This is a genomic window from Bacteroidota bacterium (genome assembly GCA_018266835.1).
GTDB lineage: Bacteria > Bacteroidota > Ignavibacteria > Tepidaquicellales > Tepidaquicellaceae > JAFDZO01.
Window position 1 is genome coordinate 182,954 of the sequence record JAFDZP010000001.1, and the last position, 115,343, is coordinate 298,296.

The 115,343-nt window shown below is 35.5% G+C and carries 85 protein-coding genes (2 of these 85 running past the window's edge); 52 read left to right on the plus strand and 33 right to left on the minus strand.

Annotation, left to right across the window (positions count from 1 at the left end; translation table 11 throughout):
* From JST55_00815 to JST55_00825, 3 genes are all read left to right on the plus strand, one after another.
* A protein-coding gene (locus JST55_00815; GenBank protein ID MBS1492016.1) for a T9SS type A sorting domain-containing protein crosses the window boundary here: on the plus strand, window positions 1-2,745 show its end. It extends 4,494 nt beyond the left edge of the window; the window shows 2,745 of its 7,239 coding nt (coding positions 4,495-7,239); its start codon lies off the left edge, out of view; it ends in the stop codon at window positions 2,743-2,745.
* Window positions 2,746-3,079: 334 nt separating this feature from the next.
* Window positions 3,080-5,578 carry a T9SS type A sorting domain-containing protein gene (locus JST55_00820; GenBank protein MBS1492017.1) on the plus strand — a complete coding sequence of 833 codons (2,499 nt, stop codon included), beginning with the start codon at window positions 3,080-3,082 and terminating at the stop codon, window positions 5,576-5,578.
* A gap of 594 nt (window positions 5,579-6,172) precedes the next feature.
* The gene (locus tag JST55_00825; protein MBS1492018.1) at window positions 6,173-8,734 is read left to right on the plus strand and encodes a T9SS type A sorting domain-containing protein; all 2,562 of its coding nucleotides are present in this window, start codon (window positions 6,173-6,175) and stop codon (window positions 8,732-8,734) included.
* A gap of 335 nt (window positions 8,735-9,069) precedes the next feature.
* Here JST55_00825 and JST55_00830 read toward each other — a convergent pair whose 3' ends face one another.
* Window positions 9,070-9,426: a hypothetical protein gene (locus tag JST55_00830; GenBank protein ID MBS1492019.1), complete on the minus strand. Its 357-nt coding sequence runs from the start codon at window positions 9,424-9,426 to the stop codon at window positions 9,070-9,072.
* A gap of 605 nt (window positions 9,427-10,031) precedes the next feature.
* On the opposite strand from JST55_00830, the gene JST55_00835 reads away from it, so the two are divergent.
* The 6 genes from JST55_00835 (at window position 10,032) to JST55_00860 (ending at window position 26,888) form a co-directional block, all read left to right on the plus strand.
* A complete protein-coding gene (locus JST55_00835) occupies window positions 10,032-14,009 on the plus strand; it encodes a T9SS type A sorting domain-containing protein (GenBank protein ID MBS1492020.1) in 3,978 nt (1,325 codons plus the stop codon).
* Window positions 14,010-14,597: 588 nt separating this feature from the next.
* Window positions 14,598-17,141, plus strand: coding sequence for a Cys-Gln thioester bond-forming surface protein (locus JST55_00840; protein MBS1492021.1), 2,544 nt, complete (start codon window positions 14,598-14,600; stop codon window positions 17,139-17,141).
* Between the two features lie 252 nt (window positions 17,142-17,393).
* The gene (locus JST55_00845) at window positions 17,394-18,971 is read left to right on the plus strand and encodes a T9SS type A sorting domain-containing protein (GenBank protein MBS1492022.1); all 1,578 of its coding nucleotides are present in this window, start codon (window positions 17,394-17,396) and stop codon (window positions 18,969-18,971) included.
* A 365-nt stretch (window positions 18,972-19,336) separates the two neighbouring features.
* Complete coding sequence (locus JST55_00850; protein MBS1492023.1) at window positions 19,337-22,609, plus strand: T9SS type A sorting domain-containing protein; 3,273 nt, start codon at window positions 19,337-19,339, stop codon at window positions 22,607-22,609.
* A 670-nt stretch (window positions 22,610-23,279) separates the two neighbouring features.
* On the plus strand, window positions 23,280-23,738 hold the full coding sequence (locus JST55_00855) for a DoxX family protein (GenBank protein ID MBS1492024.1): 459 nt from the start codon (window positions 23,280-23,282) through the stop codon (window positions 23,736-23,738).
* Between the two features lie 360 nt (window positions 23,739-24,098).
* The gene (locus tag JST55_00860) at window positions 24,099-26,888 is read left to right on the plus strand and encodes a T9SS type A sorting domain-containing protein (GenBank protein MBS1492025.1); all 2,790 of its coding nucleotides are present in this window, start codon (window positions 24,099-24,101) and stop codon (window positions 26,886-26,888) included.
* Window positions 26,889-27,101: 213 nt separating this feature from the next.
* Here the strand turns inward: JST55_00860 and JST55_00865 are convergent, their stop codons facing one another.
* Window positions 27,102-28,235 (minus strand): N-acetyltransferase, encoded by a 1,134-nt coding sequence (locus JST55_00865; GenBank protein ID MBS1492026.1) that lies wholly within the window; start codon window positions 28,233-28,235, stop codon window positions 27,102-27,104.
* A 177-nt stretch (window positions 28,236-28,412) separates the two neighbouring features.
* On the opposite strand from JST55_00865, the gene JST55_00870 reads away from it, so the two are divergent.
* The 3 genes from JST55_00870 (at window position 28,413) to JST55_00880 (ending at window position 34,275) form a co-directional block, all read left to right on the plus strand.
* On the plus strand, window positions 28,413-29,690 hold the full coding sequence (locus JST55_00870) for a T9SS type A sorting domain-containing protein (GenBank protein MBS1492027.1): 1,278 nt from the start codon (window positions 28,413-28,415) through the stop codon (window positions 29,688-29,690).
* 158 nt (window positions 29,691-29,848) lie between these two features.
* A complete protein-coding gene (locus JST55_00875) occupies window positions 29,849-31,159 on the plus strand; it encodes a T9SS type A sorting domain-containing protein (protein ID MBS1492028.1) in 1,311 nt (436 codons plus the stop codon).
* 155 nt (window positions 31,160-31,314) lie between these two features.
* Window positions 31,315-34,275, plus strand: coding sequence for a glycosyl hydrolase (locus JST55_00880; GenBank protein MBS1492029.1), 2,961 nt, complete (start codon window positions 31,315-31,317; stop codon window positions 34,273-34,275).
* Between the two features lie 10 nt (window positions 34,276-34,285).
* On the opposite strand, the gene JST55_00885 is transcribed toward JST55_00880, so the two are convergent.
* From JST55_00885 to JST55_00895, 3 genes are all read right to left on the minus strand, one after another.
* Window positions 34,286-34,756, minus strand: a complete 471-nt coding sequence (locus JST55_00885; protein MBS1492030.1) for a hypothetical protein — start codon at window positions 34,754-34,756, stop codon at window positions 34,286-34,288.
* 54 nt (window positions 34,757-34,810) lie between these two features.
* Window positions 34,811-35,236, minus strand: a complete 426-nt coding sequence (locus JST55_00890) for a hypothetical protein (GenBank protein MBS1492031.1) — start codon at window positions 35,234-35,236, stop codon at window positions 34,811-34,813.
* A gap of 794 nt (window positions 35,237-36,030) precedes the next feature.
* Window positions 36,031-37,335 carry a sigma-54-dependent Fis family transcriptional regulator gene (locus tag JST55_00895; GenBank protein MBS1492032.1) on the minus strand — a complete coding sequence of 435 codons (1,305 nt, stop codon included), beginning with the start codon at window positions 37,333-37,335 and terminating at the stop codon, window positions 36,031-36,033.
* Between the two features lie 155 nt (window positions 37,336-37,490).
* On the opposite strand from JST55_00895, the gene JST55_00900 reads away from it, so the two are divergent.
* Entirely contained in the window at window positions 37,491-38,366 is an 876-nt protein-coding gene (locus tag JST55_00900; GenBank protein ID MBS1492033.1) for a hypothetical protein, read from the plus strand.
* 11 nt (window positions 38,367-38,377) lie between these two features.
* Here the strand turns inward: JST55_00900 and JST55_00905 are convergent, their stop codons facing one another.
* The 3 genes from JST55_00905 to JST55_00915 all read right to left on the minus strand — a co-directional run bounded on the left by JST55_00905 (window position 38,378) and on the right by JST55_00915 (window position 42,417).
* Complete coding sequence (locus JST55_00905; protein ID MBS1492034.1) at window positions 38,378-40,843, minus strand: TonB-dependent receptor; 2,466 nt, start codon at window positions 40,841-40,843, stop codon at window positions 38,378-38,380.
* Window positions 40,844-40,976: 133 nt separating this feature from the next.
* Window positions 40,977-41,282, minus strand: coding sequence for a hypothetical protein (locus JST55_00910; GenBank protein MBS1492035.1), 306 nt, complete (start codon window positions 41,280-41,282; stop codon window positions 40,977-40,979).
* 70 nt (window positions 41,283-41,352) lie between these two features.
* Window positions 41,353-42,417, minus strand: coding sequence for an aromatic ring-hydroxylating dioxygenase subunit alpha (locus JST55_00915; GenBank protein MBS1492036.1), 1,065 nt, complete (start codon window positions 42,415-42,417; stop codon window positions 41,353-41,355).
* A gap of 128 nt (window positions 42,418-42,545) precedes the next feature.
* On the opposite strand from JST55_00915, the gene JST55_00920 reads away from it, so the two are divergent.
* Complete coding sequence (locus JST55_00920; protein ID MBS1492037.1) at window positions 42,546-44,672, plus strand: T9SS type A sorting domain-containing protein; 2,127 nt, start codon at window positions 42,546-42,548, stop codon at window positions 44,670-44,672.
* 60 nt (window positions 44,673-44,732) lie between these two features.
* Here JST55_00920 and mutL read toward each other — a convergent pair whose 3' ends face one another.
* The 6 genes from mutL to JST55_00950 form a co-directional block, all read right to left on the minus strand.
* Complete coding sequence (gene mutL, locus JST55_00925) at window positions 44,733-46,592, minus strand: DNA mismatch repair endonuclease MutL (GenBank protein ID MBS1492038.1); 1,860 nt, start codon at window positions 46,590-46,592, stop codon at window positions 44,733-44,735.
* Between the two features lie 26 nt (window positions 46,593-46,618).
* A complete protein-coding gene (gene ftsY, locus JST55_00930) occupies window positions 46,619-47,563 on the minus strand; it encodes a signal recognition particle-docking protein FtsY (protein MBS1492039.1) in 945 nt (314 codons plus the stop codon).
* A gap of 92 nt (window positions 47,564-47,655) precedes the next feature.
* A complete protein-coding gene (locus JST55_00935; protein ID MBS1492040.1) occupies window positions 47,656-48,804 on the minus strand; it encodes an acyl-CoA dehydrogenase family protein in 1,149 nt (382 codons plus the stop codon).
* An 83-nt stretch (window positions 48,805-48,887) separates the two neighbouring features.
* Entirely contained in the window at window positions 48,888-49,925 is a 1,038-nt protein-coding gene (locus JST55_00940; protein ID MBS1492041.1) for a mechanosensitive ion channel family protein, read from the minus strand.
* Window positions 49,926-49,949: 24 nt separating this feature from the next.
* Entirely contained in the window at window positions 49,950-50,525 is a 576-nt protein-coding gene (locus JST55_00945) for an orotate phosphoribosyltransferase (GenBank protein MBS1492042.1), read from the minus strand.
* Window positions 50,526-50,700: 175 nt separating this feature from the next.
* Window positions 50,701-51,528, minus strand: coding sequence for a glutamate racemase (locus JST55_00950; protein MBS1492043.1), 828 nt, complete (start codon window positions 51,526-51,528; stop codon window positions 50,701-50,703).
* A 156-nt stretch (window positions 51,529-51,684) separates the two neighbouring features.
* On the opposite strand from JST55_00950, the gene JST55_00955 reads away from it, so the two are divergent.
* The 4 genes from JST55_00955 (at window position 51,685) to JST55_00970 (ending at window position 59,141) form a co-directional block, all read left to right on the plus strand.
* Window positions 51,685-51,912: a hypothetical protein gene (locus JST55_00955; GenBank protein MBS1492044.1), complete on the plus strand. Its 228-nt coding sequence runs from the start codon at window positions 51,685-51,687 to the stop codon at window positions 51,910-51,912.
* Window positions 51,903-52,301, plus strand: a complete 399-nt coding sequence (locus JST55_00960; GenBank protein ID MBS1492045.1) for a type II toxin-antitoxin system VapC family toxin — start codon at window positions 51,903-51,905, stop codon at window positions 52,299-52,301. Before JST55_00955 ends, JST55_00960 begins: the two co-directional genes overlap by 10 nt.
* Window positions 52,302-52,571: 270 nt before the next feature.
* Window positions 52,572-54,455: a DEAD/DEAH box helicase gene (locus JST55_00965; protein MBS1492046.1), complete on the plus strand. Its 1,884-nt coding sequence runs from the start codon at window positions 52,572-52,574 to the stop codon at window positions 54,453-54,455.
* Between the two features lie 855 nt (window positions 54,456-55,310).
* Window positions 55,311-59,141: a T9SS type A sorting domain-containing protein gene (locus JST55_00970; GenBank protein ID MBS1492047.1), complete on the plus strand. Its 3,831-nt coding sequence runs from the start codon at window positions 55,311-55,313 to the stop codon at window positions 59,139-59,141.
* 1,324 nt (window positions 59,142-60,465) lie between these two features.
* Here JST55_00970 and JST55_00975 read toward each other — a convergent pair.
* A complete protein-coding gene (locus JST55_00975) occupies window positions 60,466-63,567 on the minus strand; it encodes a hypothetical protein (protein ID MBS1492048.1) in 3,102 nt (1,033 codons plus the stop codon).
* A gap of 244 nt (window positions 63,568-63,811) precedes the next feature.
* On the opposite strand from JST55_00975, the gene JST55_00980 reads away from it, so the two are divergent.
* Complete coding sequence (locus JST55_00980) at window positions 63,812-64,612, plus strand: ABC transporter ATP-binding protein (protein ID MBS1492049.1); 801 nt, start codon at window positions 63,812-63,814, stop codon at window positions 64,610-64,612.
* Window positions 64,613-64,809: 197 nt separating this feature from the next.
* Here the strand turns inward: JST55_00980 and JST55_00985 are convergent, their stop codons facing one another.
* Window positions 64,810-65,424, minus strand: coding sequence for a hypothetical protein (locus tag JST55_00985; GenBank protein MBS1492050.1), 615 nt, complete (start codon window positions 65,422-65,424; stop codon window positions 64,810-64,812).
* A gap of 85 nt (window positions 65,425-65,509) precedes the next feature.
* Here JST55_00985 and JST55_00990 point away from each other — a divergent pair, with 85 nt between their 5' ends.
* Complete coding sequence (locus tag JST55_00990) at window positions 65,510-65,914, plus strand: hypothetical protein (GenBank protein ID MBS1492051.1); 405 nt, start codon at window positions 65,510-65,512, stop codon at window positions 65,912-65,914.
* Here JST55_00990 and JST55_00995 read toward each other — a convergent pair whose 3' ends face one another.
* The 3 genes from JST55_00995 to mnmA all read right to left on the minus strand — a co-directional run bounded on the left by JST55_00995 (window position 65,915) and on the right by mnmA (window position 68,640).
* Complete coding sequence (locus tag JST55_00995) at window positions 65,915-66,268, minus strand: sulfurtransferase (GenBank protein ID MBS1492052.1); 354 nt, start codon at window positions 66,266-66,268, stop codon at window positions 65,915-65,917. It lies immediately after the preceding gene.
* Window positions 66,269-66,393: 125 nt separating this feature from the next.
* The gene (pta, locus tag JST55_01000; protein ID MBS1492053.1) at window positions 66,394-67,359 is read right to left on the minus strand and encodes a phosphate acetyltransferase; all 966 of its coding nucleotides are present in this window, start codon (window positions 67,357-67,359) and stop codon (window positions 66,394-66,396) included.
* Window positions 67,360-67,533: 174 nt separating this feature from the next.
* On the minus strand, window positions 67,534-68,640 hold the full coding sequence (gene mnmA / locus JST55_01005) for a tRNA 2-thiouridine(34) synthase MnmA (GenBank protein MBS1492054.1): 1,107 nt from the start codon (window positions 68,638-68,640) through the stop codon (window positions 67,534-67,536).
* 113 nt (window positions 68,641-68,753) lie between these two features.
* Here mnmA and JST55_01010 point away from each other — a divergent pair, with 113 nt between their 5' ends.
* The 7 genes from JST55_01010 (at window position 68,754) to JST55_01040 (ending at window position 76,585) form a co-directional block, all read left to right on the plus strand.
* Complete coding sequence (locus JST55_01010) at window positions 68,754-69,284, plus strand: hypothetical protein (protein ID MBS1492055.1); 531 nt, start codon at window positions 68,754-68,756, stop codon at window positions 69,282-69,284.
* 251 nt (window positions 69,285-69,535) lie between these two features.
* Window positions 69,536-71,929: a phenylalanine--tRNA ligase subunit beta gene (locus tag JST55_01015; protein ID MBS1492056.1), complete on the plus strand. Its 2,394-nt coding sequence runs from the start codon at window positions 69,536-69,538 to the stop codon at window positions 71,927-71,929.
* Window positions 71,930-71,963: 34 nt separating this feature from the next.
* On the plus strand, window positions 71,964-72,341 hold the full coding sequence (locus JST55_01020) for a hypothetical protein (protein ID MBS1492057.1): 378 nt from the start codon (window positions 71,964-71,966) through the stop codon (window positions 72,339-72,341).
* A gap of 42 nt (window positions 72,342-72,383) precedes the next feature.
* Window positions 72,384-72,683 carry a cell division protein ZapA gene (locus JST55_01025; GenBank protein ID MBS1492058.1) on the plus strand — a complete coding sequence of 100 codons (300 nt, stop codon included), beginning with the start codon at window positions 72,384-72,386 and terminating at the stop codon, window positions 72,681-72,683.
* Window positions 72,684-73,027: 344 nt separating this feature from the next.
* Window positions 73,028-74,722: a ribonuclease Y gene (rny, locus tag JST55_01030; protein ID MBS1492059.1), complete on the plus strand. Its 1,695-nt coding sequence runs from the start codon at window positions 73,028-73,030 to the stop codon at window positions 74,720-74,722.
* 36 nt (window positions 74,723-74,758) lie between these two features.
* A complete protein-coding gene (locus tag JST55_01035) occupies window positions 74,759-75,403 on the plus strand; it encodes a dephospho-CoA kinase (protein MBS1492060.1) in 645 nt (214 codons plus the stop codon).
* Between the two features lie 15 nt (window positions 75,404-75,418).
* Window positions 75,419-76,585 carry an acetylornithine transaminase gene (locus tag JST55_01040; GenBank protein MBS1492061.1) on the plus strand — a complete coding sequence of 389 codons (1,167 nt, stop codon included), beginning with the start codon at window positions 75,419-75,421 and terminating at the stop codon, window positions 76,583-76,585.
* A gap of 22 nt (window positions 76,586-76,607) precedes the next feature.
* On the opposite strand, the gene pyrB is transcribed toward JST55_01040, so the two are convergent.
* Window positions 76,608-77,681 (minus strand): aspartate carbamoyltransferase, encoded by a 1,074-nt coding sequence (gene pyrB / locus JST55_01045; protein MBS1492062.1) that lies wholly within the window; start codon window positions 77,679-77,681, stop codon window positions 76,608-76,610.
* Between the two features lie 12 nt (window positions 77,682-77,693).
* The gene (locus tag JST55_01050; GenBank protein ID MBS1492063.1) at window positions 77,694-78,524 is read right to left on the minus strand and encodes an amidinotransferase; all 831 of its coding nucleotides are present in this window, start codon (window positions 78,522-78,524) and stop codon (window positions 77,694-77,696) included.
* A gap of 94 nt (window positions 78,525-78,618) precedes the next feature.
* Between JST55_01050 and JST55_01055 the strand changes: the two genes are divergently transcribed.
* The 6 genes from JST55_01055 to JST55_01080 all read left to right on the plus strand — a co-directional run bounded on the left by JST55_01055 (window position 78,619) and on the right by JST55_01080 (window position 84,910).
* The gene (locus tag JST55_01055) at window positions 78,619-79,074 is read left to right on the plus strand and encodes an SRPBCC family protein (GenBank protein ID MBS1492064.1); all 456 of its coding nucleotides are present in this window, start codon (window positions 78,619-78,621) and stop codon (window positions 79,072-79,074) included.
* 18 nt (window positions 79,075-79,092) lie between these two features.
* Entirely contained in the window at window positions 79,093-81,651 is a 2,559-nt protein-coding gene (locus JST55_01060; protein MBS1492065.1) for a zinc-dependent metalloprotease, read from the plus strand.
* Between the two features lie 311 nt (window positions 81,652-81,962).
* Window positions 81,963-82,400, plus strand: coding sequence for an NUDIX domain-containing protein (locus JST55_01065; protein MBS1492066.1), 438 nt, complete (start codon window positions 81,963-81,965; stop codon window positions 82,398-82,400).
* Window positions 82,401-82,644: 244 nt separating this feature from the next.
* Window positions 82,645-83,427, plus strand: coding sequence for an enoyl-CoA hydratase/isomerase family protein (locus JST55_01070; GenBank protein MBS1492067.1), 783 nt, complete (start codon window positions 82,645-82,647; stop codon window positions 83,425-83,427).
* 66 nt (window positions 83,428-83,493) lie between these two features.
* A complete protein-coding gene (locus JST55_01075) occupies window positions 83,494-84,351 on the plus strand; it encodes a M48 family metalloprotease (GenBank protein ID MBS1492068.1) in 858 nt (285 codons plus the stop codon).
* A gap of 40 nt (window positions 84,352-84,391) precedes the next feature.
* Window positions 84,392-84,910 carry a hypothetical protein gene (locus JST55_01080; GenBank protein ID MBS1492069.1) on the plus strand — a complete coding sequence of 173 codons (519 nt, stop codon included), beginning with the start codon at window positions 84,392-84,394 and terminating at the stop codon, window positions 84,908-84,910.
* A 31-nt stretch (window positions 84,911-84,941) separates the two neighbouring features.
* On the opposite strand, the gene JST55_01085 is transcribed toward JST55_01080, so the two are convergent.
* A complete protein-coding gene (locus tag JST55_01085) occupies window positions 84,942-85,580 on the minus strand; it encodes an MBL fold metallo-hydrolase (GenBank protein ID MBS1492070.1) in 639 nt (212 codons plus the stop codon).
* Window positions 85,581-85,690: 110 nt separating this feature from the next.
* Between JST55_01085 and smpB the strand changes: the two genes are divergently transcribed.
* From smpB to JST55_01120, 7 genes are all read left to right on the plus strand, one after another.
* A complete protein-coding gene (gene smpB / locus JST55_01090) occupies window positions 85,691-86,146 on the plus strand; it encodes an SsrA-binding protein SmpB (GenBank protein MBS1492071.1) in 456 nt (151 codons plus the stop codon).
* Window positions 86,147-87,343 (plus strand): tyrosine--tRNA ligase, encoded by a 1,197-nt coding sequence (locus JST55_01095; GenBank protein ID MBS1492072.1) that lies wholly within the window; start codon window positions 86,147-86,149, stop codon window positions 87,341-87,343. It begins immediately after the preceding gene.
* 89 nt (window positions 87,344-87,432) lie between these two features.
* The gene (locus tag JST55_01100; protein MBS1492073.1) at window positions 87,433-87,978 is read left to right on the plus strand and encodes an arginine decarboxylase, pyruvoyl-dependent; all 546 of its coding nucleotides are present in this window, start codon (window positions 87,433-87,435) and stop codon (window positions 87,976-87,978) included.
* A 61-nt stretch (window positions 87,979-88,039) separates the two neighbouring features.
* A complete protein-coding gene (locus JST55_01105; GenBank protein ID MBS1492074.1) occupies window positions 88,040-88,384 on the plus strand; it encodes an MmcQ/YjbR family DNA-binding protein in 345 nt (114 codons plus the stop codon).
* Between the two features lie 2 nt (window positions 88,385-88,386).
* On the plus strand, window positions 88,387-88,683 hold the full coding sequence (locus tag JST55_01110) for a hypothetical protein (GenBank protein MBS1492075.1): 297 nt from the start codon (window positions 88,387-88,389) through the stop codon (window positions 88,681-88,683).
* A 2-nt stretch (window positions 88,684-88,685) separates the two neighbouring features.
* On the plus strand, window positions 88,686-89,081 hold the full coding sequence (locus tag JST55_01115) for a group III truncated hemoglobin (protein ID MBS1492076.1): 396 nt from the start codon (window positions 88,686-88,688) through the stop codon (window positions 89,079-89,081).
* Complete coding sequence (locus JST55_01120; GenBank protein MBS1492077.1) at window positions 89,071-89,370, plus strand: hypothetical protein; 300 nt, start codon at window positions 89,071-89,073, stop codon at window positions 89,368-89,370. The genes JST55_01115 and JST55_01120 overlap by 11 nt, the downstream gene beginning before the upstream one ends.
* Here the strand turns inward: JST55_01120 and JST55_01125 are convergent.
* From JST55_01125 to JST55_01135, 3 genes are read right to left on the minus strand one after another with little or no spacing between them, the layout of a single operon-like run.
* Complete coding sequence (locus JST55_01125) at window positions 89,367-90,362, minus strand: lipoate--protein ligase (protein ID MBS1492078.1); 996 nt, start codon at window positions 90,360-90,362, stop codon at window positions 89,367-89,369. The two genes, JST55_01120 and JST55_01125, sit on opposite strands and share 4 nt — an antisense overlap.
* A 23-nt stretch (window positions 90,363-90,385) precedes the next feature.
* Window positions 90,386-91,606, minus strand: a complete 1,221-nt coding sequence (locus JST55_01130; protein MBS1492079.1) for an MFS transporter — start codon at window positions 91,604-91,606, stop codon at window positions 90,386-90,388.
* Window positions 91,607-91,630: 24 nt separating this feature from the next.
* Window positions 91,631-93,145: a T9SS type A sorting domain-containing protein gene (locus JST55_01135; GenBank protein MBS1492080.1), complete on the minus strand. Its 1,515-nt coding sequence runs from the start codon at window positions 93,143-93,145 to the stop codon at window positions 91,631-91,633.
* 181 nt (window positions 93,146-93,326) lie between these two features.
* Here JST55_01135 and bshC point away from each other — a divergent pair, with 181 nt between their 5' ends.
* From bshC to JST55_01190, 11 genes are all read left to right on the plus strand, one after another.
* Window positions 93,327-95,033 carry a bacillithiol biosynthesis cysteine-adding enzyme BshC gene (bshC, locus tag JST55_01140; protein ID MBS1492081.1) on the plus strand — a complete coding sequence of 569 codons (1,707 nt, stop codon included), beginning with the start codon at window positions 93,327-93,329 and terminating at the stop codon, window positions 95,031-95,033.
* 27 nt (window positions 95,034-95,060) lie between these two features.
* Window positions 95,061-95,999, plus strand: a complete 939-nt coding sequence (locus JST55_01145; protein ID MBS1492082.1) for a glycosyltransferase family 9 protein — start codon at window positions 95,061-95,063, stop codon at window positions 95,997-95,999.
* 24 nt (window positions 96,000-96,023) lie between these two features.
* Entirely contained in the window at window positions 96,024-97,205 is a 1,182-nt protein-coding gene (locus JST55_01150) for a class I SAM-dependent rRNA methyltransferase (GenBank protein MBS1492083.1), read from the plus strand.
* Between the two features lie 75 nt (window positions 97,206-97,280).
* Window positions 97,281-97,739, plus strand: a complete 459-nt coding sequence (locus JST55_01155; GenBank protein ID MBS1492084.1) for a hypothetical protein — start codon at window positions 97,281-97,283, stop codon at window positions 97,737-97,739.
* A gap of 11 nt (window positions 97,740-97,750) precedes the next feature.
* Window positions 97,751-97,999 carry a hypothetical protein gene (locus tag JST55_01160; GenBank protein ID MBS1492085.1) on the plus strand — a complete coding sequence of 83 codons (249 nt, stop codon included), beginning with the start codon at window positions 97,751-97,753 and terminating at the stop codon, window positions 97,997-97,999.
* Between the two features lie 48 nt (window positions 98,000-98,047).
* A complete protein-coding gene (locus JST55_01165; GenBank protein MBS1492086.1) occupies window positions 98,048-99,121 on the plus strand; it encodes a type III polyketide synthase in 1,074 nt (357 codons plus the stop codon).
* 64 nt (window positions 99,122-99,185) lie between these two features.
* On the plus strand, window positions 99,186-100,565 hold the full coding sequence (locus JST55_01170) for a dipeptidase (GenBank protein MBS1492087.1): 1,380 nt from the start codon (window positions 99,186-99,188) through the stop codon (window positions 100,563-100,565).
* Between the two features lie 82 nt (window positions 100,566-100,647).
* Entirely contained in the window at window positions 100,648-100,953 is a 306-nt protein-coding gene (locus tag JST55_01175) for a hypothetical protein (GenBank protein MBS1492088.1), read from the plus strand.
* A gap of 121 nt (window positions 100,954-101,074) precedes the next feature.
* A complete protein-coding gene (gene queF / locus JST55_01180; protein MBS1492089.1) occupies window positions 101,075-101,455 on the plus strand; it encodes an NADPH-dependent 7-cyano-7-deazaguanine reductase QueF in 381 nt (126 codons plus the stop codon).
* Window position 101,456: 1 nt separating this feature from the next.
* Window positions 101,457-102,191 (plus strand): UDP-galactose-lipid carrier transferase, encoded by a 735-nt coding sequence (locus JST55_01185; protein ID MBS1492090.1) that lies wholly within the window; start codon window positions 101,457-101,459, stop codon window positions 102,189-102,191.
* Window positions 102,178-103,212, plus strand: a complete 1,035-nt coding sequence (locus JST55_01190) for a PD40 domain-containing protein (GenBank protein ID MBS1492091.1) — start codon at window positions 102,178-102,180, stop codon at window positions 103,210-103,212. The genes JST55_01185 and JST55_01190 overlap by 14 nt, the downstream gene beginning before the upstream one ends.
* 3 nt (window positions 103,213-103,215) lie before the next feature.
* On the opposite strand, the gene JST55_01195 is transcribed toward JST55_01190, so the two are convergent.
* The 6 genes from JST55_01195 to JST55_01220 form a co-directional block, all read right to left on the minus strand.
* Window positions 103,216-104,214 carry a phosphotransferase gene (locus JST55_01195; protein ID MBS1492092.1) on the minus strand — a complete coding sequence of 333 codons (999 nt, stop codon included), beginning with the start codon at window positions 104,212-104,214 and terminating at the stop codon, window positions 103,216-103,218.
* A gap of 3 nt (window positions 104,215-104,217) precedes the next feature.
* Window positions 104,218-105,141, minus strand: coding sequence for a TIGR01777 family oxidoreductase (locus JST55_01200; GenBank protein ID MBS1492093.1), 924 nt, complete (start codon window positions 105,139-105,141; stop codon window positions 104,218-104,220).
* 15 nt (window positions 105,142-105,156) lie between these two features.
* On the minus strand, window positions 105,157-105,903 hold the full coding sequence (gene truA / locus JST55_01205; protein MBS1492094.1) for a tRNA pseudouridine(38-40) synthase TruA: 747 nt from the start codon (window positions 105,901-105,903) through the stop codon (window positions 105,157-105,159).
* Complete coding sequence (locus JST55_01210; protein ID MBS1492095.1) at window positions 105,900-106,640, minus strand: hypothetical protein; 741 nt, start codon at window positions 106,638-106,640, stop codon at window positions 105,900-105,902. Before JST55_01210 ends, truA begins: the two co-directional genes overlap by 4 nt.
* Complete coding sequence (gene nhaA, locus JST55_01215; protein MBS1492096.1) at window positions 106,641-107,969, minus strand: Na+/H+ antiporter NhaA; 1,329 nt, start codon at window positions 107,967-107,969, stop codon at window positions 106,641-106,643.
* Between the two features lie 402 nt (window positions 107,970-108,371).
* Window positions 108,372-109,073: a DUF2461 domain-containing protein gene (locus JST55_01220; GenBank protein ID MBS1492097.1), complete on the minus strand. Its 702-nt coding sequence runs from the start codon at window positions 109,071-109,073 to the stop codon at window positions 108,372-108,374.
* Between the two features lie 162 nt (window positions 109,074-109,235).
* On the opposite strand from JST55_01220, the gene JST55_01225 reads away from it, so the two are divergent.
* Window positions 109,236-114,305: a hypothetical protein gene (locus JST55_01225; protein MBS1492098.1), complete on the plus strand. Its 5,070-nt coding sequence runs from the start codon at window positions 109,236-109,238 to the stop codon at window positions 114,303-114,305.
* Window positions 114,306-114,364: 59 nt separating this feature from the next.
* Here JST55_01225 and JST55_01230 read toward each other — a convergent pair whose 3' ends face one another.
* A complete protein-coding gene (locus JST55_01230) occupies window positions 114,365-115,231 on the minus strand; it encodes a DUF3667 domain-containing protein (GenBank protein MBS1492099.1) in 867 nt (288 codons plus the stop codon).
* A gap of 110 nt (window positions 115,232-115,341) precedes the next feature.
* On the minus strand, window positions 115,342-115,343 hold a 2-nt sliver of the coding sequence (locus JST55_01235) for a TIGR01777 family oxidoreductase (GenBank protein MBS1492100.1). The gene runs 907 nt beyond the window's last position; only 2 of the gene's 909 nt are visible here; its start codon lies beyond the right edge, outside the window; only part of the stop codon is in view: it crosses the right edge, with 2 bases visible at window positions 115,342-115,343.

A 115,343-nucleotide genomic window follows, 5' to 3' on the forward strand; every position in this document is an offset into this window, starting at 1 on the left:
GGTAATCTGGATGTAGCAACAACAACATTTGAATTCAATCTTACAATTGCCACAGCAGCTTCAATAACATTGAATGATAATATTTCAATGAATACCGGCAGAACATTGACAGTAAACGGAAGACTAAACTGCGGAACACAAACAGTGGGCGGAGCAGGAAATATTACTGTTGTAGGTGCTACTCAATCAACAGCTGCGGGAGTTGTCGGAACATCTAATACATCTTCAGCAGGTTTCAATAACTTTACTGCTTCAGGTACAATTAACTGGACGACGGGTGGTACTACAGTAGGTATGGTAGATTACATGGCTAACGCAGACCAGACTATAAATATTACAAATCACCCTGCGAATACATTTATCATGTGTTCTACCGGCGGAATAAAAACACAGTCTGCTGATTATACTTTCTCGGCAAATTCAGATTGCGGAGTATTAAGCGGTTCAACACCTGCAACCAATAAAGGAACACTTTTTGTAAATTCAGGAGCGACGTATGCCGATGGAGGATTTGCAATTACAACTCCAAACAGTAATACTCCTTATAATCACTTTATAGTTTCCGGAGGATTTACTTCTACAGGTTCGGGTAAAATAAGAATGCTTGGCTCAACTGTTTCTTATTTTATGGCTACCAATGGAGTTACATTCGGTGAGCTGCAGTTTTCATATTCATCTACAGGAAGCTGGAACTTTGCATCAGATGCGTCGGGTAATACATCAACAATTTCAATGAGAAAGCTGACATTAGACGGAACGACAACTCAGACACTAAATACGAGCGTTGTCGGAACAACTAATATCACAATAACCGGTGATATGGCTTGCACTCCGGGAACGGCATCAAATGACCCGGGTGGATTCCAGGGCACGACTGCTAAAACAACAGTATTAAGAATACAGGGTAACTTTAATTCAACAAGTACAAATACGTCGCAGAAGATAATGGGTTCAACCGGTACTAATACTGTTGAATTCAACGGCTCATCTGCGCAAACAATCGGATACCCGGCTTCTGTAACCTCGTTGACTATTTTTGCAGGCGTTCAATTTAAGATAAATAACTCAGCAGGTGTAACATTAACTAATAACAGCGCAAGCGCATGTACATTCACCATGGGAGCAAGCAGCTCTTTTGTTGGAGCATTAGGCGCATTATCGTTAGGAGCGGCAGATATATTTGCATATCCTGCAAATGCGACAGCAACATTTTCCGGCGGTGTTATTTCAGATATAACCTGGCCGGCATCAAACGGTCCGGTAAATATTGTAATTGATGGCGCAGCAGTATTATCAGGCAATAGAACAATTTCCGGAGTACTGACATTAACAAGCGGTACTTTAGATTTAAGCACTTTTTCACTAACCTTGACAGGAAGTTCTCCTGTAAGAACATCAGGCAGTATTGATGCAAGTAACGGAAGCGCGAATATGATATTTAATAATTCGTCACCTATTACTTTGCCTGCCTCAATATTTACAGGAAATGTTAACAGACTCACGATGAATAATTCAGGTAACGTAACTTCAAGCGATGGAATTACTGTATCGGATTCCCTGGAAATGTCAAATGGTCTTTTGATTATGGGCTCTAATACTATAACTATTGGAACTTCAACATCGAATGTAGGCACATTAACAAGAACAGGCGGCTCAATAAGAGGTAACATTAGAAGATGGTTTGGAACAACTACAACAACAAATACAATATTTCCTTTAAACAATGGAGCTACAGATTATGTTGCTCCCGTTATTAGTTTTACAAATGCACCTACACAAGGCGGTACATTGACAGCTTCTTATCATACTTCAGGTTCAGGTACTTTATCTGATAATGGCGGTTTAGGATACATTCCTGCTCCACAGCTGGGTGTAAATTTCATTAACTTAGCTCCACAGTATTGGACTATAACTGCTGCCGATGGATTAGAAAGTGCTTCGTTTTTATATGATATTAAGTTCAAAGCAAACAACATGAATCTTAGTACAACAAACTATCAATACACAGGTCTCGCAAAAAGGCATGACAACACACAGCCCTGGGCATGGGATTATACAAACCATACTACAACTGCTGATTCAAACGGGCTTTCACTTTTAACTGTAGCAGGTCACGGATTTAATTCGTTCTCTGATTTCGGTGTAGTTGGTAACGTAGATAACCTGCTTCCTGTTGAACTTTCTACATTTACAGCTAACGTTGAAAGAAGAAATGTAAATCTTAAATGGACAACTGCGGTCGAAGAAAATAATGTAGGTTTTGATGTTGAAAGAAAACCAGAAGGAGCAGCAACATGGTCTAAGTTAAATTTTGTTAGAGGAAACGGAACATCAAATTCCCCCCACAACTATACTTACGAAGATAGAAATATTTCTACCGGTAAGTATAATTACAGATTGAAACAAACGGATAACAACGGTAATTATAAATATTACACATTGACTACACTGGTTGAAATTGGTGTACCGACTAAGTATGATATGAGCCAGAACTATCCGAATCCGTTTAATCCAACAACAAAAATAAATTATGACCTGCCATTTGATAGTAAAGTATCTATCAGATTATATGATATGACAGGTAGAGAAGTAGCAACGATTCTCAATCAGAACGTTTCTGCAGGATACCAGACAGTTCAGTTCAATGCTTCAAACTTATCAAGCGGAACTTACTTCTATAATATTATTGCAGAAGGCAACAACTCTAAATTTATCACAACTAAGAAAATGGTTCTGGTAAAATAACTTTAAAAAGTAGCACCCAAATAAATAGTAAATTTGTACAAACCCGTATTGTGTATAACAGTACGGGTTTTTTATTTAGTTAAAGAAATTAAAAAATTAAGAATATTTCTTTTTTTTAATGAGTTGTAGAAATAATGAAGTATAATCATTAAATTGTGCTTAGCTGTGAGTAAATTGGCGTAACACTTCTAAGAAAACTCATTTACATTAAAATTTTTTCCCAAAGCAAAAACTAAAAATGAAACTATTCACCATTGTTTTCTTTTTTCTATTCTTATGTATTTCTCAAACCTTTGCAACTTATTATACTCCTGGAACGGGGGTGCGTTGGACCATGGACGACCTCGTAACAAATTCCGGCGGAGTAGTAACTTTTGGTTCAGGGTATTACACAGTTAATGATACAATTAAAGTGAAAGCCGGCGACACACTTTATATTAATACAGATATAACTGTAAAGTTTGCCGCAGGCAGATCACTTGCATGTGCAGGAACTTTGTACTTTAATCCTCCTACAGGAATTTTATTTACTCCGGTTGATACTACAACTAAATTTTCGGGAGTACGCATTGACTCAAGTAATTCCTCAGTCATCCGAAAGCTTACACTTGAGTATTCAGTTGCTCTAAGAGTTAATGACGGAAGCGCAATAGTTGACAGCTGTATATTCAGCAATAACGGTTTGATCGCTTCAAACTTTACTAATGCCGCAATTGTTGTTTTACGAACGAATAACAGGATGACCGTATCCAACTGTCAGTTTTTAAATAATTACCGTGCAGCTATTCAATCGGGTTCTAATATTTCTACTCCTATGACCATTACTGATAATTATTTTATAGGGAATGACAGGCTGCTTGTAAATACGCCGCAGATAAATCTCGCAAACAGCGGAGTAGGGGATACTATAAAGATTACAAATAATACTTTGTTAAAACCTTCCACAAATTGCGGTGGAATATCTTTTTTAAGTTCATCAGGACAGCTTAACGCAATTGTTACAGGTAACGTTATAAAAAATAACAGATACGGAATTAACGTTCAGGGAGGTAACTCAATTACTTATGTAAGGATTGCATACAACCAGATTGACAGCAATAATATACAAAATAGCCCGTCACTTGGCGGCAGCGGAATTGCATGCTCCGGCGGTACTGCTGTAAGTCAGCCAAATACAATTATAACAGGAAATCTAATCCGATGGAATCTATGGGGAGTTACTATACAAAACAGGCATAAGCCCAATCTTGGAAATATTACAAATGCCGATACAAGCGATGACGGTAAAAATGTTTTTGTAAATAACACGAATGGAACTACACCATTTATTGATTTATATGATAACTCAATAGATTCAATTTATGCTCAGAATAATTTCTGGAATACAAGCAATATTGATTCAGTTGCGTTAAAAATATTTGACAATACAGATAACACTGCTTTGGGAGTTGTTTATTCTACTCCGATAAAATCGGCTACGCCCAAAGATCCGACAAATGTTTATTATGGTAATAATGGAGCTTCAGGCACTGCATTATATTATTTTGCAAACTCCTTGCCCGGAGGAACGCCGTCACCATCGCAGCCTGAATTTTCATGGCGTGACACAACGGGCAGTACGAGTCTTATCGTTAGCGGTGTAGCAGTAACAACCATTAGCGCAGGAACTGTTAATGACGGAAGATTCGATGTAACAGGCCAGTTTGGAGGTGACTTTGTAAGATTTTTCGGAACAAGTTATCTGCAAATGTATGTTGGTACAAACGGAATTATAAACTTTAATCCGTTTACCCCTACAGGTTCTGCAGTTGCACCTCCTTCAACCGGATTACCAACAGGTTTAGTTACTACAGCTGTATTTCCATTATGGATGGATTTTGATTTTTCAACCGGACCTGTACCAAACAGACTAAGCTATAAAATTACTGCAAATGAAATTATTGTTACGTATGATAATGCTTTTGTTTCCGGAGGCAGTTCATCGGAATATGTTACTTTTCAGGTTGTAATGGAAAAACGAAGCAGCTCTTCACAAAACTCAAGAATAGTATACCAGTATGATTTTGATCATACAGGCGCAGATTTTATTAATCTATATAATAATAATACGCTGCCGACACATCTGGTAGGGTTAAATTTTCTCAGTTCAGGAAGCAATTATGCGATGTATAGATTTAAAACATCAAACACACTTGTTGCCGCAGGACCATTGTTTGGTTCACCATTAGCAGTTGCATTCGGACCTGATAATACTCAGCTGCCTGTTGAACTTGCTTCGTTTACTGCAAACACTGTTCACAACAATGTTAACTTAAACTGGAGCACGGTCTCTGAATTAAACAATAACGGATTTGATATTGAAAGAAAAACTGCTTCATCTTCATGGGTAAAAGTCGGTTATGTTAACGGAAACGGTACATCAAATAATTCTCATTCATATTCTTTTGTTGATAATAATCTTTCTTCAGGAAAATATAATTACAGATTAAAGCAAACAGATTATAACGGTAACTTTGAATACTTTAATTTATCAGGTGAAGTTATAATCGGAGTTCCTGAAAAATTCGAACTGAGTCAGAATTATCCTAATCCATTTAACCCGTCAACAAAAATAGCTTACTCACTTCCTTTTGACAGCAAAGTTGAGATAAGGTTATATGATGTAATGGGTAGGGAAGTTATGACTCTGGAAAACTCAGTTCAGACTGCAGGATATCATTCAGTTGTATTAAATGCATCAACGCTTTCAAGCGGCATATACTTCTATAAGTTAATAGCAAATTCAAATGAACAGCAATTTTCAAAAACATTAAAAATGCTTCTTGTAAAATAATAGTTTAGCGGCTCTGAAATTTCAGAGCCGCTTAGTATTTTTTGCATTTGAATTGAAAATAATTTTTTTTATATTAATTACTCTTAAGTTGTTCACTTTTTAGACTTACAAGCTATAAACTATAGAATATAGTTTATAATTCTGAAGAGTCCCCCTATAAACAAAACCCGATATTCCCTCTGGACCGCAAGGACTAAGGAGTTCGGGTTTTTTATTTTCCTTCCTTTCTTTTATCATTTTCAGCAGTATTCTTACTTCTTTTTACTTCACTCTGCATATCTATAAATTGATAATCTGATACTATATTTTTCAAAAATCCACCCTGCATTTCCATCAAAATTTTGCATTATTTAAAAATCAAACATAGTCATTCAACTATAAAAGAGGGTAAAATAGTAGTGGTACTACTTCGATTTTTTTTTCAATAGTTTATATACTATGCCATTTCTTTAAAAGATTTTTTATCAAGCATTCTCTATCAACTATATATTAAAGATAGTTATAATACTATTGGTGATAAAAAACTGCAAAATAGTATTTCCCTTGTTTTATGGCATTGTCATTGATATAAATAAATCGAATTAACCCAAATTTATGAGAAAAATTATCCCCATTTTAATTCTCCTTGCAATTTTAGGTTTTACAATCTCTGCGTTTGCCTCTCCAAAAGGCATCTCAGTGGCTAAAGTTACAGGCACGGATATTGGTAGTAATGTTGTCTTTACAAATCCTTATCCCCCACATGGAAACATGAATGTTTTCGCAGGGACTTTTGCAGGCACAATCGATTCCAACACTGCATCTTTCTACTGCACGGATCTGGCACACTATCTTGCAATTTTCCCTCCGCATACTTATGTGGATTCAGGTTATGCAGGTTCTTACATTTCTTACATTTTAAAGAATTATTACCCAACAAAAACTTATCCTTATGCAGGTGCGATGAACACTGTGCAGAAAGAGGCTGCAGCAATTCAATTGGCTATCTGGATATTCAGCGACGGACTTGATTATTCCACAATCAATAATGCGCCAATAAGAGACAGAGCTAAAGAAATTGAAGACGATGCTCTTCTTCATGCAGGCGTTACAACTCCTGTTCAGACTTTAGTTCTTACACCAATTAGCTTACTTAATTACTGTGATGTAAAAGATACAGTAAAAGTGAGAGTGCTGGATGAAAACGGAAATCCTGTTTCAGGCACAACCGTTACTTTCTCAATTACTTCAGGCACATTATCTGCCGCATCCGGAGTGACCGGAGCAGACGGATATACACCAAGAGTTATTATTACAAAAGGAACAGATTCAACTGCTACTTTTACCGCAAGGGCAAAAGTAAAAATGACACCGGGTACATTATATATTCACGGAACAGACCCAGCTAACTATCAGAAACTTGTATGCGCAAAGCCATGCTTCGGGTACCAGAGAGTAATGGCAACAATTACATGTAATGCTTCAAGTCCCGGAGGAGCAGGCGGTGTAGAATCCTCCTACAATATGGCTGAAGCTTTATTACAAAGACATATTAAAATAGAAAACGGCGAGACATCAATGATGGTCTCTAACCAGAATGATTTCTTTTCGATAACATATCCTCTGAACACCGTTATCCCAATAAGCGGACCGTTCAGTACAACTGCGACTGTAGTTACTCCGTTTGATATTCTCGGAATTTCAAATGCAACTTCAGCTTACGCAGTTGATTACAAGTACGGAAACGGACAGAGAGTCGGTTCGATATTCTCAACAACAACAAACGCTCCGAATATCTACAGTCACTCAAAAGTTATCTGTGACAGATTATCAGGTTCAGAGCTGAGAAATATTTCTATCGAAAATTTAGGTGATAAAGAATTCTACATGGCAGAGCTTGCCAATTACAAAAATCACACAGTAGATTATTCAATATCATTCAGCATTTATGAAACAGGTTCAGGGCTTGTAGTCGATAACAAATGGACTATCCCTGAATACACTGCACCTGCCGGCACAACAAATATTTACAACTTCCAGTGCTGGGGCGCAAACAGAGAGATGGCTATCGAGCTTGTGAAAAAGGTTCTTGCAAAGTATGAATCATTACAGTCAGTAAGATACTCAACAACTCCGTTAAAAAATCCTGATGTATATCTCAAACAAGCAAAATACACAAACGACGGCAAGATAAAATTCACATTCAATAATACAACTGCAAATACAGTGAGCGTTCCGTTCACATTTGTAATAACTTCACAGCAAGGCTTACCTGCTAATACAGTTAACCAGACAATCAGCGTACCATCAGGGGAGTACACATATACTTTCAATTCTCTTGGCTACTTATCAAGCGCATCTGTTACTTTGACAAACTCAACTGAGTTCAAAGATGCAGCATTTGTAGGCGGCGGTGTTTACGGCGGATTTGCAGGCTCAGCCAGCACAGTATCTACGTTCACAAACTTAATCGTATCAGGTACGCCTACAGTTCCTGCCAACTCATTAGTATTCACAGGCGGGGCAAGATTGACCGGTACATTAAACGATAAGCTTTATATCTCACGTTCACTCGATGCATCATACGGCGGAGTTGATTTAAGAAACTGTTCAAAAATAAGATTCGAAGTACAGGGCGCTGGAACAATGGCTGTATATCTTGAAGCCAAAGTTAACGGTAACTATGTTTACCCTTATGTCAACATTCCTGTAACAAGCTCATTCACAACTAAAGAAATTAATCTCAGTTCATTCATAGTAAACGGTCAGCCCGTTGATTTAAGCAGCGTATCCATGATTACATACCAGATGGATAAAGGCAGCAATCCTTCTTTAAACAATGTAGATTTCTCAGTCCGCAATGCAGTTGTTATCGCTAACAGCGTAGGCATCGGTGAGAATAACGGAACCGTGAAGGACTTCTCGCTTTCACAGAATTATCCTAATCCGTTCAACCCGGTCACAAAAATTTCTTACAGCATTCCGTCAAAGGAATTTGTATCGCTGAAAGTATTCGATGTGCTCGGCAAGGAAGTGGCTGTACTTGTAAACGAAACTAAATCAACAGGTATATACGAAGCTATCTTTGATGCTTCAAAGCTTTCAAGCGGAGTTTATTTCTATAAGCTTGAAACTTCGAGCTTTTCAGATGTAAAACGTATGATTGTAACGAAATAAAAAGCTCAATTAATAATGAATCCCGCTGAAGCGGGACCGGCAAGCCGGTAATTAATAATGAATAATTTGATAACAAAGCAGATGCAAAACTCCAACACGCAGTATGCAATTATTAATTACAAATTATAAATTATTAATTAGCTTCGCAAAGCGAAGCGCAAGTGTGGGTTAATACAACTGGATTCCTGCCGAAGGGTTGGAACGAGTAAGCAGGAATCCTTTTTAATCCAGTTTCAAATTACGAGTTACGAGTTTCAAGAAGAGCTGTTTAGAATTAACAGCTGTATCAAATTTGAAACTTGACATTTGAAACTTGACTCTGAATCAGTTTCCCCCTATAAAAAAGCTCTGCTCCACATAAGGACAGGGCTTTTATTTTTTAAAAAGTTTCTCTCACCATGTTTTACCCCCTCCTTTATAAGGAGGGGGGAGGGGGAGGTAAACTGCAAGAGCAAACCAAATTTATCTTTACCCTTTAACCCCTCCCTAACCCTCCCCTTATTAAGGGGAGGGAACTTGTTTAACATGACAGGGCTTTTGTGTTTTAAAAAGTTTCTCTCACCATGTTTTACCCCCTCCTTTATAAGGAGGGGGGAGGGGGAGGTAAACTGCAAGAGCAAACCAAATTTATCTTTACCCTTTAACCCCTCCCTAACCCTCCCCTTATTAAGGGGAGGGAACTTGTTTAACATGACAGGGCTTTTATTTTTTATGCATAGTTTAATGTGCACAATTCTCCTGCTTCCTCTGAAGGCAGGGGATTAGCAAAAAGCCGCTATTCACTCAGTAAAAGTCTTCTTTCCGGCGGGAGGAGTGACTCTCGCACCCTTTAACAGGTATTTTGAAGTCCTCACAAAGTATTTTTCCGTTTGTTTTCGCCTTAGGGATTTTCAAATCCTCAATGCCTGAAACGCGGAGTTTTCATAGGAGAAAATGACATATTAAACCCGCTAAAGCCGTTGCTGCGCGCATTTTCTTATGGAAAAAAAACCGTATCACAAACCTCAAAAGAAATATCCATACTACGATATACTACAAGTATAGAAAGTCGATTTTTGTTAGGTTTTTGTTAGGATTTGTTTTACTTTTATTTTATATGTAAAATAATAATAGCTCACATACTCTCTTTTGTATTTATTTTGCAGGGATTTTTACTTACCTTACGGTTGGCTTACAGGCAAAATAATAAAATTTTACACTGCCTTAATACGGCATTTATAGACTATTTAACTACATAAACCATATTAATACAAATTATTACTATTCAATTTTATTAATTCAAAAAAAACTTTCTCCTATGAAAAAACTATTTACAACAGTAAAGGAAAATACGATGTTAAAATCGCTTTTCTTTTGTGTAATGATATTCATGGCATTCAGTGCAAATTCGGGGTTTGCTCAGGTAATTTATCTTAATGATTTTGGGGCTACGTCAATTACTACTAAACCTTTTACAGGTACACCAGGGACATTTGATGCTAATTTAAGTTCCTCTTCATGGACAACAAGTGCTTCAGCTTTTGGAGGATTTGCTGGAAGTTCTGGTGCTTCTTTATCTTTAGCAAATTCATCCGGAACACCAACTTTCACTTTAACTTTTAACGTTGCTGCAGGCTACTCTTTAGCTGTAACAAACTTCAGTTTCTGGAGAGTAAGAAGTACTACAGGTGCTCAGAACTGGTCTATGACAATTAACGGAACATCCGTTGGTAGTGGAACAATTCCAACTTCAGGTGCTAATACAGGTTCAACTGCAGTATCAAATACAATATCAGGTTTAACAGGAACCATCACAATTGTATATACAATGAGCGGTGCATCAGGCACGGGTACAGCCAGATTAGATGATTTTTCTTTAACAGGTTCAGTAACACCGACTGCACCATCTACACAGGCATCTGCCATTACATTTGGAAATATCACAACTTCGCAAATGGATGTAAACTGGACAAATGGTAATGGTTCAAAAAGAGTTGTAATTATTAATACTGCAAATTCATTCACAGCTCCTACAGACGGAACTGACCCTTCAGCAAATACAGTTTACGGCGGTTCAGGTGAGCAAGTAGTTTATAATAATAACAGTAATACAGTAACAGTTACAGGACTTACAGCAAGCACAACATATTGGTACAGAATTTATGAATACAATGGTTCAGGTGCTACAACAAAATTTAATACGAACACGGCTACAAATAATCCGAACAGTCAGGCAACAACAAGCGGTGGTGGAGCAACCCATTTGGCAATAACATCGGTTAATGGCGGAGGTTCGCCATCTGTCGGTACAACATTCTCCGTAACTGTTCAATCGCAGGACGCAGGAAATATTGCATCAAATGTTAATTCTACAACAGGAATAACATTAACATTAAATTCAGGTACAGGTTCATTAGGCGGTACATTAACAGGCTCAATAACTAATGGTTCAAATACTGTAGTAATTTCGGGAGTAACATATAATACAGCGGAATCAGGTGTATCAATATTAGCTTCAACTAACTCAGGTATGAGTTTAACTGCAGGTGCAAGTTCAAACTTCACAGTTTTATCTGCAGCTGACCACTTAACATTTGTAAGTGTCCCGGCATCAGCAAATGTAAGTACAAATCTTACAGCATTTACTGTAGAGGCTAGAAGAAGTGATAACTCAGTGGATTTAAACTATACAGGAAGTATAACACTTAGCAAAGCATCAGGTCCTGGCGCGATTTCAGGTACAACAACAAAATCAGCTGTATCAGGTGTGGCGACTTATAACGATATTCAATTTAATACGGCAGGTTCAATCACAATGTCGGCATCAGATGGTACTATAACAGGTACCAGCGGCAGTGTAACTATAAATAATGTTACTTCTGCTACAGACTATTTCCGTTCTAATGTAGCAACAGGAAACTGGAATGTAGCAGGGAATTGGGAATCTTCACCTGATAATTCAAATTGGATTACATCAACACTTGTACCTTCTTCAACTGCAGCTACAATTTATATAAGGAACGGACACAATATCAGTACTGCGGCTTCATTAACAATAGATGAAGTTGTAATTCAGAACGGTGGAACATTAACATATAATGCAACAACATTAACTGTCAATAATGGAACAGGTGACGATATAACTATTGAAAACGGCGGTATTATGGTGTGGTCAGTTGGTACAGCTCCTACATGGGGTTCAAGTTCAACATTAAGAGTAAACAGCGGTGGTATTTTAAGAGTATCTGCAACCGGTTTAACAGCCAACGGCGCAGGTGTAAATATTTCAAATGTTGTTTATGATAATGGTTCTATTTTAGATTATACTTTATCATCCAACTTCTCTGCATCAGGTGTAACATTCTTTCCAAATGTTGATGCTTCTACAGTTCCAATTTTTAGGTTATCAAATACTTTAGCCAGTGTTGGAGGCGGATCTGCAACGGTCTTTAACGGCACATTCCAAATAGCAGGAAGCAATACAATTTCATGGCAGGGTAACTCTACAAAGACATTCAGAAATGGTGTAACTACAACCGGAACAGGAACAATGACATTAGCTTCAGGAACAGGTGTATGGGCAATATCAGGCGCAACTGCTGACTTAGGCGGTACAGGCGGTACTACACTGACACTTACAAACTCAAACGGTATTACAGTTGCTACAGGAACAACATTAACAGTAGCCGGAACGACAGTTTTAGGCACCACAACATTCACAGGGACAGGTACAGCAGCATTTTCAGGAACAAGCGGTTCAATTTCATTGAATGCTCTTTCACAGGTATCAGGATTTGCAAATTCATTTGGAGGAACTTATATCTTCACAGGAAGCTCATTACCTACAACTTCCTGCTCAAACCTGACACTTTCTAATGCTACTACAATGACAGGTGATGTAACCGTAACAGGAACATTAACATTAAACAATACACTTGCTATCGGCGGAAACACACTTTCAATCTCAAGTCCTTTAGCAGGTACATTGACCAACTTATCAAGTACTTCAAGTTCAAACTTAGTTGTAACAGGTAATAATCCTTTAATTCATATTCCTTCAACAGTAACAGCTTTAAATAATCTTACAATCAGCAACAATCAGGTTGTAACGGCAGATGGTAACATTACAATAAGCGGAACATATGACCAGTCAAACGGAATACTTGTAATCGGAACACTTGAAATCGGTACAGGTACAGGAAACGTCGGAGCATTAACAAGAAGCGCCGGTTCTGTAAGAGGTACAATAAAGAGATGGTTCAATACATCAACAACATCAGGCTCATTATTCCCGTTAGATAACGGTTCAGCAGCTTACGTAGGCGCATCTATCAGCTTCACAGGCGCACCTGCAACAGGCGGCTCGTTAACAGCGGTATATCATACATCAGGTTCAGGTACATTACCTGACCAGGGAAATGGAAATTACATTCCGGCTACTGAATTAGGTGTTAACTTTATAAACCTTGCTCCTCAATACTGGACAATTTCAGCAGGAGACGGTTTAGCAGGATTTACATACGATATTCAGCTTATCGGTAACAGTATGAACGTAAGTACAACAAACTATCAATATACAGGTGTTGTAAAGAGACCTGACAGCGGTAATCCGTGGGGATGGAGCTTTGCAAATCACGTAACAACAACAAGCCCTTCAGCAGTACCGACATTAGGCGGAACAGGATTTACATCGTTCTCAGATTTCGGTATCGGCGGTAACCAGGATAACTTACTTCCTGTTGAGTTTACAGCATTCACATCAGCAGTAAGCGGAAGAAATGTAAACCTTAACTGGGCGACTATAACAGAAACAAACAATTCAGGCTTTGATGTTGAAAGAAAATCAACAACAACAGGCTGGACAAAGATAGGCAGTGTAACAGGTCATGGAACAACAAACCAGCAGACAGCATATTCATACTCAGATGCAAACGTACCTGCAGGTAAATTCAATTACAGACTGAAACAAATAGATTATAACGGTAACTTCCATTATTACGAGCTTTCAAATGAAGTAATAATAGGAGCACCGACAAAATATGCATTATCACAGAATTTCCCGAATCCTTTTAATCCATCTACATCTATCAGCTATGAAATTCCGAGCTCAAACTTCGTATCATTAAAAATCTATGATATGATGGGCAGGGAAGTAGCAAATCTGGTAAATGAAAATCAGGAAGCAGGATTCTATACAGTGAAGTTCGATGCATCGAAGCTTTCAAGCGGAATATACTTCTATAAATTAGTATCAGATAAATTCTCAGCAACAAAGAAACTGATGCTGCTTAAATAATTAATAATGAATAGAGAATAATTAATAATTCTCGTATCTCGTTCCGATGCTCCGGCTTCGGAACGTAAGTTTAAAAGCCCTGATTCCTTAATTGGAGTCAGGGCTTTTTTGTTGAGTTACACTCTTTCTTTCCTTAAAAATCGGCGGAAAGCATCTGCATCAGAAAACCAAATCCTTTGATATCACGCCATAACTGTCATTTTCATGCCAATAGTACATAAAAATATAGTATCACTGCTACATTTGTAAATTAACAGTAGTCATACTACTATTATTTTGAGTCAAATATTAAAAATCTCAGCATATTTTAAAAACAGCAAAGAATTATCAGTTTATGCATTAAAAAATTTTATAAAAACGTAGTATATAACCTTCAATTTCACTCCCCAAGAAAAAAATAATAGTATAAATACTTTTATTTTCCTCTTAAAACCCTCTAACCTACATAAAAATATACAAGTTACTAAAGTTTTTTCAAGTAACTTGAGAAAATTACCATAATATGTATATTTATATAGCAGTTACGAAATATATTTAAACGGCACGGGAACTGTATTAGCAATAGTATTATAAAACCATCATCCCGATATGAAAAAAATCATTTACGGCCTTATGTTTGTGATGCTGACCTTCGCGGTAGCTAACAAAGGTTATTCAGATAACGGCTGCTCAGTAATGGCTTTGACAAGTCTTTCTGATGGCAACAACGTTACAATTACAAATCCGGTGACACATAACCCGGAAAACGTTTTCGCAGGTGTTATCAACGCAACAGTTGACGGTCATACAACAAAAGTATATTGTATAGACTTAAATCACACAGTAAACGTTCCATCCGGCAATTTCAATGATTCAGGATTTGCACAGCCTGAAGTAGCATGGATATTACACAATTATTATCCTTACAAAACGCTTCCTTACTCAGGTTCATTAACTGCAGCTAAAGAAGCTTCTGCAGTTCAGCTTGCAATATGGTATTTTACAGACGGAGTTGATTACAACACATTATCAGGAAACGCTGATATAAGAGACAGAGCAAAAGATATAATAGATGCAGCAATGCTTCACGGTACATTCCAGCCATGGAAGCCGATGACAATCGTTCCTGTAAGCTTATTGAACGATTGCAGCATTAAAGATACAATTAAGGTAAAAGTAGTAAACGAGTTAGGTGTCGGAGTTTCAGGAAAGACACTTACCGTATCAGTTTCTGCAGGTGGAACAGTATCACCTACAACAGTAACAACAGGAGCGGACGGATTCACCCAAAAGATAGTAGTTACCAAAGGCGGCGCTAATACAACTGTTACAGTAACAGGCGCATTAATACTTCCTCCGGGAATTAGATATTTAGCAATAAACAATCCATTGACCACCCAGCATATGGGCGGCGCTCAATTAGTTGAGGGATGCGTAACACAGCAGTTAGTATTACATTGCGATACGACAAGCAGCGGCGGTTCAGGCGGTGTAGAAACAAACTATAACTATGCAACAGCTTTATTAAAGAGACATACATTAATAATGAACGGCGAAACAACTCCTTTGATTGCAAATCAGGATTTCGTGTTCCCGCCGACATATTCATTATCACAATTAGCACCGAACCCGGGACCTTTCAATACATCAAGAGTTGAAACAACACCTTTTGATATATTAGGAATCTCAAATGCTACATCTGCATATGCAGCTGATTATAAGGCAGGCAATACAAGAGTCGGGGCAATATTCTCAACAACAACAAATGCACCCGAAGTATACAGCCACTCAAAGCCTGCATGCGACAGATTAGCAAAATTAAATTTAAATCAGCTAGAAGTAAAATATATCGATGGTCATCAGTTCTATTTAGGCGCATTATATAATCCTACAAAGAACTACACAGATAACACAATTATATTCAGCGTATATGAATCAGCAGCAGGATTTACAGTAGATAACAAATGGACAATTCAGGAATACAGTGTTCCTGCAGGTACAATCAATGTTTACAACTATCAGATCTGGGCAGCAAGTCCTGAAGCAGCAGTTGAAATAACAAGAAGCGTACTTACTAAGTTTGCAGGTTTCAAGCCTGTGGCTTATCCTACAGTTGGTCTTAAATCACCTGACATATTCATTAAATCTTCATCATATACAAATGACGGAAAGATAAGAATGAATATAAAAAATAATTTCGGCTCAAATCAGCTTATTAACGTAGCATTTCATGTCACAAGACAGCAGGGAATGCCAGAGCAGGTTGTTAATCAAGCATTCACATTAACACCGGGAGAAAATTCATTCTCATACAATATCGGCTACATGTCAAGTGCATCGGTATTTATGTCAGAAAACAACGGATTCAAAGATGCTGTATTTGTAGGCGGCGGTATTTATGGAAACTATGCAGGTCCATTAAGCACAGTAAGTGAATTCAGTTTCTTCCAGGCAAGCACACCAACCTTACCTTCTAATTCGTTCTTATTCCCGGGCGGAGTAAAAATGAGAGGAAATCTTGGTGATAAAGTTTATATCTCAAGAAGCTTAGATGGTGCTTATGAGGGAGTTAACTTAACAAACTTCACAAAATTAAGATTTGAAGCAATCGGTTCAGGTACATTAAGCGTTATCCTTGAAGCAAAGGTAAACGGACAATATGTATATCCGTTTGTTAACGTTCCTTTAACATCTTCGTATGCAACTAAGGAAATAGATTTATCACTGTTCAAAATCAACGGTGTATCTGTTGACTTAAGCAGCATTACTTTAGTGAACTTCCAGCTTAGCAAACAATACAATTCAGGTATGAGCAGCTACGACTTCTCAATAAAAAATGCAGGAATACTTGCTAACCCGATTGGAATTTCAAATAATGAAGGAACTGTTAAAGATTATTCATTATCACAAAACTATCCTAATCCTTTCAATCCGGTAACTACAATTTCCTTCTCTGTACCAAAACAGGATTTCGTAAGCTTAAAAGTTTACAACGTTCTTGGTAAAGAAGTAGCTTTATTAGTTAACGATGTAAAGGCAGCAGGAATATATGATATATCATTCGATGCATCTAAATTAGCCAGCGGAGTTTATTTCTATAAACTTGAAACAAGCAGCTTCTCAGATGTAAAGAGAATGATTGTAACAAAGTAAAATAGATTTGGTTTATATGGGTTGTACCCTAAGCCCTGTGAGTTTTTCTTCTCACGGGGCTTTTTTTATTTATAATTTTTTTGAATCAGAAACGAATTTAAAAAATTTATGTTATAAAGTATAAGTAGTTACATAATGTCATAAAGCCCTGTGAGTTTGGTTTCTCGCAGGGCTTTTTTATTTTATATTTGTAAGGTTTTTGTTAGGATTTTTTTTATATTATTATATGTTCAATTAAACACTTTTATAGCTATGAAAAAGTTACTTTACATATTTTTGTTTTTATTTGGTTTCACATCATTAACACACGCTGCTTTATTTACACCGGGGAATATCGTTGTTGTTAGAATCGGTGACGGAGTTGCTTCACTTACATCTGCAGCTTCTAAAATTTCCCTTCTTGAGTTTACACCGTTAGGTTCATTGGTACAAACTGTAGATCTGCCTGTAACATGGTCAGGTGCTAACAAGCCTATAACTACAACTGGCACTTCTACTTCAGAAGGATTTATTTATTTAACATCAGATGGTCAGTTTCTTATAATTGGTGGATATGTAGCTATTCCCGGAACAGCCACAGTAACTAATACCACACAACGAGTTGTTGCATTTATAGATCAGGCCGGAACAATCGAAACAAAAACTATATTTACGGGCGCGGCTGCAACAAATTTAAGATCAGCTGTTGCAGACGGAAGTAATGTATGGGTAGCATCATCAACAACCGTTTTTTATAATCCTAAAAATTCTGATTCAACAACAACTCCAACCTCTATTGTTACACAGAACAGTAGAGTTCTGAATATTTTCAATAATCAATTATATCTGAGTTCTGCTTCAGGCTCATTCAACGGAGTTAATACTTTAGGCACAGGTTTGCCCACTACCGCAGCAACACTTTCACTGCAAACAACCGGTGGATACACAACTAAATCTAATTACGGATATGTATTTTCTACGGATGGAAAAACCGTCTATGCTGCAGATGACGGCTCATTTGCAAATGGTGGGGGAATAAGAAAATATTCTTCACCAACTGCGTGGACTTCTCCATATACTTATAATTATACACTGAACAATTTTTCAGGAGGTGAAAGAGGTGTTATCGGAGATTTCTCCGGTGCAAATCCAATCCTTTATACTGTCAGACAAGATACATTGTTTACAGTTACAGATGCAGGTGACAGCACAGCTTCATTAACAATGCTTGCCACTGCGGGAACAAATTATGTTTTCAGAGGAATTGCATGGGCTCCTAATTTCATTGTACCCGTTGAACTTTCTTCATTTACTTCATCAGTAAACGGCAACAATGTATCACTTAGCTGGTCTACAGTTTATGAACAAAACAATTCAGGATTTGATGTTGAAAGAAAATCCACAAGTTCACTTTGGACAAAAATTGCTAACATTTCCGGTAACGGAACTTCAAACAGACCTCAAAGTTATTCATTCCAGGATAACAATTTATCGTCAGGAAAATACAGTTACAGACTGAAACAGATTGATTACAACGGAAACTTCAAATATTATGACTTATCAAATGAAGTTTCATTAGGTGTTCCATCGAAATTTGAATTATCACAAAATTTTCCAAATCCTTTCAACCCTGCAACAACAATAAATTATCAGCTGGCAAATGCAGATTTTGTTAGTCTGAAAGTTTACGATATAATGGGAAGGGAAATCGCAAACCTTGTGAACCAATCACAGCCGGCAGGATTTTACTCGGTAAAATTTGATGCTTCTTCTTTAACCAGCGGAATATATTTTTATGAAATCAGAACAAGTAATTTTTCTGAAGTGAAAAAGATGATGCTGAACAAATAAAATTTTATTAAAAAATTATTTTATAATTCAAAGCCCTGCAGGAATTTTCCTACAGGGCTTTTCTGATTCCATATTAATTTCCATATTAATATGTCTATTAAACTCAAATTAACTTATCATTTCAATCATCAACAATCCGGGTAATTATTAATTTAATTTGTTCAGAAAAATCAATTATAATCTTAGTAATCAATAATTTGTTTTGCATTAATACCTTTATTTTGCAGACATAAATGCGTAAATTTAACAATTAAATATTACTTCATTTGTTATCTCGCCTATTCCGTAATACCCTGATAACATCCGTTTTTTATATTACTGATTAATATTTACATTAACACCATTCATTAATTCAAATACATACTATGAGAAAATTTACTTCCAAAAGTCATTTGTTTCTACTAACAATCGGACTTACAATGCTTGTTTTATTAAGCGCAAATGTTAGTTTCGGACAATTATTTACAGAGCCATTTAATTATACAGCGAGTCCTACTAACGGATTATCCGCACAAAGTTCAGGTGCATGGATAAGATTAAATACAGGAGATTCGATATTGGTTGAAAGTGGAAATTTAACTTATACAGGTTTTCCCGCTTCGACAGGAAACAGAATAACATACGGAGGCGCCGGGTCAGAAAATTACAGAGTATTCACTAATCAGGCAACTGGAACGGTCTATGCATCATTTCTGCTTAAAGTAAATTCTGTATCTTCGCTTAATACAACGGGCGGCTATACTGTTGGTTTCGTTGAAAACGGTTCAACTACAAACTATGCAGCAACAGTTTGGCTTAGGAATAATGCAGCAGCCGGTACTACTCAATACAATATAGGTATCAATCCCAGAACAACGGCTGCCAATACAGCCTGGGTCGCAACACCATTAGATACAGGTACAACATACTTAATAGTTATGTCTTATCAGATTGTAGCAGGCACTACAAATGACATTGTAAAAATCTGGATAAATCCCGCTCTAGGCGGAAGTGAGCCGGCTGCAAATCAAACTGCAACCAATACACTTACGGATTTGAACGGAATTCAAAAAATATTGTTAAGACAAGATGCAGCAGCAACAACTCCGGTATTAGTAATGGATGAGATGAGAGTTGGTGTAGCATGGTCAGAAGTAACTCCTTCAGAAATAGTCGGAAGTGCAACAGTTACAACAGATTTAACTGGTTTTACAGGCGCATTCGGAGGAGTAGTTGTTGGAGGTTCATCTTCATCTTCAAGCTATACAGTTTCAGGAGCAAATTTAACGAGCGATATTTTAATTCATCCGCCAACAGGTTTTGAAATAAGGACTGGCGCAAATCCTTTTTCTACATCCGATATAACACTTACACAATCAGGCGGAATAGTAAATTCAACTACCATCGATGTAAGATTTACACCAACAGGCACAGGTTCAGTTTCAGGTAATGTTGTTAACTCTAGTACAGGTGCTCCAGATGCAAACGTTCCTGTAAGTGGTAATGGATTGTCTGCTCAGCCGACAGTACAGTCATCGAATGTAACTTTTGCATCAGTAGGTTCTAATTCATTTACTATTAATTTTAATGCAGGTAACGGAACGAACAGAATCGTCCTTGTGAAATCAGGCAGCGCAGTAGATGCAAATCCTGTAAACGGAGTATCATATACAGCTAATTCTGCGTTCGGTTCAGGCACACAGATAGGAACAGGAAATTATGTGGTTTATAACGGAACAGAAACAAGTGTTTCAGTTACGGGTCTTAGCGGTTCTACAACTTATTATGTTGCAGTACTGGAATTCAATGGTTCAGCAGGTTCGGAAAACTATTTTCTTACATCTCCTGCTACAAACAACCAACTTACACTTGAGCAAATTACTTCTGTGGTAATAAATAAATATCAGAATTCTACACCTGACGGAGTCGAATTATTAGTAATTCAGAATAATCTTGATATGAGAGGAATGATTATAAAAGATTTTTCAGGAAGTATGGCAACTGACGGGGGTGGAAAATTCCAGTTTACTACTAACACTTTATGGAGCAGCGTTCCGGCAGGGACTCTTATAGTTTTAAGAAACAATGCAACGGCAGCAGACTCAGTTGCGGATGATTATTTAGTGGATGTAGGTTTAACTAATACAAGCTTCTTTACAAATCTTGGAGGTACATTTGATATTGCGACAACAGAAGTAGTTATGATAAAAACTGCAGGTTCAGATCCTGCAGGTGTTAACGGATGTATTCACGCTCTTGCAGGAGGTACGGCAGGTACTTTCTTTACGTCTGCGCCAACACCGAAATTAATTGCGACAGGTACATCAGGAACAAATTTCTTTGTTTATGCTAATAACACAAACTCAGTATTAGCTGACTATAACGGAACAGATGCAACAGGCGGAGCAACGGGATTAACATTCGGTACAGGAAATAATGCTTCAAATACAGCATACATAAATTCATTACGAAACATTACGTATACTGCTGATGGGGTTATTCCTGCAGGTTCATACAGCAGCATTACCATTAACGGTTCAGGTATAGTCGTAACCTTAGGTGGAAACGTTACAATCGGAACTTTGACTCTGATTGATGGTTTTCTTGAGCTCGGTACAAATGATCTCACAGTTAATTCTACAGTAGGAGGAAACTCTTCAACTTATGTCAGAACTAACGGTACAGGAAAACTTAAAATTAATAATGTCGGAAATACATTCATAGCATTTCCAATAGGAAACACTTCTTATAATCAGGTTCTTATTAATAATGCTGGAACGGTTGACAATTTTTCAATTAATGTTCAAAATTCAATTGATAATCCAACAATTGATAACAATCAGGCAGTTCAACTTCAGTGGAATATTTCTGAAGACGTACCAGGCGGCTCAGATGCTACTTTAAATTTCAGATGGCCCGGGTCTGCTGAAGGTATTAATGTAAATCACTCTCTTTTAAAAATAGGTCACTTTACAGGTGGAAATTATGTAGAAGTCCCAAGTGATCCGATAGTTGATTTAGGCGGAATATATACGATTTCTTCAACCGGAGGTGTTACATCATTCTCTCCATTCATCATTGCAAATCAAGGTATTGCACCTGTTGAACTTTCATCTTTCACTTCAATCGTAACAAGAAATACAGTAAAGCTTAACTGGTCAACAATTTCTGAGATTAATAACTCAGGATTTGATATCGAAAGAAAATCAGTTACAAGCGATTGGACTAAAGTCAGCAATGTAAACGGAAACGGAACTTCAAATAATGTTCACACCTACACATACGATGACAGAAATCTTACAACAGGAAAATATAACTACAGATTGAAACAAATTGATTTCAATGGTAACTATAAATACTATCAATTAACAAATGAAGTTGAAGTAGGAATACCAAACAAATATGACTTATCGCAGAATTATCCGAATCCGTTCAATCCTTCTACAACAATAAATTATGAGCTTCCGAAATCAAATTTTGTAAGCTTAAAAATTTATGATATGATGGGAAGGGAAGTTGCAAACTTAGTTAACCAAACTCAGGATGCAGGATTCTATTCAATTAAATTCGATGCTTCAAAACTTTCAAGTGGAATTTATTTTTATAAAATACAGGCAGCAGATTTTTCAGCAGTGAAGAAACTTATGCTTGTAAAATAATAATTAAATCATAGATCGCACTGATATATAATAATTGAGAAAATCCTTTCATAAATTATAAATATCATTTTTAAGCAGTGAAATTTGTGATTAAAATTTAAGCCCTCTCCGGAATTTCGGAGGGGGCTTTTTTTTTAGAACAATAATATATTAATAGGAATTAAGCATTAATTTTTTTAATTTTATACACCTCTAAGTTATAAAATTTACATCAATACAATTATTACCATATATAGATTATTTCCGGAGCTATATTTCAATTGTTATCGTGTAACCTTTTAATAAATCTCAAAGTTTCTCAATCCTTTTGCAGCATTGCTGGCGTCGTGCATGCAAATTTATTTATTTTTATTAATACAAAATCCTAACTATATATCTATAGTTAAAAATAAAATTACACTGATTAGTACATCTGAGAATTTTGTTCGACAAAGAAGATGGTACTTATAAAGTAAGATATTCAATCACCGATTGCGGGATTTTAATGTGCCTGTATGAATATGGGGTATTCATTCTTAAATAATCATATTTCAATCACGCTTCGGTGATTAATTTTTAAAGCCCTTAGGAAATTCCATAAGGGCTTTTTTTATTTAATAAAATCTCACAAAATTGGAACGAGTCTGAGGTTTTTTTGTTTGAGTTCTTAACTTTAAAATAAAATTTTATTATGCTCAGATTTTTAAAGACAAGTTTTAATTCTTCACAATTAAATATTGTGCTGCTGATAATACGCATTGCAGTTGGTTCTTTTATGCTTTCACATGGAATACCGAAGCTGATGAAGTTTTTTTCAACCGGAGATATAACGTTCAGCGATCCCTTAGGCGTAGGTACTATTCCGTCTTTGATAATGGCAATATCAGCTGAAGTTTTTTGTTCTATTTTTGTTATTCTGGGACTTGGGACGAGAATTGCAGTTATTCCCCTTATAATAACTATGCTTGTTGCGGTAAAATTTGTTCATGCAAACGACCCGTTCGGGAAGAAAGAGTTGGCTTTGATGTATCTTACAGTGTATTTATTGTTGATAGTTGCCGGAAGCGGAAAGTACTCATTCGATCAATGGCTTTTGAACAGGCAGAAAAAAGATGATGCGCTCAATAATGCGAACACACAGAAAATTTAAGTATTCTGAAAAAGCCCCGGAGGAAATATCTTCGGGGCTTTTTTATTTAAATGAACTTCTTACAGAAATGTCAGTTACACTTTTAATACACAAAGTTCACTGATTTTCATTATAAAAATCTTAATCTCTATTATTATAATACGGCATGATTAATGCTTAATATAATGTTGTTAAGCTTATTCATTGTTAATAAGAAAGAGAGTGTCCTTTCATAAACTACAATCCATAATCTACAATTCACAATATACAAGTTCACATTCTCATCGATGTTTATTTAAAATACACTGTTACAGTGTTTTTCCCCTGATGCTGTTCATCTGATAACTCAATTCTACAACTGTTTTACTAAAAAATTTCTTTATGAAAAAAATTTCGTTCGCTTTTATTTTTATATTTGTAATAACTCAATATACATTCAGTACTACATATTATGCTCAGGGCAATTCAAACCCGAATGTTTTAGCTAACTGGAACACTATTCCCGCAGGAGGAGGAACATCTCCGGCTGACTTTACCACTGGTACAAATGATATTTTTGAAATACAGGCAGGTCATACGATGACTCTCACCGGCTCTTCGTGGACAATTTCAGGAACGGGTCTATGCCAAGTTGACAGCGGAGCCACACTTATCTGTTCTTCATCATTTTTCACAACGGGATTGACTGTTGCAAACGGCGGATTTCTTACGGCAACATCAACAGTCGGAGTTAATAACGGACAGACAGGTTTTGATTTTATCATAAACGGCATTTATAAAAACTCGGCAAGCACTGCTTACGGCAGCGGCGCTACAGGAACATGCACATCTACCGGTAAATTTCAGCTTGCTTCAACTACAGCGGCAGGAACAGTTCCGGTATTAACATGGGACCCTGCTTCGACAATAGAAATTATGGGTTATACTTCTTTTACAGGGAATATGGCATGGGGAAATCAAACGTTCGGAAATGTTATCTGGAACTGTCCTAGTCAGACAGGTACTCCTAATGCAAATTCAACACTCAGAACTATCAGAGGAGATTTAACGATTACAAATACTGGTACAGGTTCATTCAGACTTTTTGCGAACACTGCTGCTACATTAAATATATCAGGAAATCTGAAAATAGATGCCGGTACTTTTGCATTTGTAAGCGGAAGTTCAGTTTCAACTGTTAATGTTACCGGAAATGTTACAGTTAACGGAGGCACTCTGAAAATCGGAACAGCAACAACTCAGACTAATGTTGCGAAACTTTCAGTAGCAGGGAACTTGTTGATAAATGGAGGCACCATTGATTTTAAAGACGCTAACGCTGTTACAGGTGCTAACATATTTGAGGTCGGCGGGAATCTCAGCTTAACAACGGGAACACTTACACAAACAGGAAGCACGTCAGGCACGGAAGGTTCGTTAAGGTTTATTGATACTACAACATGGAGCTCAGGAGGGACATTCACTAATAATTACATCAATACAACTGTTAATGCAAATTCATTACTGACACTAAACAATGATTATCCGGAGGCAGCTTCAAGAACATTAACAGTTAACGGAGTTCTTAATGGCGGAGCAAGTTCAGTTACAGGAGCAGGAAATTTTCTTCTTGCAGCTACAGGAACATTAAAAAGCGGAAATGACTTAGGCATAGATGGCAGCATTGCAGTTTCAGGCACTAAAACTTTTACAAGCGGAGCGGGATATGAATTTAGCGGAACTTCTGTACAGTCAACAGGAACTACATTACCGGCGGCAATTACAGGGGCATTAACATTTTCAAATACGGGTGGAGTTGTAACTCTTTCACAGTCAACTTCAAATACAGGTACTACTACAGTTAGTCCCGCCGCAATAGTTGATATTGCAAATTTTGATATGACGGGTTCAGGGGGCGCATCTGTTTTAACAGGTTCAGGAAAAATAAGATTATCAGGAGATCTTTCTACACAGATTACAGGTTACAATACAAATACATTTTCAGGAACTTATGAGTTTTCAGGATCACAAACCGTGCCTGCAGGAACTTATACAGGAATAACAGTAAACGGGCCGGGAATTACAATCGGCGGCGATGTTGTGATTTCAGGATTACTTACTCTTACAAACGGAAATATTACTCTCGGCACAAATAATATTACAGCTAACGGTACTTCAGGCGGATCTGCATTAAGTTATGTTGTTACTGACGGAACAGGCTCGCTTTTTGTAAATAATGTAGGGAATACTGACGTGTTATTTCCTGTAGGACGAACAACATACAGCCCCGTAACTATAAATAATTTAGGAACAGCAGATAATTATTCTGTAAATGTTCAGAATACAATTACAAATCCTACTTTTAATGATGAAAATGCAGTGCAAAAACAATGGAATATAACTGAGCTTATTCCCGGAGGCAGCGATGTAATTTTAACGATGCAATGGACAACTGCCGATGAAGGCACTCTATTTGACAGGAATTCTTCAGCTCTTCATTTAGGACATTGGAACGGGACAGCATATGAACCATATAGCGCAACCTTAGGCGGTTCGGCAGGAACGTGGACTGCAACAGCAACAAATAAAAATTCATTTTCTCCGTTTATCGTTGGAGATGATGCTGCGCTGCCGGTTGAACTTTCATCATTTACATCAAATGTAAATTTGAACAATGTGAAGTTGAGCTGGTCGACTATATCTGAATTAAATAATTCAGGATTTGAAATTGAAAGAAAATCGGAGAGCAGCGCATGGACTAAAATAAATAATATTGCCGGAAACGGGACTTCAAATATTGTTCATAATTATTCATACGAAGATAAAAATCTTACTGAAGGAAAATACAACTACAGACTAAAACAGATTGACTTCAACGGTAATTTTAAGTACTACAGTTTGTTTAATGAAGTAATTATCGGAGCTCCGAAAAATTTTGCTTTGTCACAGAATTATCCTAATCCTTTTAATCCTTCAACTATCATTAAATACGAATTGCCATTAGAGGCATTTGTGACTTTAAAAGTATATGATATGATAGGGAAGGAAGTTGCAAATCTTGTAAGTGAAAGCAAAGCATCGGGATATTATACAGTTAAATTTGATGCATCAAAACTTTCAAGCGGAATTTATTTTTATAAATTACAGGCAGGGGATTTTGTTGCGGTAAAAAAACTGATGCTGGTGAAGTAGGATAATTTTTAAGTAAATAAATAAAAAACCCTGAGAGAAAAACTTTCAGGGTTTTATTATAAAAAAGTGCAGATTCCGTTCAGATAATTATATAATAAAACAAGAGGATATTCTCAACTTTACATAACGCGAAAATAAATATATGTATTAACAGTAAAATAATTTCACTATGTAAATTTTCGCGAAACTTTTGCGAAAATAGCACAAAATTAGCTATTTTATCGGCTTATCATAAATTCTGTAAGTCTTGTAAACATGCGCGCCCAATTTTTCTGAAGTCTGCTTCATTGCATAGTTATCTTCAAGCACCCACGAAATTTCCGCGCCTTTGTATCCGTTTCTGTTGCCTGCTTTAATAATATCCTGATAGAAAATAGCGTCGATACCTTTCTTGTGGTACTCTTTATTTACACCCATGATAATTACACGGAGTAAATCAATTTTCCCTTTATAATAAAGCAGTTTAAAAATTCCGGTAGGGAATAACGTCCCGTTCATTTTATGGAGTACCTGATTAAAATCAGGCAGCGCAAGTGAAAATCCGATTGGCTTTCCGTTTGCTTCTGCAAAGACAATAAAATCTTCCACTGCAATCGGTTTCAGAGCTTTGGCAATGTACTTGAATTCATCTTCCGTCATCGGCACAAAGCCCCAGTTATCTTCCCATGCATTATTATAAATTTCTCTTATGCGCTGTACTTCATTATCAAAATCTTTCAGGTTTACATTACGGATTGTAATGTTCTCACGCTTCTTAACCATGTTGGAAATTCTTTCAAGCTGAGCCATCTTTGCCTCATTGTTTATTACTTCTTTGGGAATATAAAGAGCGAGTAAATCCTTTACTTTTGAAAATCCATAATCCTCAATCAGGTCAATATAATATGGCGGATTGTAAGTCATGAGCAGTACAGGAGGCGAATCGAATGAATCGATAAGTAAACCGCATTCGTCATTGGTTGAAGGATTTACAGGTCCGCGGACTGTATCCATTCCTTTATCCTTCAAAAATTTGTAGGCAGTATCAAAAAGAGCACGTGATACTTTTTTATCGTTTATGCATTCAAAAAAACCGAAGAAGCCGACTTTATCGTTATAAAATTTATTATGATTGTGATTAACAATAGCTCCGATTCTTCCAACTAATTTCCCGTCAATTTCTGCTAAGTATAATTCAACATCTGCATGTGTGAAGAATGGATTTTTATCAGGATTAAGATTATTTTTTACATCGAATTTCAAAGGCGGAACCCAGTTCGGGTAATCTTCGTAAATTTTCCATGGAAGATTTATGAATTTATTTTTATCGGAATCGTTTTCAACTTTCCTTATTTTTATTTCGCTCAATTTTTTATATTTGTTTGTACTAACATAAAAAATTTAAGTCTAATTTATAAGTGAAATAAATGATAGCGAACACTGAATCGAACTTCATAATATTATATTTTTACTCACAAATCAAAAAAAGTTTCGTTGAATATTAGAAGTGAATGTCGTAGTTTTGACTAAAACAAAATCAACGAGATGAAATTATTTGTTTTTCTTATTGCCTCACTTTTATTTACAAACTCATATTCCTCCGAAATATGGGTTCCTGCAGGCACAATGTCATCCGGTAATACTGACTGGGTTTATGCAATGAACTCGAATTCAGCAGGTGAGATATTTGCCTCAAGCTGGGCAGTTGGAATTTACAAAGGTTCAGCAGGTAGTACTACTTCATGGAACTTCTCCGGACTTTCCGGAAAAAGAATTAGTGATTTATTCGTTGCTCCAAACGGAAACATTTTCGGTTATTCGCACACTACAAGTACAGCCTACATCCACCGCTCAACTGATAACGGAGCTACATGGCAGGATGTTTATACAAGGGCATTCCCCAATAATTATGCAGGCGGCGGCGGTATGGTTTTCCCGTTGGATGGTTCCATAGTTGCAGCTTTTGCAGTTACAGTAGGACCAACAATAGGTGATGTTGCAACGTATGTTTTCAAATCTACAGACGGCGGAAGCACCTGGGTACAAAAAAGCATTATACAGGCTGGATTTGTTGGCGGTATGAAATTGTTGAAGGATGGAAGAATTTTCATGGGAACTTCACTTTCAGGAGTGGTTAAATCAACAAACAACGGTGAGAATTGGAGCTCGATGAATACATTCTCTCCAATTTATATTCACAATATTCTGCAGGATAAAGATGAAGATATTTATGTATGCGATGCATACGGACCGAACCGTTCTACAAATAACGGACAAACATTTTTTGCAGTGAATACGCCTGCTCCCGGCGGACTTATGATAGAAACTTCTTTTGTTGATTCACGTGGTGATTTTTATATTTCATATGACCATAACAATATTTACCGTTCAACAAATAAAGGAAGTACTTGGGAATTGTTAAATACAGGACTAACGGGAACGACATATATTTGTTCTTTCACTGAAGCTAACGGAAAAATTTATGCAGGTACAAATAATAAAGGGGCATTTTACCTTAGTACCGATGTGGTTGGTATTTCTAATGGATATGAAACTGTAAAAGAATTTTCTTTAAGGCAAAATTATCCTAACCCATTTAACCCTGTGACAAATATTTCTTATAATGTTCCGAAATCTTCTCTAGTTAATTTATCAGTATATGATATGCTCGGTAAAAAAGTTGCTGAGCTTGTAAACGAAAATATATCAGCAGGGAACTATGAAATAATTTTTGATGCGTCAAAACTATCCACAGGAGTTTATTACTATAAACTTCAGACTGAAAGTTTTTCGGAAACTAAAAAAATGATTTTATCAAAATAAATTATTTAGATTTAATTTATAAATGTGCAGTAATATTTATAATTTAATATTACTCACAAATTTCAAAAAGTTTCTTTGAAAATAATAAAACTTTAAATTAATTTTGCATTACATCTATTTATCATTCCAGTTCTCCCCGATACCGATGTAAAAACTAAATGAAAAAAATTAACATGAAAAAAATAAATTTAATACTTCTCTTTTTACTTTACTGCGGAATTTCTGAGGCGGGGACATGGCTTCCAACGGGTTCCTTAGCAAGTAACTGCGCAATTTTTACAATGACAGGAACTACTGGAGGAGATGTAATTATCTCGGATTACAATTCAATGCTGCAGAAAAAATCAGCAGGCAGTATGACATGGACACCGGCAGGATTATCAGGTAGGAAAGTCAGATACCTTACAACTTTACAAAACGGAGATATTTATGCAATATCGGGAACAGGTTCATACATTGCTTCAAGCACATCAATGATTCACCGGTCTACGGACGGAGGGACAACATGGCAGGATTTATTCAGCAGAAATTTTCCTTTTAACAATATGGTCGGCGGAGCGATGACTGTCATGCAGGACGGTTCATATCTTGCGGCTATCCCTGTTCAAAAGGGACCTACAATCGGTAACATTGTATGGACATTGGTTTATAAATCTACTGATAATGGCACAACATGGTTTGCGAAAGATTCAAATCAGACAGGGGAGCCTAAAGGAATGATAACCGTTGGTGATAATAAAGTTTTTTTGGGAAGCACTGAAGACGGCGTTTATTACAGTGCAACAGGCGGTGACCATTGGTGGCCGATTGATACAACTACTCACTTCTTTGGGACTCGATACACTATGGACATTGTAAAGTCACGTGAAGGCACAATATTTTATACTGAAGGAGCTAAAGTAAGAAGAAGCACAGATAACGGGTTACATACAACAATATTGGTAACTCCAAGTCCGTCATCTTCAATAAATGCTATCTGCGTGGAATCTGATAATGAAATGTATATAGCAACGGATGATAAGAAAGTATATAAATCAACTAACATGGGTGACACGTGGCAGGTAATGACGACAGGACTTCCTGGCGCCGCAAATGTTTACTCATTAAAAATTATTGACGGAAAATTATTTGCAGGTACTTATGCTTACGGAGTATTTTATTACGAGCCGGATGCTGTGGGAGTTCAGAACGGAAGTGAAACAGCAAGTAGTTTTGCTTTGAATCAGAATTACCCCAATCCTTTTAATCCTACTACAAAAATTTCTTTTTCAATTATTAAGTCTTCATTTGTGAATTTGAGTGTTTACGATATGCTTGGTAAAAAAGTCAGTGAAATTGTTAACGGTGTAAAAGCAAATGGAAATTATGAAGTAACGTTCGATGCATCATCACTTTCAGGAGGAGTTTATTTTTATAAACTTCAGACTGAAGATTTTTCGGAAATTAAAAAAATGACTTTGATAAAATAGGATTTCATAGCACCTATTTAATATATGCTTCCCGTCTAAATTCAGAAGGGAAGCATTTTTTTTAGATAAATTTTGTAAAAATTATTTTCAATTGTTTTAAAACTTTCCCGAACTTACTCCATTTAAATCCGTCTTTATTTTTTCTAAATTGACAAATGCGAAAAACTATACCTCTTTTTCTTCTGATAATATTATCAGTCAGCCCCTTATTTAATTTGTCTTTTTCTCAGGAGCTTAATCCTGTTGCACCTACTACTGCAAAAGAAAGATTAGAAACTTTCAGCTATAAAAAACAGATGCAGGAAAATTCAATATTGAAAAACACTGAATTTGAAAACATCGGTCCTTCAATTATGAGCGGACGCGTAGTTGATGTGGAAGTCTCACCTAGTGACCCTACAATATTTTATGTTGCATACGCATCGGGCGGATTGTGGAAGACAGTTAATAACGGAATGTCATTCACTCCATTATTTGATAATGAAGCCGTGATTACCATAGGAGATATTGCTGTTGACTGGACGAATAATATTATTTATGTAGGAACAGGTGAAAATAATTCAAGCCGTTCCTCATACTCAGGTACAGGAATATATAAATCAACTGATGACGGCAAATCATGTAGTAACACCGGACTGGAAGAAACTCAGCACATAGGAAGGATTTCAATCGACCCGAAAAATCCGAACAAAATATTTGTTGCAGCATTGGGACATTTATATTCTCCGAATTCAGAAAGAGGAATTTATGTCAGCGAAGATGCGGGAAAGACATGGAAGCACACTTTGAAAATTGATGATAATACAGGCGGAATTGATTTAGTAATCGACCCTTCTAATTCAAACACAGTTTACGCATCAATGTGGTACAGAACAAGAAGAGCATGGAATTTTGAAGAGAGCGGTTCCACATCAGGAATTTATAAAAGCATAGATGGCGGCAACACATGGAATTTAATCACAACATCTTCATCGGGATTTTTAACGGGAAAAGAAGCAGGAAGAATTGGTCTGGCTATATATCCAAAGAATCCGCAGATAATTTATGCAGTGGTAGATAATCAGAACTCATCAGCTAACAAAGATGAAGATCATGATAAGCTTACAAAGGATGGTCTGAGAAAAATATCTGAAGATGAGTTTATGCGAATTGATACAGCAAAGCTGAAAAGTTTTCTAGAAGATAACGGATTTCCCGAAGAATATACTGCCGAAAAAGTTTATGAAATGGTTTCGAATAAATCCATTAAGCCGAACTCATTAGTTGAGTATCTTGAAGATGCAAATACATTACTTACAAATGCCGAAGTAGTAGGGGCTGAAGTTTACCGTTCGGACAACGGCGGCGCAAGCTGGAAGAGAACACATTCAGAGAGTTTAGAAGGAATTTTCAGCACATACGGTTATTATTTTTCGCGCATATCGGTTTCTCCCACAGATGAAAATAAAATTTATGTTATGGGAGTGATTGTAGTAAAATCCTCTGATGGCGGAGCTACGTTCAAATCAATTAACGAAGACAATGTTCATGCAGACCACCACTACATGTGGGTTGATGCAAACCGTGAAGGACATTTAATAAACGGCAATGACGGCGGGCTGAATTTATCTTACGATGACGGAAAGACATGGCAGAAACTGAACGCTCCCGCTGTGGGACAGTTTTATTCAATCAATGTAGATAATGAAAAACCGTACAATGTTTACGGCGGCTTGCAGGATAACGGCGCGTGGGTGGGACCAAGCAATTATCAAAAGAGTCTGGACTGGCAGCAGTCAGGTGAATATCCATATAAAAGCATTATGGGCGGCGACGGCATGCAGGTGCAGATTGACAGCAGAAATAAGGATATAGTTTACACAGGTTATCAGTTCGGAAATTATTTCAGAATAGACAGAAGCAAAAATGATTACAAACAAATCACTCCGCAGCATAAACTTGGTGAGAGGCCATACAGATTTAACTGGCAGACTCCGATTAAACTTTCTCCCCACAATCAGGATATTTTATATATTGGGTCTAATAAATTACACCGCTCATTTAACAGAGGAGACACCTGGGAAGCAATATCAGGTGATTTGACAAATGGCGGAAAAATAGGGGATGTTCCTTACGGAACATTAACAACTATTGATGAATCTGTTTTGAAATTCGGTTTGCTTTATACGGGAAGTGATGACGGCGCGGCTTACGTATCGAAAGACGGGGGAAATTCATGGGAGAAAATTTCAAATGACCTTCCGCAAAATTTATATGTATCAAGAATAAGGGCATCAAAGTTTGATACAGCAAGGGTTTACATTTCATTGAATGCATATCGTTACGATAATATGGAATCATTTGTTTTTGTATCGGATAATTACGGAAAAAAATGGGAGAGAATCGGCAAAGACTTGCCCGCAGAGCCGGTAAATGTAGTGATTGAAGATTCTGAAAACAAAGATATTTTGTTCGTAGGTACAGATGGAGGATTGTACTGCTCATTAGACGGCGGAAAAACTTTTAATTCGATGAGTAAGGGATTACCAAATGTACCTGTGCATGATTTAGTTATTCAGGCAAGGGAGCATGATCTGATTGTAGGAACTCACGGACGCTCGCTTTATAAAACGAATTTATCTGATATAGAGAAATTAAATTCGTCTGAGCTTGATAAAGATCTTGTCTTTTATGATATAGATAAAAGCACATACAACAGAAACTGGGGAATGAAACAGGGCAGATGGGGAGATATATTTAATCCTAAAATTAATTTCACTTTCTATAGCAAAAACCCCGGTCAATATAAAATTACAATCTATTCAGATGATAAAATTGTAAATCAATTAACAGGCAGCTATTTAGCAGGCTTGAATTATATTGAATATGATTTATCAATCGATACTTTAACCGGTAAATCATACTTCGATTTTATTTCTGATAAATATAAGAACGATAAAAAAATAAAAATTAAACTTAAGGACTCGGGTAAATATTATCTTCCTCCCGGCAAATATAAAGTTGAGCTTGATGCTAACGGTACAAAAGAGACTAAAGAGTTTGAAATAAAAGAAAGCAAAAGAAATAACGGAAAACCCTCTCCTTTCCCGAAAGAAAATGAATCAGAGAGGGATTAAAATTTTCCAATTATTTTTTTGGCTCTAGACCCTGATTACCTGTATCAAGTGTAAATTTCCATTTGCCTGATTTATCTTTTTTCCAGATAGTCACGTAAGTGCCTTTGCGTATATCCTCAGAGCCGTCTTCTTTTTTTACGTGCATTTCCCAGGTGCCGTAGGTGTAGCCAAGCTCACCTGATTCAGCTATATCTGCATACAGCGGCGCCCATGTAAGCGTTAAATTCTTGTCATCATTTTCTAAAATGTCTTTTGTGATAGTTTCTTTTCCGACTATAGGATAAGTGTATGGTCGGAGCAAGACTCCGTTATCTGCGACGTATACAATAAAAGCGTGATTCATACCTTTCTCTTTCGATAAATTTGAGAATTCAATATCGACCTGAATTAATTCGTCTTTGCCTTTAAATAAATTTTTTTGAGCGGAGAAAGAAATCTGAGAGATGAGAAGTAAAAAGGGAATTAGTAATAATGTTGTCATAAAAAAGTGTTTGTTTAAAATTTTAGACAAACACTTTAATATGACTGTGACAATTTATTTTACCTGAATTTCTTTTAAGCCAGAACCAAGTCCGAACGTTCCGTTTTTATCAGCCATTTGCCAAGCGAAAAAATATGTTCCGGGATCAACAGGAGCAGTAACTTTGAATTTGAAATCATAAGTCTTGCCCGGTTTTACATTTCTCTTAACTTTGATAGAGTCAATTCCCCACATGTTGTTATTTCTGGCATTCATTCTTGGGTCAGTGTAAATAATCCAGTATTCACCTTTCCTCCAGGTTTTTTCACCTGTGTTTTTAAACGAGACAGTAACGTTATATGTCTTGCCACCTGTCAATGAGCTTTCAATTTTCTGAGATGAAAATGCAGCGTCGTTTTCAACAGGTTTTTGTTGCGCTTTCAGACTTAATGTGAAAGCCAGCACTAATAAAAATACAGATAATAATGATATTTTTTTCATAATAATTCTTTGTTCTTTTAACTCAAGTTTTGATTAATAGTTTCGAGAAGTTTAGAACAATCGTGGCATCAAAAATGGTTTTATATTAAGCAGAAGTTAATCAAAATGTACAAATATGATTATCAGAAGAATTACAAAACCCGCTAACTCCTCTCAAAATGACCTCGAATCAGCTGCTTTTACAGGAATATTTTTTATTCTTTGGGCTGTGATTATAGCTTTAATTGTATAATAATCAATAAATAAGTCGAAATGTCCTTTTCACCTGTTCAATTTTAATGATTAGTAATTGTCACAAACTTAGCTAAATTTTTAAGTATATCCTATTATACAAATAACTGATAATTATGTCAGTCGTTGTCATATTAGTCTATGTATGTCACTTTTTGAATGAATATAAAATTTATGGCACAGGAAATGCAATATTACAAGATAATTACAAAATTAAACTTTAAAAACATCATGAAAACAATCAATAGCATTAAAAAAGTAGGATTATCAAAGTTCGAATATTTTAGCTTTGCAGGAATTGCAGTACTATTATTAACCGTATTAGTAGGCTTTATTGCAAGATAAATTTTTTAATTAACAATTTTTAAAAACTAAAGAAACTAAAATTTACCCTTATGAAAACCTATAAAAGCATTAAAAAAGTTGGATTAACAAAATTCGAATATATCAGTTTTGCGGGAGTAGCGGTTTTAGTACTTACAATTGTAGTAGGTCTTATAGTAAAGTAAAACACAATAAATTTTATTTCTAAGAAGCTCCGGCCCCCAAATACCGGAGCTTTTTTATTTAACTCTTTTCTTCAGATGCTTCTTAATAAAATCACGTTCGAACTCTTTTAATAATTCATTTTTACTTGCTTCGTAATCTGTATTAATTTCTTCGTTTAGTTCCGGTTCTTTAGCAGCAATTTCACCGTCAATTTTTATTCTGTCAGGAAGCAAATCTCCCGATATAATTCCGTTCTTGCAAAGCACAGATGCGCGCTCAGCAATGTTTTTCAGTTCGCGGATATTTCCGGGCCACGGGTACTGGAAAAGCAAATCTTTTACTTCTTTTGAAATCTCTTTTATCTTCTTTCCGTTTTCTTTTGAATATTCTTTTATGAATTTTTCAAAATAGAAAATAATATCAGAAGGTCTGTCTTTCAAATCCGGCAGGTGATACTCAAAAACATTTATTCTGTAATAAAGATCTTCTCTGAATTTTCCGTCTTTAATTAGTTCCTTCAAATTTCTATTGGTGGCAGCTATAATTCTAACATTAGTACTTATCGGTTTCGGGTCACCGACTCTGGCAAACTGTTTTGTCTGAAGTACGCGAAGCAGCTTAACCTGAAGAGGAGTATCAAGATCACCGATTTCATCAAGAAAAATTGAGCCGTTGTTTGCAATTTCAAAATATCCTTTATGGTCCTTAATAGCACCGGTGAAAGAGCCTTTTGAGTGACCGAATAATTCAGACTCAAGAAGCTGCTCAGGAATTGCTGCGCAGTTTACAACTACAAAAGTATTTTTATTTCTTTTACTGTTCTTATGAATAAACTCTGCAAGCACTTCTTTACCTGTTCCGTTAGAACCTGTTATTAAGACTGTCGAATCTGACTGAGCTACTTCTGCAGCTTCAGCAAGAATTTTCTTAACTTCATCACTCTTAGTTTCAAATTTGAATTCAACCCTTTCAGGTGATGTTTTTGCCTTCTTTAACTGGGAATTTTCTTCAAGTAATTTTAATCTCTCGAGGCCTCTCTCGATACTTAAAAGCAGTTCTTCTTTATCGACAGGTTTGGTAAGATAATCAAATGCACCAAGCTTAATAGATTCCAGCGCCGCTTTTACTGAAATGTAAGCCGTAATTAAAATGATTACAGATTGAGGATTAATTTTTAAAATTTCTTTGGTAAGCTCAATGCCGTTCATACCAGGCATATTGAAGTCCGTTACGATTATATCATAAACATCATTCTTAACGTATTGAATAGCTTCTTCCCCGTCAATAGCAGTTGTGACGTCGTGATTTGCTTTATACAATACCTGTTTGAGAATACTTAATGTAACATTGTCATCATCTACAATTAGAATTTTGGCCATGTGTTTTAGGGGTGTTTAGTTGTACGTTTTGCAAAGTTAACTATTGGAAAAAAGTATTACAATTTGTTAATTTTGCCCTAATTAAATTCTTACCTTTGGGAATTTTAAATTGCAGAAAAATATTTTATAAATTATTGTTATATTGAACAACTCACATGGCAAAAAAATTACTTATTATATTTTTCTTATTCATTTCTTTCAATTTATTTTCGCAGGATTTGCGCTTCCGCGAAGTATGTAAGCTTCCTGCTAAAGTAAATGAATCTTCGGGTATTGAAATAAATAATAAGAACGAACTCTGGAGCTTCAACGATAGCGGTGGTGAACCTGAAATTTATTGTTTCGATACAACAGGGGCATTAAAACGTACTGTTGTTATAAAGAATGCAATTAACATTGACTGGGAAGAAATTTCTCAGGATGATAAAGGAAATTTTTATCTGTGTGATTTCGGAAACAACAATAACGATAGAAAAGATTTAAAGATTTATAAAATTCCGAATCCTTCCAATCTTTTTAATGATACTGTTGAAGCGGAAGTAATTAAGTACAGTTATCCGGACCAGACTGAATTTCCACCTTCAAACGAGAAAAGAAATTTCGACATGGAAGCATCTTTTGTTTATAAAGATTCTATCTATCTCTTTTCAAAAAACAGGACTGAGCCGTACTCAGGATTTCTCAGAGTTTACACATTACCTCTGAAAGCGGGGGAGTATAAAGCTAATCTTATAGATAGCATTTACATTGGAACAGGTCCATTCTTTGCTGACTGGATTACATCTGCCGATGTATCACCTGACCACACAAGCTTCGTATTATTATCCAATAATAAATTCTGGCTCTTTAAAATAAAAAACGGCGTGCCCTTAACAAAATCAGAGCACACCGAAATATTTTTACCTGTCATGTCGCAGAAAGAAGGCGTCTGCTATATAACTCCAACCGAGCTTTACATTACCGATGAAGTGAATAAAACAACAGGCGGAAATCTTTATTACATAGATATAAAAGATTACCTCACGCCTTAATTTATTTCTATTTAAAACCCATCAGGAACATCCATAGGCTCATTATTATTATCACGTTTTCTTCTTCTGTCTTTGTTCGTGTCGGTACCGAATTTATAGGTCATCGTTAAAAATACAGTTCTTGAATCTCTCTTTCTTTCAAACTCATCATAAAATGTTGCATCGGAAATAGTGCCATGGAATTTCTGTGTGTTGAAAATATCCGATACTCTTAAATTAAACGTCAGTTTCTTATCCATAAAATCTTTTTTCAGACTTAACTCTGCATTTGAGAACGGGTCAACCTGTCCCTGTGCGGATAAATTTTTGCCCGAGTAAAAGTATGTTGCTTGCAAGCCGAAATCAGCGGGAAGATTAAATGTTGTAAACAATCTGCCATTCCATGAGTAAGCTGAGTTACTTTGTCCTGTTAAATTAGTCGCATCGTTCTCTGTTTTAGAATATCCAAGCGTTCCGTTTATCATCCAGAATTTGAACGGGTTTGCATTAACTGTTACTTCAAATCCGTATGAACGCGAGCTGTTAAAATTTTCCTGAGTTGTTAAAGTAATTACGCTGTCATATTGGACTCTGACTCTTGAAATTTTATCGTTCGTCTGTCTGAAATAAATTGACGGAGTAATTATAGCAGATGTAAAATATTTCACAAAATTGAATTCAAGTGAGTTTATATACTCAGGATTTAAATCCGGATTTCCTGACTGATAATTCAACGGGTCAGATGTATTTAAAAAGGGATTTAAGTCTCCCATATCAGGTCTTCTTATTCTTCTCGAGTAACTTAATTGCAGTTCTTCACCCATTCCAAGCTTCTGAGAAATGCTTGCATTGGGGAATAAGCTGAAATAGCTCTTTGTGAAGTTTGAACCTTGTGTAATCTGCTCGCCTTTAGTATTAGTCTGCTCACCCCTTAATCCCAGCTGAAAACCGAAGTCCCCAATTTTATTTGTATAAGCTAAGTAACCAGAATTTATTATTTCCTGATAATTGAAAGTATTGGTCAGAGCATTATCTGTTATAAAACTGTTTGTATTGTAATCATAATTTTCTGTTCTTGTATCGTCGTCTGTTTTTCTGTAAATCGTTTTCACACCGGCTTCAAGCTTGCTGTCTTCACTATAAGGGTTTACATAATCAATCTGAAAATTAACTTCATCGTTTTTATCTGTATTGAACTGATTCAATTTTGTTTGAGGAGTAACAGGTATTGTATAATCTGTTAAGCTGTTTAAATTAGAATTTCCTTCCGTGCGTGTATAATTAAAATCACTGCTTAAAGTCTCTTTCGGTTTCTTGAATTTAAGAAGGTAATTTGCTGCTACTCCGTACGTTTTTCCGCTGTTTAAATTATAGTCACGGTTGAGATAGCTGCTTGTAGTTAAAGGACCGTTCAAAACATTGGTAGTGCTGTTGCCTCCTCTGTTCCTGTCTCTGTTGTTGAATGATAAGTTAAGTCCGAGATTCTGATTTGCAGTCATAGTCCAGTCAATACCTGCGCGTACCATATGAGATTGCATTCTCATATCGTTGTTGTTTTGCTGGTCTATTTCGGTTACATAACTATTGCCAAATGTTTGCCTGTTATTATATCCGTTCATATTCATATTGAACAATCGCATATCATAGCTGCCTGTAAGATTATAATCTGAAGTCTTTTTATTCAGATTGATAGAAGAATTATATTTATCTCCTGTACCCACATTTGCAGAGACACTTCCGTTCATACCTGTCATATCATTTTTTTTCAGAACAATGTTTATAATTCCTGATGAACCTTCTGCATCAAACTTAGCAGTGGGGTTTGTCATCATTTCTATTGAAGATACTTTATCTGCCGGCATCTGTTCAAGGATTGTAGAAATATTTGAGCTGTTCAATCCGTATGGTCTGCCGTCAATCATAACTTTTACGTTTCCGCTTCCTCTGAAACTTATATTGTTATCCTGGTCAACTGTTACTCCGGGAATATTCTTCAATACATCTATCACACTTCCGCCTGTAGTCGTCATTCCTTTTTCAACGTTGTAGATTTTTTTATCGGGCGCAAATTCTATAAAAGACTTTTCAGCTGTGACATCTATCTGTTCAGTTGTAACGCCCGTAGTCATTCTTATTGTATCCAGAATCAGTTCAGGAGTTTGAGGTGTTAAAGTTATACCCTGCATCACAGCTTTTTTATATCCTGCAAAGCTTGCAACAAGTTTATATCTTCCGCCTTTCAAATCGCTGAAAGTGAATTTACCTTTTGCATCGGTTTCAGTTCCTGTTACCAAGCTCGAATCTTTCTGCTTAAATAATTGTATGGTTACAGGAGATAACGGAGCTTTGTTATCCATATCGATTACTACTCCTGAAATTGTACCTCTGAAATTCTTAAATTTCTCCCTCATTTCGGGAGTGAACTGCGGATTATCTTGAGAGAAAATTCGGAATGGATTTATTAAAATAAATAGAATTAGTACAAAAAATGTTTTCATTAATGAGATAGTAATGGGATTAATTTAATATGCATATCAATCGTTTGACATAAAATAATGCCAAAAGTTTAATAAACTGATAGGAAATTTTATAAGTAATATAGCAATTTACCTGATTGCCAGAACAGGAATTTTAATAATCTCTTCTGTCTCTTCCGAAACGTTTTTTGCCGTATTTACCGCCTGATAGGTAAACTATAAGGGCAACAACAATGTGCAGCCAGAACCATACATTATTTGTACCCATGTGCTGGGCAATCATAATGATGATAAAAACTCTCGGTAAAAAAACTGTTAAGAGTACGCTTATTAAATTTGATAGAGTTGTAGCAGGAAGCGAATCAAATAAAAAGAAACCGATGATAGAAATTCTTGGAAAGAATAGACTGAAAACTAAAAATACTACATCAATTGGAGTGCTTGAAAAAATCGGAGTCATATTGATAATTTAATTTTATCGGTTATACTAAAATATGATTAAAAAGGGCTAATTTCAATTAAAAAATTGATTATTTTTCCATGAATTCCTGAATCAGTCTGTGAAAATGATGTACTCCCTGCTCACGCGAAGGGGAGAACCTTCCTGATTTGTATAACTGTGATTTAATACCTCTCTGAACATTTTCTACAATTGCTTCATCTTCACGTTCAACTCTGTCAAGTCCTGAACCTGCTCCCATGTTGTACTTGCTTTCATCTGAAATGTATGTGATGAAGGAAACCTTTGTAAGATTTTTTTCTATAGGTCTTACGATGTTTATTGAAAGTCCCCATGGATAAAAGTTAAACATCATGTTTGGAAAAACCCAGTAGTAATAAGCTGCAATATCTTTTTCAGGGGAGCTATCAAAAATTACTTCGCCCGGCTTTGCTTTGCCGACTTGCAGATTGCAATACCTATAAATCTCCTGAGTATAGTTTGCATAGTCTAATGCATCGTTAAGACTTTTATGAATATAAGGAATATGAAATCCCTCAAGATAATTTTCGCAGTATAAAGCCCAGTGAGCTTTTACTAAGTAATCTTTAGAACGGTTTGTATCCAATACAAGTTTATCAAACGGGAACCAATGGAGTCTTTCTTTTATCTCTTTGAAAAATTCTGAAAACGGTGCAGCAGGATTTAATGAAGCAAAAATAAAATTATTTAAAATTTCAAAACTTACTTTCGGAAGATTATCTTTTTCAGAAGGGAAATTTTCACACTGCTCAAACTCAGGCATGAATTTAAATTTACCCGTTAAATCAAACTGTCTTCCGTGATATCTACATCGGAGTGACTTTACATTTTCAGCTCCTTCGCAAATTATATTCGCTCTGTGTGTGCAAATATTTGACATACAGTTTATGTTGTCAGCATAATCTCTGGTAAGAAGTAAAGGCTCATTTAAAAATCCGTCAAGTAACGTAAAAGGATAAACCTGTCCCGGTACTTTTACTAAATCTGTATCTCCGATATACTGCCATGTCTGTGAAAACATTTTTTCTTTAGACTGCGCAAAATATTTTTCTTCTCTGTAGAATTCAGCCGGAAGCGTTGGAGATTTTTTTATATCGGGATTTATGTTGAACATGGAAAATAATTTATAATTTGAAATTAACTAACTCAGGTCTTAAAAAAAATTACAAATGATGTAAAAAAATATATCTTGAAAGTATAGTATGAAAACTATTATCTTATAATTGAATTTAAATTAATAGTATGAAATCACTGAGTTTATTTTTTATTCTGCTCCTTTTTATATTTATTAATTCCGCACATTCACAATTCGGCTGGCAGCTTCAGAATCCCAAATTTACCGATGATATCGTAGACTGCAGATGGATAAATCAAAATACTGCTTTTCTTGCAGGGTTTAACTTTTCACTGGTAAAAACTACTGACGGCGGACAAACCTGGAAACATAAAACCAACGGGATAAATTTTAATGATGAGAGGCAAACTATTCAGCTTCTTGAATTCATAAATGAGAATACAGGGTATATTCTGACTGATAAAATTTATAAAACTACTAATGCAGGTGAGCTGTGGATTCCGGTTTCTGAAGGAAATATCTGGAAGGCAAGCGCAGTTGCAAATGGAGTTATATATGCAGTTACGGGTATGGATAATGCAAAACTGATTAAAACGGTTAATGAGGGTTCAACATGGACAGAGCTGAAAGATGTTTCAGATCTGAACTTTGTACAGGTTAAATTTTTGAATGCTCTTACAGGTTTCTTTACATGCTCACCCGGAATTAACCAAAAAACAACTGACGGAGGAAATACCTGGACTAATGTAAATATCACTCAGACCGGCACTCCGCGCAATCTGCAGAACATAACATTTGTAAATAATACCGGCTATGGAATTATAGATGGAAGAATATTAAAATCGACTGACTTGGGTTCAACATGGATTGAAATTTATAATCAAAATTATTCTACAGGATTAAGTGTCACATCAGAGAATGTTATTTTTAGTACAATTGGCGGCCAAAGTAACAGCAGAATTTTAAAAAGTCTTGATGGTGGAAGCACTTGGGATTTTACAAATATGCCTGAGTATATGTTAACAAGTTTCTACGATGCATCCCATGGATTAGGATTTTACAGCAACGGAGTTGTTTATAAAATTTCCAACATTGGTTCAACTTTTGAAATTATCAGCAGTAATATAAACTTACGCGCTGATATTATAAGAGCGCAGTCCGTATCACTTACGAGTGCTTATATGCTTAGTGAGTACGGCGAATTTTATTATACAAGCAACAATGGAAGTAACTGGGTAAATACACAGACTAATGTATTCCTGAAAGATTTTAAATTCCTGAATGAAAATTATGCAGTGGGAGGAACAGAAACCAATATTGTTGCTTCATCTAACGGCGGAACGAATTTTCAAATAAAAGCATCTGCGCCAAATGCCAGAGATTTTCAGATAATAAACCAGAACAAATTTTATTTTATAAGCACACTGAATAATCATTCATATGTAAGCTCCTCAGAAGACGGGGGAAATACAATTAATATTTTATATCATACTATAGATATAAACAACGGCGACAACGGTGAAAGTTTTTTGTTTAAAGATTTGAAATTTATAAATCCAACTACCGGTTTTTTAATGTTAAATGAGTCAAGCTGGTGGAGACTCGGTACCAGTTACAGATCGGTTATTTTAAAAACCACTAATTCAGGAGCCAATTGGGAAGAAGTATCTGCTTTTGTTCATACCAGAGGATTCGCATTTCATATATACGAGAATACAGCATTCGCGTCTACCGAATATGGTTTATATAAATCAACTGATATGTGTCAGACCTGGATTTTGGCAGCTGATCTTAATTCATGCACATCAATCCAGTTCACTTCGGCCATGACAGGTTTTGCAGCAAAGAATACTGACATTTATAAAACAACAAACGGTGGAAGCAATTGGGTACAACAAATCTCAAACGGCAATGTGACCAAGATAGCTATGTATAATTCAAATTTGGGATATGCGACGGGATATGCGGGAACGGTTTATTTCACTGATAACGGTGGAAATGTAGGGATTACTCCGATATCAAATGTAGTAGAAGGTTATAAGTTGTCCCAAAATTATCCAAACCCATTTAACCCAACAACAAAAATAAATTTCTCAATTCCTAAAAGCGGATTGGTTCAGATAAAAATTTATGATATGCTGGGCAGGGAAGTTCAGTCTTTAATAAATGAAATGAAAACACCGGGTGAGTATAATATCGATTTTAATGGAAGTAATTTATCAAGCGGAATATATTTTTATAAACTGATTACCAACGATTTTGTAGATACGAAAAAAATGATGCTGGTTAAATAAGAAAGTAAAATTTAAAATTGATTAGTAAGGCGCTGTTATTATGATGGCGCCTTTTTTATTTTATGTTCTTGAAAATCTGCTGTCAAGCTCATCGGTTGTGATTCTTATAACCGTAGGCCTTCCGTGCGGACATACATACGGCATCTTGCATGCAAATAAATCGTCAATCAGTCTTATCATTTCTTCTTTCTTTAAAGAATCACCGGTGCGTACTGCGCTGTGGCACGCAAATGATTTAGCAAGATTATCTCTTTTCTCAAGATTTAATTTCAATTCGTACTCTTTGTACTGGTCAATTAACTCCTGAAAAATTTTATTTTCGTTTCCAATCTTCACATCGGCAGGCAATCCGTAAAGTTCAATGGTTTCATCTTTGCCTTCTTTGAAATTAAAACCGAGATTGAATAACTCCTGCTTTAATTCCAACGCTATCTGAAAATCAATTTTTGTAAGTTTGAATTTTATCGGTATAAGTAACTGCTGGGCAAATGATGACTGCGACTCAAGCATAAGTAATGCTCTTTCGTATAAAATCCTTTCATGCGCCGCATGCATATCGATTATCATAAGCCCGCTTTCAGTCTGCACCATTATATATTTTAAGCGGTACTGCCAGACATTAAAATTATGCTCTTCGTTTCTTTTATGCTCAATTATATTTGAGTTGTTGTTTTTGTTCTCAGCGTTTTCTTCCGCCTCGTTCTGTTCAAATACAGTCTCATATTGATTTTCATCTACAGGTCTTGATGCTTCAAAGATAGAAGTAATTTTTGCAGGCTCTCTGTTGAATTCAAAATTATTACTTTGTGAAAAAGAATTATTTGAATAATTACGTGAATCATTTCCGGCAGGGGACTTGTAATGAAACGTCTCTTCTTTATCTATTGATGGAATTGTATCCTGCTTATTAAATCCTACATTAAATACTAAATCAGCTTCTCTCAAAGAATTCTTTACTGAATTTCTAATAAATCCAAACACTGCTCCTTCTTCCTCAAACTTAACTTCTAGTTTTGAAGGATGAACGTTAACATCAACTTTCTTCGGGTCAGTTTCTATAAATAAAAAGAAAGAAGGATAATCTCCTTTTTCAATTAAGTCATCATAACCTGAGTAAACTGCGAAGTTTAAATTCTTGCTTGTAAAAAATCTATTGTTAAGATAAAAATACTGGTCCTGCTTTGATTTTTTAGTAAAGTTCGGTTTTGAAATGTAGCCGTTTATTTTGATATACTGATTTTCGGAGTGTACTTTTATCAGCGAATCCGAAAATGCAATTCCGAATAATTCCGCAATCCTTTCTTTTAATTCATGTCTCGGCAAATCAAAAATAGTGTCTTCGTTGTTGATAAACTTAAATCCTATACTGGGATTTGAAATTGCTAACTTTATAAACGTCTCGTATATATGCTTGAACTCAGTCTGATTTGATTTTAAAAAATTTCTTCTGCCCGGAGTGTTATAAAATAAATTCTTGATTGAAAACGATGTTCCTCTCTCGCTACTTACTTTTGTAACTTCTTTAAACTCGCCGCCTTCAATTTTTATCATCGTGCCGACTTGCTCGCTCTCAGTTTTTGTCTTCAACTCGACTTGTGATATAGAAGCAATCGAAGCCAGCGCTTCTCCTCTGAATCCCAGTGTGCAGATATTTTCTAAGTCTTCATACGTTGATATTTTGCTTGTAGAATGTCTCTCAAAGCTCATCAATGCATCAGCTTCCGTCATCCCAATTCCGTCATCAATCACCTGAATTAAATTTTTTCCTGCTTCCTTTATTATAAGACATATATTCGAAGCGCCTGCATCGATAGAATTTTCCATCAGTTCTTTTACAACAGATTCCGGTCTGGATACAACTTCTCCTGCAGCAATTTTATTTGATAGAGTAGGTGGTAATATTTTTATTTTGTCGGACAATTCTTATTGTTCAAAAATTATTTTTCTCATTTTTCAAAGAGGGCTTTTACAAAATTCTCGCTGTCAAATTCCTGTAAGTCATCTATCTGCTCGCCGACACCTATGAATCTAACCGGCACGCCCATCTCCTGATTTATTTTTATAACGATTCCGCCTTTAGCAGTTCCATCAAGCTTAGTTAAAATTATTCCTGTAAGACCTTCCATAGCTTTGGAAAATTCCTTTGCCTGGTTTAGTCCGTTCTGTCCCGTAGTTGCATCGATAGCTAAAAATATTTCGTTCGGAATATCAGGTGTAATTTTTTGAATAACTCTTTTTATCTTCTTTAACTCTTCCATCAAATGCGATTTGTTGTGTAGTCTTCCCGCAGTGTCTATAATAACTATATCCGTACCTTTTGATACGGCTGACTTCACCGTATCGAATGCTACTGCAGCTGGATCGCTGCTCTTGGGATTCTGAATAATATCCACGCCTGCGCGCTTAGCCCATATTTCAAGCTGGTCGTTCGCCGCAGCTCTGAATGTATCAGCCGAGCCTATCACAACTGACTTTCCTGCATTCTTAAAATTATATGCAAGCTTACCGATGGAAGTAGTTTTGCCCACTCCGTTAACGCCGACAATCATTATCACATACGGCTTCTTTGTAATATTAAAATCAAATGTTTTGAACTCCGATGTTGACTGCGCAAATATTTTTTTCAGTTCGTCATATATAAGTCCGTTAAGCTCTTCTTCGGTTTCGTATTTATCTGTCTTAGTTCTTTCTTTAATATTTTGTATTAAAACTTCTGCAGTTTCATATCCGATATCAGACGTAATAAAAATTTCTTCAAGCTGCGCTAAAAAATCATCATCAATCTTTCCTTTTGCTTTTATTAATCTGTTTACTTTACCGAGTAAATCGTCCTTAGTTTTATTTAAGCCTTCTTTTAATTTTGAAAACTTGAACTTATCAAAAAATCCCATGTATAAATTTTTGTAAAATTATTTAAAATAAAAAACCTGACAAATCGATAATCTGACAGGTCTTTTAAAAATTAATTAGATATTTTGTATTATTAATTATAAATATCAAGAAGGTTTCTTGAAATAATCATCTTCTGAACTTCTGATGTCCCTTCTCCGATAGTTAAAAGTTTCACGTCTCTGTAAAGTTTCTCAATCATAAATTCTTTCATATAACCGTAGCCGCCATGGATTTGTAATGATTCCGTTGTTGCTTTGCATGCAGCCTCAGATGCATAATATTTTGCCATAGAAGCTTCCATTGCAAACGGCTTGCCTTCATCTTTTAATTTAGCAGCTCTCATGGTAAGAAGTCTTGCTGCTTCAACTTCCATTGCCATATCGGATAATTTGAACTGTATTCCCTGGAACGATGACAATGTTTTTCCGAATTGTTTTCTTTCCTTTGAATATTTTATGGCAAGATCTAAAGCGCCCTGTGCAATCCCGACTGAAAGAGCAGCAATAGCTATTCTTCCGCCGTTAAGAATTTGCATACACTGATTAAAGCCTGCGCCTTCTTCACCGATCAAATTTTCAGCAGGGACTTCAACGTTATCGAATATCAGCTCAGCTGTATCGGATGAACGCATTCCGAGTTTATTTTTTATCGGAGCATATGTAAAACCTTTCATTCCTTTTTCCATCACAAAAGCAGAGATACCTTTGTTGCCTTTTGACTTATCGGTCTTGGCTGTTACAACATAAGTTCCGCCCACAGTCCCCTGTGTAATAAACATCTTGCTTCCGTTAATAACATAATGTCCGTCCTTTTTTTCGGCTGATGTTGCCATACCGCCGGCATCACTTCCAGAAACTGCTTCAGTAAGACCCCATGCACCTAAGCTTTTGCCTGAAGTAAGGTCAGGTAAATATTTTTTCTTTATTGCATCATTTCCAAAAGAATAAATATGGTTGGAACATAGTCCGTTATGTGATGCAACTGTTAATCCAACAGAAGGATCTATTTTAGAAATCTCTTCGATTATAATTGCGTATTCAGTTGTTGTAAATCCCGCTCCGCCGTATTCTTCCGGGAAAATAATTCCAAGGAATCCCATCTCACCCATTTTCTGCGCAATTTCCATAGGGAATTCTTCTGACTCATCAAATTTAGCAATTACAGGAGCAATTTCATTATTAGCAAAATCACGCGCTAATTTTTGAACTTCAAGTTCTTGTTCTGAAAGATTAAAATCCATTATTAATTATTAGTGTAAGTGTGGAAAATTAAAAAAACAAATATACTTATTTTGAAGATTTTCTAATATGTAAAAATTGGTAATTAAGGTTTCGGGGGCTCAGTATTATTTTGTAAGTCATATAAGGTATGTAAAACCATTTCCTTAACTGCGTTTTCAATTAAAGTGCCCTTATCTTCGTTCTTACACCAGCAGACCAGTATCAATTCGTAACTTTCAAGGTTGAATCTTGAAAAAACGAAAGTCGGTGCAGGCTCTTTTAAAATTTTATCAAGTGAATTTATGTTCTCAAGAATTTTCTCTTTAACGTCATCAATTTTTAATCTGTAAGGGATAAAGAAACCGAATCTTATCTTATGATTTCCTCCGTCGAAGCTTAAATTTGTTATGCTGGATTTTGTCAGCTCAGTGTTCGGTACTATGAGCATCTTTCCTTCAAGAGTAATTATTCTGCATGAACGGATTCCAATCTGATAAACCGTTCCTGTGTTCCCATTATTGGTTTTAATTGAGTCACCAATTCTGAAAGGCCTGTCGATTAATATCACAATCCCTGCAATAATGTTGGCAAGAGTTTCCTGTGCCGCCAAAGCAATTGCAAGCGAACCTATACCGAGTGAAACAATGAACGAATTTATGTTTACACCAAAGCGGTCAAGTACGATTATCAAAGCAACAACGAATATAACAAGCTTTAAAATTTTTGAGAGCAGGGAAGTTATGTTTGCATCGACTGCGCTTCCTTCAGTAGCACGCTCAATATATTTATGGAAAATAAAAACAATTCCTCTGAATGCAATAACTGCTGCAAATGCAATGGCAAGAATGAAAATAATGTTTTCAAGGATTGCAAAAGTCGAATCATACTCAAAAATATTTTTTGCTCTGAATGATGACCTTATGTATCTGAAGCCTACATATAATCCTACGAATGGAAAAACAAACCTGATAAATCTTGGTGAGAAAAATTTTGTGTGACCGAGAATAGAACGCTTTGCGAAATATTTATTTAAAACGGATGCGATTAAATTTGCTATTAGAAATGACGCGACGAACATAGCTATTGCAATCAGAAGATTGAACCGTATCGGGTCAACGAAATTTAATATATCTACTCCCATGTAAAAAAATTATAACTAAAAATTTTATGATTTTAAATAACGGCTGCCGGGCTTCGTGATCGGAATTTCATTCAGCCAGTCAGGGACTTCATCAGGTTTGAATTTTATAACTTCAACTTCTGCAAGCGCATGCTGCTCGACTCCGAAGTTAGCTCCACTCTGCCTGTCAATAACATAACCCACGCCGACAATATTCACAGGATAATTTTTAAGCATGTCTATAACTTCCTGCACGCTGCCACCCGTAGTAATTATATCTTCTACTACTAACACATTTTCACCTTCGTGAAGTTCAAATCCTCTGCGGATACTCATTACTCCATTCTCTCTCTCGGCAAAAATAAATCTTACATCTAATTGTCGCGCGACTTCATTACCAAGTACTATCGCTCCCACGGCAGGGGAGAGAACCACATCTATTTTCTTACCTTTAAACTTTTCTATAATACCTGCAGCGAACTTCGAGTTGTATTCAGGATACTGAAAAACTTTTGACTTCTGAAAGTAATGGGGAGAGTGATATCCTGATGTAAGCACAAAGTGACCTTCAAGATATGCATCAGCTTTTTTGAATATTTCAAGAACGTCTTGTTTGTTCATATGTGTTTTTATTTTCAACCCGATTAATCTCGCTACAAAGCTCCGGCTTCGTAGCGCATAATACCGCGAAACTCTGTTTCGCAGTGAAGCGGAGCTTCACATAATATGCATTCCCAAGCTGGAGCTTGGGAATGAGAACACTTAAGATTCGACACTTCAGCGTTAGAACGTAAAACTAATTCAGTTTTATCTTCTGCACCTTGTTCAGCTTCCGTCCTAAAAATCTTTCACTTACATCTTTAAATTTATGCTGAAAGTCAGTTACGAAAAATCTATGCTCGCCTGCTTTTTTCTGTGTGTTCAGTAAATTCTTTTGAGTTAAAATTATCTTAGCCTGCTTTGCCGTCTCTTCACCTGAGTCAATCAGTAAAATCTTTTTCCCAAGCACTTTTTGTATAGTATTTTTAAGAATAGGGTAGTGCGTGCATCCTAAAATTAAAGTATCGATGTTCAGCTTAGTAAACTCATGCAAATATTCTTTAGCAACAAGCTCGGCAATTTTATTATCTGTCCATCCGTCTTCTGCAAGCTGCACGAAGAGTGAGCATGCCTTTGAAAAAACCTTCGCGCCTTTATTTTTTTTATGGATTTCTTTTTTGTATGATTCAGTCTGCACTGTGCTCATTGTTGCAATCACACCGATTCGTTCACTCTTTGATTTATTCACGGCAGCTTCTGCGCCTGGAGTTATCACTCCAATGACCGGCACCTTCGTAATCTTTTGCAAAAACGGAAGCGCATTGGCTGATGCAGTATTGCATGCAACAACGATGAACTTAACATTTTTCCTGAGCAGGAATTTCAGACATTCAATCGAATATAAAATAATCGTTTCTTTTGATTTCGTTCCGTAGGGAAGTCTGGCAGAGTCACCCAGGTAAATTATATCTTCATTCGGCAGGATATCGAACAGCGATTTTGCAACCGTAAGTCCGCCGATACCGGAATCGAATACGCCAATCGGTCTTTTCTTTAGCTTGTTTTGTAGTTTTTTGTCTTCCAAAATTATTATAAGTAAGTAAAATACTTAATTGGCGGGAAAGGTTAAATGTATATAAAGGGTAATAAAATTGTGATAGGTATTCTCACCCGTTAAAAATGAACTCTTTTATAGTATGATATGTATTTAATTTTAGTAAAGAATAATCTAAATTTAACTATGGAATACATTAAAGAAATATTGAATTCAAAAGAAGAAATTTTAAGAATTAAAATTCCTAAAGAATTTACTAACAGGAATCTTGAGCTTACTATAAAACCTGTTGATGACACAATATCTGAATCCAGGAAAAAATTTCTTGAGTCGCTTATAAATTGGCCTGAAATGACGGATGAAGAATACAATAGTTTTTTAGAAAAAAGAAAACGATTTGGTGATTGGAAATAGTCTGTTTAGATACCGATGTTTTAATTGAGCATAAACGAGCAGTAAGAAAAAATAAAAAAGAAACTCTCCTTTATAAACTTTCCGAAAAATATTCGATAGCAGTTACAGTAATTACCGTATTTGAATTATTACGCGGTGATAATTCAGATGAAGATAAATTCTGGCAGGATTTTTTTGATTTAATACATGTTCTTGATTTTGATATTGAATCTTGTAAGATTGCTTCTAAAATTGATAAAGAGCTTACAGCATCCGGTAATAAATTAGATGTTAGGGATATCTTTATCGCATCAATATGCATTAAGAATAATATTCCTTTAGCTTCCAATAATAAAAGGCACTTTGAAAGAATTAAAGAACTAAATCTTATTAATAATACCTCTAAGTAATTTGCTTTCGTATACGGGACTTTCTTAACGAGAAGAAATGCCGATTTCTTTCTAATAACGACCAACGATCTACTAACAACGACCAATAAAATACCATTACGAATTAAGTATCTATTGGTATATATTATTCGTATCTTACTAACAGATTAAATCCTCTATAAATTTAGCCGTTCAGGTAAACCCATTCGCCGCGTGGCGAATCCCGCAAAACTTATTTTGAGACTTAATAATTTAAAAAATCTAAACAGATTAGAACGACACGTTCAAACTATGGAAACATTGAAATTCGAAGAATTATCCCTTTCTAAAGAAACGCAGAAAGCTGTTGCTGAAATGGGCTTTGAAGAAGCCACTCCGATACAATCGGCAGCCATTCCTTTCATATTAGCAGGAAGAGATGTAATTGGTCAGGCGCAGACCGGAACAGGCAAAACAGCATCATTCGGAATTCCGATCGCGGAATTTATAGATGCAGCCTCAAAAAAAGTGCAGGCATTGGTTCTATGTCCGACAAGAGAATTAGCAATACAGGTCGCAGAGGAAATCTCTCAGCTTATCAAATACAAAAAAGGCATACACATCGTACCAATATACGGCGGTCAGTCTATCGATAGGCAGATAAGAACTTTAAAAGCCGGAGTGCAGATTATCATCGCAACTCCCGGTAGAATGATTGACCACATAAACAGAAAAACTGTTAACCTTGATGACGTTAAAATGGTAGTTCTTGACGAAGCAGATGAAATGCTTAATATGGGATTCAGAGACGACATCGAAGAAATTTTAAAATCGGTTCCGGCAGAAGGAAGGCAGACAGTATTTTTCTCTGCAACGATGCCTCCGCCGATAATGCAGCTGACAAAAAAATATCAGACAAATCCTGAAATAGTGAAAGTAGTTCATAAAGAGTTAACTGTGCCGAATATCGACCAGTTCTTTTTTGAGCTCCGTCCGGGAATGAAACTTGAAGTGCTTACACGCCTTCTTGATATTCATGACCCTGTGCTTTCATTGGTATTCTGTAATACGAAAAGAGCAGTTGACGATTTGGTTTCTCACTTACAGGCAAGAGGCTATGCAGCCGAAGGCTTACACGGTGACCTGAAACAATTATTCAGAGACAGAGTTATGGCTAAGTTCAGAGCAGGTAAAATTGAAATCCTTGTTGCGACTGACGTAGCAGCAAGAGGTATCGATGTAGATGACATTGATGCAGTATTCAATTACGATATGCCGCAGGATGAAGAATACTACGTTCACAGAATCGGAAGAACTGCCCGCGCAGGACGCAAGGGACAGGCATTCACATTTGTTAACGGAAAAGAATTCTACAAGCTAAGAGATATCGAAAGATATACAAAAACAAAAATTGTTAAAAAAGAAATTCCTACTATATCCGATGTAAAGGAAATAAGAGAAACACAGCTTATGACAGAACTGAAGGAATCAATCCTTAAAGCAAGAGAGAACTCAGTGAAGGTAAAACCTATCATTGAAAGACTTCTTGAAGAAGATTTTGATACCATGGATATTGCTTTAGGACTTATGCATCAGATATTATCTGCAGTGCCTGAGCTACCTAAACAGGAAGAGTTCAAGCCTGAAAGATATGACAGAGACGATAGAGGCGGTGATAGAGGTCGTGGCGGTGACAGAGGTCGCGGTAACGATAGAGGACGCGGACGTGATGACAGAGGCGGCGATAAAAAAGGTAAGTGGGGCGATAAGAAGAAATTCGGAGACAGAGATAACAGAGGCTCAAGAGATTCAGGCGGTAATAGAGACAGAGATGACAGAGGAAACAGAGACGGCTATAACAAGAGCAGCTTTGATAAAGGTCGCGGACGCGACGGCGACAGAGGCCGCGGTGGTGACCGTGATGGTGGAAGAAGCTACAACGACCCAAACATGGTGCGTTTATTTTTAAACGGCGGCAAGAAAGATAACATTCAGCCGAAAGATATCGTTGGAGCAATTGCAGGTGAAACAACAGTGCCGGCAAAAGCAATCGGCGAAATAAGCATGCTGGATAGTTTCAGTTTTGTTGAAGTCGATAAAAAATATTCACGCGATGTTGTTGAGCAGATGAAAGATAAAAGAATCAAAGGCGTAACAGTCAATCTTGAAGTTGCAAAACCCAAAGAAAGACGCTAAGCTAATTAATCCCGCTAAAGCGGGACCAGCAAGCTGGTAATCAATAAAGAATAATTAATAATTCTAAACACACGAAACTGTTCCCCTCCTTACCAAGGAGGGGTTAGGGGTGGTTTAAAGAGTAACACTAACTCCATTCGGTTCATTCCGGATGGAGTTTTTTTATGCCAATTTCACCCCCCCTTGAAAAGAAGGGGAGACTGTTGTATTCATATCCTCATTCCCAACGTCCTCGTTGGGAATGTAAGAGATAAAATATTTCTTCATTTGGCTTAGTTCGTCATGTAAGACAACCACCCCCTTCCCCCCTCCTTGAAAAGGAGGGGGTTTGTTAAGCATAATTACTTAGTCATCCTTGCGTAGGCGGGATTCCAATAATAAAAAATACTTACTCCATTCGATTCATTTCGGATGGAGTTTTTTTATTTGGAATTATAAGCTGTTCTCTTTGCTAAGGTACAGCTTCGTAATGTAAGATAACCACCCCCTTCCCCCTCCTTTAAAGGAGGGAGACTATAAGCATAATCAAATGTAATCTCGTGCTCGAAAAGAAATTCATTAATAAAATTAAAACTCCATCCGATTAAGTTCGTATAGAGTTTTTTTATGCCAATTTTTCCCCCTCCTTACTAAGGAGGGGGCAGGGGGTGGTTTAAAAAGTAACAATAAACTCCATTCGATTCATTTCGGATGGAGTTTTTTATTTGGAAAGTACTTTTCCCTGACTTAAAAATTCCTTCAATTAGTGTGGAACATTGTACAAAAAAAGTACCTGAATTTTATGAGATTAAGATAGTATTTAGATTTAAAAATCAATATTTTTACCCATCAATATCTAATCTAAAAAAAACTGCTATGAGAAAAAGTACTACTCATTTAATGAGTATTTGTATTATTGGAATACTATGTATTTTATTCCAATCAAACGTTTTCGCCCAGTTAACAGGCGGTAACGTTTACCCGATCAACGGGACGGAAAATGCTCCCTCATCTTTCCAATCCCTGAAAACAGCAATCACTTATTTATCTGCAAACGGAGTCAACGGTTCCGGACAGGTTGTACTGGAGTTTCAGGCTCCATACGATCCTGCAGCAGATACAGTACCAAGTGCAAGTATAACAATTCCAAATATTACAGGCACTAGCGCATCACTGGGAGTTACATTCAGACCAGGCACAGGATTTTCAACAAAGATATCAATCTCAATCGCAGCCGCAGGTTCAATTATTCTGAACGGAGCGAAGTATATTACTTTCGACGGCAGACAAGGGGGTTCAGGCGCAACGGGTCTTACTCTGCAAAACGGAACTAACGTTGCAACCGCTTTAACATCAACTGTGCAGCTTATAAACGATGCGCAGTTTAATACTTTCACATATCTTACTTTTGCAAATGCTGCTACTAACTCTTCTTCGGCAACTGCAACAGTTTTATTTGGTACATCAACCGGTTCAACAGGTAACTCAAATAATACAATTTCTAATAATACTTTCGGACCCGTAGGCGGTTCTTTAACTTCATGCTCATATCATATTATCAGTTCAGGTACAGCGGGAGTTTTGAACGCTTCAAATTCAATCACCAATAATAATATTACCAATTTTGTATTCAGAGCTATAGTTATTACCGGAACAGGTTCAGGTGATAGCTGGGTGATAACAGGAAACAGTTTCTATAGCTCAATTGTAGGAACAGGAACACAAAGATGTGTAAACTTTTTATCAGGTTCAGGTTCGGGACATACAATATCAAATAACTTCATAGGAGGCCAGGCTGCAAACTGCGGCGGCGCAGCTTATGTTGCCAGTGCAATAATTGCAATAGACTTGGCAGTCGGAAACGGCGCTGCTACATCTGTTCAGGGGAATGTGATGAAAAATATGGCAAATGTTTTTACTTCTACAGGAACTTGTTTTGCCATGATGCAAATTACTGCGGGTAATTTAAATATCGGAACTGTAGCAGGTAACGTACTGGGTTCGCAATCCGATACAGGCAGTGTAAGGATTAATACGACTTCTACTACTGCCTCTACAATATTTTCTTTTGGTATTATAGTAGCCGGAGGAACCGGAACAATTGATATCCAAAATAATACTTTCGGTTCAATTACTTTAAATCCTATCGGAGTAGCATCAGCAAGTACTTTTATCTTCAGAGCTGTTGACAACGAGGCAACAACACTTACATCTATAAACATTTCAAATAATAAAGCAGGGGGATTAGTAACTAACAGTATGAGAAGCTCAGGAACAGGAAGACCTGTTGCAATTCAAGGCTTCGTTACATTTTCCACTGCAACTGTTACAGGTGATTCTGTAAGAAATATTACTAACAGCACAACAAGCGGGTCAATAGGTGGTTTTGGTTTCTTTGACGGAGTGACCGGACAAACTTATACGTGCAGAAATAATGCTATGAACAATTTTTCTGCTTTGACAAATACAACTGCAATATCCGGTATTACAGCTCAGATAACTGCAGCTTCCGTTATTTCCAGTGTAGCTATTAACAGAAATACAATGACTAATTTTACAAGTACAGGTAATGCTAACGTAGGAGGTATAATAATTACTAATGGTTCTCAGACAGGTTCATCGCTAAATGGTGTGTGCGATAGTAACTCTATTACAACTTTTTCAAATTCAAATTCTGGTACATCCGCTGTAGTTTACGGTATTCAGGGCGCGACTTCAACAACTACAGGGCTGGATATCAGTTATAATACAATAAGCGGATTATCAACAGCTTCTGCAAGCACAACCAATACATCTACAAGCGCAGTATTTGGTATCGGACAGCCTTCCGCTGCCACTAACCTTACCATTACGCAAAATAATATCAACACGCTTTCATGTACCGGTGCGGCAGCAACTCATGTTATAGGTGTAGGTGTTTTCGGCGGAGGTACAATTGCAAGGAACAGAATTTACGGTTTAACAAATGCCAACGCAACTACTGCAGGTACTGTAAAAGGAATCGTAATGAGATCTACAGGTACTTTCAATGTTATTAACAACCAGATTTCAATTACAGGACCAACTAACGATATCGGAGTTTACGGAATTGAAAACAACTCTGCAGCAACTCAAATCAATGCTTACTACAACACTGTGCACATCGGCGGAACAGCAACAGGTACAAATAATACAACTGCTTTCTTCCGTAACGGTGCTGCAGTAAACACAATTGTTGATTTAAAAGATAACATTTTCAGCAACATCAGAACAGGCGGTACAGGTCAGCACGTATGCGTTATCAATAACAGCACAACACCTGCAACCGGATGGGATTCAACCTCGGGCAAAAATAACAATAACTTCTTTGTTATTCCTGTGGGAGCAACTAATGTTGGTATATGGAACGGTTCAAACCTTACTTTCTCCACATGGAAATCAACTGTTAACGCAGATATTTTATCCATCTCTGCAAACAACACAGCAGGTACTACCGATGCATCAAATATAAATATCGGAAATTTTTATACAAACTCTGTTGGTAACCTGAACATACTTATTTCGAATATTGAATCATGGTTCACAAAAGGTAGAGGTACACAAATTGCTTCAGTTAATAACGATTTTAATTCAAACCCGCGCAGCACATCAGTAGCGGGTGGGGCGCCTTGTATCGGCTCACATGAATATACTCCGTTAACTGCTCCTCCGACTGCTTCAGCAAGCGGAGCACCGGCTCTTAACACAACAACAACATACACACTTGGCGGCAGAACTGTCGGAAGTATTGCATGGGGTGGAACAGGCACAGTGCCTTCTTCTGTTACATTCCAGTTCTATCCGGGAGCAAATCCTCCTAACTCAATAGGATTCAATGTAGCAAATGGATACTGGGTTGTAACAGTGCCGGACGGTTCAGGTTACTCATATGATATCGTTCTGAATTATGATCCTTCAATGATAGGAACAGTTCCTGCAGATACAAACGTTATGATTGCAAAATCTGAAGACGGCGGAACAACTTACAACGCTTACTTAGTTTACGGTACAAATGCAGGCGAGTACGAACGCAACTCTGCCCAGCATTATATTACTCTTCATGGACTTACAAGCTTCTCTTTATTTGCGCTCGGCGATAACAACGCTCCGCTTCCGGTTGAGCTTGCTTCGTTCAGTTCAGTTGTTGATAAGAGAAAAGTTACATTGAACTGGTCAACTATGACTGAGCAGAATAATTCAGGATTTGAAATCGAAAGAAAAGCTGTTAATGCAAATGCATGGAGTAAAGTCGGTAACGTTGCAGGAGCAGGGAATTCAAACACTGTTAAAAATTATTCATTCAGTGAAAACAATGTTGCTACAGGAAACTATAACTACAGATTGAAGCAGATTGATAACAACGGAAATTATAAATATTACAATTTATCAAATGAAGTTGTCATAGGTGTTCCGGCTAAGTTTGAGTTAAGCCAGAACTATCCTAATCCTTTCAACCCTACAACAAATATTAATTATGACCTGCCGTTCGACAGCAAAGTCTCAATTAAAATATTTGATATAACAGGTAAGGAAGTTTATACACTTGTAAATCAGGTTCAGCCTGCAGGATTTAACACAGTTAAATTCAATGCATCTGAGCTTTCAAGCGGAACATACTTCTACATGATAAACGCTGAAGGCGGAAATCAGTCATTTACCAAGACATTAAAAATGACATTAGTAAAATAATCTGCAGACATAAGTCAGGCTTCTGACTTTTGTTGAAATTTAAAAACTCCATTTGGCGTATGCCGGATGGAGTTTTTTTTTATTTTGATACCGCCCCCTTAATCCCTCCCGCCTTTGGCGGGACAGGCTCTCCTTGAAAAGGAGGGGGTTTGCTGTGCATAATTATTTTATTTTCCACTGAATTCGGGAATCGAATCATCAATATTAATATTCTCATTCCCAACGTCCCCGTTGGGAATGCAAAAGATAAAATTTCATACTCCATTCGGTTCATTCTGGATTGAGTTTTTTTATTTTGATACCGCCCCCTTAATCCCCCTCCTTGTAAAGGAGGGGGAGACTTTTTGCTATAATAATCTCATTCCCAACGTCCCCGTTGGGAATGCAACAGATAAAATTTCATACACTATTCCATTCGCATCAAGTCCATTGGTAGAGACGCAAAATTTGCGTCTCTGCATCAAAATTTGGAACGTCACAACATAAAATATATTCAGAGTAAGTAAAATTACTTACTCAGAAAGTTTGTAAAAACAATAAAAAAAATGTATTTTGTATAAGGTGTAAATTTGCTGTTTCATGCAAGGTAAGACGTAATTATGAGGCAGCGGAAATTACCCTGGCAGAATCGGTACGGTATTGCAAAATACACGGCGAAGTACCGGTTAAGATTTAACTTTCCTTCTATTCTTTTTCCCGCTTGTTCGGAAGGGGAGTGGCACTTAACTCCATTCGGAAATATCCGGGTGGAGTTTTTTTATTATGTGCGGAATCCTTATTTGAATCAGTATTAATTCTTACGTATGATTTAAATCTTCATAATAAAAAACCCATCACGAATTTAAATAAAAATCCCGGCGTAAATTAAAAATTCTTACTATAAGTATTTGTTAAAAAATTATAAGAGCAGTATTTTATAGAGTTGTAATTTGCTTTGTAAACCCCAAAAAGCAAAACGGCCGAGAGTAATTTCATCCGGCAAATATTGCAGTCTTATTCCTGCCCGCGCGGGAATAATTCTGCTTTAAAAATTTGATTTAATTTTTGTTTATAAGCTCCATCTGCGAAAGCGGTTGGAGTTTTTTTGTTGTGGGGGATTAACCGTCCTCGTTGCGATGTTATCACTTATCAAATCCCGCTTTAGCGGGACTTCAGCTTCGCAACGTAAAATTTTTAGCATCAGTAATTCTTCCCCCTCCTTTATAAGGAGGGGGAAAGGGGGAGGTATGAAATTAATCTTGTTAATTGTAGAGTGTATATTGCAACTAAATTCATTCCGAAATTCCTATAAAGTTTTTGGAATAGAGAATTTCTTGAATGTACTTTAAATTCTAAATGCTAAATCATAATTTTCTAAATCCGAGATATATAAATCAAATTGCATAATAATTTTAATTATGATGTCTTGTTTAATTTTAATTATTAATTTTTCGTCTGATAATAATTTATTTGTAGCATCTAATGACCAATCTAATGGCAGATTTTTTGAAAATTGATCCTTCACATATTTTAAATCTTTATCTATTGTTTTTGCATCTACAATGGTTACATTTATGTCAAATAAATCTTCAAAATAGTTAGGGTCAATTTTAATTACTTTTTTAAAAGCTTTTTCAAAATCACTAAAAATATATTTGCTATTATAATTATGAGAATCTAATCGAAATATAGGAATATTTTTATAGGATCCTACGTATTCTTCAAAATCAAAACGCTTCTCTTTCCATCCAGGCAAAAAATCTATAGAATTTTGTATATCGTTATCATAGAATTTATAATCATAGCCCATTATTATTAATGTCGTGTTAAGATTTTTATTTTTTCGAAACTCAATCATTGAGTCTAGTAAATATAAAACACTGTCAAATATTTGAACTTCTTTCTCTTTAAAAATTAGTTCAAAAAAATATTCATTTTCTGATTGAGCTAGAGAGCCTCCAAAATCATGGAAATCACCAATTGGCAAATTAAAATTTTCTATGAAATATTTTTTTTCATCACAAAGTTGGCGATTAAATCCAACATTTTTAAGTTTAATAGAGTTATCATCTGTTAAAGATAAGTTCTTATAAAGCTCAAAGAATTTATGGAGTAAATTATTTTTATTCCATGATTCAAATACAGATTGCTTAAAAGAACTTACTTTGGTTTCCGAAACTGGTAACTCAGTTATTTCAAGTTCTATTTTTTCCTCATATCTTTTTTTTAAATTATCAAATAGTAAAATTAAATTTTTACTTCTTTCATTGAATTCTACTTCATCGATACCTCCTAAATATTTTTGCCATTTATCATAATTTTGGGTTATTTCGTCACACTGAACTTTTACTGATTCACTTAAAAATTTAAAGTCTATCTCTGAAGATATTTGGTTAATGTTGTCTAAACTATAAAATCCGTATTTAATTATATAGATTATCCATGTAAATGTTAACCAAGCAGAAGGATTAACTTTAGGTGTGTATACTTCTCCAGATGCTCGTAATTCTTCGTTACCCCAAGCATCCATATCAAACAACGCACGCGTTCCCCTGCTTTCTTTAATAAGTGCATTCAATTTATATTCATTTTCGTAATTAGTTTCTTCAAAACATTCTAAAAATAAATCTAATGTCGTTTCAGATATTAGAGTATTTTTATACAAATAAAATAACCAAGCTTTCAATCCAAATAAAACTGAATTAAAATTATATACAATTTCTTCCGCGATTTCACGATACTTTTTAACTTTCAGTATTTCATTTACATTTTTCTCAGGTGAAAGTTGAAGTCTGAAAAGATTCATTTTGTATTTAAACTCCATAAATTCATCATATTTTGCAAATTCCTTAAATTTTCTTAAAGTGTTTTTTAGTAGTTCAATTTCATTGTTATCAATTAAAGTTTTTAAAAATCCTGATAAAGCATAGAAAGCATCATAGTAAAATTGAGGTAAATTTTCTCGTGACTTAACATCTTCATGTCTATATTCTATATTTAAATATATTTTTACAATTTCATAAAAATTTCTAATAGATCGGTTTGCATATTGTTGTTGCAACTTTTTATCATCATTTAACAAATAGTATATTCTGTTAATAAAGAAAATATATTTACTATATATTTCAGTTGTCCTTTTGGGTATTGACATGCTAAGAACAGAAATTATAAATCGATAAATTGCATCTAAAATTTCACTATCATCACTTTTAGCAGCTTTTTCAAAAGCATTATATATATCAATATCTAAATCATTTATAATATTCCATTCCTTCAAGAAAAAACTAATATTTGAATATTTATTTTTAATAATTTCATTTCCATAAGTTGATATTTCATTAGCGAACTCTTGATAGATTAACATTATTAGTGAAAGTGTTTTTTTTACTTTTTCGACTTCCTTGCTATTTATTGAATTTTTTAATCGAGCTAAAATACTCTTTTTTAGATTTTGAAACTCCTCATTTGAGATTTGTCCAGTTTCAATCTTAAATATTTTTTTATAATTACGTTGTAAATATGATAGTAAGCTTTTGTCAGGAATTCTAAAAAATAAATTATTCTTATAGATTGTTTCATTCAATCCAATTGAATTATATAAATATGATCCATTGTTTTCAGTTTTATAAGGAATTTTTTTAAGAAAATTATGTAAATTTTTTAAATTGGTATCTTTAATAATTTGATTTTGTTTGTATGGGATAATAAAATCATATTGATTTGTTTCTAAAGAATAAACGCCTTCTTTGAAAAATGATGAAATTTGTTGTAGAGACTCTCGATATACATTTTTACTCATTCTAATAATTAAATCTCTTTTTAATTCTTTTTTTAATAAAAAAATTAATTTTTTTGAATAAACAACATCAAGTAAATCAGAAGTTAAAAATTGATATATTTTGTAGAATAAATAACCTATGGCAAGTATTGAGATAATAGTAAAATACAAAAATAATACAACTATTCTTATTAACTCATCTTCGGTAAAAAAAAGTAATCTATCTTTATCTCGAAAAAATGATATGAAGAACATTATTGCAATATTTGATAAAATAAAATAAACGATAGGATATAGCTTAGATTCTTCAAAAATTGTAGAAAATAATTCTTCGTTTTTTCTCCGATTTTGCATGGCATTTATAATAAATACAAACACAGTTATTGTAATACTGAATAGAGTCACTAAATTTCCTAATCTTCCATCAAGTATAGAAATGGACTCTTGCAAATTCAAATAAAATATAGTAGGGATTTTGAAATCTATTAAGCAAAGTGAATAGGAAGCTAGTACAAGTAAAAAAATAAACCATGCACCTTTAGGAGATTTTAAAATATCAAATATTAGATATAAAATAGATTTAAGTGATTCTTTTTTGTTAAGAGGATGTTTCTGATTAAAAATGAAATTAGTTTCTTGGCTTAACCATTTTTTATGTTTTGGGGTCATAAATTTAAATTTAGATAATTTAATTAAAAGTTAATACTAATGAAATCGATTTATAAAAATTAATAATACACTATAAGGTATTTAAGCTTCTCCCGACGATGACTTTCGTATTTAGAATTTTGATATTTTAAGATTAAATTTGTTCTTTCCAATACTGATTCATTATAGGGAAGTGCGCATAATAATTCCTCCTTCCAATTTTTCTTCCTACAATCTCCGTTTCATTTTCTGTATTTTTCTAGATATGATTGAAATAAAAAATATAACAAAGAGTTTTGGTTCCAAGCAGGTTTTGAGAGGCGTGGATATGAATATCGAGTCTGGCAAAACACTTGTAATTATAGGTCGAAGCGGCTGCGGAAAATCTGTGATGCTTAAGCACATCGTGGGACTGCTGAGACCGGACTCGGGTGACATAATTTTTGAAGGTAAGAGCATGAATGCCATGAAGGAAAAAGATATCTATGCAATGAGGAAGGAGATAGGATTTCTGTTTCAGGGCGCTGCGCTGTTTGACTCAATGGACGTCGGGCAGAACGTAGGGCTTGCGCTGAAAGAAAATGACAGACTCTCCGATAAAGAGACCGATAAAATTGTTGCAGAAAAACTTGAGATGGTGGGACTGCCGGGCATTGAAAGAATGAAGCCCTCGGACCTCTCGGGCGGGATGAAGAAACGCGTATCGCTTGCAAGAGCTATAAGCACGAACCCTAAATACATTTTGTATGATGAGCCGACTACGGGACTTGACCCCGTAATGAGTGACCAGATTGACGACCTTATAAAGGAGTTATCGGGCAAGCTGAATATTACATCAATTGTTGTAACGCATGATATATTTAGCGTTTACGATGTTGCCGATCACGTTGCTATGATGCATGAAGGGAAGACGTATTTCTTCGGTACTCCGAAGGAGCTTGTAGAGACGGACGATAAAATAATACGGGAATTTTTAGCAAGAACCGATAAAGAGGCGCATGAAGCGCTTGAAAGAATCGAAGAAGAAGAGAAAGAAAAGCATGAAAAACTGACAGGCAAAAAATAAGCAAAAAAGGTCGGATTTCGTTCAAATAAATATTGTTAATACATAAAGATAAAATCAACTTTACATAATCTGGAAATAAGTCAATAGATTAACATATATTTAAAATTGTTTTTTAAATTTTCGCGTAACTTTTACATAGATACAAAAAACCCCGCCAAAAGCGGGGTTTTTCGTTTATAATTGAAACTTATTTGAAATCAATTTGAAAAGGTATGGCTTACGATTGTAATTTCAGGGGAGGTAATCGGGATTCCGAAAACTTCCATAGTAGGTCTTGCTCTGAGTGAAAGTCTTGATGAAGAGCCGTTGCGTCCGCCGATCGCAAGCGCGAGGTTCATTAAGCTTTCAAGGCCCTGACCTTTAATGTACTGAAGCAAGTCCATGCTGATAGCCATAGGAATAGTTGTTTCCTGTCCTACGCCGGGCACGGTTATATTTGTCATAACTCCGTTGATAGTCGGAGTATCATCTACGTATAAATTCCATTCCATTCTTGAAAGCAGCGATGAAGAATTTGCCGAGCCGCCTGCTGTATTAGGATTTTTTGCAAGCAGGTTGAGTGTAAATCCTACAGGTAATCTTCCCTGAGCAATGTTAGAAGTCAGGTTAGCGATATCAAGAATTCCGATCTGGTTAAAGCTTGAGAGATTAGCAATGTTGACTCCCGCAGCGTTGAAATTATTTACCGAGCCAAGCTTGAACTGAAGGCGTTTTAAATTTGTAAGTGTATCAACAGCCGTACAGCCGAAGTTCATTGTAGCAAATGCTCCGACAATGCATAGAATTACAAGAGTTTTTGCTATTGCTTTCATTCTAAAAATTTGCAAGTTAAATTTCATATTTTTTGGGTATTTTGATTGAGGGGTTTTATGTTAGTTGACTTAATAATAGACAAAAATGTACGAAAATAAAAATCAAAAATTAATTTCAAAAGCTAAATTTAAGAGCAGGGTTTTTAGAAATGCAAGATGGTTCCTGATGCTCTTAGGAAGTGCTCTTTTCATAGGTATGCTTGGATATCGAATATTAGGAGGATTTAGCTGGGTAGATTCTTTTACAGAAGCATGTATGATCTTAGGTGGGATGGGACCGGTAAAGGATATGGATAACTCTGCAGTGAAAATCTTTGCGGGGATTTATGCAATCTTCAGCGGAGTAGCTTTCTTATCCGGAGTAACGCTTTTGATTTCACCGTTCTGGCATAGGGAGCTTCATAAATTTCACCTTGCAGATGATGATACAGATAAAGATACGGATGATAAAGACGAGAAAAAGAAAACAGCTTCGAAAAGTAAAAAGTAGTTATTCTATATCACCCAGCGATTCGTTCCAGCCTCTCCATCCGCCATCCATTGAGATGACATTTGTGTATCCCATTTTCTGCAGGTTGTGTGCAGCTAAAGCCGAACGGAATCCGCCTCCGCAATAGAGGACAATTTTCTTGTTCTTATCAGGAATGTGAAGATGAATGTCCCGTTCGATTATTCCTCTACCTATGTGAATTGCGCCCTTTATTTTGCCCTGGGCAAATTCGTTGTCTTCTCTTGTATCTACTAATACAAAGTCTTCTTTATCGGCGTGCATCTTTTTTACATCATCGATAGTGCATTCTTTGATTTCTTTTTTTACTTCTGCGCAGAGTTCGTGAAAGTTCATTTGAGTTATGAGTTATGAGTTATGAATTGGAACACGGATAAGTATGATTGCTATGATGTCACTGATAAAAAAAAATATAAATGAACTGTATCTGTGCAATCATAATCATCATAAACATCTGTGTTTTAAAAATTAGAGATTATCCTTGTCATATTAATTATATCATTTGCATTACATCCGCGGGATAGATCCATCACGGGTTTTGCAAGTCCCTGTACAATTGGTCCCGTAGCAGATGCTCCTGCAAGACGTTCTGTAATTTTATAAGCAATGTTGCCTGAATTTAAGTCAGGGAATATAAAAACGTTCGCATCACCTTGTATCGCTCCGTCGGGATTTTTTCTTTTAGCGACATTCGGAACGAACGCAGCATCGAATTGAAGCTCGCCGTCGCATATCAAATCAGGTCTTCTTTGTTTGGTAATATTTAACGCTTCAATAACTTTATTTAAGGAATCATCCTTTGCGCTTCCTTTAGTTGAGAAAGAAAGAAAGGCAGTCCGTGCCGTAATACCTGTAAGTTTCTCGTAATTTTCAGATGTCTGTATTGCAATATCCGATAATTGTTCTGCAGTGGGATTTGGCAGCACGCCGCAATCTGCATAGGCAAGAGTTCTGTTCCTGTGAATACTTTCTTTTGGAAATGTAAACAGAAAGAACGATGAAACGGTTTTATTGTTTTCTTTTAATCCTATAATGCGAATTGCATTTCGTAATACATCACCCGTTGTATAAACACTCCCAGCAATTATTCCGTCGGCAAAATTATTTTTGAGTAACATGTTTGCAAATGCAAGAGGGGAGTTCAATTCCTTCTCTGCCTGCTCCACTGTCATATCTTTTTGTTTCAGTTTTCGCGAGCCGTAATAACCCTGCAGATATTGTTTATAAAAATCTAAATCAATTATATCTAGATGCTGGTTGTCTTCAATCTTTATTTTTTCATCGGTGCGGATAAGAATTACTTTTGCAAGCTTCTTCTGTAAAATATATTTCACTGCATCAAGTACGCGTGCATCGTATGATTCCGGAAAAATTATAGTCCGCTTTTCTTTCTTGGCTTTAGTTTCGAGTTGTTTGTATAAATCCATCTGAGGTTTTAAAAATTAAACGCGAAGAGCGCAAAGGCTCACGCAAAGAGCGCTAAGAAAAATTCAATTCATTTGAATAAACCTAAAGTCTTGAACTGGTCCTGTATTTGTAATATTACCTTTGCGAACTTCGCGTAAATCTTAGCGCACTTTGCGTTTAAAAAATAAGTAATGTTAGTATAATATATTTTGTATTATTCCGCCGCCGATGACGTTATCTCCGTCGTAAAAAACAGCCGATTGCCCGGGAGTGATTGCCTTCTGCTTCTCATCAAAAACAATTTTAATTTCGTCATCATTTTCCTGATACAATGTAGCCATGCTGCCTTTATCCTTGTATCTTATTTTCACCAATGCCTTCGTCGGTTCAGTTAATTTGTCAACCGTCATCAAGTTAATTTCATTGGTAATGAAAGCAGTGTTGTTCAATCCGTCAACATCGTCAACAACTATCACATTATTTTCAGCATCAATTTTGGTAACATAAATTGGATGACCGAGAGCAAGGTTAAGTCCGCGTCTTTGTCCAATAGTATAATTTATATAGCCTGAGTGGCTGCCGACTTTTTTATCTTTGTAAATTATATCTCCATGATTGATGTTCTTCACAAAATCAGGCAAGCGTATCTCAATGAGTTTACGATAGTCATCATCGGGGACAAAACAAATTTCCTGCGAGTCAGGTGTGTTAGCTGATTTTAAATTCAGTCCTGCTGCAATCTCTCTAATCTCTGTCTTTTCATATTTGCCTATAGGGAATAGTGTTTTGCTTAATGCATGCTGGGAGACTCTCCATAATGCATATGACTGGTCTTTCATTCTGTCGCCTGAAACTCCTATATTATATCTTCCGGTCTGTTCGTTATGAATAATTTTTGCATAATGTCCCGTGGCAATATAATCTGCGCCGAGTGATTCTGCCTTCTCAAGTAAAGCCCCCCACTTAATTGTTTTATTGCAAAGGACGCAGGGGTTTGGAGTATGCCCTTTAATATATTCAGAGATAAAATTTTCAATTACAGTATCATTGAACTTTTCTGTGAAATCAAGAGTATAATGCTCAAAGCCAAGATTATAGGCAACGTTCTTAGCGGAGTAAATAGTTTCAAGTGAGCAGCATCCTGAATCTTTTTCGGGGATATCATCGAAGCCCCATGTTTTCATGGTGATACCTATTAAATTGTATCCCTCATCTTTTAATAGTGCAGCCGCTACGGAAGAGTCAACTCCGCCGCTCATTGCAACTACTACGGTCTTATTAATGTTGTTATTTGTATTCATTTACGTAAAAGTATTAAAGTAATGGCTTTCTTTAAAGTCATTAATTTCATTGTTTTTAAAAATCATAAGTATTAAATTTATTATCCACAAAACTTAAAAAGGAGAATTAAAAGATGACAAAGCGTCAAATGCTGGTTATGGCTTTTTTATGCGCCTTCGCTTTTGGTGGTGTGTTTGGTGAGTTTTCGAACCTCGAGGCAAAGCCTAGAAAAAAGACCACACAGACTTCCAAAAAGAAAAAAAGCGGTAAAACAAGTAAGAGTAAGAACAAGACTTCAGGTAAAAAAAGTTCAAAAAACAAAACCTCAAGAAAGAAAAGTTCAGGCAAGAAATCTTCAAAGAAGACTTCTAAAAAAACCGGAAGAAAAACCTCGAAGAAATCCGGCAAAAAAGGTTCTAAAAAGGGAAGTAAGTATTCAAAGAAAAAAGGCAGAAAAGGAAGTAAGAACAGACGTTCATCAAGAAGACATACAACAAGAGTAAGAACTCCAAGAAGTTATACTCCGCCTTCTAACGGAACATATACACCGCCTAAGACATACGATAACAACAGCAACACAAATTCCGAACAGAAATCTGACAGACAGTACAAGAGAGAAAATCCGGAACCGATTAAGAAAGAGCCAAAGAAAGACGGCCAGTAATAAGTTTTTCTCAAAACCAGCAAATGAGACCCGGATAAATGTTTTTGTCCGGGTTTTTTGTTATAATTTTGATTGTTTTTTGAACGCAAAGCTCGCAAAAGAATTACGCAGAGTTCGCAAAGAAAAATAAGTTTGTTTTAAGAATAAATTCAAATTCTTATTTTATAATTTTTTGTGAATTACTTTGCGATTTTTGCGGTTTCTTTGTGCTCTTCGCGTTTAATAAATTAAATAGATTTTAATTATTACTTATGAAATTCAGTTTAAATTGGGTTAAGGAATACATACCGGGATTGGAAATCGGCTCTATGGCAGAGCTGAATGCAAAAATGATTTCTGCGGGACTTGATATAGAAAGCATAGAATCCGAAGGTGAAAAATTCAAAGGATTTGTTGTAGGTAAAGTAGTTGAAAAAGCGAAACATCCCGATGCAGATAAGCTAAGCGTTTGCAAAGTTAATGTCGGCACAGGCGAGTTATTAAACATCGTCTGCGGGGCGCCGAATGTAGATGCGGGGCAGCTTGTATGCGTTGCAAAAATCGGAGCAGTCGTGCCTAACGGCGGATTTGAAATTAAGAAAGCTAAACTTCGCGGACAGCTTTCTGAAGGAATGATATGCTCGGCTAAAGAACTAAATTTAAGCGAAGACCATAGCGGAATTATGGTGCTGGATGAAAAGGCAAAGATAGGACAGAATTTTTCGGAATATATAGGAGCAAATGATTATTTATATGAAATAGGTGTAACTCCTAACAGGGGAGACTTGCTTTCACATATAGGAATTGCCAGAGAAATTGCAGCAGCATACGATTTACATTGCACACTTCCAGAAGTACAATTAAAAGAAGAAAACGAAAACTCGCATGATTTTATTCATGTCACAATTGAAAATAAAGATTTCTGCAAAAGATTCAGAGCAAGAGTTATTAAAGACGTTCAGGTAAAAGAATCCCCTGAATGGCTTAAGAAAAAACTTACAGCAATAGGACTAAGACCGCGTAATAACATCGTCGATATCACAAATTATATAATGATGGAAACAGGTCAGCCGATGCATGCATTTGACTACGATAAAATTAAAGGAAAGAAGATAATTGTAAAGACGGCTCACGAAGGTGAGAAGTTCACAACTTTGGATTCAAAGGAAAGAGTTCTAAATGACAAGTCACTGATGATATGTGATGCTGAAAGACCTTTGAGTATAGCCGGAATTATGGGCGGTGAGAACTCCGAAATTACCGAAGGCACTACTAACGTAATGCTTGAGACGGCTTATTTTGATTCGGTTGCAATAAGACTGAATGCAAAAAAGCTGGGGCTTGCATCAGATGCATCTCACAGATTTGAAAGAGGAACGGATATTAACATGGTTGAATATGCCTCCGATAGAGCATCACAATTGATTGCTGAACTTGCCGGCGGAAAGATTTTATGCGGAGCTGTAGATAACTATCCTGAATGTTTTATTTATAGGGAAGTGGAGCTTGAAATTTATAATGTTAACCGTATTTTAGGACTATCACTTACAAAAAAAGATGTAATAAATATATTAGCAAAGATAGATATTGAATGTGAAGGCGAAAGATTTCAGAAATTAGTGTTCAAAATTCCGGAATTCCGAAGAAATGATATTGCTGCGGAAATCGATCTGATAGAAGAGATTGCCAGAATTTACGACTACGATAATATCCCTATGGAAAGAAGTTTCAGGTTCAGCGTATCGGAATCAAATTATAATTTAGATTATATCGAGTTCGTACAGAAGGTAAAGAATTATTTTTACGGTCGCGGATTCAACGAGATTTTAACAAGCTCGCAACAGGAAGATGCAAAGCTGCAAACGTTCGGTCACAGTCCCGTAAAGATTGCAAATCCCGGTTCAAGCGAAATGAACTCAATGCGTGTGAATTTATATTACGGAATGCTAAACGTGATTAAAAATAATCACAATCATTCAGGCAAAGATATTCCGCTTAAGCTGTATGAGACAGGAAGGGTATTTTTTGATGAAGGTAAGGGCTTTAAAGAAGAGGATAAGCTTTCAATCGGAGTCTGCGGAAATTATGATCTGAAATCATTTGATAATAAGGACAGGGACTTTGATTTGTTTGATCTGAAGGGCGAGATAGATATGTTTATACGCAGTCTGAATATTCAGATTAAAAACACTTCCTACGGGGAAACCGGTATTAAGATTAAATATGAAACGAAGGATAATTACGCAGGGGAATTATTTAAAGTTGAAAGTTCACTCTTAAAGTCACTTGGTATTGAAATCGAGAAACCTGTTTATATAGCTGAATTTAACTTAGAGGCACTGTATAAAGCGCAGAAAAAATCCAATGTTTATGAGCCGATTTCGAAATTTCCTGCAGTAAAAAGAGACTTATCTTTTGTAGTTGAAAAAAACGTTGTTTTTAAGGATATTAAGGACGTCATTTTAAATAGCGGCGGAAAGCTGCTTGCCGGACTGCAGCTCTTTGATATTTACGAGGATAAAAAACTCGGTAATAACAAAAGTCTTGCTTTTTCATTAGAATTTTCTTCTTTTGATAAAACATTGACAGATGAAGAGATAAATCCGATTATCAGCAAGATCGTAAAAAATCTTGAGAAGGAATTGAAAGTGCAATTAAGAAGTTAGAATAAGAAGTTAGTGAGAACTCAACAAAAACTTTATGTCCAAACCATTTTCTGACAGCGCAATAGATAGCATCAATGAAGCTAAGAATTCATTAAGGATATCGATTCAGGGCTTATTAACAAAAGTCAGAATGCTTCTGACGAAGATAAGTAAAGTTGAAGAAGAAAATAAAGATCTGCGTGAACAGGTAAAAGAGCTGAGCCAGAAAATTACTGATTTAAAGCTGCAGGTAACGCATGCAAATTCGCAATCGATTACGAAGGATAAGGAAATTTCCGATTTGAAGAACGTTTTACTAACTGAAAAAAATACAAAATCGTCTATACAGGATAAAGAAATTGTCCGTTCACGAATAAAAGAGTTAATATCAAGAATTGATGTACACCTGGACCAATACGACCAGGAAAATTAATACCGTTTGACTAAGAACAACCAAACAAAACCTTAAAAACTTATGAATCCTAAAGAAGTCAGAGTAAGGATTTTTAACAGCGAATATAATTTGCAGGGTGAAGACACTGCAAAGGTAGAAAAAATTGCCAATTACGTTGATAACATTATGAACAGAATCAACTCTGAATCGCCAAATCAAACTGAGGAAACTATTGCGGTAGTTTCTTCGTTGAATATAGCTGAGGATTATTTTAAGGAAAAAGGTATAAGAAATAAAATTGAAGAAGATTATCTGGACTCACTAAGAGAATATAATCAAAATATTGAAGAGCTTTCAAACTTGCTCGATCAATATCTGTAATTTTATTTTTTTGTTCTTTACATAAAAAGCAGGTTTTTAAAAACCGCACAGACACCTTAGTCAAACCATTATAAAAAACCAACATTTTTTATAAGATAGGAAGGTAAGCTCATAAAAAAATGTCAATTGCAGGCCTCATTCTCTTCGGAGGATCTGGAGCCGGGTTAGCCCGGGAACTCCGGACAGTGGAAGCAAACGACATTGTGGCACCCTCCACCGTATGCTTAAACGGGTTTCTTATAAGCTTTGGCTAAGGATTTGTCTGTGCGGTTTTTTTATGCCCGATTTTTTAAATTTTAAAATAAACCAAATGTGTACTTACAACATATTTTTAAGGAGAAATAATGGAAATAGTCTATGAATTATATATCCTGATTCCATTAATAATAGTTATCAGTTTTCTCGTGTTCTTTCTCGGATGGGCTCTCCACTCCAAAATGAACAAAAGCAAAATAGGCGACGCGCAAACCGTTGCTGAAAAAATTCTTTCGGAAGCAGAAGCCAAGGCAAAAGATAAAGTTGCTGAAGGTGAAAAAAGAGTAAAGAATCTATTACAGGATGCAGAAAAAGCTGCTCAGAACTTAAAGAAAGAAAAGCTTTTAGAAGTAAAAGACCAGTTCTATAAAAAGAAACAGGAGTTTGATGAACAGGTTAAGGAACGTGAAAAGAATGTAATTGAAGATGAAAAGAAATTAAAAGCTGAAAAAGAAAAAAATGAACAGGCTTTAAAAGAAGAGAAAAGTAAAGTTGACCAGGCGAAGAATGAATTAGCAAATAAAGAAAAGAAAGTTGAGAATCTTGAAAAAGATCTAACCTCAAAAATTGAAAAACTCGAAGAAAAGGAAAAAGAAATTGAAGCCTTAAAGGAAGAGACTTCAAATGTTATTTCCGAACAAAGAGACAGACTTCAGAGAATTTCAGGTTTAACAGAAGAAGAAGCTAAGAAAGAACTTTTCGAAAGCCTGCTTCAGCAGGTTAAACTTGACTCCGCACAGAAATTTCAGGAAGTCCGAGACGAGACTAAGCTTGAAGCAAACCGCATTGCAAAAAATCTTATCATACAAAGTATTCAAAGAACTGCTTCCGACCACTCAGTTGAAACAACTGTATCTGTACTGCAGATTACTTCCGATGAATTGAAAGGAAGAATTATCGGTAAAGAGGGAAGAAACATCAGGGCATTTGAAGCTGCAACCGGCGTTGATATTATTGTTGATGATACACCGGAAGCAATTATTATTTCAGGATTCGATCCGTTCAGAAGAGAAATTGCAAGAGTATCGATGGAGAGACTTATTGCAGACGGAAGAATTCACCCTGCAAGAATTGAAGAAGTAGTAACTAAAGTTGAAAAGGAACTCAGCGAAGAAATTATAAGAGTTGGTGAAAATACACTTGTCGAAATGGGTATTCAGGGAATGCACAGAGATTTAATTACGCTCATCGGAAGAATGAAATACCGTTCAAGCTACGGCCAGAACGTGTTAAACCACTCAATAGAAGTCGGTTACTTAGCAGGTATTATGGCTGCTGAGCTTGGCTTAGATGCTTATATGGCTAAGAGAGCAGGACTTCTGCATGACGTTGGTAAGACTATCGACAGAAGTATTGAAGGACCGCACGCAATCCTCGGCTACGAAGTAGCTAAGAGATGCAAAGAGCATCCGATTATCTGTAATGCAATCGGTGCCCACCATGACGAAATGCCTATGGAGCATCCGATATCTATTATCGTTCAGGCAGCTGACTCAATCAGCGGCGCTAGACCGGGAGCAAGACGCGAATCTGTAGAAGCTTATTCAAAGAGACTTGAGACACTTGAAAACATTGCGAAGTCATTCGAAGGTGTTGCAAAGACTTATGCTATCCAGGCAGGACGTGAAGTAAGAGTAATTGTAGAGCAGGAAAAAATCAGCGATATATTACAGGACCAGTTAGCAGATGATATTGCAAAGAAGATTCAGGAAGAAATGGAATATCCGGGACAGATAAAAGTAAACGTGATTAGAGAGAGAAGGTCAATTGCATATGCGAAATAGTTTTTTTAACTTATGGCTAACACCCCAGAAAAAATAATGAAGAAACAAAAAACGAAACTTATCGTCGGGATAACGGGCGGAATAGGTTCAGGTAAGACTTTTGTCTGCAACAAGCTTGCAAAAAAAGGATTTAAGGTTTTTTATGCAGATGCAATTGCTAAAAATCTTTATACAAAAAATAAAACACTCCTTGCCGCACTCGTAAAAGAGTTCGGCAAAGATATCTTAAACTATCAGGGCAAAATAAATTTATCAAAGTTCCGCGAAGTGATTTTTGCAAATAAAAAGAACTACGCAAAGGTAAATAAGATTGTACATCCTATCGTTATTGATTATATAATCAAGGAATCAAAAAAGAGTATTTACGATATTGTTCTTGTCGAGTCAGCACTAGTTTTCGAAAGCGGACTTGATAAGGAGCTGGATTATGTAATAATGATATATGCCAATAAAAAGACGAGAGTTGAAAGAATAATGATGAGAGACGGCGCGAAGAAATCTGAAGTTGAAAATATAATGAAGTATCAGATAGAAGAGAAGAATAAACTTGAAATGTCTGACTTTGTATTGGTAAATAATAAATCAGAGTCAGAGCTTGATGCGCAGATAGATTTTCTTGCGAGATTATTGAAATCGTTAACAGGACAGAAAGAACTTTACAACGAGGGCAAAGAAAGTTAATAAAGAAAGTTAACATTGAACTTAACAGAAAAAGAAAAAAAACATTTTTTCCAGACTTATAAACGTCTTCCTCTTATTGTTGAAAAAGGGGAAGGCGTTTTTTTATATACCGATAAAGGGAAATTCCTGGATATGTTCGGCGGACTTGCCGTAAATGTACTCGGCTATAACAATGCAAAAGTAAACGATGCAATTATTGCGCAAATACATAAATACAATCACCTCTCAAATAATTTTTATCAGGAAACACAGATAGATTTTGCAGAGAAATTATTAAGATTATCAGGATTTGATAGAATATTTCTTTCTTCCACAGGAACAGAAGCTATTGAAGGCGCAATAAAATTAGCAAGAAAATATTTTAACTCACATACTAAAACTGAGTTAATTTCCTTCAAAGGCGGCTTTCACGGTCGCACATACGGAAGCTTATCACTCACTACAAAAGAAAAATACAGAAAAGGATTTGAACCGCTTCTGCCAAATGTACATCACTTATTATACAATTCAGTTGACGATTTAAAACGAACAGTGAACGAAAACACTGCGGCAGTTTTTCTTGAATTCATTCAAGGAGAAGGCGGCATTTACACTGCTGACTGCGTATTTGTCGATACGCTGAACGAACTTAAAGCGAAGTATGGGTTTTTAATTGTCGCTGACTGCATTCAATGCGGTGCAGGGCGAACGGGAAAATTTTTATCTATACAACATTACAAAGCTGATGTAGATATATGCGTAACTGCAAAAGGTATCGGCGGAGGACTGCCGGTCTCAGCAGTTATGGCTAAAGAATATCTCAATGACTGTTTTCACGCAGGTGAACACGGAACAACTTTCGGGGGAAATCCCGTGGCATGCGCAGCCGGCATTGCCACTCTGGATGAAATCGAAAGTCACGCAATGAAGAACGCTGAAATCGTTGGCAAATATCTGAAAGATGAGATCTTAAATTTACAAAAGAAATATCCCAATAAAATAAAAGAAGTGAGAGGAATGGGACTGATGCTGGGAGTTGAGCTCGGTGAAGTTATTCCTGAAAAAGTTGTTGAAAATTTATTTGAGAGGAAAGTTTTAGTAAATCTTACCAATAATAACTGCGTGCGACTCCTGCCACCGTTGATTCTATCGCAGGAAGAAGCAGATATTTTCCTTAAGGCGTTTGAAGAGAGTCTGTCTTAATTCTGAATTCAGAATGCAGAATTCAAAATGCTGAATTGAACTCATAACTCATAACTTCATCCATTTTGCCGAACATATAAGCTATCAGTGCTGCTCTGGCCCACATGCCGTTTCGTTCCTGCTTCCAGTACCATGCCCGTTTATCATCATCAATTTCAATATCAATTTCATCTCTGCGCGGAAGCGGATGCATTATGATGGCATCTTTTTTGATTAGTCTTAAATGAGATTTCTTTAAATGAAATCCTGAGTAGTCTATACTTTTTGATTCGTTATTTGTATCGTATTCGTCCTGAATGCGCGTCATGTAAATCACATCAGCCTTCTTAAGATTTTCTTTCAGCTTATCTGTCTCTGTAAATTTTATTTTATTTTTTATCAGGAATTTTTTTACATCAGGTTCGATTTTTAATGAATCGGGTGATATTAAAATTAATTTTATGGTCTTATAATTCTTAAGAATGTAAATTAGTGAGCGCGCCGCTCTGCCGCGTTTCAAATCACCGACTATAGCAATTGTTTTTCCGTCGATTCCTTTTTTATCTTTGAAAGCTATATCAAGCGTGTATGCATCAAGAAGTGACTGCGTCGGATGCTGGTCTTTTCCCGAGCCGGCATTGATAACTTTTACAACTCTGTTCTTTTTATTCAGCAGCCACGAAGATTTTTCTGCAAGCCACTCTTCGTTGTTGCGCATTATTATTAAATCAGTATATGATGCAAATGTAAGGATGGTGTCTTCGGGTGATTCGCCTTTTTTCTGTGAGGAAGATGTTCCGTCACGCAACTCAGTAGTTTTTATACCGAGAATGTGGCAGGCATTATAAAAAGATTTGAACGTTCTTGTTGAGGGCTGCGAAAAAAATAATGTTGCGCGTTTGTGTGAGAGTAGAGTCTGCAGCTTATCAGCTGCCGCTTTATTTTTTGATAGGTCCCGAATTTTATCTGCAAGTCTGAATAGAACTTCAATATTTTCCCTGTCAAACTGCTGTGAGAAAATAAGATAAGACAACTCCTTATCTCTTATGAGTAATTTCTTTTTTTTGCTTAACGGAAGTTTTTTAAATTCTTCCCATTTATATTTAAAATCTCTCATTATTTTTTAAAATCAGAAATACATCATTTTCATACAGAAGACGCTGCCGCCGGATTTCATGAACTCCGATGTATCGACTGTTGTGACATTAAATTCATTTTTCTGTAAAATATTTTTTGTAAACTCAGCGCGCTTATCTATAATTACATTCTGTCCGTCAGGGCAGTGGCAGTTGCAGGCAAATGAACTTTTGTTTTCATCTGCATCAACTTCAATTATATCCGTAAAATAATTTGTCAGCTTTTTAAAATCATCTTCGCTAAATGCATCGCGGCAAATCATTGCAGTGTGCGAATTCAGTAAAGAAAAGCAAGTATCGAGATGATAAAAATATTTATTCATCAGTCTTACTTTCACAATTTCGTAATTCGTGACTTCTTTCAGAAAATCATAAACGTTCTCGTGAGTTCTATATCCATAGCCGCCGAAAATTATTTTTCTTTTGTAATCAATGATTGCATCACCCATTGATTCAAAGTAACTTATCTCTTCAGGTAATTTTATAATTTCATATCCATCCTTCAAATAAAAATCTTCAAAGTGTTTCACTTCATCCTCTCTTTGCGAATTTCTCATTTTGCTCAGCACAACTTTTTTGTTGCCATGTGAATCGGTGAAAGGAAGCGACTGATTTGCAGTGAAGACCATATCAACTAGTTCTTTCACAGGATTGATTTCATTTACTTCAAAGCCAAGATTTTCATAGGTGGATTTTAAATCATTCCACTGTTTCAATGCCAGGTCTTTATCAAAATCTGCATTGAGATTTGTCATGTATTCATTGCCGATGTAGTTAATATCGAAGTACTCCGGCTTACACATTAAAACTTTTTTTGGTAACATGTTTATTGCAATTGAACGCTCTTTAACGAGTAACTATATTAATAAGATTTTTGTTAATTTCTTTAAATTAACAACAAAAATATACGATAAAAAAATGTATCATTTTGAGAAAAGCGTGATAATGAATTGCCCGATAGAAAGAGCTTTTGCATTCCACACAGACACAAATAATTTGAAATTAATTTCTCCTTCATCAGTAAAAACGGAGATTATAAAGATAGAGCTACCAATGGTTTTAAACTCTGAAGTTGAGCTTGATGTAACGCAGTTCGGAATTTTTAAATCATACTGGAAAGTAAAAATCACTCAGTACAAAGAGAATGAAGTGATAGGTGATTATATGCTCAAAGGTCCTTTCAAGTACTGGTATCACCGGCACTGCTTCGACACTCAGGCAGGCAAAACAATTATGACTGACAGAATAGATTACAAGCTTCCGTTCGGATTTCTCGGAGATATTGCTTATGCTTTATTTGCCAAAAAGATGATTGAAAAAATGTTTGAGTTCCGTCATAAAAAAACAAAAGAAATTCTCGAATCAAAAAATTAACCCGCATTTACTATATAAATGAAAAAATTATTTTTATTAGTAATACTCTCAATCCCTTTTGCTTTCACATTTGCACAGGAAGGATACGAAGGCACTATATCTAAATCACAAAAGACTGAAGGACTATTTAACACTTACAAAGATAAAGGTGACTATTATTTTGAGTTTCAGAAAGGATATAATAAAAAGTTATTCCTTCTTAAAATGACTAACCTTACATCGATTGATGAACTTGGATTTTTTGCGGGACTTGACATGGGTGATATGACACTGCAGCTTGAAAGAAGAAATGATAATCTTGACATCATAAAAATTAACGAGCTCATTCTTCCCGATACAAATAAGTTTTCCAATTACAATCAGAATGTAACTTCACGTTTCGGTCCTTTGAAAATTGAAGGATTTAATAAGGACAGCTCTAAGTTCATTGCAAAAATAAATTCATACTTTACCTCTGATATTCCGAATCTTCAGTTCATGTTTCAGCAGTTAGTCGGCGGGTATTACTCAATAAACTCTGACTTAACTTTTATTGAGCAGGTGAAAACTTTTCCGAAGAATATTGAGATAACGGTCAACTATGTTTTTAATACGTCATCGAGTCCCGTACCTGCTATACCGGATTCGCGTTCAATTAATTTCAGAATTAGATATTCACTTATTGATTTATCTCCTGACTCAGTGAATGTTTACATCCCGCGATTATCTGATGCGAGAGTGGGATATTTTGAGACATCGGTGAAGGATTATACAAATCCCATGAGAAAGAGTGAGCTGATAAAATATATTTCGCGATGGAATCTTCAGAAGAAAAATCCGAATGATGAGTTATCAGAACCCGTAAAACCGATTGTATACTGGATTGACAGAGCTACTCCGAAAGAATACAGAGATGCTATTAAGAAAGGTGTGATGCTATGGAACAAGGCGTTTGAAAAAATCGGTTACAAAAATGCAGTGCAGTGTAACGTTCAGCCGGATTCAGTCCAGTGGGATTCCGACGACATCAGGTATAATTTATTAAGATGGCAGTCGTTTTCTACATCGGGAATTGCAGGCATCGGCCCCTCTGTTTCAAATCCCTTCACTGGAGAAATTTTAAACAGCAGTGTATTGATTAACTCCGAAGCGCTGCGTTTTACACAGGATGAAAAAACTTTGTTCAGTCTTATTAGTTCAAAAGATGAATTATATAAAAATAATTTTGAGGGAGACAAAGTAATAAAAGTCCTTGAAAAAATTAATAAGAAGAATTTTTACATCTGCCAGTATCCTTCGCTATCACAAAATCAGGCATTGATAGGCGCAGTGAAATATATAGTCGATAATAATGTTACGAGCACTGATGAAATTCCGAAAGATTATGTGTACGATTATTTAACTGAGCTTGTTGTGCATGAAGTTGGGCACACACTGGGACTGCGGCATAATTTCAAAGCATCGACAGCATACACATTTGAGGAAATAAGAAATCCTGAGTTTACAAATCAGTGGGGAAACGGCGGCTCAGTGATGGATTATAACGCTGCAAACATTTCTCCTCCCGGAGATAAGCAGGGGACTTACTGGTCACCGACAATTGGGATGTATGATTACTTTGCTATAGAGTACGGCTACAAATCTTTCCCGAATATAAAAAAGTCCGACGATGAAGTTCCTTATCTTATTGCAATAGCTTCACGTTCATCTGACCCGCATTTAGTTTACGGAACCGATGAAGATGTAATAAACAGTTTCTTCGGACCGACGAGTCTTGATCCGTTAACACAGACATTTGATTTAGGAAGTTCGCCGTTAAAGTATGCGCAGGATAAGATTGAGATTGATACAAATCTTTTCGGAAAGGTCGGAAGATATTTCCCGACATACAATGAAAGTTACTCGCAGCTGAATAATGTTTTCATAGGTCTGCTCTTCGATTATTTTTCAAACACAATGATAGTGTCGAAGTACATCGGCGGCGCATATATTACCAGAATGAAGCAGGGAGATGTAGTTGATAATAAATATCCTGTGATGCCGGTCTCTCATGATGAGCAGATGGCAGCTTTGAATTTTTTAAATAAGTATGCATTTGAGGCAGATGATTATCTGAAGTTCAGCCCCGACTTTTTAAAAATGCTTCAGCCTGTTGCAAACAGCAGGGGAAGGCAGGACTTCCCGCTGAACGATATTATTTATACAATACAGGCAAACACTTTGTACAGATTATACAATCCGATTTTAATGAAAAGGATGCTTGAGCAGGAAAACTTGTCGTCAGATATTCTGACTCTGGGTGAGATGAATGATTTTCTTTATTCGAATATATGGAAAGAAGTTAAATCAAAATCATCCATTTCAAAAAACAGAAGAGCGCTGCAAAAACTTCACATGGATATTTTGATTGAGATGCTTGTAAATCCGCAGGGGGGAATGCCGGAAGATGCGCGTTCAATGGCGTACAAATATTTAAACCAATTGAAGAAAGATATAGCCGGATTTAAAGGCGGAAATGATTTTGATTCGTTTCATTTGAGGGAGTGTGAATCCAGAATTGATAAGGCGCTGAATTCGATAATAATTAATCAACATTAAATCAGCATTAAAATATTTTTCCCTATTAGTAGGAATAGAGTAGTTTTGATTTGAATAAGAAATTAAGTTTAGTATTTTAGATGCGAGTTATGAGTTATGAGTTATGAGTTATGATTGAATGTAAATAAAACCCGACTATTTTCCGACTTTTTTTACAAATTGGAAATATCGGAGTTGTAAAAACAATATCGGTGAAACAGAAATCCGACCAAAATCCGACTTTTGAACTGGTTCATGATTGGATTTCCGCTTTCGCGGGAATGACATGTGGGGTAAACCCGACTAAAATCCAACTTTTAAAATAATTTTTAATGAGTGAATATCAGAAAATCCGTGTTAGCGTAAGAAGCATTTGTATCGTTGATAATAAAATACTTTTGCAGACGGATTTAAACGATTCAGTGCCGACATATGCAACGGTTGGAGGTGAACTTGAGTCGGGAGAGACAATGGAAGAGAGACTGAAACTTGAATATAAAGAGGAAACCGGAATGGACATTGAAATTAAAAAGTATCTGTTCGTTATTGAAAATTTCTTTTTATATAATGATAAGCCTCTTCATTCACTTGAACATTTTTTCCTTGTAAATATTGCTTCAACTGAATTCTCATCAAAAGAAAAACATTTATCATTTCACTGGATACCTGTTGAAGAAATTGAAAAGTATGAAATAAAACCAAAGGTGTTAAAAGAATTGATATTAAAAGGGGAGCTGGATGAACATAAACATTTGATTTCGAGGGGTTGAAATTAATCCGACTATTTCCCGACTTTTTTCAAATTGAAAAATATCGGTGTTGTAAAAACAATAATTGAATTTTTAATACCCGACCAAAATCCGACTTTTATGAAAAAAATTTAAACTCGTAATTCGTAATTTGAAACTCGTAATTGAATATGAACCCGACTTTTTTCCGACTTTTAACGCAGATGAATTTATTTTATATTTTGAGGCAGTATTTTACTTTTTAAACAAAATTGGCAGATAATAAATGGCGTACAATTCCATTCTAACAGAAAAGAAGAACTCAGTTTTATATATTACTTTAAACCGTCCCGATGTCTATAATGCTTTCAATGATGAGATGACTTACGAGCTTCAGGATGCATTCAAAAACGATGCGGCAGCAGATGATGTAAGATGCGTTGTTATCACCGGAGCAGGGAAGGCGTTCTGCTCAGGTCAGGACCTTAAAGATTTCACCGATAAAAAATCAACCTTTAAAGAAGCGCTCGATAAAAGATACAATCCTTTAATCAGATTAATAACTGAACTTCCTAAACCTGTAATTGCATCAATCAACGGCGTAGCTGCCGGAGCGGGACTTTCGCTTGCATTAGCTTGTGACTATCGTATTGCTGTTGAAAGCGCAACATTGATAGAGGTATTTATTAATGTGGGACTTGTGCCCGATAGCGGTTCATCTTTTTACCTGCTGAAAATTTTAGGTTATGCAAAGGCATTTGAGCTCTGTGCAACGGGTGATAAAGTCACCGCAAAAGAAGCAAAAGAATTAGGACTGATAAACAAGATTGTAAGCAACGGAACACTGCTTAAAAAAATAACTGAACAGACCGCGAATAACTTCGCATCAAAGCCGACATTTGCTATTGGTATGATAAAAGATTTATTGCAGAAGGCTGCTCACTCGCCATTGAATGATATACTTGAGCTTGAAGCGCAGCATCAGCAGTCAGCGGGTAATTCGGCTGATTTTAAAGAAGGTGTTGCAGCATTTCTGGAAAAAAGAAAACCAAAGTTTACAGGTAAGTAATAAGTAATTCTGAAATTTAAAAGGAACAATTTCAGTTTAAATGGATATAACAAATAGAGATATATTATGAAGAAAATAACAAAGAAATTCAGACTAAACCACAACCTTTCTTACTTAATAATTTCTGTTTTAACACTTTGCACTTTTTCAGTATTTTATAGCTGTGGAGCAAATTTGTTTTCTGTAAGTGATGATGTAAGTATTGGAAGAGATCTTGATAAACAAATCAGGGCTGACAGACAAAATTATCCTATAATGGAAGGGCACGACGATGTTAGAAGTTACGTCAGCGGAATTGGAAGAGGAATTTTAAACAGTTCTTCTCTCATTCAGTACAAAAGTGTTTTTCCTTATAAGTTTGATGTGATACAGGACGACAGCACTGTGAATGCGTTCTGTGTTCCAGGTGGATATATTTACATTTATACAGGTCTCATAAAATTTTTAGATAACGAAGCTGCGCTTGCTGGTGTTATGGCGCATGAGATTGCCCATGCTGAAAGAAGACACATGACTCAGAGGCTGACATCTTATTACGGAGTAAGTACGATTCTTTCGTTAGTGCTTGGTAACAATCCCAATCAGTTTGCAGAGATAGCAGCGAACCTTTTTGTAGGACTTGGTTTTCTTGCAAACAGCCGTTCTGATGAAACTGAAGCGGACGATTATTCTATAAAATATTTACGTTCCTCGCAGTACTATCCGGGAGGAATAATGTTCTTCTTTAATAAAATCCGTGAGGAAGAAATAAGAAAAGGCAGAACACCCGGCGGACTTGAAAGACTGCTTGCAACACATCCTCTTGCTCAGGATAGAATTGACAATGCATATATGGATCTCAGTAAAATTGTTCCGAGGCCTGATTCAACAAAGGGATTGTTCCCTGAAAGATATCAGGAAATTAAAGCAAAGCTGCAATACTAATTTTAAATTTTATACTTAAAAAATACACAGGAGATAATTCATGAAAAAAGTTTTAATAATGTTAACGTTTCTTCTCTCAGTAGTTTTTATCCAAAACATTTACGCGCAGTCGGCAGATGTTTCGGATAATAATTATGCATTCAAGCTGGCGTTAAGCTCTGACTGGAAGAAATCCAAAACAGAAGAAACAACGAATAAGGATGCGATATCATATACCTTCGATAAGAAAGACGGTAAGGATGCAATAATGCTTTTGGCATTTAAAGTTGAATCAGTAAAGAGTCTTGATGATTTGATTTACACGCTCGAAAAAGATATGACGCTGAACATTCCCAAGAGAAGCGGTGATTATTCAAACTTTACAGTTTCAGGCGGTGAAGGCAGAAGCGCAGTTTATAAGGATAGTGAATTCGGCGAAAAGATCTTTTATTACAGAACACAGAATACCGATAAGCAGAATTATACTTATATGTTAAGATTCATTACATCGATAACCAATTTTCCGACTGCTGAAAAAGATTTCGATAAGATTGCAAAAGGTTTTAAAGTAAATAACTAAGTTTTATTAATTGATTCTTATTTCGACCCATTCATAAGAATGGGTTGAATTCTTTTTCCCGCCCTACGGTAGTAATTTCCATGTGTCCCGGATGAATTGTATAATCATCCTGAACTTCCGGAAAGAGAACATTATTTATAGAATTCATAAGTTCGTTTGTATCCCCATAAGGCAGGTCCGTTCTGCCGATTGAATCTTTAAAGATCACATCACCGCTAAAAATATTCTTGTTTGTATCATCAATGAACGTCAGGCTTCCCGGTGAATGACCCGGAGTGTGAAGGATTTTGAATTCAATTCCTGCAAACTGTATTTTGCTGTTCTCGTCAATGAATTCATCAACAGGTGGAAGAGAAGGGAAGTCAAGTCCGTATAGTTCTTTCTGCTTATCTACATTTTTATAAAATACCATATCCTTTTCATTCATTAAGATAGGCACGTTGAAATAGTCCTTTGCAAACTTGTTGCCCATAATATGGTCGATGTGTCCGTGAGTGTTGATAATGTTTTTAATTTTTATGCCGTTATCTTCGATGACTTTTTTGATTTGTGCTTCTTCATCCGGGGTGTATGCCGAAGGGTCGAAAATAACTCCTTCTTTCGAAATTTCATCGAAGTAAATGTAGCAGTTCATTGCAAACGGAGTAACGGGTATCTGGAAAACTTTCATATAGTAATTATTTATAAATTGATTAAACTCTTAAATATGGGTAATTTCGATAACCTGTCAAATTTTTATTCCCAATAGAATAATAGTCATACAGTTAAAATTGTGGTTATATGTCTGATACCGATAAAATTAAAATAATTACCAATAACCGTAAAGCTAATTTCGAGTACGCAATTCTTGATAAGTATGAAGCTGGAATTTCACTCGAAGGAACTGAAGTAAAATCGCTTCGTGACGCTAAGGTTAGCATTGTTGAATCGTATGCTCGTGTAATTAAAGATGAAGTATTTCTTATTGGCGCAAATATTAATGAGTATAAGTACGGAAATATAAACAACCATGAACCTGTCAGAAACAGAAAGCTTCTCCTTCATAAGAAAGAAATTAAGAAGATAAAAGAAGCTCTGACAGAAAAAGGATTGACGCTTATTCCATTGAAGATGTATTTCAAGAATTCAAAAGTAAAAGTTGAACTCGGTATAGGCAGAGGTAAAAAGCTTTACGATAAACGCGAGTCAATCAAAGCGCGGGAAACAGATTTAAAACTAAAGAGAATCAAACTATAAATGAATTTTCCTTCTTTAAATGAACAGTTAGATGTTATAAAACGCGGAACAGTTGAAATTATTCCCGAAGATGAACTGGTAAAAAAAATTGAGAAGTCCATTGCTAAGAAAAACCCTTTAACAATTAAGCTGGGTGCTGACCCGTCACGTCCTGATTTACATATTGGTCATGCAGTTGTATTAAATAAATTGAAGCAGTTTCAGGAACTCGGGCATACTGCTATATTAATTATTGGTGACTATACAGGAATGATTGGTGACCCAACAGGAAAGAAGAAAACTCGCCCGCAGCTTACACATGAAGAAGCTATTGAAAACGGAAAATCGTACTACGAACAAGCAACAAAAATCTTAGATAAGAACAAGACAAAAATTGTTTATAATTCAGAATGGCTTTCTAAACTTGACCTAAAGCAGCTTATTCAGTTGATGTCAAAGTTCACTGTACAAAGAATTTTAGAGAGAGACGATTTTACTAACAGACTTAACGAACAGGCTGAAATTGCATTTCATGAAATGCTTTATCCATTAATGCAGGGATATGATTCTTATGCTATTAATTCCGATGTTGAGCTTGGCGGCACTGACCAGAAGTTCAATAATCTTGTTGGAAGAGATGTTCAGAAAAGATACGGCAAAGAGCCGCAGGTTGTAATCACGATGCCGCTTCTTGAAGGAATTGACGGCAGCGAGAAGATGAGCAAGTCACTGGATAATGCAATAGGAATAAGTGAAGACCCGAAGGATATTTTCGGCAAGACTATGCGAATACCAGATTCATTAATTTATAAATATTTTGAACTTGGTACACAAATTTCCGTAAATGAATTAAAGGAAATAAAAGATAAAATTACACAGAACCCGAGAGATTACAAACGAAAGCTCGGATATGAAATTGTGAAGTTGTACTATGATGAAGACATTGCAAAGAATTCTATAGAGGAGTTTGATAAGATTTTTATTAAGAAGGAAATTCCTGATGACATTCCGGAAGTAAAGCTCGATGAAGATGTGAAGCTTATCAATCTTATGGTGAGCAATAAAATGGCAGATTCAAATTCGGCAGCAAGAAAACTGATCGAAGCCTCGGCAGTTAGCATTGACGGCGAGAAAATCAGCGATGTGAATGCAATCATTGGTAAGGACAGAAGTTTTACTATGAAAGTCGGTAAGAGGAAATTCCTAAAAGTTAACTAAAAAAGTAATACAATCTTTATAATATCTAATATTTATTTTTATTAAATTACATCATTTCACAATAAGCAAACACAAGGGAGAGCGATAAATTGTTCAAGCCAACTAAAATATTTTTTACAAAAGGTGTCGGAAGACACAAAGACTACTTACAATCATTTGAATTAGCGTTGAGACAGGCGGGGATTGAAAAATGCAATCTTGTAATGGTATCGAGTATATATCCATCGGGATGCAAAAGAATTACAAAAGAACAGGCAACACAATTGCTTGAACCCGGTGCAATTACTTTTTGCGTAATGGCAAGGAACTTCACAAACGAACCAAACAGACTGATAGCTACATCAATCGGCGTAGCGCTACCGTCTGATGACAGTCACTATGGATATATTTCCGAGCACCATCCATTCGGTGAGCCGGAAAAAGTTGCAGGTGAATACGCAGAAGACTTAGCAGCAACAATGCTTGCAACAACATTAGGTGTTGAGTTCGATTCTGAAACTGCATGGAATGAGAGAGAAAATGTTTACAAGCAAAGCGGTAAGATATTCAAAACATTTAACGTAACGCAATCTGCAGAAGGCGATAAGAACGGTCTCTGGACTACAGTTATCTCTGCTGCAGTTATGCTTCCGTAATTTCAATTAAAGTATAATCTCCGCTAAGTATTCTTAGCGGAGAATTCACTTAAATCTGCTAATGGTTAATATTGAAACATGCAGAAAACTTGCCTTATCATTTCCTGATGTAACCGAACAGGATCATTTCGGAATGCCTTCTTTCCGTTTTAAAAAGAAAATATTCATGACGATTCACACTGATAAAAATATTGTGATGCTGAAATTATCCGAATCGGATCAATCAATATTTATGGCTTATGATTCAGAAATTATTTATCCGGTAAAAGGATATTGGGGAACTCAGGGAGCGACGATGTTTGATTTAGTAAGAGTTAAAAAAATAATTTTTAATAATGCATTAAAAGCTGCATATAATAATGTATCAGTCAAAAAAGTAGCATCAAAAAAGAAAGTTAAGGATTAATTATGATAATAAAAGAGATTATGGAACAGCTGAAAACTTCACTTCACCCTGTAGCAAAAGCTTTACACAGCGGAGAGCATTTCAGAGTTCTTGCAATGGGATTCAAAGCCGGAATGAAATTAAAGGACCATCAGGCACATTTGCCATCTAAACTAACTGTACTTTCCGGAGAAGTAATTTATCGTGAAAATGAAAGGGAAGTAAAACTTGAACAATATGATGAAGTTGATATTCCTGTAAACTCAACTCATTCAGTTGAAGCTATGCAGGATAGTTTGTGCCTGCTTACACAAGGGTAATTATGAAAGACCTAGAAAATAAAAATGATATTGAATTTCTTGTTGATGAGTTTTATAAGAAGGTTGTAAAAGATGAATTGATAGGGAAGTTCTTTACAATCGTTGTTAATTTTGACTGGGATGTTCATATCCCGATTATGAATTCATTCTGGGAAACCGTTCTGTTCGGCAAAGCTTCTTATAAAGGAAATCCAATGATCAAACATATCGAACTGAATAAACTTGCAAGACTTGAGCCTGTGCATTTTGAACGCTGGTTAAAATTATGGAAGGATACAATTAACGAAAATTTCATAGGAGAAAAAGCATCGGAAGCAATTTCGAAAGCTGAAACAATTGCAAAACTGATGCAAAGCAAACTTGAATCAAAAATTTCAATACTGAATAATGAAACCTAAAGTTTATTACGCAAATGCAAAAGAAGCTCTTGATAAGTTAAAAGCGGAAGGATACACCACAGATTTTAATTTAGAGGAGAATTGTATTGTCTGCCATCAGGGAAAATTTAATCATGATGAATTTGAGATAACTGCAATATACAGATATGAAGGGGATTCAAATCCCGATGATGAATCAACTGTGTATGCAATAGAATCAAAATCAGGATTAAAAGGAACATTGGTGACAAGTTACGGTGCTTATTCCGAAAATTTATCTGATGAAATACTGAAAAAGCTGAAAGGTTAAGCTAACAGAAATTTTACAAAATCCTCTTTGCTTATTTCTCCTAAATGGTGATTCATGTCGATCTCAGTAAGGGCTTCAGCCATCTCATCTTCTTTGTATTTTTTACCGATTAATCTGGACTCTATTTCATTTGTATCACCATGAGCAAGGAAATCACCATAGATTTTTAAATTTTGTATCACTCCATCTTTAACATCAATGCGCGCATCAATCTGTCCGAAATCGAAGCGATTAATTTTTTGTATGTTAAATTCAGGAGAGCGGCCGTAGTTCCAGTCCCAGTTACGATACTTTGAATTTGCTAGATCATAAACTTCCTGCCATTCTTTTTTATGAAGATTGTAAACAGGATAGTTTTCTCCCTGTTGAAAAATTGACTCTATAAGCTTCTGACGAAAATCGAATATATTCATTTTCTGATTCATATATTCTGTGATATTACCGACACGGCTTCTTATCGATTTTATTCCTTTGCTTTCTATTTTATCTATCTTAACATTCAATGCCTCGACTACGTCATCAAGATTTGAATTAAACAAAACTGTTCCATGGCTGAACATAGCCTTTGTATTGGAAAACTGAGCGTTGCCGGAAATCTTTTTACCATCAACAGTAATATCATTTCTGCCGTTTAGCTCAGCCTTAACTCCGATTGCATTCAGAGTTTTTATTACAGGCTCGGTAAACTTTTTAAAATTATGAATGCTATCCTGTGAGAATTTTGTGAGGAAGCTAAAATTTAAATTCCCGTCATCATGGTAAACAGCGCCGCCGCCGGAAATTCTGCGTACAACCTGAATTCCTTTCTTCTTAACATACTCCGAATTTATTTCTTCAATTGTATTTTGGTGTTTACCTATGATAATTGCATTCCGGTTAATGTAAAAAAGCAGATAGTCATCTTTTTCAAAATCAAGATTTCTTACAGCCCATTCTTCCAAGGCAAGATTTAAAGTTGCATCGGTAATCTGATTGTTATTAATTAATTTCATTTTCTGTTTAAGTTGATAATGGGTTAAGTTATTTCTGTGTAATCTAAATCTTTGCCGTAAGTTTCTTCAAGCTTACTTGTTGCCCAGATGGCAATAATTATTGTTACAATTCCTATAGCAAAAGCTGCATACTTTATTCCTAGCGCAGGCTTCAATGCCTGAAACAAAAGTGTTAATGGTATTACACTGCCTCTGATAAAATTAGGAACAGTTGTAGTAACTGTTGAACGTAAATTTGTTCCGAACTGTTCCGAAGAGTTCGTTACAAATATCACCCAGTAACCGACTGCAGTTCCAATTAAAACACACACTCCATAAAAATAAAACGTGCTTGAGTTGTTGAGAAACAAGTAAATACAAACGCAAACAAATGTAGCTGTTAAAAAAATGTAAAGGACTTTCTTGCGTGACTTCAAAATCTGGCTTAATGTTCCGCTGAAGATATCACCGAACACCAATCCTATATAACAAAACATAATTGATTTACCTGCGGAGATTGGTTCTGCTATTCCAAAAGCTTTGCCAAACTCAGGGGAGAAAGTAATTAAAATCCCCACAACAAACCAAAGAGGTAGCCCAATTAAAATGCAGTATAAATATTTTAAAAATCTTCCTTTATCGGTAAATAATTTTAAGAACTCACCCTTACCGATATGTGATGCCTGTTTGATTGAATTGTACATGCCTGATTCATATACTCCGAACCGTAAAATTAAAATCGCGAGTCCCATTCCGCCGCCGATGAAATATGAAGTTCTCCATTCAGTCAGCTCTACAATCAATGCAGCAGCAACTGCTCCCATAACTCCGATTGACGCAACAATCATTGTTCCGTAACCTCGTTTGGTTTTCGGCATAACTTCACTGACTAATGTAATACCGGCGCCAAGCTCTCCTGCCAGACCTACGCCGGCAATAAATCTAAGTAAAGCGTAAAGCTCAACGCTGTTTATTAATCCGTTGAGAATATTTGCTAATGAATATAAGAAAATCGAACCGAAGAGAACTGAAATTCTTCCGCGCTTATCGCCGAGAATTCCCCATAAAATTCCGCCGACGAGCATTCCACCCATTTGCATATTAAGAAGCATAACACCGGTATCAAGCATTTGTCCGTCAGGAACTCCGAGTGATTTTAATGAAGCAACTCTCACTATGCTGAAAAGAATTAAATCATATATATCAACGAAGTAACCTAAAGCTGCAACCAGAACTATGGCAAAGACGGTTTTCTTTTTATCCATTAACTACTTATAATTTGGGGTGAATTATTTTAATAGCATTAATTTTTTTGTTTCAGTAATTCCTTCTGATTCGATCCGGTAAAAATACATTCCGCTTGAAAGATTTTCGGCATTAAACTGAACTTCATATTTGCCCGGTTCACGAACTCCGTTAAACAATGTCTGTATAAGTTTACCTGTTAAATCATAAATGTTTAAAACAACGTTCATCTTTTTACTGATTTCAAATGAAATGCTTGTTGTTGGGTTAAAAGGATTTGGATAAGCATCATACAATTTAAATCCGTTAACAAGTGAAGCAGTATTTGATGCACCGATAGATGTAACAGTTCTTATTGGGAGATAATCTACAAATCCCAAAGAATCTAAATCAGGTTTATGAAATATGTGTGCTTCAATTGAATCTAAATTCGCTGTTCCCCAGTAATTATTTTCAGCTTTGATTGAGTCTTTTGTGTTATTGTATAAATCATAAATCTGCCCTGTATTGCTGTTCCAGTAAAGCTGATTTAAACCGACATCAGTTGTATCTGAATTGCCGATGTTTCCAAGGTTGGGTTTTGCGCCGCCCTGTATTGTAATACCCCATAAGTTGCCGCGGATTTTATTTCGTGTACAGATAACACTCATTGCAGTGGGGGAGTTGAAGTTTATTCCGCTGCCGCCGAGTGTCGGGCTTCCCTGAATATTGTTTGTATCAATAATGTTGTTGTTCACATATGCAGTAATTGTTGATGCAGCAAATGCAATTCCGTAACGGTTTTTTCTTATCACATTATTTTCGATCACGATGTTCGCGGAACCAATCGGAAGAAATGAAATACCTCCGGCATTTGTATATAATCCTCCGCTGATTATATTGCCTCGTATTACCATGGGGGGAGTTACGTTAGTTGCGCCCCAGTTTATCTGCGGCGAGTTTCCGTTTGCAGTAACGTTATCAAAAATTTCATTAAACAATATTTGTCCCGATGAAGCAATATTTGCTCCGCTTTGAAGAGCAGCGCTTCTGTTATTGAAAATTTTACAGTGGGAAACCGTTGAGTTTGAACGAAAGAATGAAATTACTCCACTTGATGAAAATGAACTGTTGAGATTATTATTTCTTATAATGCAGCTATCGATTAAAATATCACAGTCAAGCATTCTGATTGCATTGCCGTATTCAAAAATTGTTTTTTTCATGTATGAGCCGTCAGCCTGGTCTTCAAATTTTAATCCAAGAAATTTTAATGACGTATCAGCAGCAGTAATTTTTACTGAGTCCGGAGGTGCAATTCTAAGTACTCCGAATATATCTATGAATACTCCCTGTGCAAATTTTAAAGTAGCATTTTTTGTAATAAAAATCGTATCACTTGCAGTGATGTTTATGGAATCGTTAACGAAGTATGTGTTGCTTGAAAAGGTCACATTGCCGCCGGAATTTGCAACGAGACTGTCTAAGTCCCATCTTTTGCCTGTTCCGGGAGTGGAATAGTTAGCGAACGAATTCAAAAAAGTGAGGGATAGGCATATTGCCAGGAAAAATTTTATCATCTCTTTGGTTTAATTAGTTAAAAATGGGGTAATGCAAGATTACTTAAAAAATATGATTATTAAAGTGGAAAAAAATAGATATTGAAGTAAAATCAGCGAAAAATGAAGCCAATACTGCCTATTATATTTCAATATTAATGCGTAATTTTTGCTACTAAATTTAATAAAATTGCAAGGAAATTTGAAAAGTCTTCCATATAATAATCTGCCGGATTTCAATAATCTTTTTTTGGATTACATTGATGATTTTGACAAGATAAAAAATTACTATAAGTACGATTACCGTGATGATAATGAGTTCTTAAATGCTCTCATAAAAAAGAAAAATACTTATCTTAAGGACTCTGATTTTACACGTGATGACCTTTGCAGAGTATTAACTACGCAGAATAAATTTTTCAATTCAACTGAAAAGACTTACGAAAATATTGAGCTTCTGAAAAGCTCTAATACATTTGCCATTGTAACAGGGCAGCAGGTTGGTATGCTTAGTGGACCGCTTTACACAATTTTAAAAGCTCTTAATACAGTTCAGCTTGCAAATAAGCTTAATCATAAATTTAAGGATTATAATTTTGTACCTGTGTTCTGGCTTGAGTGCGAAGACCACGACTTTCTGGAAATAAATAATATCAATCTTCTTACCAAAGAAAACGAAGTTAAGAACATTGCTTACTTCGGAGCTGATGGCGAGCTGGAAAAATATATAAAGCCGACAGGCACGATAATTCTCGATGAAAAAATTGAAGATTTCAAAAATGAAATAAGAAGTAACCTTGTTGAGACGGATTTCACAAATACAGTTTTTGATTACATAAACCGTTCGTATAAAGTCGGCATTGATTTAAAAACAGCATTCGCACGACTTCTGAATTACTTCTTAAAAGATGAAGGTCTTATTTTTATGGACCCTTCCGAAAAAGATCTGAAGCGTCCGCTGATATCAATTTTTAAAAAGGAGCTTGCGACATATCCTGCCCTTTGTGAAAAAGTTATAATTTCTTCCGCTGAGATGGAACATGAATATGATCCTGTTATAAAACCTAAACCAATAAATTTATTTTATACTCATAACGGCAACAGATATTTAATTGAACCGAAGGATAGTGAAAATTACGCTTTGAAAAATTCCCGTCAGAAGTTTTCACGTGATGAAATGATGCTCATATTGAACACGAATCCTGAACTGTTCAGCCCTAATGTTCTTCTTCGTCCTGTTTGCCAGGATACAATTTTACCTACGATTGCGTATGTCGGCGGGCCGTCTGAAGTTGCTTACTTTGCGCAGATAAAAGATGCTTACGATTTTTACGAAACGCCGATGCCGGTTATTTATCCTAGAACATCAATAACTGTTATTGAAAAAAGAGTTGAAACATTCCTTGAGAAAAATAAATTAAAGATTTTAGATTTATTCCATCCGAAAGACACGGCAAGAAGAATGGTAGAAAAATTTTCGGAGATGAATATAGAAGAATTATTCACAAGTTATGTTGATGAACTTAACGGGATATTTTATCAGTTCAAGCAAAAGTTGGAGAGCATTGATAAAAATCTTGTAAACACTCTTGATAAAAAAGATCAGCAGTACAAAGATTCGATTAATATGCTGAAGGATAAGTTTATGACGTCATATTTAAATCAGAATGAAATCGTTACAAAGCAATTAAATAAAATTTTATCTGTGATATTTCCTGATAACATTTTGCAGGAAAGAAGTCTGAACATTATTTATTTTCTGAATAAATACGGAATGGATTTTATCCAGCACTTAAAAGATAATATTAACGTAGAAGATTTTACTCATCAGTTTATAGAAACCAATATTGATATTGCACCTGTAAAAATTGAAGAAGCAAAAGAACCTGAAAGTGAAAACGTAGAATAGTTTTCTGCTTGCAATTGAGACAATGCTATGAAAAAAATTCTGATAATACGATTTTCCTCATTAGGTGATATTATACTTTCTTTTCCTCTGATAAATGCTCTTAATAAAGAGTATCCGGATGCTGAAATACACTATCTGACTAAATCTGCATATAAACCAATTCTTGAACTTAATCCTTTAATTTCAAAAATAATTTTATTTGATGGACAGCCTTTAAGTGATTTGAAGGCTGAGATAAAAAGCGGCGGATATGATTTAGTATTGGATATACATAAGAATTTCAGGAGTATATTGCTGACGTTGTTTTCAGGTTTAAATGTTGAGAGATACAAGAAAGAAACGATGAAGAAATTTTTGCTTGTTAAGTTTAAGATAAATCTGTTTAAAGAGATTATTCCTGTCTATCTAAAGTACATTAAGGCATTGGGAAATAGTTTTGCAAGCAAGTATTCAGAATACACTTCTAGTGAACTTAAGTTTGACAGAGAAAAAAAATATGAGTTTGATTACGTAGTTATCGCCCCTTCATCAAAACATTTTACAAAGACTTATCCAAAAGAAAAATTTGTTGAGCTGATTAAAAAATTTAATTATAAAGTTATTTTAGTTGGAGATGAAAGTGATAAGGATAAAAGCATTTGTTCATACATCGCGAAAGAAACAGCTGCTATAAATTTATGCGGCAAGCTTAGTTATCCTGAACTTGCAAACGTAATTTATAATTCTGAGTTTGTTATTACAAACGATAGTGCTATTCTTCATATTTCAGAGATGCTTGGTAAAAAAGTCAGAGCTATATTTGGTTCAACTGTGAAGGAGTTTGGATTTTTCCCTCAGCTGAAAGAATCAGCAGTATTTGAAAATGAAAATTTAAAGTGCAGGCCTTGCACACATATCGGTTTGCCGTCATGTCCGTTAGGACATTTTAAGTGCATGAACGAAATTAGAATTGAAAAGTTAAATTAGAAAGAAAACTAGAAAGACAATACAATGGCAAAATTATATATTAAGAAGAACGAAGAAAGAAGACTTGCATTAGGTCATCAGTGGATTTTCAGTAACGAGATTGAACGTGTGGAAGAGCTGAACAAGAACGGCGAAGTCGTGGACTTATATACATACAACTATAAATATCTCGGCAAGGGATTTTATAATAAACACTCGCTTATTGCTTACAGGCACTTAACTGATTTCAAAGAAGATATAGACAGAAAATTTCTATATAAAAGAATTAATAATGCCAATGCTCAGAGGAAGAAAGTAAATCGTGAGAATAACATTTACAGAATGGTTAACAGTGAAAGCGATTATCTTCCAGGTTTAATAATTGACAGATTCGAAGACAGGTATTCTATTCAGATTTTTTCAGTCGGTATGGAATTGTTCAAAAATGATATTGTAGAAATCCTAAAGGAGAACTTCAAAGCAAAATTCATAATTGAAAAAAATGATAATGAGCTGAGAGTTCTTGAAGGTCTTTCCAAGGAAGAAAAAATTCTATTGGACTATACTGATTCCGATGATAAAACGTTCGTACTGACCATTGATGACATAAAGTATAAACTCGATTTGCAAAACGGGCAGAAGACAGGATTTTATCTTGACCAGGCGGCAAATAGAAAACTTATCCGCGAATATGTAAGGGAAGGGGATGATGTTCTGGATTTATTCTGCAATGAAGGAGGCTTTGCGCTTAATGCGGCTTATGCTAAAGCAGAAAGTGTAATAGCTGTTGATTCATCCGAGCATGCAATAATTATGTCGAATGAAAATGCAAAGCTTAACAAGTTTAAAAATATAGAGTTCATCTGTAAAGATGTATTCGAATTTTATAATGATATATTTCAGGATAGCAAAAGATACGATGTAATAATTCTTGACCCTCCTTCATTTACGAAAAACAAGAAAAATGTTATACCTGCATTGAAAGGTTATGAAGAACTAAATTACAAGGCGATGAGATTGCTGAAGCCAAATGGAATTCTATTCACATTCTCATGTTCACATCATATAGACGAGAGAAATTTTGAAATTATGTTAATGAAGGCTGCATCTGCTGCTAAGAAAAGAATAAAAATTCTTGATATGAAGAGTACATCCTATGACCATCCTGTTCTTCCTTCGATGGGGGAAACTAAATACCTGAAATCTTATGTTCTGAATGTTTCATAGATTGAAATAATACTTTTTTTTAGAGTGTTAATAGGTTAAATTAGATAAAAACTAATCCCAAAACAGAGGTAAATTTTGAAAAATTATTTCATTGTTGTTTTTTTATTCAGTATCGCATTTGCAAGCTGCGATAATGGCACAGTTAATCCTCCCTTAACATCTGAACCCACATTAATGGGAAGTGTACTGGCGGATGATATTTCTATCAGCGATTCAGGTTCTGCAACTAAAACAAGACCATTAGGAAGCGGTCAATTAAATTTTACAGACCGGGATACAACTATAATAACTTTTCTTTATAAAGGTTCATCCGGAAATACAGCTCCTTATCAATTGCAAATTTACGATTCGACTGGAGAAGGCGTAACTGCAATTTACACTTTCAGAGATACAGGGATAAATGACAGCTTAAAAACTATGGATGTAGTTTTGCCTTCTAATCGTGATTTTGCTTATTATTTTTATACTTTGAAGTGTGAAGGAACTTCGGCACAATATTTTTCTATCAGAAATTTAAAACTATATAAAAAATAGTCATGGATTTAATGGAGCAAAATATCAGAGACCTTTATTCTAAAATCCTTGAACCACAAGGGATTGAGCTGGTTTCTGTTACAGACGGCTCAACTGCAGAAGCAAATCCTGAAAATTTTTCTACGGAAGTTACACAAAGAACTATGGTGATGTTCAGAAAAGGAAACACTGAATTCACCGAAACTTTTTATTCAACTGACCCTGTTAAAATAGAAAACACTATGAAACAGGTTCAACTTGAGTTTGCATTGAAAGGATAAATAATTTACGACCCCGACTCACAATTTTTGTAATTAATTTGAAAAGTTTTGTCATATATTTCCGCTATAGAGGTAATTAATTTTCCTCATAAAGTTTTACAAAAAGATTTAAAGGAATTTGCTTCAAATTTATTTTCAGAGTCGTTTAAAGATATAGACAGGCTTCTGGAAGTTTTCGATAACACAGGAATTTCCAATAGAAATCTCTGTGTACCGATAGATTTTTTTTCTAAAGACACATCATTCAAAGAAAAAAATAATCTCTTCAAAAAATACGCACTGGATTATTCAGTAAAGGTAATTGAAAATTTACTGAGCAATTCTAATTTAGATAAAAGTAAAATAACGGATATTATATATTTTACTTCCACAGGATTAACCACCCCCTCTCTTGATGCTCTTATCATAGATAAGCTAAAACTTAATCCGAACATTAACCGTACACCTCTCTGGGGACTCGGATGTGCTGCAGGAGTTTCAGCAATGGCAAAAGCAAAAACATTTACGGATACAAATCCTGATGCAGTTATTTTATTAATCGGAGTAGAACTCTGTTCTTTGACCTTTATCAGAAATGATTTAAGTAAAAGTAATTTTATTGCAACTTCACTTTTTTCCGATGGAATAGCTGCTGCAATTGTAACAGGGAAGAATTCGAAGAGTTTAATTGAAAATAAATTTACTGTTGAAATAAAAAATTCACGCAGTAAAATTTATCCTAATTCAGAAGATGTTATGGGTTGGGAATTTGTTAATGCAGGATTTAAAGTCGTTTTCTCAAAGGATATTCCGAATTTGGTTAATACTATTATAAAAGAGGATATCTTAAAATACTTAACAGATAATAATTTATCAGTTGAAGATATAAAGAATTTTGTAATTCATCCCGGAGGAACAAAAGTTATCAATGCTTATGTTGATTCTCTCGGTATATCACGAGCAAATCTTAAAAACACTTCAGATACACTACACGAATATGGAAATATGTCAAGCGTAACAGTTTTGTATGTTCTGAATAAATTTATGAATGATGGGATTAAGGATGGTCCCGGTTTAATGATGTCTTTAGGTCCCGGATTTTCATGCGAAATGCTGCTTCTCGATATGAAAAATGTCTCGTGATTGACTAACAAATAATCTCAATTATTATTAATTTAGTTTTTATCATTTTTACAAATCCCACAATATGCAAAATATAATTTCCTACATTAATTCTAATAAAGATAAGTACGTTGAAGAGCTGAAAGAATTTTTAGCAATTCCTTCAATAAGTACAAATCCTGAAAATAAGAAAGATGTAAACGACTGCGCTGAATATGTAAAGAAACAATTTGAATCCATCGGACTTGAACATGTCAAAGTTTATCCTACACCCGGCCATCCGATTGTTTACGGCGACTGGCTTCACGCAGGCGATGATAAACCTACACTTTTAATTTACGGACATTACGACGTTCAGCCGGTTGACCCGATTGAGTTATGGACAAATCCTCCTTTTGAAGCAACAGTAAGAGGAGATAATATTTTTGCCCGCGGTTCAGTTGATGATAAAGGTCAGGTGTATGTTCACGTAAAAGCACTTCAGGCGCATTTAGCAAATAACAAATCACTTCCTATAAACGTAAAATTTATTTGTGAAGGTGAAGAGGAAATCGGCAGCGCAAATCTTGATGCTTTTCTTGAGCAGCAAAAAGAATTATTGAAATGTGATTACATTGTCATATCTGATACTGCTATGTATGATTACGATATGCCTTCAATCTGCTATGGTCTTCGCGGACTTACATACATGCAAGTAGAAGTGACAGGTCCGAACAGAGATTTGCATTCAGGTTCATTCGGCGGCGCTGTTCATAATCCTATAAATGCTCTTGCAGAAATTATCTGCAAGCTTAAAGATGAGCATGGTAAAATATTAATCGATGGTTTTTATGATGATGTTACTCCTTTGACTGACAAAGAAAGAGAAGAGTTCAAAAGACTTCCGTTCGATGTTGAAAGATATAAAAAAGGATTAGATGTAGATGATATTCACGGGGAAGAAGGATACTCAACCCTTGAAAGAACCTGGGCAAGACCTACACTTGACTGCAACGGTATCTGGGGAGGATTCCAGGGTGAAGGCGCAAAAACGGTTCTGCCGTCAAAGGCAGGAGCGAAAATTTCAATGCGCTTAGTTCCCAATCAGGACCCTGATAAAATAGAAAAGTTATTTACAGATTATATACATAAAATTGCTCCTAAGTCAGTTAAGGTAAAAGTTATCGGCGGGCACAACGGAAAACCGGCAGTTACTCCGATTGATTCAGATGCAATCAATGCAGCAGTTGAAGCATTGAAGAAAGGATTCGGAAAGGACCCGGTATTTATGAAAGAAGGCGGTTCTATTCCGATTGTAACTACATTCAAAGATATACTTGGTTCCGATACAGTCCTTTTAGGATTCGGTCTGCCTGATGAAAATGCTCACTCTCCCGATGAACATATGAACCTGAAAAATTTCCAGAGAGGGATTTTAAGTGTGGCTTACTTCTATGATGAGCTTGCAAAGGCAAGAAAAAAGTAGATTAATTCATATATAGATTATTTCCTCAGATATAAATAAATTAAGAGCTATTTAAAACCAGAAACTTAGATTTTTTTAATATATGGCAAAAGCTAAAACACCTGTAAAGAGCAGAAAGATAAAAAAAGTAGAGCATCTTCATATCAATCTTACAAATAAGAATTATATGATTATTGGTCTTGGAATTGTTGTGATTCTCATCGGATTTTTCCTCATGATGGAAAACTCAGTTGACGGATTCCTTCCTTCCAAACTTGCAACTATTTTACTTGTGATTGGATATCTTGTAATAGTTCCGATAGGAATTCTTTATAATGATAAATCCTCAACAGCAGTTGATGAAAATCCTGCAGGCACATCTGCCGGTACAAATGTTAGCGCAAGCTGATTTAAAATTAAATTTATAAAGTATCAATATACATCATGCCATCTGCGGATGGCATTTTTTTTATAAATAAAAATTTTTACAATTATTCATTAATTATTCTTTAATTCATTACGAAAAAATCATGAAAAAATTTAATCCGATTAAAACAGACCCGAACAAAACGAATCTTCTTGAAACATTCGATAATTCATTCCCAAATAGAAATTATCTTATAATTCATCAGGCAAATGAATTCACTTCAGTTTGCCCTAAAACAGGACAACCTGATTTTGGTGTAATTACAATTTCATACGTAGCCAAAACAAAATGCGTTGAACTGAAATCATTAAAATATTATCTGCAGTCATTCAGAAATGAAGGTATATTTTATGAAAATGTTATCAACAGGATTCTCGATGATTTAACAACACTTCTTAAACCAAAATGGATGGAAGTTATAGGGGATTTCACAATCAGAGGCGGTCTGCAGTCAAAAGTAATTTCCACTTACGGTAAAAAATAATATGAAGCTATCCGAAGTTGATTTAAGCAAAAAAATAAGCAAAGAAGAATATTCAGATGAAGTAAAGAAGCTTGATATGGAACTTGAAATTCTGAAATGCCAGTTAAAGCTGCGTGATAAAAACAAGAAAGCCGTTATTTGTATGGAAGGCTGGGATGCAGCAGGTAAAGGCGGAGCTATTAAGCGCCTGACCGAACCTATGGACCCAAGAAGATTCAAAGTTTACCAGACTTCCGCACCTAACGAAGTAGAGAAAGCTAAGCATTACCTGTGGAGGTTCTGGGTAAATCTTCCTTCATGTGGTGAGATGGTTATCTTTGACAGAACCTGGTACGGCCGCGTTCTTGTTGAAAGAATAGAGGGTTTTTGTTCAGAAGATGAATGGCGCAGAGCTTATGACGAGATAAATCAATTTGAAAAAACTGTTTCACAGGATAATACAAAAATTATAAAATTCTTTGTACATATTTCAAAAGATGAACAGGAAAAGAGATTCAAAGAGAGGGAAGAAAATCCTCTCAAGAAATACAAAATAGGAAAAGATGATTACCGCAACAGAAAGCACTGGGATGATTATGTGAAAGCATATGATGACATGTTTCAGAGAACGGATAATCCTTTTGCGCCATGGCATATAATTGAAGGCAACGATAAGGATTATGCCAGACTGAAAATAATGAAAATATTTGTTAGTGAAATGAAAGATTTTTTAAAAAATTCTGATGATGAAAAATAAAATTTTATATATAGCAGTCTCTTTTATATTTTTAATCGGCTGCAGCCAACAAAGCAAAACACAGTCAGCAGGAAACCAGACAGGTGAAACAAAGAGTAAAAAATCTGATTCCACTCAAACTCATACAAACGAACCGGGTAAGATTAATGTAACTGATTTACCCAAATTCAAAATGACTTTTGAGAGGGAAGGCGGTGTAAACATAATTAACTCTGATTTATCTAAGGAAAGATTTTTATATAACGGTCACGATAATTTAATATCTCCTGACGGCTCTAAAGTCGTTCATACTCAAAGCAATACTGACGGTTCAAGAAATATTGCTATCTATGATGTTGAGAGCAAAACAACTAAAGTGCTAAGCTCCATTACAGGCAAGCAAAACTTCGATGCGGCGTTTTCACCTGACGGGAAAACGATAGTATTCTGTAATTTCTCGGGAAAGAAATGGAATATCGCTTTAGTAAATATTGATGATACAGGGTTTAAAATTTTAACCGAGAGCTATAAAACTGATTTATTCTGCCCTACATTTGCTCCCGATGGAAATTCAATCCTTTGTCAGGATATGCAGAGCTTTATTGAAATAGATTTGAAAGGGAAGGTATTAAAAACTGTTTCGCTAAAAGATATTGTTGGAGATAAAAAAATATATTTTTCCAGCGCTAACAGAGGTTACTTTATAAATAATAAAAAAAGAATTTTATTTGATGCTGATACTGGGGAAAACTTTGAAACCTCCCGTGAGCCTATTTCAAATATTTATACTTATGACCTTGAAACAAAGACACTTGTAAATCTAAGCGATAATAATATTTCAACCTACGACCCGTTCCCGTTAAGCAACGGCAAGCAGCTTTTGTTTTCTGCTTATACAAAAGATGATTTGTCAAAAAGTCCCGACCCCCGGGATACTGATCCCGTTATTACGAGCTGGATTTATATAATGAATCTTGATGGAACAGGAAAAACGAAGCTGGTACAGAATGCATTTGAACCTTCTGCTTCTAAGTTAGAATAGTCATTAAGAAAGTCTTTCGGTTAGTTTGTAAATGAATTCATCGATGATTTTATCGTCAAACTGACCGAGTAAAGATTTCATATTCATCAATCCTTTTGTAATCTTCTCCAGATATTTCTTCTCTTTTTTTTGATGGTATGAAAAACCGTAACTGCCTAAAACCTGAATCAATCTTATCAAAACAAAGAATTTAAACTGCTTCATAAAAGCTGCCTTATCTGTCTTATAATTAATATCGTTAAGGTAGGATTTTAACAAAAATTCTCTCTCTTCATCATTCAAATCTATGCTGCCTGAGTAAAGAAAAGAAGCCACGTCATAATGAAGCGGCCCCATTCTTCCTGACTGGTAGTCTATGAAATACAGGGTGTCATTCTTAACCATTATATTTCTCGGCTGGAAATCCCTGAACATGAAATAGTTGATATCTGCTTTAATCAGTTCTGAATTGATGTATTCAAACGCCTGATTTAGAATTTTGTAATATTTTTCAGGATAATCGAATATGGAAACATAATAATTAGAAAACTTTTCCTCATCCATTCTCATTTGTTGAATATCGAATTGTTTGGTCTCATAGCATAAATCCAGGTCAATATGATGTAAACCTTTATACTGAAATTCTTTTAAGTGTTTAAGTGCTAATTGGTAGTAATAAATAGCAGTTATCCGGTTATTTTGAAAGTCATCTTTTGCTTTAAAAAGAGTTGTGTCTCCTAGATCTTCCAACAAATAAAATTTGGAATCAGAAGACTCATTATATATTTGCGGTACGTTTAATCCGGCGTTTTTAAATCCGTTTGAAAAGCCCACAAACGCTTTGTTCTCAGGAACGTTTTCGTTCCAAACGGCAACGCAGGAATTGTATCCCGATATAAGCCTGTAAATTTTCCTGTTAGAAGCATCGGCTTTTAGCTTTTCAATTTTTTCAATGCTTTTATCGAAATGCCTTTGGAACAGCTCTTCAAACTGATATGTTATTATCTCGCTTTGGTATGACATCGTTTATGATTGCAATAAATCTTCTAAGGCAGAATTTAGGTTTTTAAATCGGAAAGGGAAATTCAAATTTTCTAATTTTTGCGGAATGACTTTCTGGCCGTTTAGTAATGTTTCGGCAAATTCACCGACAGCAATTTTCAAAGCAAACCCCGGAACAGGAAAGATGCAGGGTCTGTGCATTGCCTTTCCAAGCGCTTTACAGAACTCTTTGTTGCGTACTATGTCCGGTGAGTCGCCGTTTACGGGTCCGCTTATATTTTCATTATCGATGCATAACTTATAAACCTCAATAATATCCTTTATATGAATCCAGGGAAACCATTGTTTTCCGTTTCCAAGCCAGCCGCCTGCATAAAATTTGAATGGAGTCATTAATTCTTTCAATGCTCCTTCGTTTTTTTCAAGTACAACTCCTGTGCGTAAACTTACCACTCTGCAATTCTTTTCAGCTTTGAATGCCTCCTTTTCCCAGTCAATGCATAACTTTGCAAGAAAATCGTTTCCGTAGGAAGAATCTTCAGTTATATCTTCATCTCCGCGGAAGCCATAAATGCCCGTCCCGCATGCTGTGATGTATGTCTTTGGTTTAACTTTGCAAAGTTCAATTGCATTTACAAGCTGCCTTGTCGAATCTATTCTGCTATCGTACAATTCTTTTTTCACTTCGTCGTTCCATCTTTTGCTGCCTACATTCGCTCCTGCAAGATTTATGACGCAGTCAGTTTCTTCGATGAAAGCAGAAACATCTTGCGGAGTCATCCTAACATTCCATTCAATCAGTTCTATGTTGTAATGTTTTAGAGTATCAAAAGCTTTTTCGGGATTTCTAACAAGCGCTTTGATTTCATATCCAAGTCCGGCAAGATACATGCTTAAGTGTTTTCCAATAAGTCCCGTTGCCCCGGCAATAACTACTTTTTTTGACAATTCGTTAGCAATAAATTAATAAAATATCTTTTCTAAAAATAAACCTGACGGGGGAGCAGTAAATAAGGCAGGTTCAGTATTTGGTTTTAACAAAAAATTCTTAATATCATTTGATTTCAGATTTCCTCTTCCGACCTCAACAAGCGTTCCAACTATTCTTCTAACCATCTTCCATAAAAAATGCGAAGCTCTTATTCTAATGTAAATAAAATTTTCATCCTGAGTGACTTCAAGGTTTTCAACGAGACATTTTGTTGATTTATCTTCTTTATTTTTTTCAGAGAAGGAAACAAAATCATGCATGCCTATCATTTCACTTGCTGCCTTGCCCATTGAATTTACATCAAGTTTGTCCTTAATCCACCAGCAGTACTTTTTTTCAAAGGCGTTTCTTCTTTTGGAAATTCTGTAAACATATTGCCGTGATTTTGCCGAGTGCCTCGCATGGAATCTTTCATCTGCTTTTTCTATTTCAAAAATGTTTATGTTTGCGGGCAGCTCATCATTTATTTTCATTTTCAAAATTTCAGGAGCAAGCATTGTTTCACATTCTAAGTGAGCGACTTGTTCATATGCATGCACTCCTGCATCAGTTCTGCCCGAGCCCTGAAAATCTATAAACTTGCTTTGACCTTTGCTGTTCTTAAAAATTTCAATTATTACATTTGAAATTGTTTCCTGAATTGATTTTGCATTTTTTTGCTTCTGCCAGCCTGAGTATCCTGTGCCGTCGTACTCAATGTAAAACTTGAATTTTTTCACTTATTGTTTACCTGTATAGTGTTTCCGTTAAGAGATAATCCTAATTCTGTTCCTTCTGCTATATCAACTTTAAATTCTCCCGATGCGCCTGTATCATCTAATACAACTTTAAGATAATATGTACCGGGAACGGCTGCTAAGTTAACAATAAAACCTTCAGTGCTTTTATCGGGAATGATATTATCATAAAGAAATTCATTGTTCAGATATAAGGCAGCTTTTTTGCCGTACATACTTTCGTTAAACCTTACAATAAAATTTCTACTTCTGTCATCAATAGATACCTTAACAAACTTCCTTATGTTCTTTACGATTTTTTTCCAGTCGTTCAGCCATTTATCTTCCAAAATAAAATTACCTGAGTTGTTTATATTTATAGAGGAATACTCGCCCCATTGAAGAAGCAGATTGTCTCCCATTCTTTCCGGTGCCTCACGAGTTAAAGTCTTAGTTTTAATTTTATCAACCTGATACTTCAGCAAAACTTCATACATCTCATCCATGTTTTTACCCGTGATGAAGAAATTAAATCTGTTTGTCACATCCTGAAAAATCGTTTCGTAATAGCAGCTGTCGCGTGAGAGATAAATAGTCTCAGAGGAATTCATCAATGCCTTTGTTGTTGTATATGTAATTTTTAAGTCAGGCGGATTTCCATCGGCAAAGTAATAATAATTTTGTCCGAAAGATAACTTTGAAATACTTATTAATAATATTACAAAAAATAGCTTTTTCATTTATGCTTTAGTGTTTAAACTCTTTTTTAAAATAAAATACCCCATAATTGCTGAAATAAGTGAAGCGCACAAAATACCTATTTTGGAATCTGCAATTATTTCAGGATTTGTAAATGCAAGCGATGAAATAAAGAGTGACATTGTAAATCCGATTCCTCCCAATAAAGCAGTTCCGTAAATCATTTTCCAGTCAGTGCCTTCGGGCAGATCTGCCAATTTCATTTTTACAGCAAGCCAGCAGAATAAAGTAATGCCAATCTGCTTTCCCAGAAATAAACCAAGTATAATACCTAAAGTAACATTATTGGTAACAGAAGATAAAATATTCTGCTCAAGAGTTACACCTGCATTGGCAAATGCGAATATCGGCATTATCAAAAAAGCAACCCACAGATGAAGATCATGCTCCATTCTGTTGGAGAGAGGCAGGACTTTTTCTGTATAATCTTCAAGGTCCTCTATATTATTTGTAATATCTTCCTGTGCAATTTTTTTATCTTCAACTTTATCAATTATATTTCTGGACTTAGTTACAAAATCTTTTACATCTATTTTAGCTTTAGTGGGGATTGTTAATGAAGCCAGAACTCCAGCAATAGTTGCGTGCACTCCGGAGTTCAGCATAGCCAGCCACAAACCTATTCCTAAAATTAAATATACGGCAGGATGTCTTACGTGTAGAAAATTACATATGAACATCAATAATAAAATTATCCCTCCTATACCTAAACTTATCAATGACAAATTAGCAGTGTAAAAAACTGCAATAACAATTACCGCTCCAAGATCATCAACTATTGCGAAAGCTGTTAAAAATATTTTCAAAGAAAGCGGTACGCGGTTACCGAGCAGAGATAAAATTCCCAGTGAGAAAGCAATATCAGTCGCCATTGGGATTCCCCAGCCCTTCATCTCATAGTCATGTCCCCAGTTAAGTACAGAGTAAATTAATGCCGGAAAAATCATTCCGCCCAGAGCTGCAAAGATGGGGAACGAAGATTTTTTAAGTGAAGAGAGTTCGCCGGTAAGCATTTCCCTTTTTATCTCAAGGCCGACAACAAAGAAAAAAATTGCCATAAGGCCATCGTTGATCCAATGCTCCAAATCCATATTCAGAACATAGGTACCAAACCCTACGAGAAATTTTGTTTCCAGCAGATGGTGATAAAATTCTTTTAATGTAGTATTGGCGAGTATTAAGGAAATTATAGTTATTATAATTAATATTATTCCGCTGGAAGCTTCAATCTGTATAAACCTTTTAAATGGTCTAATTAAAGTATCTATTGGCGCGCTTTTAACTACTTCGGGGAGATTTCCTGAGCTCATTTTTGAAAATTATCTTAACAATATAGAAATAAGTGTAAAGGAATTACAGGTAAAATAAAATGTTAAATTACAAAATAGGAGAATTGAATTAGGTATTACTAAATTTAACTAAAATATTTATTGAGAAAATACAAAATAGTGTTAACAACAATAAATTGATTACAGTAATATATTTCGTTCGACGATTTTCAATAGTTTTGTAAAAAATTATAAATTGTATCAAAAAAATGAACAAAGTGAACGGACTAAGAATTAGCAATATAAATTTTAGTTGTTGTAAATTATAAAATTCAAAGGGAAACTTTGTGAAAAAATCTATAAGTCCGAATATAAAATATAAATTTAATAATGAAGTAATTATTAAAATTGTTCTGAATATTTTCATTTAGATTTAATTGAAATTCACTTTATCGCTTCCCACAAAAATTTTACGAAGTCATGGCTTACTTTTGCATGCTCTATTAATAAATCTATAAATGACGGTTCAAATGCGAGTTCAGGCTTGTAAGATTTAAATACATAAAACTGTTTCATCTTTAAAGTCTCTTCAAGCTTTTTATCAGTGACTTCAGCATAATCTTTTGAAGGTCTTACCTGTTTTACTCCCGCCACATCACCATAAAGCTTTTTAAATTTTTTATCTTCTATTATTGATAGATAATCATCGAACTCTGAATAAATTTTGTATCTGATTTTTTTCAGATTGACCGGGTCCATGCTGTATTGCCCTGCAGCAATTATCAATTCTCCGGGCTCAAGATGAAAATAAACATGAGGCAGTTCGGCTTTTTTTATTCTTTCGAAGCAGAATGCTGCTGCATAATGAGTCTTGTACGGAGTTTTATCTTTTGAAAATCTGATATCGCGGTTTATTCTGAAAATAGATTTATAATTAAAAATAATATCCTTATCAATTTTGGCAAGCTCGGGAGCAAGGGTGTCTATTAAATTCTTCATAGGTTCTTTCAGATAAGATTCGTACTCGTCACGATGTTTTTCAAACCAGGCTTTATTATTATTCTTTTTATTTTGAAGTGATTTTAGGAATTTCAGCGTTTCTTCCGAGAATCCCAGGAAAGGAGATTGAATTAAATCTGATAGCATTTTAAGTTAATTTTAACTGTTGTATAAAAAAATAGACACTTTGGGGAACTTTTACGAACTATTGGAATATAAAAATCAGAAGGCTTAATTTCATATTAAAAAGTTTTCACAAGTTTTACTAAATACTCTAAATAAATTTTTATAAATTTTTACCCCAAGATCATGAAATCTCTCTACGTTTTTCTGGTCCTTGCCCTTACGATCCTCGCAGGTAACCTCTACGCTCAGGATGAAAAAGATATAAATTTTCAGGTAAGTACAAATATGTACTACACTCCCGGTCAGGATATTCAGGCATATATTTACTCATACGATTATAACGAAAAGAAAACAAGAAAAGTTAACTTTGAATTCACCATTTACAAAGTGCGTGACCTCGGCTCATTTTATTCTAAACAGGTATCAAGGTACGGAGTAGATATTTTAAGCCGCGACAGCACTAATCTTCTTTATTACTGCAATGAGTTTGCAAGTTTCAATAAAAATCTTTCCTCAAAAGATGATCACGGGTACAGATATATAAATGAATACGTTAAAATAAATGTTTACGATAAAGGGGCATATGTTTTAAGAGTGAAAGCAGGAAACAAAGTTGCTTACTGCGGATTTATAATTTCTTCCGCAGGTGTTATTTCCAAAGCCGGAAATAATTCTATGCTGGCGTATACTGTAGACAGAACTTCGGGCGTTCCGATATCAAATGCAAATTTGAGTTTTTATCTCGGCGGAAGAAAAATCGGACAGGGCACTACTGTTGACGGATTGTTTTTTCAGTCAATCACCAATGAAGTAAAGCAAAATAATGACGATGAAAATTTAACTCCATTAATAATCGGTAATGCAGGTGATGATATAATAATTTCCGACGCATATATGTATTTCGGTTATGCAAGCAACGAATATTATACATACACATATACTGAGCAGCCTGTTTACAGAACAGGTTCATTGGTAAATTTTAAAGGAACCATAAGGCAGACTTCAGAAAATAATTTTAAAGTCGTTCCTAACAGAGAAATAACTGTCATTATAAAAGATGCTAGAAGTGCTGAGGTTTATAAGCAGGTTCTGAAAACAAATGAAGACGGCAGCTACAACGGAAGTTTTAAAATCGATGATGAAGGCGCATTAGGTACATATTACATTCAGACTCAAATAGATCAGAAGCATATTTACACTGCCACATTTGAAGTTGAGCAATATAAAAAACCCGAGTATAAAGTAACAGTTACTCTGGATAAATCTCAGTACTACGGCAAAGATGAAATGAAGGGAAGCGTGCAGGCTGATTATTATTTCGGAAGTCCCGTTGCCGATGCAGAAGTTGAATACAATGTTTTTAAAGTTAGATATTATAAACCATGGTGGAGATTCTCTGAATGGGCATGGTGGTACGAAGATTATTATGCCGAGCAGGAACAGAATTACAGCGGCTCTGAAATGATTTATTCAGGAACAGGCAAGCTTACAAAAGACGGCAAGTTTGATTTTGAATATACTATCAAAGAAGATTTTAAAGAAAAAAATAATAGAGATAATTATTACCGCTACTGGTACGGCGATTATGAAACAGATTACAGATATATCGTTCAGGCAAAAGTCACTGATAAATCCCGCAGACAGATTAACGGAACTACCACTGCTTATGTTACCCGCGGCGGATTTACATTAACAGCAAATACAGATAAATACTGGTACAAGAAAAATGATAAAGTGAATTTCACAGTTAACGCTGAAGATTTTGCAAGCAAACCTATAAAGACAAATTTTGAAATTACAATTTACAAGCAGGACTGGACTTATGATTATAAAGATTCTCACAAACTATTTATCGGAAGTGTAAAAGGCGAGACTAAGTCAGATGGAAAAGGAATAGTTGAATACAGTCTGCCTTCAGATATAAAAAACGGTTATTACATTGCAGAGGCAAAGTCAATTGATGACCGTTCAAATATAATAACTACCACTGCATATTTTTATGTATCGGACGGAGATTATTCATGGTATAATAATGAATCAGGCGCAGTGCAGATTATTACAGATAAAGATAATTATAAAGTCGGCGATGTTTGTAATGCAGTAGTGTTTACAACTGTACCCGATGCAAATGTGCTTGTAACAACTGAAGACGATAATATAATTTCTTTTCAGACTAAGAGGTTCATAGGTAAAACTGAAAGCTTCCAGATCCCTATTACAGATAAGTACAGCACAAATTTTAAAATAAGTGTATCATATGTTTCTGCAGGCACATTATTTACAGAAGATAAAAATATTTTAATTGTACCTGAAGAGAAATTCCTTACAGTTTCAATTGACCCATCAAAATTAATTTATAAACCAAAGGAGTCAGGTGAGGTAAAAGTTAAAGTAACAGATAACCTCGGTAATGCAGTGAAGAATGCAGACGTATCTTTGGGAATTGTTGATGAAAGTATTTATGCAATCAAAGAAGATAAAACAAAAGATATAAGGAAGTTTTTCTACGGACAGAAATCTTCATATGTATCAACATCGTTTGTATCATATAATTCTTCATACGGAACATCAAGACTGATGACTATATATGAGAGATACAATGTGAAGTCAACTGCTGAAAGCGAGCTTTCAACAATTAAAGGTATTGTGATATCTTCAGATAGTTTACCTATTGCTTATGCTACAATAGTTATAGATAACGATTATCAGGCAGCTGTCACTGATGAAAATGGTATGTTTGAATTTAAACTCCCTCAGGGCGAATATAAAATTGGAATTTATCTTGAAGACGCCGGGAATAATAATGTATCAGAGTTACAGGTAGGAAAAGGAAAGACTACATATATAATATTGAACTCTGATAAGAAAACGTTGAAGACAGTTACTAAAGAAGAAATTTCACAGTTTGGTAATGATATCACAACTGAAGTTGTTACAGGAAAAGATGGAATAAAGCAGGAAGTAAATAAACCTGTTAGTATTATGACTACACAGGATGTTGAACAAAGCGGAAGAGTATTGGAAACAGAAAAAATGATGGATAAAACAACTGAAGCTCCTAAGAAAAAAGAAAATGAAAGGGATGAGAAAATTACTGATGAAAAAATGGTTGCACCTGAGCTCCGCTCAGATTTCAAAGATGCAGTTCAATGGACTCCGTATGTAAAAACCGACGAGAACGGTTATGCAACAGTATATGTAACCTATCCTGATAACTTAACTTCATGGAGAATTACATCGAGAGTTATTACAGAAGATACAAAAGTCGGGCAGGCAACCAATACAGTTATAACAAGAAAGAATTTGCTTGTAAGAATGGAAACTCCGCGCTTCTTACAGGAAGGTGACCTTGTTACAATCTCTACAATGATTCATAATTATCTCGGCACAGAAAAAAATGTTAAGCTGAAATTCAGAGCAGGTAATACTGAGCTTGTCGGTGACAGCTTGAGAGAAATTAAACTGGGTTCAAATGCTGAGCAAAGAATCGACTGGACAATAAAAGTTAATAATCCTTACGGCGCAGCGAAACTGTATGCAGAAGCTTTAACAAATGAAGAATCTGATGCAGTTGAAATGAATGTTCCATTACAGCCGAGAGGATTGCAGATGATGGTGCCGACAATTGCAGATTTTGATGATTTATATAAAAATGAAGTTAAGCAGCTTTACATTCCCGGCGGAACAGATATGCGAAGTGTAACAATGAAGTTTACTGTTGCACCTTCTCTTGCATCTACAATGCTTTCTGCACTTGATGAGCTTGCAGGATATCCATACGGATGCGTTGAGCAGACCATGAGCAGATTTTTACCGACTGTTGTTGTTGCCGGAGCATTTAAAGACCTGAATGCGCCTATAAGCGAAGCTTTACAAAAAGATTTACCTAAGATGGTTGAGGCAGGAGTAAACAGATTGTATGGATTCCAGCACTCAGATGGAGGTTGGGGCTGGTGGACAAATGATGCATCTAATAATTTTATGTCAGCTTATGTAATCTATGGATATAAGATGGCTAAAGATGCAAATTACGCAGTGAAAGAAAATGTAATGAAGAGAGGTATTTCATTTATAAAAGGTAAAGTTGCTTCAGAAGTTGACCCAACAACAAAAGCTTACATGCTCTACGTGATATCAATGGTAGATGATAAGGATAAAGATAAGATGAAAAAGGAAATTGAAAATCTTTTATCGAATGCTGAAGTAAATGATTATGCCAGAAGTTTATGTGCGCTGGCAATGAAGAATTACGGTGATAATCAGAGAGCAGAAATGATTCTTGCAATACTTGAGCAGAATGTTAAATCAGCGGGAGAAGGTGCATCATACTGGGAAGGAAAATCATGGCACTACAACTGGCAGGAAGATAAAGTACAGACAACTGCAATGGCATTGAAGGCATTTGTTAATATAAAAGGAACCTCTGAGCTGAAAGATAAAATCATACGCTGGCTTATGATGCAAAGACAGGGAACTAGCTGGAGAAATACTCAGGAAACTGCATGGATAATTTACGCAATGGTTGATTATCTGAAGACATCGAATGAATTAAATCCTGATTACTCAGTAAATGTATTCGTTAACGGAAAGCAGTATTTTACAAAGCAGATGACTCGCGATGATGTTTTCAAAAAAGATGAGCTGATAAAAATTGACGGCAGTGCATTGCAGCAGGGAAATAATGAAATCAAGATTGAAAAATCAGGTAACGGAAAAGTTTACTTCTCATCCAATACTTTCTATTACACAAATGATATGGATGCAAGAGAGAACGGTTTCAGAGTCGAACGTGAATATTTCAAGCTTGAAAAATACTCAGCATACAATGAAGAGAAGATAACTTACAGAAAAAAATATTTTGACGGACTGCTGAAATCAGGAGATGAAGTTTTAGTTAAACTGAAAGTTTATTCAAAGGACGAAAACCTGCAGTACTTTATGCTTGAAGATCCTATTCCTGCAGGATGTGAAGTTATTAAAGATGACTGGGCATACAAGATTGAGGATGAAAAAGATTACGTCGGGTACGATTATTACTGGTGGAGATGGTCTTACGCTGATAAAGATATCAGAGATAACAGAGTTACATTTTTTAATACATACATGTATGGAAAGGAAAATGAATACTCATATATAATGCGCGCGCAGATTCCCGGCGAATACACTGTAAATCCATCGAGGGGTTCATTGATGTATTATACAGATGTAAACGGTAACGCCCCGGGATTTAAATTAAGAATCGAAGACAAATAAGTTTTGATGTAATGTGAGAGGTAAGTAAAAGCTCTGTGATGAAAGTCACAGGGCTTTTTTTATGTTGTGTAGTATGTAAGTAAAAATAAAATAAATCTGTAAACGAATAGGACAAGCAGAAATCCAAACGGAGTTATTAAAGCTTTAATGAATGCAATCCCGCGTTTTTCATCATAAAATTTTTTTATAGCATAAAATGAATATACACCTATAAGAACAAAAAGAATTATTGAAACTAAATCATCTGTGAAAAATGACCGCAGGTCAATATTCAATAATTTATCAAAGGTATATGTTGATAGGAGAAATACAGATTGAAAAGCTATGTTTAAAATTAATATCCATGAAAGAAAGCTAAGAGCGAATATAAAGTTTTCAGGATAAGTTTTTTTCTTGGTTATGAATAATAAACCAAACATCAGCGAAAGTAAAGGAGCAATAATTAAGACAAGTGATTTTGACAGTACATTCACCTTAGAATCGAATTTTATCCGATAATCATCAAGGGTAATTTTTTTTGCTTCCATTTTATGCTCTACCATTGATTTCGCAAGTGCTTTATGCCATGAGCTGTTCATGTGAACATTTAAAGGAGTGGTAAAAGTATTAAATCCTCCCAGTGATAGAAGCAGGAAATAAACGACGTTAATGAGAAAGAATAACTGAAGTGGTTTCGCATACTTTACTTTTATGCCCGAGCAATATTCTTTTGCAAGTAAGCCCGGTTTTGTAATGAGCAGTTTTACACTCTTAAAAATTTTGGAATCTAAATGTGTGAAAACATCTACACCCTGCAAGAAAATTTTCTGCATTGAAAGATCTTTCTTATCAAATCTTTTCTCGCCGCATTCCGAGCAGAATTTTCCGTGCAGTAACGCTCCGCATGCGCGGCAGTATTCTTTGTTATTTTTGTTAGCTGATTCCAATTGAATTTTTATTTCAGGGGCATTGCAAAATATATAAATACAGTTTGCTTTGCAATTGAGAAGGTGAGGAGAATAATAAAATTTTTATTTTATTTGAAAAATTGTATTTATT

Coding starts and splice junctions, on each gene's coding strand:
- JST55_01055 (MBS1492064.1), top strand. CDS start 78,619: ATGTATCATTTTGAGAAAAGCGTGATAATGAATTGCCCGATAGAAAGA.
- JST55_01080 (MBS1492069.1), top strand. CDS start 84,392: ATGAAAAAAGTTTTAATAATGTTAACGTTTCTTCTCTCAGTAGTTTTT.
- JST55_01195 (MBS1492092.1), bottom strand. CDS start 104,214: ATGTCATACCAAAGCGAGATAATAACATATCAGTTTGAAGAGCTGTTC.
- JST55_01225 (MBS1492098.1), top strand. CDS start 109,236: ATGAAATCTCTCTACGTTTTTCTGGTCCTTGCCCTTACGATCCTCGCA.
- JST55_00820 (MBS1492017.1), top strand. CDS start 3,080: ATGGACGACCTCGTAACAAATTCCGGCGGAGTAGTAACTTTTGGTTCA.
- JST55_01220 (MBS1492097.1), bottom strand. CDS start 109,073: ATGCTATCAGATTTAATTCAATCTCCTTTCCTGGGATTCTCGGAAGAA.
- queF (MBS1492089.1), top strand. CDS start 101,075: ATGAAAAAATTTAATCCGATTAAAACAGACCCGAACAAAACGAATCTT.
- rny (MBS1492059.1), top strand. CDS start 73,028: ATGGAAATAGTCTATGAATTATATATCCTGATTCCATTAATAATAGTT.
- JST55_00885 (MBS1492030.1), bottom strand. CDS start 34,756: ATGACAACATTATTACTAATTCCCTTTTTACTTCTCATCTCTCAGATT.
- JST55_01025 (MBS1492058.1), top strand. CDS start 72,384: ATGAATCCTAAAGAAGTCAGAGTAAGGATTTTTAACAGCGAATATAAT.
- JST55_01020 (MBS1492057.1), top strand. CDS start 71,964: ATGTCCAAACCATTTTCTGACAGCGCAATAGATAGCATCAATGAAGCT.
- JST55_00900 (MBS1492033.1), top strand. CDS start 37,491: ATGGCAAAAAAATTACTTATTATATTTTTCTTATTCATTTCTTTCAAT.
- JST55_00940 (MBS1492041.1), bottom strand. CDS start 49,925: ATGGGAGTAGATATATTAAATTTCGTTGACCCGATACGGTTCAATCTT.
- JST55_01210 (MBS1492095.1), bottom strand. CDS start 106,640: ATGAAAAAGCTATTTTTTGTAATATTATTAATAAGTATTTCAAAGTTA.
- JST55_00895 (MBS1492032.1), bottom strand. CDS start 37,335: ATGGCCAAAATTCTAATTGTAGATGATGACAATGTTACATTAAGTATT.
- pta (MBS1492053.1), bottom strand. CDS start 67,359: ATGGATTTATACAAACAACTCGAAACTAAAGCCAAGAAAGAAAAGCGG.
- JST55_00955 (MBS1492044.1), top strand. CDS start 51,685: ATGGAATACATTAAAGAAATATTGAATTCAAAAGAAGAAATTTTAAGA.
- JST55_01015 (MBS1492056.1), top strand. CDS start 69,536: ATGAAATTCAGTTTAAATTGGGTTAAGGAATACATACCGGGATTGGAA.
- JST55_00935 (MBS1492040.1), bottom strand. CDS start 48,804: ATGGATTTTAATCTTTCAGAACAAGAACTTGAAGTTCAAAAATTAGCG.
- JST55_01175 (MBS1492088.1), top strand. CDS start 100,648: ATGGCAAAAGCTAAAACACCTGTAAAGAGCAGAAAGATAAAAAAAGTA.
- JST55_01145 (MBS1492082.1), top strand. CDS start 95,061: ATGAAAAAAATTCTGATAATACGATTTTCCTCATTAGGTGATATTATA.
- JST55_01065 (MBS1492066.1), top strand. CDS start 81,963: ATGAGTGAATATCAGAAAATCCGTGTTAGCGTAAGAAGCATTTGTATC.
- JST55_01050 (MBS1492063.1), bottom strand. CDS start 78,524: ATGTTACCAAAAAAAGTTTTAATGTGTAAGCCGGAGTACTTCGATATT.
- JST55_00970 (MBS1492047.1), top strand. CDS start 55,311: ATGAGAAAAAGTACTACTCATTTAATGAGTATTTGTATTATTGGAATA.
- JST55_01035 (MBS1492060.1), top strand. CDS start 74,759: ATGAAGAAACAAAAAACGAAACTTATCGTCGGGATAACGGGCGGAATA.
- JST55_00860 (MBS1492025.1), top strand. CDS start 24,099: ATGAAAAAAATTTCGTTCGCTTTTATTTTTATATTTGTAATAACTCAA.
- JST55_00855 (MBS1492024.1), top strand. CDS start 23,280: ATGCTCAGATTTTTAAAGACAAGTTTTAATTCTTCACAATTAAATATT.
- JST55_00995 (MBS1492052.1), bottom strand. CDS start 66,268: ATGAACTTTCACGAACTCTGCGCAGAAGTAAAAAAAGAAATCAAAGAA.
- JST55_01120 (MBS1492077.1), top strand. CDS start 89,071: ATGAAACCTAAAGTTTATTACGCAAATGCAAAAGAAGCTCTTGATAAG.
- mnmA (MBS1492054.1), bottom strand. CDS start 68,640: ATGAATACAAATAACAACATTAATAAGACCGTAGTAGTTGCAATGAGC.
- JST55_00975 (MBS1492048.1), bottom strand. CDS start 63,567: ATGACCCCAAAACATAAAAAATGGTTAAGCCAAGAAACTAATTTCATT.
- JST55_00945 (MBS1492042.1), bottom strand. CDS start 50,525: ATGAACAAACAAGACGTTCTTGAAATATTCAAAAAAGCTGATGCATAT.
- JST55_01070 (MBS1492067.1), top strand. CDS start 82,645: ATGGCGTACAATTCCATTCTAACAGAAAAGAAGAACTCAGTTTTATAT.
- nhaA (MBS1492096.1), bottom strand. CDS start 107,969: ATGAGCTCAGGAAATCTCCCCGAAGTAGTTAAAAGCGCGCCAATAGAT.
- JST55_00990 (MBS1492051.1), top strand. CDS start 65,510: ATGTACGAAAATAAAAATCAAAAATTAATTTCAAAAGCTAAATTTAAG.
- JST55_01115 (MBS1492076.1), top strand. CDS start 88,686: ATGAAAGACCTAGAAAATAAAAATGATATTGAATTTCTTGTTGATGAG.
- JST55_00875 (MBS1492028.1), top strand. CDS start 29,849: ATGAAAAAAATTAACATGAAAAAAATAAATTTAATACTTCTCTTTTTA.
- JST55_00840 (MBS1492021.1), top strand. CDS start 14,598: ATGAAAAAAATCATTTACGGCCTTATGTTTGTGATGCTGACCTTCGCG.
- JST55_01190 (MBS1492091.1), top strand. CDS start 102,178: ATGATGAAAAATAAAATTTTATATATAGCAGTCTCTTTTATATTTTTA.
- JST55_00880 (MBS1492029.1), top strand. CDS start 31,315: ATGCGAAAAACTATACCTCTTTTTCTTCTGATAATATTATCAGTCAGC.
- JST55_00980 (MBS1492049.1), top strand. CDS start 63,812: ATGATTGAAATAAAAAATATAACAAAGAGTTTTGGTTCCAAGCAGGTT.
- JST55_00870 (MBS1492027.1), top strand. CDS start 28,413: ATGAAATTATTTGTTTTTCTTATTGCCTCACTTTTATTTACAAACTCA.
- JST55_00915 (MBS1492036.1), bottom strand. CDS start 42,417: ATGTTCAACATAAATCCCGATATAAAAAAATCTCCAACGCTTCCGGCT.
- JST55_01110 (MBS1492075.1), top strand. CDS start 88,387: ATGATAATAAAAGAGATTATGGAACAGCTGAAAACTTCACTTCACCCT.
- JST55_01010 (MBS1492055.1), top strand. CDS start 68,754: ATGACAAAGCGTCAAATGCTGGTTATGGCTTTTTTATGCGCCTTCGCT.
- JST55_01160 (MBS1492085.1), top strand. CDS start 97,751: ATGGAGCAAAATATCAGAGACCTTTATTCTAAAATCCTTGAACCACAA.
- JST55_01105 (MBS1492074.1), top strand. CDS start 88,040: ATGGTTAATATTGAAACATGCAGAAAACTTGCCTTATCATTTCCTGAT.
- pyrB (MBS1492062.1), bottom strand. CDS start 77,681: ATGAGAGATTTTAAATATAAATGGGAAGAATTTAAAAAACTTCCGTTA.
- JST55_01095 (MBS1492072.1), top strand. CDS start 86,147: ATGAATTTTCCTTCTTTAAATGAACAGTTAGATGTTATAAAACGCGGA.
- JST55_01150 (MBS1492083.1), top strand. CDS start 96,024: ATGGCAAAATTATATATTAAGAAGAACGAAGAAAGAAGACTTGCATTA.
- JST55_01075 (MBS1492068.1), top strand. CDS start 83,494: ATGAAGAAAATAACAAAGAAATTCAGACTAAACCACAACCTTTCTTAC.
- smpB (MBS1492071.1), top strand. CDS start 85,691: ATGTCTGATACCGATAAAATTAAAATAATTACCAATAACCGTAAAGCT.
- JST55_01185 (MBS1492090.1), top strand. CDS start 101,457: ATGAAGCTATCCGAAGTTGATTTAAGCAAAAAAATAAGCAAAGAAGAA.
- JST55_01060 (MBS1492065.1), top strand. CDS start 79,093: ATGAAAAAATTATTTTTATTAGTAATACTCTCAATCCCTTTTGCTTTC.
- JST55_00965 (MBS1492046.1), top strand. CDS start 52,572: ATGGAAACATTGAAATTCGAAGAATTATCCCTTTCTAAAGAAACGCAG.
- JST55_00905 (MBS1492034.1), bottom strand. CDS start 40,843: ATGAAAACATTTTTTGTACTAATTCTATTTATTTTAATAAATCCATTC.
- JST55_00985 (MBS1492050.1), bottom strand. CDS start 65,424: ATGAAAGCAATAGCAAAAACTCTTGTAATTCTATGCATTGTCGGAGCA.
- ftsY (MBS1492039.1), bottom strand. CDS start 47,563: ATGGGATTTTTTGATAAGTTCAAGTTTTCAAAATTAAAAGAAGGCTTA.
- JST55_01135 (MBS1492080.1), bottom strand. CDS start 93,145: ATGATAAAATTTTTCCTGGCAATATGCCTATCCCTCACTTTTTTGAAT.
- JST55_01130 (MBS1492079.1), bottom strand. CDS start 91,606: ATGGATAAAAAGAAAACCGTCTTTGCCATAGTTCTGGTTGCAGCTTTA.
- JST55_00890 (MBS1492031.1), bottom strand. CDS start 35,236: ATGAAAAAAATATCATTATTATCTGTATTTTTATTAGTGCTGGCTTTC.
- JST55_01170 (MBS1492087.1), top strand. CDS start 99,186: ATGCAAAATATAATTTCCTACATTAATTCTAATAAAGATAAGTACGTT.
- JST55_01085 (MBS1492070.1), bottom strand. CDS start 85,580: ATGAAAGTTTTCCAGATACCCGTTACTCCGTTTGCAATGAACTGCTAC.
- JST55_00825 (MBS1492018.1), top strand. CDS start 6,173: ATGAGAAAAATTATCCCCATTTTAATTCTCCTTGCAATTTTAGGTTTT.
- JST55_00835 (MBS1492020.1), top strand. CDS start 10,032: ATGAAAAAACTATTTACAACAGTAAAGGAAAATACGATGTTAAAATCG.
- JST55_00845 (MBS1492022.1), top strand. CDS start 17,394: ATGAAAAAGTTACTTTACATATTTTTGTTTTTATTTGGTTTCACATCA.
- JST55_01125 (MBS1492078.1), bottom strand. CDS start 90,362: ATGAAATTAATTAATAACAATCAGATTACCGATGCAACTTTAAATCTT.
- JST55_00910 (MBS1492035.1), bottom strand. CDS start 41,282: ATGACTCCGATTTTTTCAAGCACTCCAATTGATGTAGTATTTTTAGTT.
- JST55_00850 (MBS1492023.1), top strand. CDS start 19,337: ATGAGAAAATTTACTTCCAAAAGTCATTTGTTTCTACTAACAATCGGA.
- JST55_00830 (MBS1492019.1), bottom strand. CDS start 9,426: ATGTTAAACAAGTTCCCTCCCCTTAATAAGGGGAGGGTTAGGGAGGGG.
- JST55_00920 (MBS1492037.1), top strand. CDS start 42,546: ATGAAATCACTGAGTTTATTTTTTATTCTGCTCCTTTTTATATTTATT.